Here is a 113,428-nt window from a genome sequence, read left to right as displayed (position 1 = left end):
CGGCGAGGACCGGGTCCTTGGCGGCGAGCTGCCACCATTCGGCCCAGTCGAGGGCGCCTTCCTGCCGGCCGCTCTCCATGCGCGCGTGCCGCTGGGCGCGCTCGGCCGCGTTGATCCGGGGCGTCGTGTCGTCGATCATGTGGTCCGCGTTCATGAAGACACCGCCGTCGCGGACGAGCTCCGCGACCCGACCGTAGAGGGCCGCGAGGGGTTCGCTGTGGAACCAGTGCAGGGCCGTCGCGGTCAGGACGGCGTCGTAGGAGTCGTACGGCAGCTTCGCCGGCCAGTCGGGGTCCTTGAGGTCGGCGGCAACCAGGGAGACCCGCTCGTCGCCCGCGAAGGTGCCCTCCGCGATGGCGAGGAGCGCGGGGTCGAGGTCGACGCCGGTGCTGACGGCGTCCGGGAACCGGGCGAGCAGCCGGGCCGTGATGGTCCCCGTGCCGCACGCGAGGTCGAGCACCCGCGGTGCGGTGCCGACCAGGGCCTCCACCATGTCGAGCATGATCCGGAAGCGTTCCTCGCGGTCGGGCATGTACCACTCCTGCTGCCGGTCCCAGCTCTCCTGCCAGGCGTGCCAGTCGGCGGCGTTGCCGGTGGTGATGTCCGCGTCCGTCATCGAGCCCCTCCTGAGGTACGTCACGTAATACCCTGGAACCACGATCAGCTGTTACCTGACCGCAGGCACGACCATAGAGCCCCTTCGTAAGGACTACAAGTGGAACTGGCCTATTACTCGGATTACGCCGTGCGTCTCGTCAACACCGAGGAACCGGCCCGGGGCAAGGACGCACTCACTTCGATCGAGGCCGTCCGTGAACTCTTCGGCGAGAACCAGTCGGCGGCCCGGCGCGCCGCCGACGCGGACGTGACCCGGTTCCGCTCGGTCCGGGCGCGGCTGCGCGCGGTCTTCGAGGCTGCGGACGGCGGCGACGAGACCCTCGCCGTGGACCTGCTGAACTCCCTGCTCCTGGAGTTCCCGGTGAGCCCGCAGATCTCCGGCCACGACACCCGCGACGACGACGGCCGCCCCCTGTGGCACATGCACCTGGCGGACCACCCGTCGAACGCGACCGCCGGGTACGCGGCCATCGCGGCGATGGGTCTGGCGTTCCACCTCACGGAGTACGGCGTGGACCGCCTGGGCCTGTGCGAGGCCGCCCCCTGCCGCAACGCCTACCTGGACACCTCCACCAACCGCTCCCGGCGCTACTGCTCCGACCGCTGCGCCACCCGCGCCAACGTGGCCGCCTACCGTGCCCGCAAGCGCCTGGAGGCGGACCGGTCGGAGAGCACCGGCCGGACGGCCGACAGCGCCCAGCGGACCGCGGCGAACGGCGAGCGCTGATCCCGCCGCGGCGGCCGGTAGCGGAACCGGACCCGGCCGAGGACGAACTCCTCGGGAACGGCCCCGTAGTCGGTGCTGTCGCCACCCGCGAACGCGTTGTCCCCCAACACCCACCAGCCGGTCTCGCGCCGCTCCGCCGCCCGCTTGACGACGAGCAGGTCCTGCTGGAAGGGATGCCGCAGCACGACCACGTCACCGGGCCTGATCCTGGCCCCCCAGTGCACGAGGAGCAGGTCCCCGTGGTGCAGCGTGGGCACCATGGACGGCCCGGTCACCTCGGCCGGCCCGAAAGGCAACGCCCCTCTCGCCCGCTCGGTCCCCTGCGACAGCTCCGGCATCTCCCGGCACCTCCCCGGTTCTTCCTCCACCAGTCTCAGTCTGACCCCGGACTTTTGTCCTAAGCCCACCGGGGCACTCGCGAAAACGGGTCTCCCAGGGAGTAATGTCCCCCCTGAGAAGACGATCACGAGGAAGGATTGCTTCATGCTTTCCCGCCTGTTTGCCCCCAAGGTCACGGTCAGCGCCCACTGCGACCTGCCCTGCGGCGTGTACGACCCGGCCCAGGCCCGCATCGAGGCGGAGTCGGTCAAGGCCGTCCAGGAGAAGATGGCCGGCAACGACGACCCGCACTTCCAGGCGCGTGCCACGGTCATCAAGGAGCAGCGCGCCGAGCTCGCGAAGCACCACGTCTCCGTGCTGTGGAGCGACTACTTCAAGCCGCCGCACTTCGAGAAGTACCCGGAGCTGCACCAGCTGGTCAACGACACCCTGAAGGCCCTGTCGGCCGCCAAGGCGTCGACCGACCCGGCCACCGGCCAGAAGGCGCTGGACTACATCGCCCAGATCGACAAGATCTTCTGGGAGACCAAGAAGGCCTGACCCTGCGTCATCCCTCTTGAGCTGCACTCTCGTTGAACCGCAGCACCTCCTTTTCCGCACCCGGTCCCCGGGCCGCCGCTCAGCACGGCGTCCCTCTCGGACCGGGTGCGGTCCTGTTCCGCCCGGCCGCTACCGGGATGCCGGGCTCTCGGCGGTCCGCGGGACCAGTCGCCGCAGTGCGTCGGCGGAGCCGGGATCGTTCGGGGTGTAGAGCTCCAGGCGGTGGTCGGGGCTGTCGGGCTGGAGCCAGACCTGGTAGGTGACGCTCAGGGCGCCGACCACCGGGTGCTGGAGGTGCATGGCGGCGGTGGTGCAGTCGCGGACATCGCCCGTGGCCCACAGTTCGGCGAACGTGTCGCTGCCCATCATGATCTCGCCGAGCAGTGCGGCCAGTTTCGCGTCGGTGGGGTAGCGGCCCGCGGTGAGCCGCAGATAGCCGACGTGGATCTCGGCCAGCTCGTACCAGTTGCGGTGGAAGTCGCGCGCGGACGGGTCCAGGAAGAACGCCCGGGGCACGGACGGCCGGCGGTCCGGGTCCTTCGGTGCGTCGAAGGCGAGGCCGTCGCCCAGCAGGGCGTGCCCGGCGCGGTTCCAGTCCAGGATGTCCCCGCGGCGGCCCAGGACCACCGCGGGCGTGGCCTCGTCCAGGGCGGCGAGGAGGGCGAGGACGCGCTCGTGCGGTGTCTCGGCCGGGGGCTCACTCAGGCCGGAACGAGCCGACTGCCGGGCGAGGTTGTGCAGGTGGGCGCTTTCCACCTCGTCCAGCCGGAGCACCCGCGCCAGCGCGTCCAGCACCTGCTCGGAGGCGGACTCCGCCAGCCCCTGCTCCAGGCGCGTGTAGTAGCCGGCGCTGACCCCGGCGAGCTGGGCGAGCTCCTCGCGCCTGAGGCCGGGGACGCGGCGCGGGGAGCCGTATGTGCGCAGCCCGATCTCGGCCGGCGTGATCCGGTCCCGACGGCTCTTCAGGAATGTTCCCAGGCTCTCCATGACGTAGACGGTAGGCCGTGGATCGCGCCGCCGGCGGTGCCCGGGGTGTACCTGCCGGGTGTACCCACAGGGGTGGGATGGCTGGGGGCCGGCGGGCGCCCGAGCGTGGTGGTCATGACGACGAAGACTCAGAAGCTGCCCGGGGGCACTCGTGCGGCATCCGGCGGGAGGCCGGGTCCGCGGTCCTGGCTCGGCCTGATCGTGGTGCTCGGTCCGGTCCTCCTGGTCTCCATGGACGGGTCGATCCTCTTCCTGGCGATGCCACGGGTCTCCCAGGCCCTCACCCCTACCGCCGACCAGGCGCTATGGATCCTGGACGGCTACGGTTTCGCCGTCGGCTCCCTGCTGATCGCCTTCGGCAACATCGGCGACCGGTACGGAAGGCTGCGGCTGCTGACGGCCGGCGCGGCCGTCTTCGGGCTGGCGTCCGCCGCGGCGGCGTTCGCCCCGACGCCCGGACTGCTGATCGCGTTCCGGGTCCTGATGGGGATCGCCGGAGCCACCCTGCTGCCCTCGGCGCTGGCCGTGCTGAGCGAGCTGTTCCCCCAGCCGCGTCGCCGGGCGCGGGCCATCGGGATCTTCGCGGCCGCGTTCGCCGCCGGGTTCGCCGTCGGACCGGTCCTCGGCGGGCTGCTGCTGGAGCGGTTCTGGTGGGGCTCGGTGTTCCTGGTGAACCTGCCGGTCATCGCCCTGTTCCTGGTCTTCGCGCCGGTGCTGCTCGGCGAGGTCCGCAGCGCGCGTCCGGGACGCGTCGACGTGCCCAGCGTGGTCTCCTCGGCAGCCGGGCTGCTGCTCGCGATCTACGGCCTGAAGCACCTGGCCGCCGACGGGGTCGCCGCCCCGCCGGTCGCCGCGATGCTCGCCGGCGGCGCCCTGCTGGCCTGGTTCGCCGCCCGCCAGCGCGGGCTCGACCACCCGCTGATCGACTTCTCCCTCTTCCGGGACCGTGTCTTCACCATCGCGGTCATCACGGGGCTGCTGCCGCTGGCCGCCTGGTCGGCCGCCGCCTACCTGACCGGGATCCATCTGCAGTCCGTACTCGGCCTGGACGTGCTCGACGCGGCCCTGCTGGCCCTGCCGGGGGCGGCGGTCCTCACCGTCACCTCCGTCGTCGTCCCGGGGTTCGTCGACCGGCTCGGCAAGCGGGCGGTCCTGGTCACCGGCCACTTCGCCATCGCCGCCGGCCTGCTGGCGCTGCTCGCCACCACCGCCGGCGGCGGCATCGGCTGGTACGTCGCCTCCACCGCCGTCGCGGGGATCGGCTACGGCATCTCCTTCGCGGTGGTCGCCGACACCGCGGTCGGCGCGGTCCCCGCGGAGCGGGCCGGAGCGGCCGGCGCGATCGCCGAGACCAGCAACGAGATCGGCAACGCCCTGGGCATCGCGCTCCTCGGCTCCCTGGCCGCGCTGGTCTTCCGCCTGCAGGGCCCGGGGCTGGCCCCCACCCTCGACGAGACGCTCCAGCTCCCGGGCCTCGGCGTGGCGGCCGCCGCGGACGCCAAGGCGGCCTTCGTGACCGGTCTGCACATCGTCGCGGTCACCGCGAGCGCCCTGCACGCGGCGCTCGGCGCGGCGGCCCTGCGCCTGCTCCCGAAGCGGGAACGGGCCGGCACGCCCGAGCCCCCGGCCGGTCCCGTACCCGTCCAGGACGAGCCGTCCGCGTCGCCGCCGGCCCCGGGTCAGGAGAGCCAGTCGGTGTAGCGGGTGGGGGCGAGGTGGGCGTCCTTGTCGGTGAGGACGTCACCCTTGACCACCGCGAACATGCCGGCGGTGGGGTCGGTGACGACCGTACGGCGGTCGCCCTTGCGGGACAGGGTGATCCGGCCCAGCTCGTCCAGGCTGAAGATCTCGGGGCCGGCGATGTTGCGAATGCCGTTCAGCGGGGCGCCGACGGCGGTCTCGGCCACCTCGGCGGCCACATCCTTGGCAGCGATCGGCTGGATCGGCGTGGCGGGCAACCGGACGGTGTCGCCGTCGGCGGTCCAGGACATGACGGCGTCCATGAACTCCATGAACTGCGTCGCCCGGACGATCGAGTAGGGGACCGGCCCGGCCGCGAGGATGTTCTCCTGGAGCACCTTGGCACGGTAGTAGTCCAGCTCCGGCACCCCGTCCACGCCGACGATCGAGAGGATGACGACATGGCCGACGCCGCCCTTGCGGGCGGCCACCAGAAGGTTGTCCATCGAGGTCCGGAAGAAGGCCGGTGAGGCTTCGTCGAAGGTCGGGGAGTTCGTCAGGTTGACGACGGCGTCGGCTCCCGCCACGGCCTCGTCCAATCCCCGGCCGCTGATGACGTCGACGCCGGTGGACTGCGAGTGCGGTACCGCCTCGTGACCGGCGGCGTTCAGTCTCCCGACGACCTGTGACCCGATCAGTCCCGTCCCGCCGATCACTGCGATCTTCATGGCATCCCTTCCGCTGGGGGCTATGTGCGGAATATGCCATGTGCACCGTTACGTGGGCGGGGCAGGAAACCGAGGAGGTCAGGTGAGGTCAGGAGTTCTCGGTGGCCTTCTGCCGCGGCCCGGTGGCCCCGAGTCGCGTGCGGGACTCGTCGTCCTGCCCGCCCTCCCCGGTCTGCGCGGCCTGCACGCCCTCCTCGGAGCACGCCTCGCAGTCCGGGTTGCGGCACGGTCCCGGCACCCATACCGGAACCCACGCGCCCAGCGTCTTGTGGCGCCGGACGACCGTCTCGACCGGCTGCCCGCAGACGGGGCAGACGTGGTTCTTGCCGTCCATGCCCCCAGCGTAGACCGGACGGCCGCTCAACGCTTCCTGCTGTACGTCCGCACCAGCACGCCGTTGCCGAAGGTGCGCACCGACTCCGGGGCGAACTGCGAGACCGCGAAGCCGGAGCCGAACATCGGCATGCCCGTGCCCAGCACGACCGGGTAGGTCTTGATGACCAGCTCGTCGATCTCGTCGATGAGCTCTCCCGCGAGGGCCGACCCACCGCACAGGTAGATGTCGAACGGGCTGTCCTCCGCCTTCAGCTCGCGCACCCTGCCGACCGGGTCCGCCGAGATGATCTCGACGTTCGGGTCGGGCGACCGGGTGAGCGTGCGCGACGCGACGTACTCGCGCAGGTGGGCGTAGGGGCTGGTGATGCCCTCCTTCAGGGCCAGGTCGTAGCTGCCCCTGCCCTGGACGATCGTGTCGAACCGCTTGTTCGGCAGGTCGTCGAGGCCGAAGTGGCGGCGGCCGTGGGTCGAGAGCGTCTCCGGATACTCCGCCGTGAGAAAGCCGAGGAACTCCTCGTCGACGAACCGGGTCATGAAGGACGCGTCGCCGTCCGGGCCGCCGATGAAGCCGTCGATGGAGCAGGCGATGAAGTACGTGAGCTTGCGCAAGCCGTTCTCTTTTCGTCGGGCCGTCTCGGATCTGAACTACTGCAGTTATAGTGCTTCACTTGTAGTGGTTGCAAGAGGATTTCCCGGCCGCCACCGCAGGGGAATCAAGTGAGAGGAAGGGTTCCGCATGGTCAGCAATCCGGAGCGACGCGCCGCCCTGGTCGACGCCGGTGTCGAGGTGCTCGCACGCGAGGGGGCGCGCGGGCTGACGTTCCGCGCGGTGGACGCCGAGGCGGGCGTGCCCGTGGGCACCGCCTCCAACTACTTCACCGGCCGCGACGATCTGCTCCGCCAGATCGACGCCCGGCTGCACGTGCGGCTCGCGCCCGATCCCGAGGTGGTCTCCCGGCTGATGACGGGGGCGAAGGACCGCTCACTGGTCACCGCGTTCATGCGGGACCTGATGGACCGGGCGGTGCGGGACCGCACCGGCTACCTGGCCCTGCTGGAGATGCGGCTGGAGGCCACGCGCCGCCCCGGACTGCTCGCCTCCTACACCGCGTCGGTGCGCAGCGACCTGGACGAGGGCATGGAGTTCCACCGCTCGGCCGGGCTGCCGGGCGGTGACGAGACGGTGGTCGTGCTCTATCTCGCGATGCTCGGGCTGATCCTCGAGCACCTGACCCTGCCGGGCGTCCTGGACGGCGCACTGCCCGGGGTGGACGTCCCGGAGGGGCTGGTGGACCGGATCGTGGCGACGGTGGTGCCGGAGGGCTAGGCGACGGTACCGGGGGACTAGCGGTCCGCGGGCCGCGGCTCGCGCCACATGGGCCACATCCGGGGTCCGTCCGGCAGGTCCAGGGGCTCTCCGGTGAACGCGAAACCGAGCCGTTCGTACAGCCCTCGGCTGCGGGCGCTGCTCGCCTCCAGATAGGCGGGCAGCCCCTCGCGGTCGCAGCGGTCGAGCACCGACGCGATGAGGGCGGTGCCCAGTCCCTCGCCCTGCCGCTCCGGGGCCACGCCGATCATCCAGAGGTACTCGTGGGCCCGGCCGGAGGGGTGGATGCCGGCCGTCAGCCGGCCGATCAGCTCCACGCGCTCGTTGTCCGGGTCGACGGCCTCACGCACCTGGGCGGGGCTGTCGTCCACCGCGTCACCGGCCCCGTCGCCCGTGCCCTCGTCCGCGGGCACGGACAGCCACAGCGCACAGGCCGCGCCGTCCTCGGTGACGTCTATGCGCCCGTCGGCGAGCACGGCGTCGGTGAAGGCCGCCATCAGCCGGTGGTGGGTCCGGCGGCGGTACTCCGCACCGGGGAAGACCCAGCCGCTGACGGGATCGTCCTGGAAGGCCTCGTCCAGCAGCCGGACGACCAGCTCCCGGTCGCCCTCCCCCGCCGTCCGGATCGCCACGCCCATGCCCCTGCCCGCCCCTTCGACTCAACAGCCCTTGCTCGTACGGCCGTTGAAGACTATCCGGTGGCATCGACCGGACGGGACCGAGGTTCCCGGACGGGGTGAGGAAGACGGCGGCGAGGAGACGGGCCCCGCACACCGTGGGGAAGTGCGGGACCCGCCGGACCGGAGCCCTTGACGGCGCGGCCGTACGGACGTCAGGTGCCGTACGGCTCTGCGGGCTCCGGAGCCTTCCGCGACCGTCAGGTGCTGCGCCGGGTCACGAACTCCGCCAGCGAGAGCAGACCGCCTGCCGCCGCCGGGTCGGGCACGGCGCGGGCCAGCTCCTGCATCGCCCGTGCCATCCGGTCGGCCGCCTGGGCCTGCGCCCAGTCCCGGCCGCCGGCCCGCTCCACGACCAGCGCCGTGCGCTCCAGCTCCGCCTCGTCGCCCTCGTACGGCACCCCGTACAGCTCGGCGAGTTCGGCGGCCGCCGGCGTACCGGAGGTGAGGGCGGCGACCACCGGCAGCGACTTCTTGCGCGCGGCCAGGTCCGCGCCGGCCGGCTTGCCGGTGCGGCCCGGGTCGCCCCATATGCCGATCACGTCGTCGATGAGCTGGAAGGCCAGGCCGGCCTGGCGGCCGAAGGCGTCCAGCGCCTCGACGTCCTCGTCGGACGCGCCCGCGTACAGCCCGCCCAGGGCGCAGGCGCACCCCAGCAGCGCGCCCGTCTTGGCCTCGGCCATGGCGAGCGTCTCCTCGAGGGTGACCTCGTCCGGGCGGCGCCGCTCCATGGCCGTGTCTGCGTGCTGGCCGGCGCACAGCTCCACGACGCAGTCCGCGAGCCGGGTGGCCGCGGACGCGGACGCCGGGTGCGGGTCCGCGGCGAGCAGCCGCAGGGCCAGCGCCTGGAGCGCGTCCCCCGCCAGGATCGCGTCGGCGTCGCCGAACACGGTCCAGGCGGTGGGCCGGTGGCGGCGGGTGGTGTCCCGGTCCATCACGTCGTCGTGCAGCAAGGTGAAGTTGTGGACCAGCTCCACCGCCGCAGCCGCCCGGACGGCCGCGGGCCGGGCCCCGGATCCGCCGAGCGCTGCGGCCGAGGCGAGGACGAGGGCGGGGCGGATCGCCTTGCCCGCGTTGCCCTCCGCGGGAGTGCCGTCCGCGTGCTGCCAGCCGAAGTGGTAGAGCGCGATCCGGCGCATCGAATCCGGAAGTGACCCCATGGCGGACCGCAGCTCCGGGTCGACCGACGCCCTGGCCTCGCGCAGAAGCGCCTCCGCCTCCTGCCCGTCGGCCACCCGCGGCTCCTTGTCGCTCTGCGCCCCGACGGGCCCGTGCCTCTCCAGGGTGCCGGTGGGACGACGCGTCCCGACGGTGCTGTGCCGAATCTCCGTCATGGACTCATCTCCCCCATCGGTCCGCCTCCGTACCCCGGGGGTGGTGTACCCGCCCGGACGGGCGGGAACACGGCGTTCGGGCGACGGGCGTCACCGCCAGCGGCCGATCTCGACGTTCTCCAGGACGCCGAGCGCGTCCGGTACGAGGACCGCGGCCGAGTAGTAGGTCGTCACCAGGTACTTGATGATGGCCTGCTCGTTGATGCCCATGAAGCGCACCGACAGACTCGGCTCGATCTCGTCGGGGATGCCGGTGGCCCGCAGGCCGATGACACCCTGGTCCTGCTCGCCAGTGCGCATCGCGATGATCGAGGACGTGCGGGACTCGGTGACCGGGATCTTGTTGCACGGGTAGATCGGCACGCCGCGCCAGGTGGGGATGCGGTTGCCGGCGATGTCGATCGTCTCGGGCACGAGTCCGCGCCTGTTGAGCTCGCGGCCGAACGCGGCGATCGCGCGCGGGTGGGCGAGGAACAGCTTGGTGCCGCGCCGGCGGCTGAGCAGCTCGTCCATGTCGTCGGGGCCGGGCACGCCGTCGTGCGGCTGGATCCGCTGGTCGTACTCGCAGTTGTGCAGCAGGCCGAACTCGCGGTTGTTGACGAGCTCGTGCTCCTGACGCTCCTTCAGCGCCTCGACCGTCAGCCGGATCTGCTGCTCGGTCTGGTTCATCGGCTGGTTGTAGAGGTCGGCCACGCGCGAGTGGATGCGCAGGACGGTCTGGGCGACGCTCAGTTCGTACTCGCGGGGCTTGGCCTCGTAGTCGACGAAGGTGTGCGGGATGTCCGGCTCGCCGCTGTGGCCCGCGGCGAGGTCGATCGCCTTCTCGCCGTGCTTGTTGGTGCGCTGCTGGGGGATGGAGCGGCGCTGGAGGAGGTGCTCGCGCAGCGAGTCCGCGCGCTCCGCGATCTGCTCCACCTCCTGGCGGGGCAGCACGAGCACCGTGCAGGCGGTGACCGTGCGGGCGGTGTACTCCCAGATGGCGTCGCCGTCGAGCAGCGCCTGGTCACCGAAGTAGGCGCCGTCGGCGAGGACGCCGAGAACCGCGTCGTCCCCGTAGGGCCCGGTGCCGATCTTCTCGACCTTGCCGTGAGCCAGCAGGTATACCGCGTCGGCCTGGCTGCCGAACGAGGCGATCACCTCGCCCGGGCCGAACTCCCGCTGCTCACAGCGCTGGGCGAGTTCCGAGAGCACCTCCTCGTCCTCGTACGACCGCAGGGCCGGCAGCTCGCCCAGCTCCGCGGGGATGACCTCGACGCGGTCGCCGGTCTTCACGAACGTCACCCGGCCGTCGCCGACGGCGAAGGTCAGGCGCCGGTTCACCCGGTACGTGCCGCCCTGGACGTCCACCCAGGGAAGAGTGCGCAGCAGCCAGCGCGAGCTGATCTCCTGCATCTGAGGTACGGACTTGGTCGTGGTGGCCAGGTTCCGCGCGGCCGCCGTGCCGAGGCTCTGCTGCGGCCTGGTCTGCTCGGTGCGGACCTCTTCGCCTACCGACATAAGGAATTGCCCTCCCGGTACATGCCGAGCGCACCTGCGCCCGGCATCGATGTGCAGCACCAGCCTTCCTCACCGAGCGTGCCGGTGCTATTACACGAAAGAGCGGGAATGGATCAACGGCGGCCGGGGCACATATGGGTGCTCGCCCGGCGGCCGCGGGTCGCGTTCGCCGAGCCGGCGTTGTCCGGATCGCATCGCACACGACCCGAACAGGTATTGGGGAGCGCTCCGTTTCGGTACAAGCACCGGTACGGGCGGTCGCGCCGGGCGGCCGTCGCTCAGGACGAAGGAGCCGGCCATGGCCTCACCCATGTCCCCGGGCAGTTTCCTCAAAGCCCTGAAGGCGGAGGGCCTCACCGTCGTCGAGGTCGGTGACTGGCGGCACCACAACCGCAACCACAAGGGCCCCTGGGGCCCCGTCCACGGGGTGATGATCCACCACACGGTGACCAGGGGCAGCGCGCGGACGGTGGAGATCTGCCGCAAGGGCTACGAGGGTCTGCCCGGCCCGCTGTGCCACGGTGTCATCACGAAGGACGGCAGGGTGCACCTGGTCGGATACGGCCGGGCCAACCACGCCGGGCTCGGCGACGACGAGGTACTGCGCGCGGTGATCGCGGAGAAGGCGCTGCCCCGGGACAACGAGACGAACACCGACGGCAACCGGCACTTCTACGGCTTCGAGTGCGAGAACCTGGGCGACGGCGAGGATCCCTGGCCCGCGGCGCAGCTGGAGGCGATCGAGAGAGCCGCCGCCGCGGTCTGCCGCCACCACGGCTGGAACGAGCGGTCCGTCATCGGCCACCTGGAGTGGCAGCCGGGAAAGGTGGACCCGCGGGGCTTCACGATGGCGTCGATGCGGGGGCGCATCCGCGACCGGCTGAAGTGACCCGGGCGCTGTGCGGTGCCGGGGTGACAATGGTCGGGTGACCAGTACCGACGCCCCCGGCATCGCCGCCCTGAGCCCCCGGCTGCCGTCGCCGTTGCAGGAGGTCGTGGACGACCGGTTCGAGCGGCACGGCGTGCGGTTGCTGCTGAAGCGGGACGATCTGATCCACCCGGAGCTGGTCGGCAACAAGTGGCGCAAACTCGCGCCGAACCTCGCGGCGGCGGACGGCCGTGCCGTCGTCACCTTCGGCGGCGCCTACTCCAACCACCTGCGTGCCACGGCCGCCGCCGGGCGGCTGCTCGGCCTGTCCACGGTCGGCGTGGTGCGCGGGCAGGAACTGGCCGGCCGGCCGCTCAACCCGTCCCTGGCCCGGTGCGCGGCCGACGGGATGCGGCTGCACTTCGTCGACCGGTCGACGTACCGCCGCAAGTCCGACCCCGGCACCCTGGCGGCCGTCCTGCGCGCGGCGGGCGCCGAGGACGCCCATGTCGTCCCGGAGGGCGGCAGCAACGCCGCGGCCGTCCGCGGCTGCCGGGCACTCGGCGAGGAACTGGACGGCCGCGCCGACGTCGTCGCGCTCGCCTGCGGCACCGGCGGGACGCTCGCCGGGCTGGCCGCCGGTCTCGCCCCGGGCCGAAGGGCGCTCGGCATACCCGTGCTCAAGGGCGGTTTCCTCACCGGCGACATACGGCGGCTCCAGGAGGAGGCGTTCGGCGGTCCCCGCGGCGCGTGGAGCCTCGACGACCGCTTCCACTTCGGCGGCTACGCCCGCACCGCCCCCGAGCTGGAGTCGTTCGCCGAGGACTTCGAACAGCGCCACGGCCTGCCGGTGGAGCGCCTGTACGTCGCGAAGATGCTGTACGGCCTGCTCGTCCTGACCCGGGAGGGCGCCTTCGCGCGCGGGACGACGCTGGCGGCGGTCGTCACCGGCCGTCCCTTTCCCTGAGCCGGAGCTCTTCCCTGAGCCGGGGCTCCGCCTCAGGCGGCCTCCCGGTACGCGGCCGCCTCCTCCAGGTCCAGTCGGCGCAGCAGCGTGCGCAGCATCTCGTCGTCGATGTAGCGGCCGTCCCGCAACCGGACGAACACCTCGCGTTCCGCGCCGATCATCTCCCGGGACAACCGCCGGTAGGTGTCGTCGACGGTCTCCCCGGTGACCGGGTTGACCTGGCCCAGCCGCTCCCAGACGGCGTTGCGGCGGCGTTCCATGACCGTGCGCAGGCGCTCGGCGAGCGGTCCCGGCAGGGCGTTGCGCTCGTCGGCGAGGAGGTCGTCCAGGCGCTGCTCGGCGGCCCGGGACGCCTGCGCCTGGGCGTTGGCCTCCGCGAGCGTCTGGGCCTGTACGTCGGGTCCGGGGAACTTCAGCAGGCGGATCAGGGGCGGCAGCGTCACGCCCTGGACGACGAGGGTGCCGATGACCGTGGTGAAGGTCAGGAAGAGGATCAGGTTGCGCTGGGGGAAGGGTGCGCCGTCGTCCACGGTGAGCGGGATGGAGAAGGCGATGGCGAGCGAGACCACGCCCCGCATCCCGGCCCAGCCGATGACGAACGGGCCCTTCCAGGACGGGTTCTCCTCGCGCGCGCGAATGCGTGCCGACAGGATCCGGGGCAGGAAGGTCGCCGGGTACACCCACACGAACCGGGCCACGGCCACGACCAGGAAGACGGCGACCGCGTACCAGGCGGCCTCGGCACCCTCGTAGTCCCCGAGGCCCCTCAGGACCACCGGGAGCTGCAGTCCGATCAGGGCGAACACGGCCGACTCCAGGACGAACGCCACCATCTTCCACACGGCCTCCTCCTGGAGGCGGGTGGCGAAGTCGACCTCCCACGCGCGGTGGCCGAGATGGAGTGCGACGACCACCACCGCCAGCACCCCGGAGGCGTGCACCTGCTCGGCCGCCGCGTAGGCGACGAACGGGATCAGCAGGGAGAGCGTGTTCTGCAGCAGCGCCTCCTTCACGTGGGTGCGCAGCCAGTGGATCGGCACCATCAGCACCAGGCCGACGCCGACGCCGCCGATCGCCGCGATCAGGAACTCGGCGATCCCGCCGGCCCAGGTGGCGCCCGCTCCGACCGCGGCGGCCAGCGCCACCTTGAAGGCGGTGATCGCGGTGGCGTCGTTCACCAGGGACTCGCCCTGCAGGATCGTGGTGATCCGGGAGGGCAGACCCACCCGGCGCGCGACCGCCGTGGCGGCGACGGCGTCCGGCGGTGCCACGACCGCGCCCAGCACCAGCGCGGCGGTCAGCGGCAGGCCCGGCACGATCAGGTACGCGGCCCAGCCGACGACGAAGGTCGCGAAGAGCACGTAGCCCACGGACAGCAGCGCCACGGGCCTGAGCTGCGCCCGCAGGTCGAGGTAGGAGCTGTCGGTGGCGGCCGTGTACAGCAGCGGGGGCAGCAGCAGCGGCAGTACGACGTGCGGGTCGAGGGTGTAGTCGGGTACGCCGGGGACGTAGCTCACCGCCAGACCGGCCGCCACCAGCAGCAGCGGCGCCGGCACCGGTGTGCGCCGGCCCGCCGCGGCGATCGCGGCGCTGCCCGCCACCAGCAGCAGCAGCGGCATCACGTCCATCGTCCTCGCCCGCCCTCTTGTCCCGCGCGGCCATCCGCGCATCCGACGTAACCTGGCAATCATGAAACAGTGCACGCACGCCGACGCGCTGCCGCACCCGGAACCCGAGCCCCTGGGCGACACCTGTCCGGAATGTCTGGCCGAGGGCACGGACCCGGTGCAGCTGCGGCTGTGCCTCACCTGCGGTCACGTCGGCTGCTGCGACTCCTCGCCGAGGCGGCACGCGACGGCGCACCACGAGGAGACCGGCCACCCGGTGATGAGGACCTTCGAGCCCGGGGAGAGCTGGCGCTGGTGCTTCGTCGACCACGTACTCGTGTGACCTCGCGCGGGGACGGTTCGACCGTCTGACGTCTGGGTACGTCAACCCGGCGCGCGCTCTTCCGATTTGAGCCCGCCAAACCCCTAGCCACTGTGCGTGTTCATGTGTTTACTATGAGTGACAGCAAGGGGTTGGGGTCTCGGGACAGGAAATGTCGGAGCGCGATAACGTCACCGCTGAACCACGTGTCGCGTTACCCCGAGGGTGCCCCTCGGCCCTGTAACGCTTGTACCACCTTGGAGGTGAGGGTGTCCCAGATCGCAGGCGAGCCCGCGACCCAGGACTTCGTGGAAGTCCGGCTGCCGGCCGCGGGTGCCTACCTGTCGGTGCTGCGTACGGCGACGGCCGGCCTCGCGGCCCGTTTGGACTTCACCCTCGACGAGATCGAGGACCTGCGCATCGCAGTGGACGAGGCCTGCGCGATCCTGCTTCAGCAGGCCGTGCCCGGCTCGGTGCTCAGTTGCGTCTTCCGGCTCGTCGACGACTCGCTCGAGGTCACCGTCTCGGCGCCGACCACGGACGGTCACGCCCCCTCGCGGGACACCTTCGCCTGGACCGTCCTGTCCGCTCTGGCGGGCAAGGTCTCCTCCGCCGTGGACGAGGACAAAACCGTTTCGATCAGCCTCTACAAACAGCGCGGCGCGGGACCCGGGCCGACGTGAGGAACGGGGACGGGCCGGTGCGGGACGAAGAGCGCGGCACACGGGAGCTGTCGGCCGAGGACACACGTTCCCCGGACGGTGCCGGACGCGTGGCGGACGGCATCGACGCCATCCCGGAACAGGCGCGGCCGCATCCGGAGGACACCGCCACGGGGGCAGTCCACCCGGACGACGGGCAGCGGGCCGGTGACCGGGACGGTGCCGTGCGGAGCACGCCTGCGGAGGGGAGGGCCGGGGCCACCCCGGTCCGGCCGGCCCGCGCTGAGGCGAGGGCTCGGGAAAGGGCGACGGGCGGGACGATGAGCGAGCACGAGCGGTACTCCGAGGACGACGCGTCCGGTGCACGCGGCGCACAGGGCACGCGGCACGACCCGCAGGACCGCAGCGGGGCGCGTGCCAAGTTCACCGAGCTGCGTGCGCTGCCGAAGGACAGCCCGGAGTACGCGGAGCTGCGCAACCAGCTGGTCCGCATGCACCTGCCGCTCGTGGAGCACCTCGCGCGCCGGTTCCGCAATCGCGGCGAGCCCCTGGACGACCTCACGCAGGTCGCCACCATCGGACTGATCAAGTCGGTCGACCGCTTCGACCCGGACCGCGGGGTGGAGTTCTCCACCTACGCCACGCCCACGGTCGTCGGTGAGATCAAGCGGCACTTCCGGGACAAGGGCTGGGCCGTGCGGGTCCCGCGCCGGCTCCAGGAACTGCGGCTCGCGCTGACCACGGCCACGGCGGAGCTCTCACAGCTGCACGGCCGCTCCCCCACGGTCCATGAACTCGCCGAGAAGCTGTCGATCTCGGAGGAGGAGGTCCTGGAGGGCCTGGAGTCCGCCAACGCGTACTCGACGCTGTCCCTGGACGTCCCGGACACCGACGACGAGTCCCCGGCGGTCGCGGACACCCTGGGCGCCGAGGACGAGGCGCTGGAGGGCGTGGAGTACCGGGAGTCGCTCAAGCCGCTGCTGGAGGACCTGCCGCCGCGGGAGAAGCGGATCCTGCTGCTGCGCTTCTTCGGCAACATGACGCAGTCGCAGATCGCCCAGGAGGTCGGGATCTCGCAGATGCACGTGTCGCGGCTGCTGGCGCGCACGCTGGCGCAGCTGCGGGAGAAGCTGCTGGTCGAGGAGTAGCTGCCGCGGGGCGGGACCGCTGCGGCGGGGGTTACTTCCCGGCGCTGCCGGGTCCCCGGATCCCGAGGGCCCGGGTCGTCGTGGGGTTCACGAGCAGGACGAGCGCGGTGACGGCCACGACCGCGAGCACGATCCCCGCCGGGATGGCGATGCTGTCGACCTGCAGCAGGTTGTAGGCCACGGGCAGCGCCATGATCTGCGTGATGACGGCGGGCCCCCGGCTCCAGCTCCGCCGGGCCAGCAGCCCGCGGGCGGCGAGCAGTGGCAGCAGCGCGAGGACGATGAGCGTGACACCGCCGGTCAGGGCCGAGGTCCGGTCGTCGGGATGACCCGTGAGACCGCCCACGATCATCCAGGCTCCGCCGACGACGAGCGCCAGACCCTCCAGCGCGGCGAGCGCCGCGGCCGCGGTCAGCCGGCCGGGACGGGGGCCCGCCTCTTCGGCGGCTTCGGTGGTGGGGTTCTGCTCACTGCTCACCCCTGAAGGGTAGCCCTCGCCATGCGGGCGCCCGTGCCGAGGCCCGTGCGCCGGCTCACATGCCGATCCCCTGGCGGAAACCTGCCTCGGTCTGGGCCAGGTACCGCCCAGTAGGTACCCTGCAACGCATGCGTGCACTTCTCGTGGTCAATCCGGCGGCAACCACCACGAGTGCGCGTACGCGCGACGTGCTGATCCACGCGCTCGCGAGCGAGATGAAGCTGGAGGCGGTCACCACCGAGTACCGCGGCCACGCGCGCGACCTCGGCCGCCAGGCGGCCCGGAGCGACGACATCGAGCTGGTGGTGGCGCTCGGCGGCGACGGCACGGTCAACGAGGTCGTCAACGGACTGCTGCACGCCGGCCCCGACCCCGAGCATCTGCCCCGGCTCGCCGTGGTGCCCGGCGGTTCCACCAACGTCTTCGCCCGCGCCCTCGGCCTGCCTAACCACGCGGTGGAGGCGACCGGCGCCCTGCTGGACGCCCTGCGCGAGGGCAGCGAACGGACCGTCGGACTGGGGCTGGCCTCGGGCACACCGGGCACGGAGGACGAGGCCGTACCCGCCCGATGGTTCACCTTCAACGCCGGACTGGGGTTCGACGCCGGCGTGGTCGGCCGGGTCGAGCAGCACCGGGAGCGCGGAAAGAAGTCGACACACGCCCTCTACGTCCGCCAGGTGGTGCGCCAGCTCATCGGCGAGCCGCACCGGCGCAGCGGGACGATCACACTGGAGCGCGAGGGCGAGGACCCGGTCACGGATCTGGTGCTGTCCATAGTCTCGAACACGTCCCCGTGGACGTTTCTCGGCAACCGCCCGATCTACGCCTCGCCCAAGGCCTCGTTCGACACGGGACTCGACGTCTTCGGCCTGCACCGCCTCTCGACGGCCGCGGTCGCCCGGTATGGCACCCAGTTGCTCACTTCGTCCCCCGAGCGCGGACCCCGGGGCCGGCATGCCGTCTCACTGCACGACATGACCGAGTTCACCTTGCATTCGAAGGTGCCACTGCCCTTGCAGATGGACGGTGACCACCTGGGGCTGCGAACGAGCGTGACGTTCACAGGCGTACGCCGTGCACTGCGTGTGATTGTGTGAGCAGAACCGGCAAAAGTCCTTTCACTCGAACGTTTAGGCCAGGATCCACCCCATGGAAGTACGGCTGTGACCTAGTCGACACCGAAGAATCAAAAAAAACTTTCCGGAAGGGGTTGTATCCGCCGCCGAGGTTTGCGAGTCTCTACATGGCGATCGGGACGGCCCGCAACACCGGCCTCCACAGATCACCGGAACCCCTCTTCAAACCACAGGACCACGCCGGGCAACCTGGCGGTAGGCCCTTCCCTTGTTGAGGGATTCGTGAAAGCGTTCACATTCACAAGCACCTGCACGTAATACCAAGGAGAGGTAGCAGCCATGGACTGGCGTCACCGCGCCGTTTGCCGCGAGGAAGACCCCGAGCTCTTCTTCCCCATCGGCAACACCGGTCCCGCGCTGCTGCAGATCGAGGAAGCCAAGGCCGTCTGCCGTCGCTGCCCGGTTATGGAGCAGTGTCTGCAGTGGGCGCTCGAGTCCGGCCAGGACTCCGGCGTCTGGGGTGGTCTCAGCGAGGACGAGCGCCGCGCGATGAAGCGCCGTGCCGCCCGCAACCGGGCCCGTCAGGCCTCCGCCTGACCATCCACCCCTGCTGACAGCCTGAGCTTGGCGGCGCGTACAGCGAGTACGCAACTCCCGCCCCCGAGCCGCAGCGCGCAGTACCCGATGCTCCCCGACCCCTCGACTTCGCTCGAGCCGGGGGGATCCCCATCGCACGAGCACTGGCCTCGGACCTTCACCGGTCCGGGGCTTTTTGCTGTCCGCGGTGCACTTCTGCTTGCTGCCCGCGGTCCGCTTCTCTTGCTGTCCGCGGCCTACTTCTGCGCCGGCACCGGGATGTCCAGGATCACCCGGGTGCCGCGCTCGGGGGCCGGGACCATGTCGAACGCGCCTCCCAGCTCGCCCTCGACCAGCGTGCGGACGATCTGGAGCCCCAGATTTCCGGAACTGTGCGGGTCGAAGTCCTCGGGCAGGCCGACGCCGTCGTCCTGGACGGTGACCAGGAGGCGGGCCTCCTTCGTGGTGCCGCCACGGACCGCCGAGACCTCGACCGTGCCGGTGTCGCCCTCGCGGAAGCCGTGCTCCAGGGCGTTCTGCAGGATCTCGGTCAGCACCATCGACAGGGGCGTGGCGACCTCGGCGTCCAGGATGCCGAAGCGGCCGGTGCGGCGGCCGGTGACCTTGCCGGGTGAGATCTCGGCCACCATGGCCAGCACGCGGTCGGCGATCTCGTCGAACTCCACGCGCTCGTCCAGGTTCTGGGACAGCGTCTCGTGCACGATCGCGATCGAGCCGACGCGGCGTACGGCCTCTTCGAGGGCTTCCCGTCCCCGCTCCGAGCCGATGCGCCGGGCCTGGAGGCGGAGCAGGGCGGCCACCGTCTGGAGGTTGTTCTTCACCCGGTGGTGGATCTCCCGGATGGTCGCGTCCTTGGTGATCAACTCGCGTTCGCGCCGCCGCAGTTCGGTCACGTCGCGCAGCAGCACCAGTGAACCGATGCGTGTGCCCTTGGGTTTGAGCGGGATCGCACGGAACTGGATGACACCGTCGTTCGCCTCGATCTCGAACTCGCGCGGTGCCCAGCCGCTGGCCACCTTGGCGAGCGCCTCGTCCACCGGACCGCGGGTCGGGGCGAGTTCGGCGGTCGTCCTGCCCAGGTGGTGGCCGACCAGGTCGGCGGCGAGGCCCATGCGGTGGTACGCCGACAGGGCGTTCGGGGAGGCGTAGTGCACGATGCCGTCCGCGTCGAGCCGGATCAGGCCGTCGCCGACGCGGGGCGAGGCGTCCATGTCGACCTGCTGGTTCTCGAACGGGAAGGCTCCGGCCGCGATCATCTGCGCGAGGTCCGAGGCGCTCTGGAGGTAGGTGAGCTCCAGTCGGCTCGGGGTCCGCACGGTGAGGAGGTTGGTGTTGCGCGCGATGACGCCGAGGACGCGTCCCTGACGCCGTACGGGGATCGACTCGACGCGGACCGGGACCTCCTCGCGCCACTCCGGATCGCCCTCGCGCACGATCCGGCCCTCGTCCAGCGCGGCGTCCAGCATGGGACGCCGGCCGCGCGGGACCAGGTGACCGACCATGTCGTCCTGGTACGAGGTCGGGCCGGTGTTGGGCCGCATCTGGGCGACGGAGACGTACCGGGTGCCGTCGCGGGTGGGGACCCACAGGACGAGGTCGGCGAAGGAGAGGTCGGAGAGGAGCTGCCACTCCGAGACCAGCAGATGGAGCCACTCGAGATCGGAGTCGTCGAGGGCTGTGTGCTGGCGTACGAGTTCGTTCATGGAGGGCACGTGGCCGAGCGTACCTGGCCGTTCGGACAGCGATCGAAACCAGCCAGATTCCGCCACTGCGCGATCTCGGAAACGCCCCCGGAAACACCCGCGGGCCGCGGCGCCTGGGAGGGACCCTCAACCCTCCCGGCACCGCAGCCCGGAGCAACATCGGCCGTGGGGTGTGCGGTCCCTGTCGGCCGAAGGGTGAGGAGCCGGGGCAGTCAGGGCAGAGAGCTCCGGTTCCTCGGTCCGCCCTCCTGTGCGGGGAAGGCGGAAGCCTGACGTTCACCTTGCGTGAGTGTCTCAGTGGCCATTGTGGACTAGACCACTGTGCATGTCCATGCGCGGGACGGTGTTTGTCTCCGTCACTTCGCGACGGCTGTTCGGACGTCCGAGCACCCGGCAGCAGCCTAACCCCGTTGGCTCATGTGCGGGGCCAGACGGCGAGGGAGATTTCCGCGAGCGACTCCAGTTCCTCGCGGCTCGCGCCGTCGCGCGCCTGCTGGGACATGCCCTGGATGACCGCACCGGCGTGCCGGGCGAGGGCGGCGGCATCGGTTCCCTCCGGCAGGACGCCCGCGGCGACGTCGGCGCGGATACGGCTCTCGAACGCGGCGATGTTGGCGTTGCGCCGCTCACGCAGGGACTGCTCCACCTCCGGGGTGGAGCAGTTGGCGGCGGCGTGGATGACGAGACAGCCGTGCGGACGCCCGGGGGCCGTGTACTCGACGGCGGCCTCGCGCAGCATCCGCTCTATGCCCGCCCGGGCGGTCGGCTCCTCGGCGAGGGCGCGCTCCGCGAAGGAGCCGTACCGCGTGCCGTACTCCTGGACGACCTCCTCGAAGAGCGAGCGCTTGTCGCCGAAGGCCGCGTACAGACTCGGGGCGCCGATGTCCATGACCCGGGTGAGGTCGGCGACGGACGTGGCCTCGTAACCGTGTTCCCAGAAGGCCATCAGGGCCTTCTCCAGGGCCGTCGCCCGGTCGAAGGAACGGGGACGCCCGCGTGACCTGGACGGACGGCCGCGGGCTCCGGTCGTCGCCGGAGCCGGCGTCCTGCCGCGCCCGGTCTCCTCGCTGCTCACCATGGGCTTCATTTTATAGCGGGCACTAGAGAAATGTCCGCGGGATGCGCTACGGTCATTTCTGTAGCGACCACTAGATAATGCGAAGGGGCGCCGGCATGGGTGTGCTCACGGGTAAGACGGCTCTCGTCACGGGGGCGAGCAGGGGCATCGGACGAGGGGTGGCCGAGCGGCTGGGACGCGACGGCGCGCGGGTCGCGGTGCACTACGGCAGGAGCGAGGCGGCGGCCAAGGAGACGGTCGCCGCGATCGAGGCGGCGGGTGGGTCCGCGTTCGCGATCGGGGTGGAGCTCGGCGTCCCCGGGGACGCCGAAGCACTGTGGGAGGAGTTCGACCGGCACGCGGACGGGCTGGACATCCTGGTGAACAACGCCGGGATCGGCACGACCCGCCCGATCACGGAGATAAGCGAGGAGGAGTACGACAAGGTCTTCGCGGTGAACGTGAAGGCTCCGTTCTTCATCCTCCGGGACGGCATGGGACGGCTGCGCGACGGCGGCCGGGTCATCAACATCTCGTCGGGACTGGCCCGCACCGCGGTGATGCCGGACAACATGGCGTACGCGATGACCAAGGCCGCGCTGGACGTGCTCTCCCGCGACCTCTCCAAGGTGCTGGGTGCCCGCGGCATCACCGTGAACTCGGTGGCGCCCGGCATCATCGACACGGACAACACGGCCGAGCTGCTGCACGGCAGCGCGGACGGCTGGGAACGGGCGGCGGCGTTCTCCGCACTGGGCGGGGTGGGCACGCCGGCCGAGGTGGCCGACGTGGTCGCCTTCCTGGCCTCGGACGGGGGCCGTTGGGTCACCGGGAGCTGGGTGGACGCGACGGGGGGTTCGCTGACCTAGACGGGGCTCGACGGGCCGGGCGGGGTCCGCGGCCCGGACGGCGTCCACGGGCTCAGTGGGTCTCCGTCACCTTCGCCAGGGCGCGAGGGGCGTCCGGGTCCTGGCCGCGGGCGATCGTCACCTCGTAGGCCAGCAGCTGGAGCGGGATGATCTCCAGGACGGGCTGGACCTCCTCGGCCACGCCCTCGGTGGGCAGGACGAAACCGGCGGAGGCCTGCTCGACCCGGCTCCTGGGGCCGACGACGACCAGGTCGGCACCCCGGCCGCGCAGCCGGTCCAGCACGGGCTGGAGCGCCTCTCCGCCCTTGCCGTCGGTGACGACCGCGATCACCGGGGAGACGTTGTCGACCATGGCGAGCGGACCGTGCAGGAGGTCGGCTCCGGAGTAGGAGAGGGCGGGGATGTAGCTGGTCTCCATGAGCTTGAGGGCGGCCTCCTTGGCCGTGGGGTAGCCGTAGCCGCGCGAGGTGATCACCATGCGCTCGGCGAAGCGGTAGCGGGCGGCGAGGGCGCGCACCTCGTCCTGCCGGGCGAGCAGCTGCGCGGCGAGATCCGGCAGCACGCGCGCGGCCGCTCCGTCGCCGTCGCGCAGGCCCTCGACGAAGAGGTACAGGGCGAGCAGGGATGCGGTGTAGGTCTTGGTCGCGGGGAGGGCCCTCTCGGGTCCGGCCATGATGTCGATGTGGTACTCCGACACGCCGGCCAGCGGTGAATCGGGGTTGTTGGTCACCGCCAGGGTGATCGCGCCCGCCTCTCGGGCGGCGCGGGTCGAGGCGACCAGGTCCGGGGAGCCGCCGGACTGGCTGACGGTGACGACGAGGACGTCGGTGAGGTTGGGACGGGCACCGTAGGCGGTGGTGGTCGACATCGAGGCGAGGCCGCAGGGCAGGCCGAGGCGGATCTCCAGCAGGTACTTGGCGTACAGCGCGGCGTTGTCGGAGGTGCCGCGCGCGGTCAGCAGCACGAAACGGGGGCCGCGGGCGGCGATCTCGCGGGCGACCTGCCGGATGGCGGGGGCACCGTCGTCGAGGATCCGGCGCAGTACGGCGGGCTGCTCGGCCATCTCCCGGGCCATGATGCGGCCCGGGAGGTCGCTGCGGGCGTCCGGTGCGGAGGCGGTCATACGGGTTCCCTCCGGGGGTGCGGGGTGGTGAGTGCGGATGCCTCGGGGCGGGCGTCGCGGGTGCCGGTGACGGGGTGGCGGCGGGGCGGTGTGGCCGCGTGGTGATGACGGCAGTGAGGGGACGGTGTGGCAGCGCGGCCATGACGGCGGTGAGGGGCGGGGTGGGCGTCCGGCCATGACGGCGGTGGGGGGACGGTGTGGCAGCGCGGCCATGACCTTGGTGGGGGGCCGGGGTGGGCGTGTGGCGAGGGCGGGAGTGGGGTGGGGCGGCCGGGTGACGGTGACGGTGGGGCGGTCGTGCCGGTGCCAGGGGGTCCGCGGTCGTCGTCCGTCGCACGGCCCCCAGCGGGGCGCCGTGCGGCCGGTCGGCGTCGGTGGCGTGCGGTGTCTTTGGGCCCACTCCTTCATTCCACTCCCTCCCGCGCGAACGCGCCCGCGCTGGGTGGGAACGGGGGCCGCCCGGCGGGCCGGGAAACCGGGGAACGCGCGGCACCACTCTGTTAGATTGGTCTAAACCACATGCCCTTCGGGTGTCCTCGAGCCCCCTCTTCAGAACGGCAGGCCCAGCGTGGAAGTTGTCATCGTTCCCGACGCCAAGGCGGGCGGCGAGCTCATCGCCGAGGCCATGGCGCAGCTGCTCCGGCGCAAGCCCGACGCCCTGCTCGGGGTGGCCACCGGCTCGACGCCGCTGCCGGTGTACGAGGCACTGGCGGCCAAGGTGCGTTCGGGCGCCGTGGACACCGCGCGGGCGCGGATCGCCCAGCTCGACGAGTACGTGGGGCTGCCCGCGGAGCACCCGGAGTCGTACCGCTCGGTGCTGCGGCGCGAGGTGCTGGAGCCGCTCGGCATCGGCATGGACGCGTTCATGGGGCCCGACGGCACGGCCACGGACGTCCAGGGGGCCTGCGAGGCGTACGACAGCGCGCTGGCCGCGGCCGGCGGGGTGGACCTCCAGCTGCTGGGGATCGGCACCGACGGGCACATCGGGTTCAACGAGCCGTGCTCCTCGCTGGCCTCGCGGACCCGGATCAAGACGCTGACCGAGCAGACCCGCGTCGACAACGCGCGCTTCTTCGACGGCGACATCGAGCAGGTGCCGCACCACGTCATCACGCAGGGCATCGGCACGATCCTGGAGGCCCGGCACCTGGTGCTGCTGGCCACCGGCGAGGGGAAGGCCGACGCGGTGGCGGCGAGTGTCGAGGGGCCGGTCGCGGCCGTGTGCCCGGCCTCCGCGCTGCAGCTCCACCCGCATGCCACCGTCGTCGTCGACGAGGCCGCCGCCTCCAAGCTGAAGCTCGCCGACTACTTCCGGCACACCTACGCGCACAAGCCCGGCTGGCAGGGCATCTGATCCCGTACGGACAGCCACGCACAAGAGCACAGGACAAGGCGCCGGCCCCCACCAGGGGGGTCCGGCGCCTTCGCCGTACCGGCGGGCGAGCCCTCACGCCCCCGCGATGGCCTCCGCCGCCGCCCGGCCGCAGACCCGGGCCGCACCGTGGGTGGCGAGGTGCAGGGCGCCGCGGGGCGCGGCCTGCGGGACGCCCATCTCGACGACAACGGTGTCGGGACGGGCCTTGAGCAGCGTGTCGAGGGCCGCCGACATCCAGGGGTGGCGGTGCTCGTCGCGCACGACGGCGACGATGCGGCGGTCGCCGGCCGCCTGAAGCACCTGGTCCCCCGCGTCCGGCCCGGCGAAGCCGCCGGTCTCGGTGCCGGGGAGCAGGCGGGAGAGCTCCGCGGCGACGCCCCAGGGGGTCTCGTCGCCGACCGCGATGTTGGCGACGGGCGTGAAGGAGGCGACGTAGGGCGGCTCGGTCAGCGAGGTGAAGCTCTCGGCGACCGTGACCTTCACGGCGCGGCGGGCGGCGCGCAGGCCCACCTCGTCGTCACCGGCGTCGGCGGCCCGTCCGCGGGCCGGGTCCGCGGCCGTCCAGCGGGCCAGGGCACGGATGCGTTCCGCCGCGTCCGCCAGCCGTTCCTCGGGCAGTTCGCCGGTGTGGACGGCCTCGACCAGGGCGTCCCGCAGCCGCCGGACGATGTCGTCGTCGGCGAGGCCGCCGCCCACGCAGATCGCGTCGGCGCCGGCCGCGATGGCCAGGACGCTGCCGCGTTCGATGCCGTAGGTGCCCGCGATGGCCTGCATCTCCATGCCGTCGGTGACGATCAGGCCCTCGTAGCCGAGTTCGCCGCGCAGCAGGTCGGTCAGTATGCGGCGGGAGAGGGTGGCCGGGCGGTCCGGGTCCAGGGCCGGGACCAGGATGTGGGCGCTCATCACCGCGCGGGTGCCCGCGGCGATCGCCGCGCGGAACGGCGCCAGTTCGCGCTCCGCGAGCACGGTGGCGTCCACGTCGATGCGGGGCATGGCGTGGTGGGAGTCGACGGCCGTGTCGCCGTGGCCGGGGAAGTGCTTGGTGCAGGCGGCGACTCCCGCCGACTGCAGACCGGTGACGTAGGCGGCGGTGTGCCGAGCGGCCAGTGCGGTGTCCGCCCCGAAGGAGCGCACGCCGATCACCGGGTTGTCCGGGTTGGAGTTCACGTCGGCGGACGGCGCCCAGTTGAAGTTCACCCCGCAGGCGGCGAGCCGGCGGCCCAGCTCCGCGGCCACCTCGCGGGTCAGTTCGACGTCGTCGACGGCGCCGAGGGCGTGGTTGCCGGGGAAGGAGGAGCCGGTGCGCACCTCCAGGCGGGTGACGTCGCCGCCCTCCTCGTCGATGGCGACCAGCACGTCCTCGCGTTCGGCGCGCAGCTGTGCGGTCAGGGCGGCGAGCTGCGCGGGCGAGGCGATGTTCCGGCCGAACAGGCCGACGGAGGCCAGTCCCTCGCCGAGGCGGCGCAGCAGCCAGTCGGGGGCGGTGGTGCCGGTGAAGCCCGGCTGGAGGACCGTCAGCGCGTCGCGCGTGAGGGTGTCGGTACCACTGGCGAATGTGGTCATCGGGTGGCGTTATCCCTTCACGGCGCCGGAGGTGAGACCGGCGGCCATCTTCTTCTGGACGATCATGAAGAACGCGACGACGGGTATCGCGATCAGCGTCGAGGCGGCCATCAGGGCGCCGTAGTCGGTGCCGCGGGAGGTGGTGAAGTTCATGAGCCAGACGTTGAGCGTGTACTTGTCGTTGTCCTGCAGCACGATGTAGGCGAGGAGGTACTCGTTCCACGCGTTGATCAGCGAGAAGATCGAGGCGGCGGCGAGGCCGGGGGCGAGCAGCGGGAAGACCACGCGCCAGAAGGCGCCCATGCGGGAGCAGCCGTCCACCATCGCGGCCTCCTCCAGCTCCAGGGGGATGTTCACCACGAATCCGCGGATCATCCAGGTGGCGAACGGCAGCGTGGAGACGAGGTAGATGACGATGACGCCCCAGTACTCGTTGATCGCGCCGAGGTCGTTCAGCTGGATGTAGAGCGGGATGAGCATGGCCGTGGGCGGCAGCAGCTGCACCACGAGCAGCACGATCATGAAGACCTTGCGGCCGGCGAACCGGAAGCGTCCGATGGCGAAGGCCGCGATGGTGGACAGCACCATCGCGCCGACGACGGCGGTCACGCAGATGATCAGGCTGGACTGGATGGCGGTACCGAAGTTCGGCGCGTCGATGGCCCGGCGGAAGTTGTCGAGGGTGAGGGAGGTCGGCCAGAGCTTCTGGTCGTAGGACCGGATCTCGGCGTTGGGCCGCAGGGCGCTGACGACGAGCCAGTACACGGGGAAGGCCATCACCAGGAAGGCGACGACACCCACGGCGTTGTAGAGGTGCCGGCTGCGCTTCTTGCGGTCGGGCCGGTAGGCGGGCGCCGAGGCTCCCACGGTGTTCGTGGCGGTCGTGGCGGTCGTGTCACTCACTCGACCTCTCCGATCTTGAGCAGCTGGCGCAGGTAGTAGACGGCCACGCCGGACAGGAGCAGCACGGTGATCAGCGCGATGGCGGCGCCCTGGCTGAAGGAGTTCGACTCGAAGGCCTTCTCGTACGAGTAGAGGCCGAGGAGGTTGTACTCGGGTTCGGGCTTGTTGCCGCGCATCAGGAAGACCTGGCCGAAGACGTTGAAGTCCCAGATCACCGAGAGCGTGGCCACCATCTGGAAGACGGGTTTGATCACCGGCCAGGTCACGTAGCGGAAGACACCGATCCGGCCGGCGCCGTCGAGTTCCGCCGCCTCCTCCAGCTCGGCGGGTACCTGCGTGAGCGCGGCGTAGAGGGTGACGGCGACGAACGGCACCGCGCCCCACACCACCACGGCGCCGATCATGAAGAAGCCCTGCTTGGGGTCGAGCCACCAGTTGTGGCCCTGGTAGTCGAGGCCGAGGTACTTGGTCAGCACCATGTTGGCGACGCCGTAGTCGGAGTCGGCGAACCAGCGGAAGATCGAGGTGGCCACGAGCAGCGGCAGCGACCAGGCGGCGATGAGCGCGCCGGTCAGCAGCAGGCGGACCGCCTTGGTCATGCGCTGCATGGCGTGGGCGAGGAAGAGGCCGAGCGCCATGGTGGCGACGACGCACACGACCATGAACAGGACGGTGCGCCACAGGACGTCGTAGAACTCGCCGTCCCCGAGGATGTTGGTGAACTGCTCGAAGCCGACCCACTCGGCGGCCTCGCCCGTCCACAGCTCCTTACGGCCGACGTCCTGGAAGGACATGATCACGGTCTTGATCAGCGGCCAGACGAACACCGCGGCGAGTGCCACGACAGCCGGGGCGATCAGCAGGTAGGGCAGCAGGGGCCCGTTCGTCCACCGGCTGCGCCGGGGTGCGGACGGTGCCGGGCCGTCACCGTGATGCGCCCGCGGGGCGGACACCTCCGGGCCGGCTGCTTTGATGTCGGCGGCACTCACTGTGCTGGCCTTCCGTTCGAAGGGTCTGCATCGGATCGGTGGCCGGCACACCCCTGGCGGCCGGCACACCCAACCGGCCTTGTCCGGCCGGGCGGCCGGACAAGGCACCGGAGGTCAACGAGGGTTGGTCACCAGGGCTCAGGGCTCAGGAGGACTCGTTGATCAGCGAGTTGATCTCCGCGTCCGCCGCCTTGGTGGCCTCGGCGACCGACTTGCCCTTGAGGATGTCGAGGAGCATCGTCTCGATGGTCTCCTTCTTCTCGATCGCGGCCCAGCCCGGGGCGATCGGGGTGAACCAGGCGTCGGGGACCGCGTTGGCGATCGGGGCCGTCTCCGGCTTGGCCTTCAGCGGCTCCAGCTGCTTGGTGTTGTTGGGCAGGATGTCCTTGGCGGCGAGCGCGGCCTGGGACTTCTCGTTGGTGAACAGCGAGATCCAGTCCTGCGCCAGGTCCTGGTTGTCGGACTTGGAGATCGTGGCCAGGTCGGAGCCGCCGATGAAGGAGGGCAGGGCCTTGCCGTTCGGGCCGGGCATGCCCGCCGTGGCGATCTTGTCCTTCAGCTTGGGGTTGCCGTTCGTCTTGGAGTCGACGACGCTGCCGGCCTCCCAGCCGTTGCCGTAGAGCAGGGCCGCCTTCTCGTTGGCCATGACGTTGGCGTGGTCCTGCTCGTCCTTGGTCTGGTCACCGTTGTTGTACTTCTTGACCAGGTCGACGAAGTGCTGGATGCCCTTCTGGGCCTCCGGCGAGGACAGGGCGGCCTTCCACTCCTTGCTGCCCTCGTCGTAGGTGGCGATCTGGCCGCCGTACGCGGCGACGTAGGACATGGCGGCGTACCAGTAGCGGCCGGGCAGGTACAGCGGGGAGAAGGCGTTGTCCTTCTTGTACTTGTCCTGGACCTTGTCGAGCGCCTTGATCAGCTCGTCCTCGGTCTTCGGCAGCTGGTCGGAACCGGTGCCGGCCTTGAACATGTCCTTGTTGTAGATGGCGACGCGGGCACCGGCGTAGTACGGGACGCAGTAGAGCTTGCCCTCGTAGGAGCAGGTGTCCTTCAGACCCTTGATCCAGGTGTCGGAGTTGTCGTACTTCTTCTCGTCGATCTCGCCGAGGGCACCGTTGAGGATGTAGGTCATCGTCTCGGTGTTGCCCAGCTCGACCACGTCGGGGAACTTGTCACCGGAGAGAGCGGCGTCGAGCTTCTTGGTCTTGTCGGCCCACTGCTGGTACTGGACGTTGACCTTGACGCCGGGGTACTTCTTGTTGAAGTCGGCGTTCGTCTGCTCGACCAGCTCCGGCCAGCTGCTCTGGGCGTCGACCATGAGCCAGACGGTGAGCTCGCCCTTGCGGTCCTTCGGGTCCTGCTTGGACGCGTCGTCGTCGGAGCCCCCGCACGCCGCGATGGAGACCATCATGCCCGCGATACCGATCGCGGCTGTCAGCTTGCGCTTCACGCCACCCTCCTCAGGGATGCCACAAACCCCCCTGCCTCCCCGCGGTTCGAGCGTGAACGCGTACCGCCCATGGGGCCGGGACTGGACCAATGGTGTAGACCAGTAACCGGGAGCTTGGCCCAGACCAATTGGGCTGTCAAGGGTGTTCGAGCGGGCGCCAGTCGTCCGTTATGGGACCGCGATATGCAGGGACTTTTCATTTCGCAAGCGGCACTTCGGGCGGCGTCGCGGAGCCTGTACCACGGCCACCGCCTTGGCGCGGTGGACTAGACCAACGGGGGCCCCGGAGGTATACAGAAGGGATCACGGAGCGTGCGGGACACTCCCGGCACGAAGCCGTGCCACGATGTGAGCCGTGGCCGACAGGGATGCCGGTCGCTTCGGCACCCGGAGCCGGGAAGGCAGAGCATGAGCACCGACGTCAGCAGTGCGGAGAACGAGGGTGGGACGACCGTCCGTACCGCGCGCGTGCCCAAGTACTACCGTCTGAAGAAGCATCTGCTCGACATGACCCGGACACAGGCGCCGGGCACGCCGGTCCCGCCCGAGCGCACGCTGGCCGCGGAGTTCGACACCTCGCGCACGACCGTGCGCCAGGCCCTGCAGGAGCTCGTCGTCGAGGGCCGGCTGGAGCGCATCCAGGGCAAGGGCACCTTCGTCGCCAAGCCCAAGGTCTCCCAGGCGCTGCAACTCACCTCCTACACCGAGGACATGCGGGCCCAGGGCCTGGAACCGACCTCCCAGCTGCTGGACATCGGCTACATCACCGCCGACGACCGGCTCGCCGGCCTGCTGGACATCGCCTCGGGCGGCCGGGTGCTGCGCATCGAGCGGCTGCGCATGGCCAACGGCGAGCCGATGGCCATCGAGACCACGCACCTGTCGGCCAAGCGCTTCCCGGCGCTGCGCCGCTCCCTGGTCAAGTACACGTCCCTCTACACCGCCCTCGCCGAGGTGTACGACGTCCATCTCGCCGAGGCCGAGGAGACGATCGAGACCTCGCTGGCCACCCCGCGCGAGGCCGGTCTGCTCGGCACCGACGTGGGCCTGCCGATGCTGATGCTCTCCCGGCACTCGCGGGACCGGGACGGACAGCCGGTGGAGTGGGTGCGGTCGGTCTACCGGGGCGACCGCTACAAGTTCGTGGCGCGGCTGAAGCGGCCCCAGGACTGAGCGGCGCGCCGGCCCGCGCCCCCACGTTACGTTGCGGTTGCGGACCGATATGCGGACGGGGTCTTCCGCTCTCTTGACGGGTCACCTACATTTCGTGCGCACTGCACCAGGTGATCAGCGAGGGGACGGAGCCGCCGAATGTCGCAAACCCCCAAGACGAGCAGAGAACCGGTGGTGACGCCGGCGCGCGTCGTCATCGGCATCTGCCTCGTCGCCCCGTTCGTGGCCATGCTGTGGGTCGGTTCGTACGCGAAGACGGACCCGGCCTTCATCGGCATCCCGTTCTTCTACTGGTACCAGATGGCCTGGGTGCTGATCTCCACGGCGCTGACGATGATCGCGTACAAGCTGTGGCAGCGTGACCAGCGCGCCCGCAAGGGGGGTGCGGGCAAGTGAACGACGGCGTGAACGGCGTCGCACTCGCCGTCTTCATCTTCTTCTTCGTGCTCGTCACCGCCATGGGCTTCATGGCGGCGCGCTGGCGCAGGGCCGAGAACGAGCACAGCCTCGACGAGTGGGGCCTGGGCGGCCGCTCGTTCGGCACCTGGATCACCTGGTTCCTGCTGGGCGGCGACCTGTACACGGCGTACACCTTCGTGGCCGTGCCGGCGGCGATCTACGCGGCGGGCGCGTCCGGCTTCTTCGCCGTGCCGTACACCATCCTCGTCTACCCGCTGATCTTCACCTTCCTGCCCCGCCTGTGGTCGGTCTCCCACAAGCACGGCTACGTGACGACCTCGGACTTCGTGCGCGGCCGGTTCGGCTCGAAGGGGCTGTCGCTGGCGGTGGCCGTGACCGGCATCCTGGCGACGATGCCCTACATCGCGCTCCAGCTGGTCGGCATCCAGGCCGTGCTGGACGTGATGGGCGTCGGCGGCGGCGAGGACACCAACTGGTTCATCAAGGACCTGCCGCTGCTGATCGCCTTCGGCGTGCTGGCGGCGTACACCTACTCGTCGGGGCTGCGCGCGCCCGCGCTGATCGCGTTCGTGAAGGACACGCTGATCTACATCGTCATCGCGGTGGCGATCATCTACATCCCGATCAAGCTGGGCGGGTTCGACGACATCTTCGCCAAGGCGGGCGAGAAGTTCGAGTCCACCGGGGCGGGCGGCCTGGTCCCGCCGGACACGGGCCAGTGGACGTACGCGACCCTGGCGCTGGGCTCGGCGCTGGCGCTGTTCATGTACCCGCACTCGATCACCGCGACGCTCTCCTCGCGCAGCCGCGAGGTGATCCGCCGCAACACCACGATCCTGCCGCTGTACTCCCTCATGCTCGGCCTGCTGGCCCTGCTGGGCTTCATGGCGATCGCGGCCGGCATCAAGGTGCAGAACGGCCAGCTCGCCATCCCGCAGCTGTTCGAGGACATGTTCCCGGACTGGTTCGCGGGCGTGGCCTTCGCGGCGATCGGCATCGGCGCCCTGGTGCCGGCGGCGATCATGTCGATCGCGGCCGCGAACCTCTTCACCCGCAACATCTACAAGGACTTCATCAGGCCCGACGCCACGCCGGAACAGGAGACCAAGGTCTCCAAGCTGGTGTCGCTGCTGGTGAAGGTGGGTGCGCTGGTCTTCGTGCTCGGCATGGACAAGACGGTCGCGATCAACTTCCAGTTGCTCGGCGGCATCTGGATCCTGCAGACCTTCCCGGCCCTGGTCGGCGGCCTGTTCACCCGCTGGTTCCACCGCTGGGCGCTGATCGCCGGCTGGGCGGTGGGCATGGTCTACGGCACGCTCGCCGCGTACGGAGTGGCCTCGCCGACGCAGAAGCACTTCGGCGGCTCCTCGAAGGAGATCCCCGGCATCGGCGAGATCGGCTACATCGGCCTCACCGCCTTCGTGATGAACGTCCTGGTCACCGTGGTCCTGACCTTCGTCCTGAAGGCCGTCAAGGCGCCGGAGGGCGTGGACGAGACCAAGCCGGAGGACTACACGGCGGACGCCGGCGACCCGGGCGTCGAGGTGGAGCTGCCCCCGGCCACGGCGGGCACGTCGCACTGACGCCCCTGTGACGCGGCGACGGGCCGCTGTAGCACGACGACGGGCCGCTGTGAGGCGGCGACGGACCGCTGTAGCGCACCGACGGGCCGCTGTGACGCGGCGACGGGCCGCCGGAGAAAATCCGGCGGCCCGTTGTCGTACCCGTCGGGCACACTCGCCTCCATGGACATCGTCATCCGGCAGGCGGCCCCCGAGGAGTACGAGGCACTCGGCGAGATCACCGCGCAGGCATACCTTCAGGACGGCCTCCTCGACTTCGGGGAGAGCGACGCGTACCTCGTCGAACTGAGGGACGTGGCCAAGCGGGCGGCGGCCGCCGAGGTGCTGGTCGCCACGGCGGACGAGCGCGTCCTGGGCGGCGTCACCTTCGTGCCGTCCGGCGGCTCCATGGCCGACATCGCGGCGCCCGGCGAGGCCGAGATACGCATGCTCGCCGTCGCCCGTGAGGCGCGCGGACGCGGTGTCGGCGAGGCCCTGGTGCGCACCTGCGTCGACCGTGCCCGGGCCGTCGCGGGCTGCGAGCGCCTGGTGCTGTCGACCCAGCGCACGATGCACACGGCGCACCGGATCTACGAACGCCTGGGCTTCGTCCGCACGCCGGAGCGGGACTGGAACCCGCTCCCGGACCTGGACGACATCACTCTGCTCACTTACCAGTTGACCCTCTGAAGCCGCCGGGACACAACATCTGGGGGTGCTACCGGAACGCGGCACAAGATGTATGCTCATGCTCGCTGTCGCCGCAGGGGAATCCGGTGCGAATCCGGAACTGTCCCGCAACGGTGTACTTGTGCGTGTTCGCGTGTCCGCATCTCCGTGTGTCCGCGTGCGCCCGCACAGGCTTCAGTCCGAGGACCTGCCGACAGTGCGCCCGGCCGTCCGGTCCGGGTGCCATGACGTCCGGGCCTCGTGGAGTGGGCCGGTGGACGCGACGCCGTGCGCGCTCGTGAGCTGCCCCTGCCCTCCGCCAGGCCCCGTGCCGAGCGAGGGAGACCCCACGTGACCATCGCGCCAGCCGATCCGGCTTCAGCGATCCCGGCGACCGAGGAACCCGACGGACCGGGTGCCGCGCTGCTGCGCACCCTGACCGGCCTGACCGCCGACCTCCCCGACGCCGACCCCGGCCGGGTCGCCGCCGCCGCCCTGCGCGGCCGGTCCGCGCACGCCGACGAGACCGAGCTGCGGGAGCTGGCCACGGAGGCCGCGGCCGGCCTGATCTCGGAGGACCCCGCCTACTCCCGGCTGGCCGCCCGGCTGCTGACCCTCTCCATCCGCGCCGAGGCCGCCTCCCAGGGCGTCACGACCTTCACCGAGTCCGTCGCCGCCGGCCACCGCGAGGGCCTGATCGCCGACCGTACGGCAGCGTTCGTCCGTCTGCACGCGGGCCGCCTGGACGCGCTGGTCGACCCGGACGCCGACGACCGGTTCGGCTACTTCGGACTGCGCACCCTGCACAGCCGCTACCTGCTCAGGCACCCGCTCACCCGCAAGGTCGTCGAGACGCCCCAGCACTTCCTGCTGCGCGTCGCCGCCGGCCTCGCCGAGGACGACACCGAGCGGTCCCTCGACGAAGTGGCCGCCCTCTACGGCCTGATGAGCCGCCTGGACTACCTGCCCTCCTCCCCCACCCTGTTCAACTCCGGCACCCGGCACGCCCAGATGTCGTCCTGCTACCTCCTGGACTCCCCCAGGGACGAGCTGGACTCGATCTACGAGCGCTACCTCCAGGTCGCCCGCCTCTCCAAGCACGCCGGCGGCATCGGCATCGCCTACTCCCGCGTCCGCGCCCGGGGTTCACTGATCCGCGGCACCAACGGGCACTCCAACGGCATCGTCCCCTTCCTGAAGACGCTGGACGCCTCGGTCGCCGCCGTGAACCAGGGCGGCCGGCGCAAGGGCGCGGCGGCGGTCTACCTGGAGACCTGGCACGCGGACATCGAGGAGTTCCTGGAGCTGCGGGACAACACCGGCGAGGACGCCCGCCGCACGCACAACCTGAACCTCGCGCACTGGATCCCGGACGAGTTCATGCGCCGCGTGGACGCCGACGGGCAGTGGTCGCTGTTCTCGCCGTCGGACGTGCCCGAGCTGACCGACCTGTGGGGCGAGGAGTTCGACGCGGCCTACCGGGACGCCGAGGCGAGGGGCCTGGCGAAGAAGACCCTCCCCGCCCGTGAGCTGTACGGCCGCATGATGCGCACGCTCGCGCAGACCGGCAACGGCTGGATGACCTTCAAGGACGCTGCCAACCGCACCGCCAACCAGACCGCGGAGCCCGGTCACGTCATCCACTCCTCCAACCTCTGCACGGAGATCCTGGAGGTCACCGACGACGGCGAGACGGCGGTCTGCAACCTGGGCTCGGTCAACCTGGGCGCCTTCGTGGCCGGCGGGGACATCGACTGGGAGCGGCTGGACGCCACCGTCCGCACCGCCGTCACCTTCCTGGACCGGGTCGTCGACATCAACTTCTACCCGACCGAGCAGGCCGGCCGCTCCAACGCCCGCTGGCGCCCGGTGGGCCTCGGCGCGATGGGCCTCCAGGACGTCTTCTTCCAGCTGCGCCTGCCCTTCGACTCCCCCGAGGCCAAGGACCTGTCCACCCGTATCGCCGAGCGGATCATGCTCGCCGCGTACGAGACCTCCGCCGACCTCGCCGAGCGCAACGGCCCGCTGCCGGCCTGGGAGAAGACCCGTACGGCCCGGGGCGTGCTGCACCCCGACCACTACGGCGTCGAGCCGGCCTGGCCCGAGCGCTGGGCGGCCCTGCGGACCCGTATCGCCGCGACCGGACTGCGCAACTCCCTGCTCCTCGCGATCGCGCCCACCGCCACGATCGCCTCCATCGCGGGCGTGTACGAGTGCATCGAGCCGCAGGTGTCCAACCTGTTCAAGCGCGAGACGCTGTCCGGCGAGTTCCTCCAGGTCAACTCCTACCTGGTGAACGACCTCAAGCGGCTCGGCGTGTGGGACGCCCGCACCCGTGAGGCGCTGCGCGAGGCGAACGGCTCGGTGCAGGGCTTCGCCTGGATCCCGGAGGACGTGCGCCGGCTGTACCGCACCGCCTGGGAGATCCCGCAGCGCGGACTGATCGACATGGCCGCGGCCCGCACGCCGTACCTCGACCAGGCCCAGTCCCTGAACCTGTTCATGGAGACGCCGACCATCGGCAAGCTCTCCTCGATGTACGCCTACGCATGGAAGCAGGGCCTGAAGACCACGTACTACCTGCGCTCCCGCCCGGCGACCCGCATCGCCCGCGCGGCGCGCGCCACCGTCCCCGTGCAGGCCACCCCGGACCCCGAAGCGGTCGCCTGCTCCCTGGAAAACCCCGAGTCCTGCGAGGCCTGCCAGTAATGCCCACCGAAACCGTGTCCGGCGCGACCAAGAACCTGCTCGACCCCGGCTTCGAGCTGACCCTGCGCCCCATGCGCTACCCCGACTTCTACGAGCGCTACCGGGACGCCATCAAGAACACCTGGACCGTGGAGGAGGTAGACCTCCACTCGGACGTGGCCGACCTCGCCAGGCTCAGCCCGGCCGAGCAGCACCTGATCGGGCGGCTCGTGGCCTTCTTCGCCACCGGCGACTCGATCGTGGCGAACAACCTGGTGCTGACCCTCTACAAGCACATCAACTCCCCCGAGGCGCGGCTGTACCTGTCCCGTCAGCTCTTCGAGGAGGCCGTCCACGTCCAGTTCTACCTGACCCTGCTGGACACCTACCTGCCCGACCCGGACGACCGCGCCGCGGCGTTCGCGGCCGTGGAGAACATCCCCTCCATCCGGGAGAAGGCCGAGTTCTGCTTCACGTGGATGGACTCGGTGGAGGAGATCGACCGCCTGGAGACGCAGGCCGACCGCCGCCGCTTCCTGCTCAACCTCATCTGCTTCGCCGCGTGCATCGAGGGCCTGTTCTTCTACGGCGCCTTCGCCTACGTGTACTGGTTCCGCAGCCGGGGCCTGCTGCACGGCCTGGCGACCGGCACCAACTGGGTGTTCCGCGACGAGACGATGCACATGTCCTTCGCCTTCGACGTGGTCGACACCGTGCGCAAGGAGGAGCCGGAGCTCTTCGACGACGACCTCCGGCGGCAGGTCACCGACATGCTGCGGGAGGCCGTCGAGGCCGAGCTGCAGTTCGCGCGCGACCTGTGCGGTGACGGCCTCCCGGGCATGAACACCGACTCGATGCGGCAGTACCTGGAGTGCGTGGCCGACCAGCGCCTGACGCGCCTCGGCTTCGCCCCGGTGTACGGCTCCGAGAACCCCTTCTCCTTCATGGAGCTCCAGGGGGTTCAGGAGCTGACCAACTTCTTCGAACGGCGCCCGTCGGCGTACCAGGTGGCGGTGGAGGGCACCGTCGACCTGGACGAGGACTTCTGAGGCTGGGGCTCCTTCCCGGCTTCCCGGTCCTCCTGGGCCTCCCTGATCTGACGGTCGATGCGCCGGTCGCGCACGATGCCGATCACCGAGGGGAGGACCATGAGGACCAGGAGTCCGAAGGTCACGAGCATTCCGATCAGGGCTTCTATCTGGTTTCCGGTCATGACACCACTGTCCCGCCGGATACTCCTTACCGGGAGTGGCAGGACTGCCGTAAGACCTCGATTTCCTGCCACTCCCGAGGCACACTGGCGGCATGCTGCAGAACGTGGCCGCCGTCCTGCTGGACGGCGTGCATCCCTTCGAGCTCGGCGTGGTCTGCGAGGTCTTCGGCATCGACCGCAGCGACGACGGGCTGCCGGTGTACGACTTCGCGGTGGTCTCCGCCGAGGGCCCCGCGCTCAGCACCCACGTCGGCGGGCTGAGCGTCTCCACGCCGTACGGTCTCGACCGGCTCGACGAGGCGGACCTGATCGCCGTGCCGGCCGGGAGCGACTACGTCGGGCGGGAGTATCCGCCCGAACTGCTGGACGCCCTGCGGCGGGCGGTGGACCGGGGCGCGCGGGTGCTGAGCGTGTGCTCGGGGGTCTTCGTGCTGGGCGCCGCGGGACTGCTGGACGGGCGGCGGTGCGCGGTGCACTGGCACCACGCCGCCGAGCTGGCCCGGCAGTACCCGCGGGCGGCCGTGGCGCCGGACGTGCTCTACGTCGACGAGGACCCGGTGATCACCTCCGCCGGCACGGCGGCCGGGATCGACGCCTGTCTGCACATCGTCCGCAAGGAGCAGGGGCCGGAGGTCGCCAACAAGATCGCCCGGCGCATGGTCGTACCACCGCACCGGGCCGGCGGGCAGGCGCAGTACATCGAGCGGCCGCTGCCGCGCTCCTCCTGCGACACCGTCGGCGAGGTGCTGGCCTGGATGGAGCAGCACCTCGACCAGGAGGTCACCGTCGAGCAGCTCGCCGCTCGGGCGCACATGTCACCGCGGACCTTCGCCCGCCGCTTCCAGCAGGAGACGGGTACGACTCCCTACCGCTGGATCCTGCGCCAGCGCGTGCTGCTGGCCCAGCGGCTGCTGGAGGCGACGGACGAGACGATGGACGCGATCGCCTGGCGCACCGGGTTCGGTACGGCGGCGGCCCTCAGACACCAGTTCGTCAGGTCCCTGGGCACCACCCCGCACGCCTACCGGCGCACGTTCCGGGGGCCGGAGGCCGCCGCCTGAGTCCTGCCCGTCACCGCGCCACGGGCCTGACCCTCAGGTCGTGCGGCCGCAGGGTGATGCCGACCCGTACGGCGTCGTTGGAGCCCGGCACCTGCTCGAAGCGGTACTTGGTGGCCAGCGCCGCCGTGATCAGGGTCAGCTGCGCCATCGAGAAGTGATCGCTGGGGCACTTGCGATTGCCCAGACTGAACGGCCTCATGGCGTATTTCGGCAGGTCCTTCACCCGCTCCGGAAGCCATCGGTCCGGGTCGAACTCCAGGTGATCGGCGTACGACTTCGGGTCGCGCTGGATGGCGTAGGGACTGTAGATGATGTCGGCCCCGGCCGGAATGCGATAGGCACCGAGTTCGGTGTCGACCACCGCGCGCCGCGTCAATACCCATACGGCCGGGCGCAAACGCATGGCCTCGACGATGACATTGCCGGTGTGGGTGAGCTTGCGGACGTCCTCGAATGCCACGGGCCGTCCGCCGGTGACCGCTTCCACTTCGTCGCGTATGCGGTCGGTGTGTTCCGGGTGTTCGGCAAGTGCCTGCAGCAACCACATGATCGTGGAGGCGATGGTTTCACTGCCCGGGGTGAGTATCGCGACGACCTGGTCGTGGATCTCCTGTTCCCCGATCGGATCGCCATTGTCGTCCTTTGCTTCCAGCAATGCCGTCAGCAAATCGTCCGGCTTTTGACCAGATGCACGGCGCTCGGCGATGATCTCGTCGACCAGGAGATGCAAATCGGCCAGTGCGCTGTTGAATTCCCGATTGGCGGGCAGCGGCAGCCGGTAGAGCGGACCGAGCGGGACCACCATCCGCCGGTACATGCCCCGGAAGACGGTGGCGAGGGCGACGCACAGGCGCTCGGCCCGCTCGTCCATGTACTGGCCCCGCAGCAGGCAGCGGGCCGCGACGCGCACGGCGACGCGGAAGGACTCCGAGGTGGCGTCGATGGCGCGCCCCGGCTGCCAGCGCTCGGTGAGGGCGTGGGCCTCCTCCTCCATGATCGGCCCGTAGGCCGGGATGGCGTCGAGCTTGAAGGCGGGCTGGATGGTGCGGCGCTGGCGCCGGTGCAGGGGGCCGTTGGCGGTCGCCACGCCCTCCTTGCCGAGCAGGCCCTCCAACGACTCCCACAGCGGTCCGGCGATGTGGTAGTCGGGGCTCAGCGCCAGGGCGCCGGTGAGGGCCGGGGTGGTGACCGCGTACACGGTCTTCGGGCCGAGCTTGATGCGGACGACGTCGCCGTGGTCGCGCAGCTGGGACATGAAGGCCAGCGGATCGCGGGCCAGCCTCCAGCCGTGGCCGAGGAGCGGGACGCCGCCGCCGGCCAGCGGTGGCTCGCGCAGCTCCCCCGTCGGCTGTGCCCGGGTCTCGGGGTTGACGGACTCGACGGTCATTTCTCACCTGCCGCTTCGTTGTTGACGTACGGGGGCGTGGACCGGTCGTCCCAGCTGTCGACCATGTACCGGCCGGACTCGTGGTGGAACCAGTAGACGGAACTGAACCAGTTCCGCATATTGCCGACGCAGGTGCGGACGGCGCCGCTCAGTTCCTTTCCGCGTACGGTCCCGTCGTCGAGTTCGTCGGCGAACCGTAACGCTTCCTGCTCCACTTCGAGGAATTCCTTGATGCATTCCTCGACACGTCGCCGGACTTCTCCGATCGCTTCTTCGAGGGTCAGCCCCTCATGTGTGATGAGACTGATTCCGAGATTGTGCACCTCGTCGCCCGCTATTTCTTTCGGCAGCGAGCAGAGGTCGTTGTACCAGGCGGCGAATTCCTGGCTCAGCAGTGCCGCCCGGCGATATGCGGGGTGTTTCCGCACGGCGTCCGGGAGTTCACAGCCCGCGCTCGGCTCCAGCAGGTCGGTCCAGATCCAGTGGGCGAAGGTCAGCCGGCGCAGTTCGAGGTACTCCTCCACGCCGGGCACGATTCCGTGGGTGCGGTTGTGGAACTCCCGGTCGTACGCGTCGATCACCGCGTGGAAGTGCCGCGCGAACCGGGCGTTCCACGTACCCGGCAGGAACGCGTACAGGCGCAGCACGCTGTCGGCGAACCCCGCGACCAGCGGGTCCTGATGGCACAGATGGTCCCCTGGGGCGTCCAGGGCCGTGTGCAGCCGGTCCCGCAGCCTGCGCCAGGCCGCGGGGCGGCGGTGGACGATGTCGCGGTCGTGCCGGTCGTCCCAGACGAAGAACCACGCGCTGTAGTCCGCTATCGCCTGCAGCACCTCGTCGGGGGCACCCAGGTAGTACCCCGCCATGAGGTCCGTGTAGCACAGGCCGTCGGCATATTCCGCCACCTTGTCCGCCGGCATGAGGCGCTTTTCCAGCAGCCAGGTACGGGTCTTCTCCTGGAGCCTCGGCCAATACGCGTGCAGTTGCCGGGGAAAGGCCGCCTCGATCACCGGGAGTGAAAGCTGCGGTGGTACCGCGATCGCCGTCGGTGTCGCTGTGGTGCCGTGTGAGAAAGCATGCACGAACAAACCCCTCTCAGCCGCCGGTGGCGCACCCCTCCGGTTGTGCGGGGCGTGCGCCGTTGCGTATCCCCGCACTTCCCATTCAGCACCACAACTGACCGTTCTGGGAACGGATTTGCTCCATTCACTACCTTGCGGTGCCTGAATTCTCCTGTTGTGTGACAGGTTCTGGATCAGCGGGCGAGCGGACGGGATCGAACGTGTGACGGACAGACGAACGGCGCCTGGTGCGGGGGGTGTTCCCGAACAGGCGCCGTGCGCAGGAGGGTGGTGAGGCCGGTGAAGCGGTCTCAGTCGTTGGCGACCACCGGGTAGCGCGGCTCGTTCTCGGCCATCTGCCGCAGCGCGTCCTTGCGTTCGCGCTTGGAGAGCCGGTCGATGTAGAGGTAGCCGTACAGGTGGTCCGTCTCGTGCTGGAGGCACCGCGCGAAGTAGCCGGTACCGCGCACCTTGATCGGGTTGCCCTTCTCGTCCTGCCCGGTCACCTCGGCGTAGTCGGGGCGGGCGAGCGGTGCGTAGGCGGTCGGCACGGACAGGCAGCCCTCGTTGCTGTCGTCCAGCCGGCGCCGGTCGGCGGGCAGCTCGACGAGCCTGGGGTTGCAGACCACGCCGACGTGCCGGACGCCCTCGTCGTCGGGGCAGTCGTAGACGAAGACCTTCAGGTCGACGCCGATCTGGTTGGCGGCCAGGCCCACGCCCTCGGCGGTGCGCTGGCTGGCGAACATGTCCGCGACCAGCTGCTGGAGTTCGTCGCCGAACTCCGTGACGTCCCGGCACTCCTTGTGCAGGACCGGGTTCCCGACCACGGTGATCGGACGCGAGGTGCCGCGCTCGCGCCAGGCGGTCTCGCGCCCCTCGCAGTCCTCGGTGTCGACGACGAAGCCCTCGTCGTCGACGGGGAGCACGCCCGCGTGCTGCTGATCGGTGTCCTGCTGCGCCATGACCGACGTACGCCTTCCTGAGTGAAACCCGGGTTAGATGCCTGATACAGGGTACGGGGGGAGCGCCCCTTCAGGGCGCGGGACTGTGTCGCTGTGCGGCTCCGCCGCGCGGGCGCGACCAGCCGCGACGGACCCGCTGTCGGCAACGGCTCTCAGCAGACCTCTTCAAGATCCCGCCAGTCGCGGGAATCCGGGCTGTCCGCAACCCACCCGTCCAGCAGCCCCCTCACCAGCGCAGCCGGCGCGGCCACCCCGCACTCACGCTCCGGCACCCACAGCTGTCCGTCGGTGCGGTGGCCGAGCGGCCCCGGGTGGCCCGGTTCACTGTGGTCGTGCGGGTCGAGGTGCTCCCCGTCGCCCTCGTCGGACGGCATCCGGGACTCCGAGCACATCCGGCACAGCAGGCGTACGGAGGACGACCAGTCCTCGGCGGCGAAGCCCGCGTCGGCGGCCAGTTGCTCCAGCGCGTCCCGGTCGGACTCGGTGGCGGCCTCCAGCAGCACCACCCAGGTGGGCACGGGCGAGGGCGCCCACAACTCGATCTCGTCGAAGACCGGGTAGGCGTGCCCGGCGGAGGTGGTCCGCTCGCCGTGCGGCACGCCGTCGTGCAGCACGACCTCGCCCCAGCGCCGCCCGGAGGACGGCAGCGGAATGGACAGCACCTCGATCCGGGCGGGGTCCAGCCGCCTGCCCCACACCACCTCGGCCTCCCCTTCCGGGGACAGCCGTACGGCCGCGCTGCCCAGGTCCATGCCGAGGGGCTCGCCGGAGTCCGTCGCGTCGCCCGGGGTGCGCAGCCCGTACGCCTGCCAGGCCCGCCGGGCCAGCGGCCAGTCCTGCAGGGCGGTGGCGGCGATGCCGACGTTCCACCAGTCGGGCGCCCCGATGTCCCGGTCGAGCAGCGCGACGGCCCGCAGGCCGGCCGCTCTGGCCTGCTCCCAGTCGTGCCGGAACTTGTGCAGCAGGGCGAGGTTGAACCACGACTCCGACAGCCAGGGCTCCAGATCGGCGGCCCGTGTCAGCAGTGCGCCCGCGTCCTCGTAGCGGCCGTCCCCGATCAGCGTGAACGCGCGGTCGGTGGCCTTCCGCCAGGAGGCGGAGGGCCGGTGCCGTCCCTTGCCGAAGATCCTCACGATTCCCGCCTGCCAGTTCCGTTCAGTGGGCTGGCCGTGCCTTGCTGCGCCCCCGGACACCCTCTCCTTCGCATCCAACCACGTACGGCTGGAAGCTCGCTCATTACCCATGGGTTACCCAGCTCGGACACGGTCAGACAGCCCGGGCCGGCCACGCGACAGTACCCGCGCGAGTGACTCCACGACCTCGGGGTCGTAGTCACCCGCGGTGGTCAGGCGCAGTTCCTCCAGCGCCGTGAGGGCGCCCGTGGGACCGGCGTCCCGCGCCTTCTCCTCGTAGGCGTTCACGGCCCGCACGATCCGCGCGGCGACCGGCTGCTCCGCGCACGGGTCCGCCTGCCGCTCCACCACCACCGCGACCGCCGCGTCGACCCCGGTCTGGCGGACGACGGCGCCGCCGAGCAGCGCGATCCGCCGCTGCTCCGCGACGGGCAGTCCCGCGGTCGCCCCCGACGGAACCGGGTCGACCAGGCTCAGCTGCCCGATGTCGTGCATGAGGGCCGCGTACTCCAGCACGGTCAGCTCGGGGCCGGACAGCCCCAGCTCACGACCGACGGCCACGCCGAGCTCGGCGACGCGCCGGGCGTGCCCGGGCGGGGTGCAGCCGGCGATCTCGGTGGCCCGGGCGAGGGAGGCGATGGTCTGCCGGTAGGTGGCGCGTACGGCGGCGTAGCGGCGGTAGGACAGCTGGGTGAGCAGCAGCGGCACGGAGAAGACGGGCAGCGCCCACAGCCCCGCGACGGCGACCGCGAGGGCCATCACCGCGCCCGTCGCGCACACGGCGGAGGTGATCCCGGCCATGCCGCGCAGCTCTTCGCGCAGCAGCGGGCCGAAGGGCCACCCGGTGCGCGCGTGCGCGGGTGCCGCGGCCAGCACGGCGTCGCACAGTGCGGTCAGGGCGAGCAGCGCGAGCAGCAGCAGGGCGTGGGCGGGGCCGCACCAGTCGCGGAAGGTGCCCTGGCCGGACAGCGGCTGGAAGCACACGGCGGCGAAGGCGACGGTGAGCACGCGCCGCGCCATCTGGTCCGGCAGGGGCCCGCCGCCGTGGGCGATGTGCGGCACGCCGCCTGCCAGCGACGCCGCGAGCACGACGGTCACGGTCTGGGCGACGCCGTGGTGCGTGGGCTGTCCGGCGTCCGCCCCGAGCAGCACGTACGCCAGGGCGCCGGCGGCTCCGAGGGGCGCGGCCTCCCGGTCCTCGGCGCCGGCGCGGCGGGTCAGCTCCCCCAAGGTGACGAGGGCGCCGAACGCGAGGGCGACGGGACGGTCCTCCAGTCCGTTCCACAGGACGGAGGCGAGACACGCGAGCGCGACGACGCCCGCGCAGGCATGAATCGCCGCCGGCACCAGCAGCGGCCGAACCCCCCTCAAGGCCCACTCCAGCCACCACCACCGGACCACCCCCGCGCCCGCCCCGAGGAACCCCCCGCCCCGGAGCCCGACCACGACGATCCGGCACCCCCACGCGAGGACTCCGCCCCCGCCCCCTCGGACGATGGCCCCACCCCGGCCCGCCCGGAAGCGGATCGCCGCGATCCGGCACCACCGCGCAAGGAATCCGCCTCCGCACCTTCGGCCGACCGCCCGACCCCGGCCTGCCCAGAGCCCGGCCACCACGATCCCGCGCCACCCGGCGCGGAACCCGCCCCCTCCCCCGCGGCCAACCGCCCCACCCCGGCCCGCCCGGAGGCGGATGGCCGCGATCCGGCCTCGTCGGAGGCGAACCCCGGTCCGGTGCGGTCGGCGGAGGACCGTCCTTCCGGCCCCGCCTCCCCGGAGGGTGTCCCCACTCCGGTGCGGTCCGTGATGGGCGGGGGCCCAGCAGGCCGGTCCGGGGCGGGCGGCCCGGTGGACGGGTACCTGCCGGACGGCAGCAGGGTGTCGGACGTCACCGCGGGCAGTCGCCCCGACCCGCCCCCGGCCTCGCCCGCGCGGCCCAGTGCCCGCACCAGCGCGCCGACCATCCGCGGGTCGAACTGCGCCCCCGCGCACCGCTGGAGTTCCTCCACCGCGGCCGCGACGGGCCGCGCCCTGCGATAGGACCTCGTGGACGTCATCGCGTCGAACGCGTCGGCGACGGCCACCACCCGCGCCGACTCCGGGATCTGCGCACCGACCAGGCCATAGGGATAGCCGCTGCCGTCCAGCCGTTCGTGGTGGTGCAGTACGGCGGCCCGCGCCTCCCCGAGGAAGCGGATGCCGCGCACCATCTCGTGCCCGTACTCGGGATGGAGCTCGATCACCCGTCGCTCCTCGGGCGTCAGCGGCCCGTCCTTGCGCAGCAGCCGGGTGGGCACCCCGAGCTTGCCGATGTCGTGCAGGATTCCGGCGAAGCGGAGCATCTCGACCCGGTCGTCGTCCATGCCCAGCTCGCGGGCGATCATCATGGACGCCTGTCCGACGCGCTCGCTGTGCCCGCGGGTGTAGCCGTCCTTGATGTCGACGGCCTGCACGAGCGCGCGGATGGTCGCCCGGTGCGCCGCCCGCTCCCGGTGGTACTGGGCGAACGCCCACCAGGCGACGCACATGGGCAGCAGCACCAGCAGCGCGGCGACGGGCCCGTACGGGCTGCGCCACAGCACGGCCATCATCAGCCCGGCGAGCCCGTGCACGGCGATCGGCGCGAGCGACCTCGCGAACAGCCCACGCCAGGTCCGGCCCCACGGGACCCGGTCCGCCAGTGCCAGGATCCCGCTGTCCAGCAGGGTCAGCACCAGGCAGAACGCCAGCACGGCCGCCCCGGCCGGCGCGAGCACGAAGGGGAAGTCGGGGGCCACGACCGCGTCCCCTCCGCCCAGGTACCGGTGGACCCGGGCCGCGGCCCACACCGCCAGCATCATCTGCGCGGTCCGCCAGATCCGCCGCAGGGCGACGGGCCGCCGCTCCACCGGGGCCAGCAGCGCCCCGGGCAGTGCCACGAAGGCGGCGGCGGGCGGCGGCAGCAGGAAGACCCCGGCGAGCAGCACGGGGTAACAGGTTCCGACGGAACGGGACCGGGCGGCGTGCTCACAGCCCGCGTACAGCGCGGCGAGGAGCAGCACGGCCCACCAGGGCGTACGCACCGCGGGCAGCGCGCACACGCTGAGCACGGCGGCGAGGACGCCACCGGCGACGTACGCACGCGCCCGCGCCGGTATCGCGTCCATGAGCCCCTCCCCCGGCCGTCCCTGTCAGGCTCCGGAGCCTAGGACGGCGGCGGGGGGATGCGCGGGCCGATGGCCCGCGGATTAGCACGTACGGGTGACGCGGGGGCTCAGGACTCCTGCGGTGTCGCGGGAGCGGCCGTGACGTCGTGGTCGGGCACGGTCTCCCCGGAGCGGATCAGCTCGATCCGGCCCATGACCTTGGAGCGCAGGTCACCCGGCACGTCGTCATGCCCGCAGCATCGCTTGACCAGCTTCTTCACGGCCTGCTCCAGCCCGTACTTCTCCAGGCACGGCGAGCACTCCTCGAAGTGATGCTCGAACTTGGTGCACTCGGCATCAGGCATCTCACGGTCGAGGAACTCGTAGAGATGATCGAGGATCTCGCTGCAATCCGTCTCGTGCGGCTCTCCGCAGCTCATGACCCCGAGCCTTTCGCTTCGTTCGACTCTCCGGCGCCTGCCGGGACCAGGCCGCGGTCGCGGGCGTAGTCCTCCAGCATGCCGCGCAGCTGACGGCGGCCCCGGTGCAGCCGGGACATCACCGTACCGATGGGTGTCCCCATGATGTCGGCGATCTCCTTGTAGGCAAAGCCCTCGACGTCCGCCAGATACACGGCGATACGGAACTCCTCGGGGATCGCCTGGAGCGCTTCCTTGACGTCCGAGTCGGGCAGGTGGTCGAGCGCCTGCGACTCCGCGGAGCGCAGACCGGTCGACATGTGCGACTCGGCGCGTGCGAGCTGCCAGTCCTCGATCTCCTCGGCCGCGCTGCGCTGGGGTTCACGCTGCTTCTTGCGGTACGAGTTGATGAAGGTGTTCGTGAGGATCCGGTACAGCCACGCCTTGAGGTTGGTGCCCTCGCGGAACTGGTGGAAGGACGCGTACGCCTTGGCGTACGTCTCCTGCACCAGGTCCTCGGCGTCGGCCGGGTTGCGCGTCATGCGCAGCGCGGCCGAGTACATCTGGTCGAGGAATTCGAGCGCGTCCCGCTCGAAGCGCGCGCTGCGCTCCGCGGTCGACTCCGCACCCGTGCCCCGGCCCTCGGGCTGCTCCGCCTGGCCGTGCTCGGTCCCTGCGTCGGTCCCAGTGACCGGACCCACCTCCTCCAGTGATGGCGTGGCACCGAAACCGGTCCCACTCGAATCGGAGGATAGACGACGATCCGGCCCGCCCGCCGCCCGAATAGGGGCGGTCTTCGCCGCGTGCAGCACCGTCCAGTCCAGGTCGGCACGGTTGCCACGACTCGGGCAGAAGGTCGAACCCATGCGGCGGACTTCCTCTCCTACGGCGTCGGCGCTGATTGCTCAGCAACGTATGTCCGGCTCAACAGTGACCGGCCGCCCGTCATTCCCGGGGCCCTCGGACGAGTGAGCCGACCCACTCCACGACGCCGTCCGTGATCAGTTCCAGGGCCTGTTCCTGCGTGATCCCGGCCCGCTTGGGCACGGCGAAGCCGTGGTCGCCGTACGGCACCTCGATCAGCCGGTGTGCGCCGTCCGGGAACTCCTCCGGCTTCCCGAACGGATCGTTGCCGCCCTGGACGACGAGGGTGGGCACACCGGCGCCGAGCAGCTCGTCCGCGCGGGACTTCTCGGGCTTGCCCGGCGGGTGCAGCGGGAAGCTGAGGGCGAGGACCGCGTGGGCGCCCAGCTCGGCGGCGGTACGGCAGGCGACCCGGGCCCCGGCGCTGCGCCCTGCGGAGATCACCGGGAGGCCGGCCGCGGCCAGCGCCGGCCAGACGCCCCGCCAGCCGGCGTCCAGGGTCTTCGGTGCGGGCGCCACCTTCTTCCCGGCCACCCGCCAGGGCTGCTCGACCAGGGCGACGGTCACCCCGTGCGCCGGCAGTGCGGCCGCCAGTGCCTGCAGGTCGCGTGCGCCGATACCGCCGCCGGCGCCGTGGCTCGCGGCCAGCACGAGGCGGGGCCGCTTCGCCCGGTGCCAGGTGATGCGGGCGGTGCCCGCTTCCGTGTCGACGGTCTCTGTACTGGCGGCGGTCCGTGTGGTGGCGGTGGTCTCTGTGGTCTTGCTGGTCACGTCAGGCTCTCGATGTCTCGCCGGTCACATCAGAAGAGTGTGCCCTCTTCCGGTCCGTCCAGCTCCTTCAGCAGCTCCGGACCGTTGTTGCGGACGTTGCTGACCGCCGTGGGGACGGGGAAGGCCCGCATCAGCCCGGCGGGCGGGGGCGTCAGCAGCGCGGTCAGGTCGTCGGGGTCCGTGCGCGCCGGGTCCAGCCAGGCGTCCCACCGGTCCGGCGTCAGCATCAGCGGCATCCGCGGGTGGATGTCGGCCAGGGAGCGCGGCCCGTCGGCCGGGGCGACGGCGAGCGGGGTGGCCTCCGCCTCCGTCGTGATCACCGAGCACGTCACCCACCAGGCCCGCGGATGGTCGTCCGGCAGCGTCCTGTCCCGCCAGAACTCGTACAGCCCCGCCATCGCGAACACCGACCCGTCGGCCGGTGTCACGAAGTACGGCTGCTTGCGGGGCCTCTTCTTCCTGCCCTCGACCTCCAGGTCCCGCTCCTGCTTGCCGGTGACCCACTCGTAGTAGCCGTCGGCGGGCAGGATGCAGCGCCGGGCGGCGAAGGCGCGGCGGAAGGACGGCTTCTCGTGGACGGTCTCCGCGCGCGCGTTGATCATGCGGGCGCCGCCCTCGGGCGTCTTGGCCCAGGAGGGGACGAGGCCCCACTTCAGCTTCCGCAGCTGGCGAACCGGCTTCGGGTCGTCCGCGTCTTTCAGGGGACGGTCCAGGACCGCGTAGACCTCTTTGGTCGGGGCCACGTTGTAGTCGGGCTCCAGGGTCTCCTGCGGCTCCCACTTCTCGATCTCAAAGATTCCTGCGAGATCCTCGGGCCTTCTGCTCGCTGCATACCGTCCGCACATACGTGCCACACTGCCAGACCCCGCGCGCTATCGAGGAGCCCTCACCGAACATGGTCCACCTCGCATCGGCCTCGCTCGCCTCGCTCTGGGACGAGGTCACCGGCACCCAGCCCGACCCCGACCTGTGGGTGGTGGTCGCCACCCTGGCCGCCGCCCTCGCCGTCGTCGTACCGCCCGCCCTGTGGCGGACGGCCCGCAACGCGATCACCATCGCCCACGAGGGCGGCCACGGACTGGTCGCGCTGCTCACCGGACGCACGCTGACCGGCATCACCCTGCACTCGGACACCAGCGGTCTCACCGTCAGCCGGGGCAAGCCGCACGGGCTCGGCATGATCCTCACCGCGGTCGCCGGCTACACCGCTCCTCCGCTGCTCGGCCTCGGCGGCGCCGCGCTGCTGGCCGCGGGACGCATCACGCTGCTGTTGTGGGTGGCGACGGCGCTGCTCGTCGCGCTGCTGGTGATGGTCCGCAACGCCTACGGGGTGCTCACGGTCGTGCTGACCGGCGGGGCGTTCGTGCTGGTGTCCTGGCTGGCCGGGCCACAGGTGCAGGCGGCGTTCGCGTACGCGGTGGTGTGGTTCCTGCTGCTCGGCGGAGTGCGCCCGGCGTTCGAGCTGCAGGCGAGGCGGGCGCGCGGAGGGGCCGGCGACTCGGACGCCGACCAGCTGGCCCGGCTGACCCACGCGCCCGCGGGGGTGTGGTTCTTCCTGTTCCACGCGGTGTCCCTGTCCTCCCTGATCGGCGGGGGACGCTGGCTCCTGGAACTGTGAGCCGCCCCGGAGGGCCGACGGCACGGGGACGCGACGCCGGACGGGCGTGCGGCCCCGCCGCCCGGCACGGCCGGCCCCGGCGGCGCCGTACCCGGAGGGCGGGCGCCCACTAAAGTGGGGCCCATGGCCCCGAACGATGCACACACCGCCCTCTGGCCCGCCCCGCACGCGAGCGGAGCCGTCGACGCGACGGTCCACGTGCCCGGGTCCAAATCGGTCACCAACCGCGCCCTGGTGCTGGCCGCCCTCGCCTCCGAGCCCGGCTGGCTGCGCCGCCCGCTGCGCTCGCGCGACACCCTGCTGATGGCCGGCGCCCTGCGTGCGATGGGCGTGGGCATCGAGGAGGGCGTCGGCCCGGAGGGCACCGGCGAGTTCTGGCGGGTGATCCCGGTCGGCCTGCACGGCCCGGCCACGGTCGACGTCGGCAACGCCGGCACGGTGATGCGGTTCCTGCCGCCGGTCGCCACGCTCGCCGACGGCCCGGTCCGCTTCGACGGCGACCCCCGGTCCTACGAGCGGCCCCTGAACGGCGTGATCGACGCGCTGCGCGCCCTCGGTGCCCGCATCGACGACGACGGGCGCGGCGCGCTGCCGATGACCGTGCACGGCGGGGGCGCCCTGGAGGGCGGACCGGTCGAGATCGACGCGTCGTCGTCGTCGCAGTTCGTCAGCGCCCTGCTGCTGTCCGGCCCGCGTTTCAACCAGGGCGTCGAGGTCCGGCACACCGGCTCGGCCCTGCCGTCCATGCCGCACATCCGCATGACCGTGGACATGCTGCGCTCGGTCGGCGCCCAGGTCGACACCCCGGAGTCCGGCGGCGAGCCGAACGTCTGGCGGGTCACGCCGGGCGCCCTGCTCGGCCGGGACCTGACGATCGAACCCGACCTGTCCAACGCCCAGCCGTTCCTCGCGGCCGCGCTGGTGACCGGCGGCAAGATCGTCATCCCCGACTGGCCGGCGCGCACGACGCAGCCCGGTGACCGGCTGCGCGAGATCTTCACGGAGATGGGCGGTTCCTGCGAACTGACCGACTACGGCCTGGTGTTCGCCGGATCGGGTGCCGTGCACGGCATCGACGTCGATCTCGGCGAGGTCGGCGAGCTGACCCCGGGCATCGCGGCCGTCGCCGCCCTCGCGGACTCCCCCTCGACCCTGCGCGGGGTGGCGCACCTGCGGCTGCACGAGACGGACCGCCTGGCCGCGCTCACCAAGGAGATCAACGAACTCGGCGGTGACGTCACCGAGACCGCCGACGGCCTGCACATCCGCCCGCGCCCGCTGCACGGCGGGGTCTTCCACACCTACGAGGACCACCGCATGGCCACCGCCGGCGCGATCATCGGCCTCGCGGTCGAGGGCGTGCGGATCGAGAACGTGGCGACGACGGCGAAGACCCTGCCCGACTTCCCCGATCTGTGGACCGGGATGCTCGGGGCATAGGAACGCAGGGACACGTCATGCGCCGCTACGGCAAGCACACCGACGAGGACGACATCCGCACGCGCCCCAACCGCAAGGGCAACCGGCCGCGCACGCGCATCCGGCCCAAGCACGAGGACGCCGCCGAGGGCATGGTCCTCACGGTCGACCGGGGCCGGCTGACCTGCCTCGTCGAGGACCGCACGGTCATGGCGATGAAGGCCCGCGAACTGGGCCGCAAGGCGGCGGTCGTCGGCGACCGGGTCGCCCTGGTCGGCGACCTGTCCGGAGCGAAGGACACGCTCGCGCGGATCGTCCGCATCGAGGAGCGCACCTCGGTCCTGCGCCGCACGGCCGACGACGACGACCCGTTCGAGCGGGTGGTCGTCGCCAACGCCGACCAGCTCGCCATCGTCACCGCCCTCGCCGATCCCGAGCCGCGCCCACGCCTGATCGACCGCTGCCTGGTCGCGGCGTTCGACGGCGGACTGACACCGCTGCTGGTGATGACCAAGTCGGACCTGGCCCCGCCGGACCAACTCCTGGAGCTGTACGGCGCGTTGGACATCCCGTACGTCGTCACCAGCCGCGAGGAACTGGAGAACGGCGACGCCGCCGACCGCGTACGGGAGCACCTGGACGGCAGGGTCACGGCCTTCGTCGGCCACTCCGGCGTCGGCAAGACGACCCTCGTCAACGCGCTGGTGCCCGAGGAGCGCCGGCGCACCACGGGCCATGTGAACGCGGTGACGGGCCGCGGCCGGCACACGACGACCTCCGCGCTCGCCCTGCCGCTGTCCTCCGCCGCGGACGGGTGGGTCGTCGACACCCCGGGCGTACGGTCGTTCGGGCTGGCCCACATCGATCCGTCGCGCGTGATCCACGCGTTCCCCGATCTGGAGCCGGGCACGGCGGGCTGCCCGCGGGCATGCAGCCACGACGAGAAGGACTGCGCGCTGGACGCGTGGGTGGCCGAGGGGCACGCCGACCCGGCGCGGCTGTACTCGCTGCGCCGGCTGCTGGCGACGCGGGAACGCAGGGAGGGCGACTGACGTTTCGCCCTGGGAGGGCCGCTGACCTCCGCGTTGTTTGCCCCCGCCTCGGCCCGGTAAGTGCATAATCGCACCAAGCCGGTTCCAAGCCTGAGCAAAGCCAGACGAAGCGGTCACGGTACGTGGACTACGGGAGGACGACACATGGCGTGGCTGCTGGTCATAGTGGCCGGGTTGCTCGAGACCGGGTTCGCCGTGTGTCTGAAGCTGTCGCACGGCTTCACCCGGCTGTGGCCGACCATCGCCTTCTGCGCCTTCGCGCTGGGCAGTTTCGGTCTGCTGACCCTCTCCCTGAAGAAGCTCGACGTCGGCCCGGCGTACGCGGTGTGGACCGGTATCGGCGCGGCGGGCACCGCGATCTACGGCATGGTTTTCCTCGGCGACCTGGTGTCGACACTGAAGATCGTCTCGATCAGCCTGGTCATCATCGGTGTGATCGGGCTGCAGTTGTCCGGGTCGGCGCACTGAGACGGCGCGCGTGTCGCGCGTCAGGACGTCAACTGGCTTGACAGGGAGGTCCGTACGAGCTCGGCCACGCCGCCGTCGGGCGGCGGTGCGGCGACGCAGGACAGGGCCAGACGGACGACGAGTTCGCAGGAGCGGGTCAGGTCGGCCGCGTCCGGCCCGGGAGTGCCGGGCCCGGACAGGACGGCCACGGCACGGTCGCGGACGAGGGCCACGAGATCGCCGGGCGAGGGCAGGGCCCCGTCGGCCCGGCGCTGCGCGGGGACGGTGGAGGAGGACGGCACCGCCTTCAGCGTCGGGGAGGGCAGCCGCTCGCTCCAGCAGCCGGTGAGCATGGCCCGTACCAGCGCGTTCTCGCGAGCGGCCGACGCGGTCCACTCGGCGGTCGCGGTGAGGCGTTCCCGGGGGTCGCCGGTCCCGGCGAGGACGCGCTCGACACCGGCGAGAAAACCGTCGGCCTCCCTGCGGACGAGTGCCCGGGCGAGCCCTTCCTTGCTGCCGAACTCGTTGTACAGCGTCTGCCGGGACACCCCGGCCGCCGCGGCCACGTCCACCATCCGCACAGCGGACCACGGCCGACGGGCCAGCGCCGAACAGGCGGCGTCGAGCAGGGACTCCCGGGCTGCAGGCATCATCGCCTCCCTCGGGCCGAGCGGCTCTGCGCCCAGATTTGACGCCCCCAGCACCCCTGTCAAGGTCCCCCGCACCGCCCTGGCCGCAGGCGACCACGCCGCCCTAGCTGCGGGCAGTCGTGCCTCCCCCAGTGCCTGAACGGCCTGGGAGGTACCCCCAGGGCGGCACGGGTGGGCGCAGCGGCACCCCGCAAGCGCCGGGCCGCGCACCCACCCCGCCCAGCACCGACGCCACGCACCGCCCAGCACGAACGGGACACCCCACGCCGTACACCACCCGGCGCCGCGCCGGACGCACGCCGCCGCCCAAACCCCCGGTGGCCCCGCCCCACCCCCGACAGATACCGTGGCCGCATGCCGGACTACCTCGACGACCTCCGCCTCGCCCACGTCCTCGCGGACGCCGCCGACGCCGCGACGACGGACCGCTTCAAGGCCCTCGACCTGAAGGTCGAGACCAAGCCGGACATGACCCCGGTGAGCGAGGCGGACAAGGCCGCCGAGGAGCTGATCCGCGGCCACCTCGGACGCGCCCGCCCCCGTGACGCGGTCCTCGGCGAGGAGTACGGCGTCGAGGGCACCGGCCCCCGCCGCTGGGTGATCGACCCGATCGACGGCACCAAGAACTATGTGCGCGGCGTGCCCGTCTGGGCCACCCTCATCGCCCTCATGGAGGCGGGCGAGGGCGGCTACCAGCCCGTCGTCGGCCTCGTCTCCGCCCCTGCGCTCGGCCGCCGCTGGTGGGCCGCGAAGGGCCACGGCGCCTTCACGGGCCGCAGCCTGACCTCGGCCACCCGGCTGCAGGTGTCGAAGGTCTCGGCGCTGTCGGACGCCTCCTTCGCGTACTCCTCGCTCAGCGGCTGGGAGGAGCAGGGCCGGCTGGACGGCTTCCTGGACCTGACCCGCTCGGTGTGGCGCACGCGCGCGTACGGCGACTTCTGGCCGTACATGATGGTCGCCGAGGGCTCGGTCGACTTCTGCGCCGAACCGGAGCTCTCCCTGTGGGACATGGCCGCGAACGCGATCATCGTCACGGAGGCCGGCGGCACCTTCACCGGCCTCGACGGCCGCCCCGGCCCGCACAGCGGCAACGCGGCGGCGTCGAACGGACTGCTCCACGACGAGCTGCTGGGATATCTCAACCAGCGCTACTGAGCGCCCTCTTGTTGACCTCCGCTTTACCTGCCACTCTGAGAGTCCCCCCACTTGTGCGTTTGTGAATCCATGAACTAACTCATGGATTCGGCAGGAGGTGGCTCCACCCATGCTCGTCCACGAAGCCATGAGCACGGTCGTCCTCACCATCGGCCCCGCCCACACCCTCCGTCAGGCCGCCGCCCTGATGTCCGCCCGCCGCGTCGGCGCGGCCGTGGTGTACGACCCGGACGCCGGCGGCATCGGCATCCTCACCGAACGCGACGTCCTCGACTCCGTCGGCCTGGGTCAGGACCCGGACACCGAACGCGCCCACGCCCACACCACCACCGACGTCGTGTTCGCCGCTCCCTCCTGGACGCTGGAGGAGGCGGCGCGGGCGATGGCGCACGGCGGCTTCCGCCACCTCATCGTCCTCGACCGGGGCGAGCCCGCCGGCATCGTCTCGGTGCGCGACATCATCCGCTGCTGGACGCCGGCGCGGCACCGGCCCGAAGCGGCGGTGACCGCCTGAGAACACGACGAACGGGCCGGACCCCCGTCCCCGGGGATCCGGCCCGCCGCAACGACAAGCGGTCCAGTGCTGGACGTCAGCCGCGCAGGGCCTGGACCGCGGCCTCCAGCCGCTTGCCGAAGTCACCGTCCGCCTGGCGGAAGTTGTTGATCGCGCGCTCGATGATGTCCTCGCGCGAGACCTGGGAGATGGAGCCCGCCAGGTTGTTGATCAGGCGCTCCTTCTCCTCGTCCGACATCAGGCGGTAGAGGTTGCCCGCCTGGACGAAGTCGTTGTCCTCGGCGTGGGAGGGAGCCGCGTGGTCGCCGGTCAGCCCGGTGACCGCGACCGGCTGCCACAGCGCCCGGTCCGTCTGGAACGGGCCGCCGAAGCTGTTCGGCTCGTAGTTCTTCGCGCCCTTGTGGCGGCCGTCGTACAGGTAGCCGTCACGGGAGTGGGTGCGCGCCTCGGTGGCGTGCGGGCGGTTCACCGGCAGGTGGTCGGCGTTGATGCCGACGCGGTAGCGGTGGGCGTCGCCGTACGCGAAGAGGCGGCCCTGGAGCATCTTGTCCGGGGACGGGCCGATGCCGGGCACGAAGTGCGCCGGGGAGAAGATCGACTGCTCGACCTCGGCGAAGATGTTCTCCGGGTTGCGGTTGAGCTCCAGCTTGCCGAACCAGAGGATCGGGTAGTCCGCGTGCGGCCACACCTTCGTCAGGTCGAACGGGTTGAAGCGGTACGTCGCCGCCTCGGCCACCGGCATGATCTGCACGCCGACCGTCCAGGACGGGAACTCGCCGCGCTCGATGGCCTCGCGCAGGTCGCGCTGGTGGGAGTCGGGGTCCTCACCGGCGAGCTTGGCGGCCTCCTCGGCGGTCAGGTTCTTGATGCCCTGGTCCGTCTTGAAGTGGTACTTGACCCAGAAGGCCTCGCCGGCCTCGTTGTTCCACTGGAAGGTGTGCGAGCCGAAGCCGTCCATGTGGCGGTAGGACGCCGGGATGCCGCGGTCGCCGAACAGCCAGGTCACCTGGTGGGTGGACTCGGGCGACAGGCTCCAGAAGTCCCAGACGTTGTCCGCCTCCTGCGAGCCGGTGTACGGGTCGCGCTTCTGGGTGTGGATGAAGTCCGGGAACTTGATGGCGTCCTTGATGAAGAACACCGGGGTGTTGTTGCCGACGAGGTCGTAGTTGCCCTCTTCGGTGTAGAACTTCAGCGCGAAACCACGCGGGTCACGGACGGCGTCCGCCGCACCCAGGTTTCCGGCCACGGTCGAGAAACGGAGGAAGGTCTCCGTCTGCTTGCCGACCTCGGAGAGGAACTTGGCCCGGGTGTACTTGGTGACATCGGCGGTGACCGTGAAGGTGCCGTAGGCACCCGCGCCACGGGCGTGCACGACACGCTCCGGAATGCGCTCACGGTTGAAGTGGGCCAGCTTCTCCAGGAGGAGCTGGTCCTGGACGAGCACCGGGCCGCCGACGCCCGCGGTCTCGCTGTTCTGGTTGTCGGCTACCGGAGCACCGGCCTCCGTCGTAAGCGGTCCCTGAGTCACGTGTGCCTCCTGCGCCAAAACTGCCATACCTGTCCCTTGGCTAATGCCGATCCCGATCCTACAATGGACAATGTCTAAGTCAAGTAAGACTCCAAAGTCACACCCGTTCGGGACCTGGTCCCCTTGCTGTTAGGCTGGTCTGTATGAGTGACCTTCTGGAACGGCTGCGTGGACGCGGATGGCGCATGACCGCGCAGCGGCGCGTCGTGGCCGAGGTCCTCGACGGCGAACACGTCCATCTGACGGCCGACGAGGTGCACGCCAGGGCTGTCGCCAAGCTCCCCGAGATCTCCCGGGCGACCGTCTACAACACGCTGGGCGAGCTGGTCACGCTCGGTGAGGTGCTCGAGGTCACGACGGACAAGCGCGCCAAGCGCTACGACCCGAACGCGCACCAGCCGCACCACCACCTGGTCTGCGCCCAGTGCGGCGCCATCCGGGACGTGCACCCGACCGGCAACCCGCTGGCCGACCTCCCCGACTCGGAGCGCTTCGGCTTCACCGTTTCGGACGTCGAGGTCACCTACCGCGGCACCTGCCCGAACTGCGCGGCGGCGTAGGCCCCGCCACCGATCGCACGAAAGCCCCGGCACCCTCGGTGCCGGGGCTCTTCTGTGTCGGCCCGGTCGCCCCGTCGGTCACGGCGGACCGGCAAACGCACCGAGGGCCGGAACCCTTTCGGATTCCGGCCCTCGGCCTTCAGTAGCGGGGACAGGATTTGAACCTGCGACCTCTGGGTTATGAGCCCAGCGAGCTACCGAGCTGCTCCACCCCGCGTCGATGAATGCAACATTACGTCAAGGGGTCGTCCGGAAGCAAATCACGCCGTCACACGCCGGTCCCGGCCCCACGCACCGCTAGGCCGACAGCTCCTCCCGCAGCGCGTCCCGCAGCCGTGCCGCCCGCTCCGCCACCTCGCCGGGCCCCAGCGTCACCGCCCGGTCGGCCCACCGCTGCCCCTCGGCCAGGTCCCCGCGCCGCGCGCAGACGAGCGCCAGGCGCAGCGCCGCCCGCCCGTGCCCGGCGTCGGCCGCCCGCCTCCACCAGACGACGGCCTCCGGCTCGCTCCCCTCCCGGGCCAGCAGCAGCCCGAGGTTGAACGCGCCGTTGCGGGACCCCGCCTCGGCCGCCTCCCGGTACCAGCGCGCCGCCTCCACGACGTCGCCGCGGGCCGCGGCCAGCATCCCGACCCGCACCTGGGCCCGGCGGTGCCCCTGGGAGGCCGCCCGCTCGTACCACTCCTCGCACTCGGTCTTCTCGTGGGCGCTCTCGCCCAGCTCGTGCGCGGGCTCCGGCGGCCGGCGAGCGTCGAGCAGGGTCGCCAGCCGGTACGCGGCCTCGGCGCTGCCCCCTCCCGCGGCGCACCTCAGGAACCGCTCCGCCTCCGGCTCGTCCCCGCCCCGCAGCAGCGCCATTCCGACCTGCAGCGCCGCCTCGGTGTGCCCGGCGGCGGCCGCCTGCTCGTACCACCGCAGCGCCGCCCGGTCCTCCCCCCGGCCGGCGTGCAGGATGCCGAGGTTGAAGGCCGCGTCGACGCTGCCCGCCTCCGCGGCCTTGGAGAACCAGGGCTCGGCGCCGGTCTCGTCCCCGCTCGTGAGCAGCAGGATCGCCAGCGCGTTCGCGGCCTCCCGGTGCCCGGCGTACGCCGCGCGCCGGTACCACTGCTCGGCCTGCGCCGTCCGCCCCTGCTCTGCGTAGAGCAGCCCGAGGTTGTACGCGCCGTTGTCGTCGCCGGCGTCCATCGCGGCCCGGTACCACCGCTCGGCGGTCTGGGTCTCGCCGCGCTCGGCGTGCAGCGCGCCCAGGGCGTTGGCCGCGTTGCCGTCACCGTCCTGCGCGGCCCGCAGCCACCACACGGCGGCGCTCTCGCTGTCCCCGGCGTCGCGCAGCAGGAAGCCCAGCGCGCAGGCGGCGCGCGGCTCGCCGTCCTTGGCCGACGTCAGGTACCAGCGCCCCGCCTCCTTGAGCTCGCCCCGCTTCTCCAGGATCGCCCCGAGGTGCAGCGCGGCCCGCCGGTGACCGCGGGCGGCGGCCTGCCGGTACCACTGCTCGGCCTCCTCGGCCGCGCCGGCCCCGGCGCCCTCGCCCCCGCAGGACTCGCGTGCGGACCGCCGGTCCAGCGTCCGCGCCAGCCGGTACGCGGCCTCACGGTGCCCCCGCTCGGCGGCGGCCCGCATCCACTTCTCGGCCCCGGCGTCGCCGCGGTGCTCCAGCAGGTCGGCGAGCGCGTAGGCGCCCAGCACGTGTCCCTGCTCGGCGGACTGGCGCAGCCAGTACTCGGCGGCGGGCTCGTCCCCGCGCTCGCGGTAGTGCCGCCCGAGCGCGTGGGCGGCCGGGGCGGATCCGGCGACGGCGGCGATCCGCCACCATCCGGCCGCCTCGTCGGCGTATCCGCGCTGGTGCAGCAGGACACCGAGGTTGTTGGCGGCGGCCCGGTCACCGGCGGCGGTGGCGGCGCGCAGATGGGACTCGGCTCCGTCGAGATCGCCGCGGCGCAGCAGCATGGCCCCGAGGACACTCATCGCCTCGACGTCGCCGGCCTCGGCGGCAAGCCGCTGCCGTACTTCCTCGGCGGCCTCGTCGGCGGCTTCCTGGGCCTCGTCCCCGGTCTCCTCCCGACCGGAGGACTGCGCAAAACGCCCTGTCCCGAACAGATTTGCCTTGTCCCCCATAACGTCCATCGTCGCACCACCTGCAACCTGGGTACACCTGGTGTACCGCAGCCATTGAGGTCACTTCAGCGTTTTGTCGACATGCCCACAGGGAGACAAGTCAAACACAGATCTCCCAACTCCCGTGGTCGGCGCGGCCGTCGCCCCCGCCAGCACATGCGTTCGCACATCACAAAGGCCCGGATCCCTTTCGGAATCCGGGCCTTTGTCGTCACTCGCGTACCGCGAACGACATCAGTAGCGGGGACAGGATTTGAACCTGCGACCTCTGGGTTATGAGCCCAGCGAGCTACCGAGCTGCTCCACCCCGCGCCGTTGTGTTCACAACCGTATCACGGCGCGGGACGGGCACTCGGCCGGCTCGGGAAGCGGCGGTCAGCCGCCGTCCGAGCCGCCGCCGGAGCTGCCGGTCGGGGTCGAGCTCGGACTCGTCTTGCCGTCCCCGTTCTTGTCGCTCCCGTTCTTGTCGCTTCCGTTCTTGTCGCTTCCGCCCGCGCCGGCCTGGGACTGCGCGTCCTCGGCCCGCTGCAGGGCGTCCTCCAGATCCTTCTGCGCCTCGCCGTACGCCGTCCAGTCGTTCTTCTTCAGGGCCTCCTGGCCGGCCTCGAAGGCCTCCTGGGCGTCGTTCAGCGCCTCCTGGACCGTCGGGTTGGCGGACGTCGGCGGCGGGGTGGTGTCCCCCTCCTCCTTCGGCGGCTCGGTGGCCGAACCCTCCGCACCGAAGACCTTGTTGAGGGCCTCGTCGAGCGTGTTCTCGAAGGCGGTGTTGCCTCCGTAGGTCACCAGGACCTTCCGCAGCAGCGGGTACTTCAGTCCGCCACCGCGTACGTAGACCGGCTCCACGTACAGCAGTCCTCCGTCGAGCGGGACCGTCAGCAGGTTGCCGTACTCGACCTCCGAGTCGCCGCCTCTCAGCAGCCTGATGGACTCGGCGATGTCCTGTTCGGAGTTGAACTGGCTCTGGACCTGCTTGGGTCCGTCGACGGTCGTGCTGGTCGGCAGTTTCAGGATTCTGATCTTGCCGTACCCGCTGGTGCCCGCCTCGGCGTCGACCGACATGAACGCGCTGAGGTTGTCACGCCCGTTGGGTGTGAACGTCGTCGTCAGCGAGAACGCCTGCTGGTCCTGGTCGGGCATCTTCATGCTCAGGTAGTACGGCGGCACCGCGTTGCCCGACTTGTTGGTCGGGTCGTCCGGCACCTGCCACACCTCGCTGCCGCTGAGGAACGTCTCCGCGTCCTTCACGTGGTAGCGGGTGAGCAGCTCGCGCTGGACCTTGAACAGGTCCTGCGGGTAGCGCAGGTGCGCCATCAGCGCGTCGGAGATCTCGCTCTTGGCCTTCACCGTGTCGGGGAACGCCTTCATCCAGGTCTTCAGGACCGGGTCCTGGGTGTCCCACTGGTAGAGCTTGACGTCGCCGGTGTACGCGTCGACGGTCGCCTTCACCGAGTTGCGGATGTAGTTGACCTGGTTCTGCTGGGCGACCACCGCGCGGGAGTCGTTGCTCGCGGTCAGCGAGTCGGCCGTGGTGCTGCCGAGGGTCGTGCGGGAGGCGTACGGATAGCCGTTCGTCGTGGTGTACGCGTCGACGATCCACTGGATGCGGCCGTCCACCACCGCCGGATAGGCGTCGCCGTCGATGGTCAGCCACGGGGCGACCGCCTCGACGCGCTCCTTCGGCGTCCTGTTGTACAGGATCTTCGATCCGTCGCCGATCGCGCCGGAGTACAGGATCTGCGGCTCGCTGAACGCCACCGCGTACGCGGCCCGGTTGACCGGGTTGGACAGGTCCACCCCGCCGTCGCCCTTGTAACTGGTGGTCTTCTCACCGCTGTCGTCGGAGTAGTCGATCTCCTTCTGGGGACCGCCGACGATCGAGTACGTGGTGGTCTTCTCGCCGTAGTACACCCGCTGCTCGTACGTCCCGAGGTCGCCCTTGGACGGCAGGTTGGACTCGGTGAAGACCGGGCGCCCCTCGGAGTCGACCTCGGTGCCCCTGGCCGCGACCACGCCGTAGCCGTGCGTGTAGCGGAAGTGGTTGTTGATCCAGTTCTTCTTCGGGATGCCCGCGAGGTTCAGCTCACGCAGGCCGATGACCGTGTCCTGCTCCTTGCCGTCTTTGGAGTACCGGTCGACGTCCAGGTTGTTCGGGAACGCGTAGTAGTTCCGCATCTGCTGGAGCTGCTGGAACGTCGGCGAGACGATGTTCGGGTCCATGATCCGGATGGACGCGGCGTCGTCGACGTCGTCGCGGAGCTTGGCCTTGTCGTCGCTGTTGCCCTTGCCGGAGTACTCGGTGACCTGCGTGCCCTGGATGCCGTACGCCTCACGCGTGGCCTTGAGGTTCTTCTCGACGTAGGGCGCTTCCTTGGCCTGCTCGTTCGGCTGGACCTGGAACTTCTGCACCAGCGCCGGGTACAGGCCGCCGATGAGGATCGCCGACAGCACCATCAGGCCGAAGCCGATCACGGGCAGCTGCCAGGTCCGCCGCCACAGGGTGGCGAAGAACAGCAGGGCGCAGATGACGGCGATGCAGAACAGGATCGTCTTGGCCGGCAGGTAGGCGTTGGCGTCGACGTACCTCAGGCCCGTCCAGTTGTCGGTCGCCTTGAAGTCGCTGGACTTCACCGCCAGCCCGTACCGGTCCAGCCAGTACGCGACCGCCTTGAGGGCGACGAAGACGCCGATGAGCACCGACAGGTGGCCGGTGGCCGCGGCCGTGGCACGCGCGCCCGGGCTGGTGATGCGCAGCCCGCCGTACAGGTAGTGGGTCAGCGCGGCGGCGATCACGGAGAGGATCACGGCCGCGAAGCCGAAGCCGAGCAGGAACCGGTACCAGGGCAGGTCGAAGGCGTAGAAGGAGACGTCCAGCTCGAACTGGGGGTCCTTCTGGCCGAAGGGCACGCCGTTGACCCACATCAGCCAGGTCCGCCACTGGCTGGACGCCGAGGCGCCGGCGATCAGGCCGACCAGGGCGGTGATGCCGAGCAGCAGCCACTTCTTGTACGGGGCGATGCCCATCCGGTACCGGTCGAGGTTCTGCTGCTCCATCGACATGGCGCTCAGCGGCGGGCGCAGCCGGTGGGCCAGCCAGATGTTGAACCCGACGGCGAGCGCCATCAGCAGACCGAAGACGAAGAAGAGCCCGATCTTGGTCCACAGGGTCGTCGTGAAGACCGACGAGTAGTGGACCGAGCGGTACCACAGCCAGTCCGTCCAGAAGCCCGCGAACATGGTGAAGGCCATGCCGAGGACGGCGAGGACACCTAGCGTCATCAGCAGGGTCCGGACACGCCGGGACGGGCGGCCCACTCTCATCCGCGGCCCTGTCGGGCCTCCGCCGCGGTCCGGCATCTGGAAAGCCAAGGTGCGCACCTCGAAGTTCGCTGTTGATCCGTCAGGCCCTCGGGTTCGCGGGCCCCCCGTGCGCCCCCGAGTTCGTGGGCCCACACATATGCAACTTACTCATCGTTTACTCGGTTCCCGATTCGGGCCAGGAACGAGGCAGGATTGTGACCATGTCCAACACCCCCATGGCAGCGAGTCCCCTCACCCGGGCCGTGCTCGAGATCGACGAGTACGTGTCCGGCCTCGGCTGGGATCAGCCCGCACGCCTTTTCGCACTCGTAGACACCGCACGGCTGCGGGCCGAGCAGCCCACCCTCGCGGACCGGCTCGGTCTTCCGGACGAGCCGGAGGCCTCCGGCCTGACCCCGATCGAGCAGGACGAGATTCCAACGGATCAGCCGCTGGACGAGTTCCTGGCCACGATCGCCTGGCCGGACGCGGTGGCCGGCTGCGCGCTCGCCGTGGAGCGGCTGATGCTGCCGCCGTCCGCGGAGGCGCAGGTGCCCGGCGGCCTGGACGAGGCCAAGCTGGCGCAGTGGGTGGCCGAGCACCCGGACCGCCAGGAGGTCCGCATGACGGTCGCGGTGCTGCGCGACGGCGCCCGCGAGTCGGCGCTGCGCCTGCGGGAGAAGGACTCCCCCACGGAGGTCCTCACCGGCTCCGATCTCGTGCCGGGCCTGGCCGAGGCGCTGACGGCGACGTTCGAGGAGTAGCCGCCGGGCCGCCCGGTCCGGTCACTTCGCCGTGCACTTCGGCAGGTCGGCGGTCTTCCCCGAGCGGATGTCCTCCAGGGCGCCGAGGGCGTCGTCGATGGTGTCCACCTTGACGAGGGTGAGTCCCCCGGGGACGTCCGCGGCGGCGGCCGCGCAGTTGTCGGCGGGCGTCAGGAAGTACTGGGCGCCCTTGCCGCGTGCGCCCAGGGTCTTCATCCCGATGCCGCCGATCGGGCCGACCTTGCCTGTGTCGTCGATCGTGCCGGTGCCGGCGACGAACTTGCCGCCGGTGAGGCTGCCCGGGGTGAGCTTGTCGTAGATGCCGAGCGCGAACATCAGACCGGCGCTGGGACCGCCGACGTCGGCGAGCTTGATGTCGATGGAGAACGGGAACGTGTGGTCGGTCCCGGCGGAGATGCCGACGATGGCGCGCTTCTCACCGGCGTCGTCCGAGGTCGCCGTGGTGATCGTCACGTCCTTGGTGGTCGTGGGCGTCCGGTTCTCCTTCTCCGCGGCGGCCTGCTCCTTGGCCGGGACGATCGTGAAGACCACGTCCTCGCCGGGCTTGTGCTCGGTCACCAGCTCGGCGACGTCGCCGGGCTCCTTGACCGTCCTGCCGTCCACGGCCTTGATCACGTCTCCGGCGTGCAGCCTGCCCTGTGCCGGGGAGCCCTTCACGACCGTGGACACGACGACCCAGGACTTCACCGGGATGTCGAGCTCCTTCAGGGCGGCGACCTTGGCGCTCTCCTGGGACTGGCTGAACTCCTCGGCGTTCTCCTGGGTGGCCTCCTCCTCGGTCTTGCCGTCGGGGTAGAGGGTGTCGTGCGGCACCACCCGGTTGTCGTGCGCCAGCCAGCCGTAGACGGCCTCCACGAGATTCATCCGGTAGTCGGCGCTGGTGACCCGGACGGTGGTCATGTTCAGATGCCCGCTCGTCTCGTAGGTCTTGTGCCCGGAGATCTGCAGCACCGGCTCGCCGTCGTGGTCCCCGAGGGTGTTCACCGTCGGACCCGGGGACATCTCCGAGTACGGCACGGGGATGAACACCCCCGCGCACAGGAGCGCGATCAGCATCAGGGTGGAGGCGAGCATCGTCGCGGTGCGGCGTGGCATGGCACGACAGTACGGGACGGGGCTGTCGGAACACCGTCAGGGAGGCCCCGGTCAGGCGCCGGTGCGGGACCTCTCCATGGCCTCGCGGAACCGGGCGTACCCGGCGAGCTCGGGACCGTCACTGCGTACCTTGCGCGTCCGGTTGGCCCAACTGCCCCACAGTCCCGCGACGACAGCAGCCACAAGCGGAATCAGCAACCAGGCGAGCGCCGCCATGCCGACCTCCCAACCCCATGAGCGTCCGCTACTGACTGATCAGCAGATTAACCATCCGTAGTGACAACGCTCACGCCGGGGGGCCGGTTACGCAACCGGAGGGACAAGGGCTGACCCGTATGGCCGTCAGCGGCGACGACGGCGCTACGCGCCGACCCATTCGTCGGTGCCGTCGGAGAAGGTCTGGTGCTTCCAGATGGGCACCTCGTGCTTCAGGTCGTCGATCAGCTTCCGGCACGCGTCGAACGCCTCGCCCCGGTGCGGACAGGACACGGCGACGACGACGGCGAGATCACCGACCTCCAGGTCCCCGATCCGGTGCACGGCGGCCAGCGCCCGCACCGGGTACTCGGCGACCACCTTCTCGGCGACGCGCCGCATCTCGGCCTCGGCACTGGGGTGGCAGGAGTAGCCGAGGCGGTCGACGTCGGAACCCCCGTCGTGGTTCCGCACGGTGCCCACGAACAGCGCGGTCCCCCCGGACGCGTCGTCGCCGACGGCTCTGAAGACCTCGTCCACGGAGAGGGGCGTCTCCCGGATACCGATCAGCTTGACGGGGTCCGGCGCCGCCTGCTCGCCGGGGTGGTCGCTCATGGTTGCCATGCGTCCATCGTGCCCCACGGCACGGACAGGGCGGAATAGCGCTTTCCCCCGGCACGCGCGCGTGCCGGTTTGGAGCCTCCTACAGGCGACCTGCGCATACGGCTCCGGTGAGCGGGCCGGCCTCGGGGCCGCGGCCCGCCTCAGATCCGCCGCCGGGCCTTGCGGGCCCGCCGCACCACCGCGGCGGCACCCAGCAGTGCCACCGTCGCGCCCGCCGCACCCGCCGCCGTCGCGTCCTTCCGGCCGAGGCGGCGCCCGGCGACCGTGTGCCGCCCGGAGACCTCCTCCAGCAGCTCCGCGAGCACCTCCTCGTTGGTGTACTTCGGCCGCCATCCCGCGTCGTGCAGCCGGCTGCCGCTCACCACCCAGGGGTACATCGTGTACGCCAGGTCCCCGGCCGGCGAGGGCGTCAGCCCGATCCGGTGCAGCCGTGCCGCCGCGCCCAGCGCGACCGCCGAGGGCAGTTCCATCCGCCGGATCCCGCTGAGCTCCTCGACCTCCTCCTGCTCCAGCCATCCGTCGCAGCCGACGGCCAGCTCGCCCTCGGCCTTCTCCAGAACGGCGTACTCCAGAGCACTGCACAGGTCCTCGACGTGGCAGAACTGCCAGGCCGGCCGCGACCCGGCCACCACCAGCAGGCGAGGCGACTCGAAATACCTGGTCAGCGCCGTGTCCGTGCCTCCGACCAGCACCGCCGGACGCACCACGGTGACGTTCAGCCCCGGATGGGCCCGCGGGGCACGCCGCGCCAGCCGCTCGATCTCCAGCAGGTCACCGACACCGGTGGCCTCGGCCGTCGCGCGCAGCTCGGCGTCCTCCGACAGCGGCAGCTCGTTGTCCGGCAGCGCCCCGTAGACCATCGAGGACGTGCACAGCACGACCCGGTGGACGCCGGCGGCCGCGGCCGCGGTCAGGACGGTCTGCGTCCCCCGGACGTTGTAAGCCGTCCGGGCGGCGGCATCGGTCTCCAGATCGAGGTCGAGCGCCAGGTGCACCACCACGTCCGCCCCGCGCAGCTTGTCGGCGATGGCCGGGTCCCGGACGTCCAGGACGTGCCACCGGGCCGCCGCGCACTCGCCGCGCCGCTCGTCGATGGCGAGGACCTGCCTGACCTCGTCCGACGCCGCCAGCCGCTCGGTGAGCAGCGCGCCGACGCCGGTCGCGGCGCCGGTGACCGCGACGACGGGTCCGCGCGCGCCGGAACCGGCGGAACTGGTTGACTGGTTTCGCGCTGCGCGAACCTGCGGATCTGGGGAACTCACCGGGCGTCTCCAGCGGTTGTCTTCTGTACGGGCGCGAGCGACGCGTACGTACCAGGTGGCATCCATCCTGCCGCAGGCCGTCAGTCGGCGAAGCACCGAGGCCCGAACCGCGCCGGGTGTCTACGCTGGGTGGTGTTGTCGGGCAGCCGTGCCGCCGGAAAGAACCGGTGGCCTTACCAGCCGAGGAACCCCGTGAGTGACACCCCATTCGGATTCGGCCTTCCGCCGGAGGAGCCGGACGACGGCGACGAGGGCAAGAAGAAGGACCAGCAGAGCGGCGGTGGTCAGGGACCGGCCAACCCGTTCGGTTTCGGGCTGCCCGGAGCCGGTGGCCTTGGTGGCCCCGGTGCGGACAATCCGTTCGCTGCCATGTTCGGTTCCATGAACCCCACCGACCTGGGCGCCGCGTTCCAGCAGCTCGGCCAGATGCTCTCCTACGAGGGCGGGCCGGTGAACTGGGACATGGCCAAGCAGATCGCCCGCCAGACGGTCGCCCAGGGCGCTCCGGACGGCACCAAGGACGCCAGCGTCGGCCCCGCCGAGCGCAGCGCCGTCCAGGAGGCCGTCCGCCTGGCGGACCTCTGGCTGGACGACGCGACCGCCCTGCCCTCCGGCGCGGGCTCCGCCGTGGCCTGGAGCCGCGCGGAGTGGGTCGAGGCGACCCTGCCCGCCTGGCAGGAGCTCGTGGACCCGGTCGCCGAGCGCGTCGGCAACGCCATGGGCGATGTGCTGCCGGAGGAGATGCAGGCCATGGCCGGCCCGCTGATCGGCATGATGCGCTCCATGGGCGGCGCCATGTTCGGCACGCAGATCGGACAGGCCGTCGGCGTGCTGGCCGGCGAGGTCGTCGGCTCGTCCGACATCGGCCTGCCGCTCGGCCCGGCCGGCCGGGCCGCGCTGCTGCCGGCGAACATCGAGAGGTTCGGCAAGGACCTGGGCGTGCCGCAGGAGGAGGTGCGGCTGTACCTCGCCCTGCGCGAGGCCGCCCACCAGCGCCTCTTCGCACACGTGCCGTGGCTGCGCTCGCACCTGTTCGGCGCCGTCGAGGGCTACGCGCGCGGGATCAAGGTCGACACGGCGAAGCTGGAGGACGTGGTCGGCCAGTTCGACCCGCAGAACCCCGAGCAGCTGCAGGAGGCTCTCCAGCAGGGCATGTTCCAGCCGGAGGACACCCCGGAGCAGAAGGCAGCCCTGGCCCGTCTGGAGACGGCCCTGGCCCTCGTCGAGGGCTGGGTGGACGCGGTGGTGCACGCCGCCGCCAAGCCGCGCCTGTCGTCCGCCGACGCGCTGCGTGAGACGCTGCGCCGCCGCCGCGCCTCCGGCGGCCCCGCCGAGCAGACCTTCGCCACGCTGATCGGTCTGGAGCTGCGGCCGCGCCGCCTGCGTGACGCCTCCCGCCTGTGGGCGTCGCTGACGGACGCGCGCGGTGTCGACGGCCGGGACGGCCTGTGGGCCCACCCGGACATGCTGCCGACGGCCACCGACCTGGACGACCCGGACGGTTTCGTGCACCGCGAGCAGCTGGACTTCTCCGAGCTGGACAAGATGCTCGGCGAGGCCGCGGGCAAGCCCGACCTGAAGAAGAAGGACCAGGGCGAGGCCAAGGGCGACGACGCCGAGTGAGCCTGTACGACGACGCCGTCCTGGTCCTGAAGGGCTACCAGGGCCAGGACGAGCTGCGACAGTCCTACCTCGACCATCTGGCGGCCCATCCGGACGGCATGTGGAAGTCCTGCGGGGACGGGCACATCACGGCGAGCGCGCTGGTGATCGACCCGGCGCGCGAGCGCGTCCTGCTGACGCTGCACGGCAAACTGCGCATGTGGCTGCAGATGGGCGGCCACTGCGAGCCGGTCGACGCGACGCTGGCGGACGCGGCCCTGCGTGAGGGCACGGAGGAGTCGGGGATCGCCGGGCTGACCCTGCTGCCCGGCGGCCCGGTGCGGCTGGACCGCCACCACACGCCGTGCGCCTGGCACCTGGACGTCCAGTACGCGGCGCTGGCTCCCGACGGGGCCGTGGAGGCGATCAGCGACGAGTCCCTCGACCTGCGCTGGTTCCCGTACGCGGAGGTCGCCGAGGTCGCCGACACGTCGGTCGTACGCCTGGTGGAGGCGACATGCGCCCGGCTCTGAGCGGGTGACGGGCCTGGCACGGATGCCCGGCTCTGGACAGGTAAGGGGCGGCCGCAATGGCGGCCGCCCCTTACGTCTGCCTTCCGGACGGTCAGCTCCAGACGTTGCCCTGGTTCTGTCCCCGGGCGCCCTGCTGGCCCATGCCGTACTGCGCGGCGAGGCCCGACCCGATCTGGGCGTTCTGCGGCGGCAGCAGCTCACTGGGCTGGACGAGGGCGAAGCCGGTGCCCATGAAGCTGAGCTCCCAGCCCTCACCGGTGTTGCCGCGACGCCGCCACACCCCGGAGGAGTGCGTCTGGGCCTGCATCTGGATGCGCAGCCCCGTGGACCAGGCGACGATCGCGTCCGCGTCGCAGTTGACGTACTTGTCCGGTGTCACCTGCATCAGCAGTGGGGCGCCGGAGGTCATCAGGGCGACCCGGCCGCGGCCGGTGATGTTGAGCTGGTACTTCCCGGACCCGGAGATGCCGTACAGGCTGTCGACGGCGATGACCTCGTGGTGCAGGGTCGAGTCCATCGCCAGCACGTAGCTGCTGTCGACGGTCAGACCCTCCTGGTCGACCTCCATGACGTGGACGTGCTGGGCGAGGTTGGCGAAGTACACGGTGCCCTGCCCGTGGCAGCGCATCAGGTCCAGGCCCTCACCGGTGTGCGCACGCGCGCGTGACTGGTTGTTGCTCTGGTACTCGGCGTCGAACTCGACGAGCCCCTGGTAGGCGACCATCGTGCCCTTGCGGGCGAGGATGTCGTCGTGACCCTCCAGGGCGACGCGGAGCATGTGCTTGTTCTGCAGGCTCCAGCGTTCCTGGGTCTGCTGGTCGTTGTAGGCGAAAAGCGGGCTCTGCATGGTGTTCTGGCTCCCCCTCAGCCCCGGATCCGGAGGCGGTCGGTGCTGTCCTCGCTGGGCTGGACGACGACGATGCCCTGACCGGAGAAGGCCATCTGGTAGGCCTCGCCGCTGCCGCGGCCGATCAGCGACTGCGCCTTGAAGCTGCGCTTGCCCTTCACCTTGAGGTTCGGGGACCAGGCGACGAGCGCGTCCGGGTCGACGTACGTCTCGTCCTCGCCGCCGCCGCAGTCGACGACGATCGGCTTGCCCCGGGAGGTGAGCGCGACCCAGCCCTGGCCGGAGATCCTGGTGTTCCACAGGCCCTGCCCGGCGAACTTCGCCAGGCCCTTGACCCGCTCCACGCCCCAGGTGAGGTGGGCGTCGAAGGCGAGCAGGTTGGTGGCGTTGACGGAGATCCCGTCGCCGTTGAGGTTGATGACGACGACGTTGGCACCGTAGTCGGCGAGGTAGAGCAGTCCGTCGCCGGAGCACTTCATCAGGGGAGCGCCCTCGCCGGTCATCCAGTCCTTGGCGATCTGGCGCACGGCCGGCGGGTTGGGCTCGTACTGGACGAACCCCTCGTAGGCGACCATCGAGCCCACGCGCGCGAGGAGGTCGTTTCCGGTCTGCATGGCGACCTTCAGCATGTGGTTGCCGTGGTTCTCCATGCGGGCGGTGACGGGTGCGGGGGCGTAGCCCGCGAGCGGCTGGTTCATGTCGGGCTCTCCCTCAGATCTCGTACGGCTGGACGACGACGAAGTTGCCGGGCGCCGCCCTGAACTGCAGGTTGACGCTCTCGCCCGTGTCGCCGGGGTAGGAGTTGCGTCGCATCCGCACCTGGCTGGAGACGACGACCTGGGCGGCCGCCGACCAGGCGACGACCGCGTTGCAGTCGGCGAAGGTGGTGGGCGTCACCGGCAGCACCACGGGGATGCCCTGGGTCTTGACGACGATCGTGCCGGTGCCCTGGAACTGCATCGTGAACAGCGCGCCGCCCGGGATGCCGTGTCCCTCGATGCGGCGGACCTCGTACTGGAGGCTCTCGTCGAAGGCGAGGACGTTCTCGGCGGAGACGCACACGGCGTCGCCCTGGAGCTCGATCGGGTGCAGCATCGCGGAGTTCTCGGCGAGGAACACCTGTCCCTTGCCCGTACAGCGCATCAGCTGCATCTCCTGGCCGGTCGCGTTGCCCACGACCCGGCCGGCGAACCCGGCGCCCTTGTAGCTGAAGTCGACCTTGCCCTGGTAGAGCACCATGCTGCCCTGGCGGGCCAGTACGGGCTGACCGCCGACGCCGAGGTCGACGCGGACGAGCTTCTTGTTCTGCTGCGTCCAGCGCTGCCCGGTGCCCGTCTCGCGGAACTGCTGGAGGGCGGCGGCCACGCCCGGACCCTGCGGCGCACCCTGCGGCATGCCTTGCGGCGCCTGCTGGGGCACGCCCTGCGGCGCGCCGTACGGGGCCTGCTGGCCGGGGACCTGCCCGGGCTGGAGAGGCGGCTGCCCGTAAGGGGGCTGCTGGCCGTAGCCCGGGGGCGGAGTGGGCTGGCCGTAGCCGGGCGGCGGGGCCGGGGTCTGGGGTGGCTGGGGTGGCTGGGGTGCCTGGGGCTGGGCGTACCCCGGGGGCGGCGGGGCGGTCTGGCCGGGGGCCTGACCGTACGGCTGCTGGCCCGGCTGGCCGTACGGCCCGGGTGCCGGGGCCGTGGGCGGCACCGGGGAGCCGCCGGGTGGCGTGTTCATGGGCGCGACGATGGTCGGCGCGGCGTGCACGCCGGGGGCGGGCGCGGGGGCCGGGGGCGGGGTGGCTCCGGGCGGGGGCGCGAAGGCCTGCGGGGCGGGGGCCGGCGTCGCGGGCTGCGGGGCGGGGGCCGGCGCGGGCGCGGGTTCCGGGGTGGCGGGGGCGGCGAACGCGGGCGGCGCGGCGGCCTGGGCGGGCGGAGCGAAGCCCGGGGCGGCGGCCTGCGGCTGCTGCGGCGGCGCGGGCGGCTCCTCCTCGGCGACCTCACCGCCGAAGTTCCTCAGCAGCGCGTCCAGCCCACCGTCGAAGCCCTGCCCGACGGCGGCGAACCGCCACACGTCCTTCAGGTAGAAGTCGCCCAGCATCACGGCCCGCTCGGTGGAGAACTCCGACCCGTCGAAGGGGTACCGGGCCACCTCCTCGCCGCCCGCGACGATCCGGATGTACCCGGGGCCCACCTGCGACATCTGCCCGGCGCCGTCGATCGTCGCCGTGAAGGACAGCTTCTTGATCTGCGGCGGGATCCTGTCCAACGTGACCCGGAAGGACTCCGTGTCGCCGGCCTGGGCGCCCAGGAGCTGAATGGACTCCTCGGGGGACTTCGGCTGGTTGTAGAAGACGAAGTACCGGTCGTCCGAGAGCCGTTCGTCGGCGTCGAGACCGAAGCAGCTGATGTCGAAACCCAGCCCGGGGCCGGAGATCTGCACACCTACGTACAGATCCGTGCCCGCGGTGAGGTCACTGATCCTGGCCTTGTGGCCGCGTTGGAATTCCCTGGCCATGCGTAACGACCGTCCCCCATCCGAATGCGAGTGCGTCGCGCCAGGCTAACGGCAAACCCGGACACCGGACGATGTCGGTACAGACCCGGTACAGAACCCGCGCCAGGCTGTACCGGACGCCTCGCCGGGCGCGGGCGCGGCTACTCGCTCCGGGCGCCGGGCACGTGCGGCAGCCGGTCGGCGGCGACGACGCCCTCGAGATAGCCCCGGGCCCGCTCGGTGCGCGGGTACGCCTCCAGCAGCCGCCAGAAGCGGGGTCCGTGCCCGGGGACGAGCAGATGCGCCAGCTCGTGGAGGAGGACGTAGTCGACGACGTACTCGGGCATGCCCTGCAGGCGGTGCGACAGGCGGATGCTTCCCTCGGACGGGGTGCACGACCCCCAGCGCGTGTTCTGGTTGGTGACCCAGCGGACCGAGGCGGGCCGGGCCCGGCCGTCGAAGTACTGGGCCGACAGACGCTGCGCGCGCTCGGCCAGCTCGGCGTCACCGAGGACCCGCTTGCTCTCCTGCGCGGCGAGCTTGTCGAGCATGACGCTCACCCAGCGCCGCTCCTCCGCCTCGGACATCCGGGCGGGGATGAGCACGACCGTGCGGTCGCCCTCGCGGTACGCGGAGACCGTTCTGCGCCGGCGGGTGCTCCTGCGGACCTCGATCGCGCTCGCCCCCGAGCCGCTCGGCGGCGGACTCGTCGGCTTGTGCTGCGGCGCTCCGGCACGGTGCAGTGGGTCGGCGGACACGCCCCGACGTTACCCGCTGCGCACGGGGAAGTCCCGGCTCCCGGAGGGTTCCGTGCCGATCCGCCACCGCGCGTTCGACAGGCACGACGGATTTGTACGACGAATACCCACCGCCTGTGGACAACTTTCGGCGCCCGGCGGCGCGGCCGGGCATGCTGGCACTCGACGGCGGATCCGCGATCGACCACCACCGATACGACCGACCACGGCTGATCACGGCCGACCACGGCTGATCACGGCCGATCACGGCCGATCGCGCGATGGACCACCGCCGGCACACGAGGACGTTCCGGGAACGGATTTACGGGGGCCTGTCATGCATCCGATGGTGAAGCCCGCGCTCAGGCGCGGCTGGCGCGATCTCAACACCGTGCAGTTCGGGATGACCCCGGCGCACGCACTGACGCTCGGCCCGGTGGACACGGCCACGGGCAGTTTCCTGGAGCTGCTCAACGGCACCCGCGGGACGGCGCTCCTGAGGGAGGAAGGGCGCCGCATGGACCTGCCGGACGGCCACGTCGACCGGCTGGTGGAGCGCCTGTCACGGGCCGGGCTGCTCGACGACTCCCGGGGCGGCGGAGAGGACGCCGACGCCCTGCGCCGGAACAAGGACGTCCTCGACCGGCTCCGCCCCGACCTGGCCTCGCTGTCCCTGACGACCTCCGAACCGGGCGACGCGCTGCGGTCCCTGGCCGCCCGGCGCGCCCTTCGGGTGCAGGTCAGGGGCGCGGGCCGGGTGGGCGCGGTGCTGGCCCCGCTGCTGTCGGGGGCGGGTGTCGGGGAGGTCGACGTGCTCGACGGCGGCCGGGTCGAGCCGTGGGACGTCGCCCCGGGCGGACACCCCGCCGAGGCCGTCGGGGACCGCCGGGACGAGGCCGCCCGCCGGGCCGTACGCCGGGCGGCACCGGACCGCCCGCCGCGCCGCGGCCCCACGGCCCCGCCCGAGGACGGCGGCCCGGGCCACTCCTTGGTGATCCTCGCCCCGCGCGACGATGTCGCCGTGCACGCCCCCGACCCCTCCGCCGCCGAACCTTTCCTGGCGTCCGGTACACCCCACCTGTACGCCGGTGTCGTGGAGGGAACCGGTGTCGTCGGCCCTCTGGTGCTGCCCGGCGAGACGGGTTGCGCGGGCTGTCTGCACGCCGATCGCACCGACCGGGACCCGGCCTGGCCCCGCCTGGTCGCGCAGTGGCGGTCCGGCAGACAGCGCCAGGTGCGTCCCTGCGACCTGACGCTGGCCACGACCGTCGCCGGACTGGCGGCCGCGCACGCGCTCGCCTTCCTCGACGGCCGGACACCGTCCAGCGCCGGTGCCCGCTGGGAGGCGGCGCTGCCCGGCCTTCACTGGCGCGCACGGCCCGTCACGGCCCACCCCGACTGCCCCTGCGGGGCAGCCGCGAAAGGTAACCGGGAACACACCGCAGAAGAGGGGGCCCGGCGCGAGACAATGGCGGAGCAATGGCCGTCGGCAGAAGTACGCCACAGGGCAGGGGCCGAGCGGTCGGCTGGGACTTGGAGGGCGCATGTCTGATCTTCCCCGGAAGGCGGTCACCCGGACCGCCAAACTCGCCGCGCTTCCGCTCGGCTTCGCCGGACGGGCGACCTGGGGACTCGGCAAGCGGATCGTCGGCGAGTCCGCGGAGATCGTCGGCCAGCAGCTGCAGCAGAGGACCGCCGAGCAGCTGTTCAAGGTGCTCGGCGAGCTCAAGGGCGGCGCGATGAAGTTCGGGCAGGCACTGTCCGTCTTCGAGTCGGCGCTGCCCGAGGAGATCGCCGGTCCCTACCGCGCGGCGCTGACCAAGCTGCAGGAGGCGGCGCCGCCCATGCCGACGCGCACGGTGCACGCCGTACTGGAGGAGCGGCTCGGCGAGGACTGGCATGACCTGTTCGAGGAGTTCGAGGACAAGCCCGCCGCCGCGGCCTCGATCGGCCAGGTGCACCGGGCGGTGTGGCACGACGGCCGTGAGGTGGCGGTCAAGGTGCAGTACCCGGGTGCCGGCGAGGCCTTGCTCTCCGATCTGAACCAACTCAGCCGGTTCGCCCGCCTCTTGGGCCCGCTGGTCCCCGGCATGGACATCAAGCCGCTGATCGCGGAGCTGAAGGACCGAGTCTCGGAGGAACTGGACTACGGCCTGGAGGCGCAGGCGCAGCGGGCCCACGCCGAGGAGTTCACGGCGGACCCGGACATCGTGGTGCCCGACGTCGTCCACCAGTGTGAGCAGGTCCTCATCACCGAGTGGATCGACGGCATCCCGCTGTCGGAGATCATCGCGGACGGCACTCCGGAGCAGCGCGACCGGGCCGGTCAGCTGCTGGCCCATTTCCTCTTCTCCGGCCCGGCCCGCACCGGCCTGCTGCACGCGGACCCGCACCCGGGCAACTTCCGTCTGCTGCCCGGCGGGCCGGGCGGCGAGGACGACTGGCGCCTGGGCGTCCTGGACTTCGGCACGGTCGACCGCCTGCCGGGAGGACTGCCGACGCCCATAGGCGAGGCCCTGCGCATGACTCTCGGCGGCGAGGCGGAGGCCGTCTACGAGATGCTCTGTGCGGAGGGCTTCGTCAAGGAGTCGATAGAGCTGGATCCCGACGCCGTCCTCGACTACCTGCTGCCGATCATCGAGCCGGCCCGCGTCGACGAGTTCACCTTCACGCGTGGCTGGATGCGCAGCCAGGCGGCCCGCATCGCCGATCCCCGCTCCCCCGCGTACCAGCTGGCCAAGCAGCTCAACCTGCCCCCGGCCTACCTGCTGATCCATCGGGTGACGCTGAGCACGATCGGGGTGCTGTGCCAGCTGGGAGCGGTGGTGCGGCTGCGCGACGAACTGGAGGAGTGGCTGCCGGGCTTCCTGCCGGAGGAAGAGGCCCAGGAGGCGGCCGCGGAGGCCTGAACGCACCGCGGGGGCCGGTCCGCTCGGACGGACCGGCCCCCGCGGAGGAGAGCTGTGCCTCCCGGGCCGGGAGGCCACCGCTTCGGGTGTGATCGGTTACTGCATGACGGCCATGGCCAGCGCGCGCCGGGCACGCATCGAGGCGCGCTCGGCCCGGCGCTGCATCCGGCGGGCGGTCGCCAGGCGCACGGCCCGTCGTTCCCGCTCGGCCTCTTGCAGGCGGTCGTGCATATGCGCACGAGCCAGGGCTTCTGGGATGAGTTGCATCTCTCGGGTCCTGTTCTGACGCGAGTCCTTCGCGCCGTTGGTGGTGAAGTCTTCAGGCGCGGAGCCTGCGATCTCGTGGGTGGACGGCTTCATCGGGGCCTGCTTCTTGGGGTCGTGCGTGAGGGGGCGGTCGATCGTTCCTGCGGTGTTCATGCCGTGACCGGGTTCTTGCGCGGGCGACCACGGGGCCGCTTCCGGGCGACGACGACTCCCTGGACGAACAGCTCGCCACCCCAGACGCCCCAGGGCTCACGCCGCTCCTTGGCGCCGGCGAGGCAGGCCTCGATCAGCGGGCAGGTGCGGCAGAGGGACTTGGCGTACTCGACGTCCGCCGGCGACTCCGCGAAGAAGACCTCCGGGTCGTAGGAACGGCAGGGGACGGGCACGCCGAGGTTCTCGATGGCGTCGTCGAGCGCGGTGAGCGCAGTGAGCGGGGTCAAGGTGGAGTCCTCCGTGAGGCCGGGCTTGGGGATCGTGTCGGAAGGCGGTACGGACGGGGCGTGCGCTTCGAGTTGCACGGGTGGTCTTCCTCGTCTGGTCGTGCCGGCCGGTCGGCCGGTTGGCGGCTTGGTACCGGGTTCTTTTCTTGTCCCGAGGCTCCTTCGTGCTGCCTCCCCCGTTCGGGGAAAACAGAAGGGCCGCGGATCCCGGATGGGGTTCCGCGGCCCTGAAGGCGCCGGCCTGATCGGCGATCAGGCTGGATCACTCCAGGGTTCTGGCCCACGGAAGGCCCACATCAGGTGGTGGTGCGTCGTCTGCTTCCGGAATCCGGCACCGGTCGCCGCAAAGGCATAGGCCTGGGCCTGTGCCTCTACTGCTGCTTCCAGTGCCTTGGTCGGTCGCTCGCTGCGCTCGCGGACGGGAAGGCCCGCGGGGGCAACGGAGGACGCCGGACGCACGGCAGCGATGCCGGACAGACCGGTGCCCGGGTTGGAGGCGCCGAGCATGCACAGGGAGACGGCCGAGCGATCGGTCATTTTGACGATGGAGCTGGTGTTGATGCTGATCACTGGACTCGCCTCCTCTCGGCGTCTCGGGGGACTGGGGTGAGCCAGTCCGCGGATATGCAAGTACAACACGGATTCAGGGCCTCCGGGAAGGCCACTGTTCCCGTGTCCAAGAACCTATGGGGATTCCTGGGGCATGCGCAAACTATTTTTTCGACGAGTTGGCTTCAGTCGTCCCCGTCAAGCCCCGCGACGTCCTGGCCTGCGCAGATGGCCAACACCGCTGCTCCGTAACGGTTGAGCTTGCGCGCTCCGACTCCCGGGATCCTCGCCAGCTCGCGCTCGTCCTCCGGAACGGACTCCGCGATCGCCATCAGCGTCTTGTCGGTGAAGACGCAGAAGGCGGGCTGTCCGCTGCGTCCCGCCTGGACCGCGCGCCACTCGCGCAACCGCTCGTAGACGCCCTCGTCCATGTCCGACGGACAGTCCTCGCAGCGCATCAGCTTCATCTCACCGGCGTCGGTGAGCGTGCGGCCGCAGACCCGGCAGCGGGCGGGGGTGCGTGGGATCCGCCGGGGTGCCGCGTCCACGGCGGCGCCGCTCCTGAAGCCGCGCTCCACGCCGCCGGCGCCTCCGGCGGCCTGCCGGTCGCGGGAGGCGCCGGAGCCGGGACGCAGTCCCTGGAGGAAGCGGCTGGGTCGGCGGTTCGGGCGGCCGCCGGGCGAGCGGGCGAGGGCCCAGGAGACGTGCAGGCGTTCGCGGGCCCGGGTGACGCCCACGTAGAGGAGGCGTCGCTCCTCCTCTATCTGCTCGTCGGTCTTTGCGTAGGTGATCGGCATCATGCCCTCGGCGACGCCCACCAGGAAGACGACGTCCCACTCCAGGCCCTTGGCCGAGTGCAGGGAGGCCAGGGTGACGCCCTGCACGGTCGGGGCGTGCTGGGCCCCGGCCCGTTCGTCGAGCTCCGCGACGAGGTCTCCCAGGGTGGCGCCGGGTCTGGCGGCGGCGCAGTCCTGGGCGAGGTTGACCAGCGCGGCCAGCGACTCCCAGCGTTCCCGGACGGCGCCCGACCCGGCCGGGGGCTGCGGTGTCCAGCCCTCTCCCGACAGCACCGCCCGCACCTGGGAGGGCAGGTCCACGGCGTCGTCGAGCAGGGAGTCGTTGCCGCCGAAGCGGGCCGCGGCACGCAGGGCGCTGATGGCCTTGCGCACCTCGGGCCGGTCGAAGAAGCGCTCGGCGCCGCGCAGCTGGTAGGGGACCCCTGCGTCGGCCAGGGCCTGTTCGTAGGTCTCGGACTGCGAGTTCGTACGGAACAGGATCGCGATCTCGGCGGGCGGGACGCCCGCGTCCAGGAGCTCGCGGATGCGGCGGGCGGCGCCCTCGGCCTCGGCGGGCTCGTCGGTGTACTCGGTGTAGACGGGCTCGGGGCCCGGGGGGCGCTGGGAGATCAGTTCGAGGCGGTGGTCCGCGGCCCGGCCGCGGGCCTGGGCGAGCAGGCCGTTGGCGAGGTGGACGACCTGCGGGGTGGAACGGTAGTCGCGGACCAGCTTGACGACGGTGGCGCCGGGATGGCGGGTGCGGAAGTCGAGCAGGTGGTCGGGGGTTGCTCCCGTGAACGAGTAGATCGTCTGACTGGCGTCGCCGACCACGCACAGGTCGTCGCGGTCGCCGAGCCACAGTTCCAGCAGGCGCTGCTGGAGCGGGCTGACGTCCTGGTACTCGTCGACCACGAAGTGCTGGTACTGGGCGCGTACCTGCTCGGCGACGTCGTGCCGGTCCTGGAGGACGGCCACCGTCAGCAGCAGCACGTCCTCGAAGTCGATGACGCCGCGTCCGCGCTTGAGGTCCTCGTAGGCGGAGTAGAGCTGGGCGATCTCCGCGGGGTCGCGGGGTGCCTCACGGCCGGCCTTGGCCGCCGCGAGGGCGTAGTCGGCGGGGACGGTCTGGGTGACCTTGGACCACTCGATCTCGGCGGTGACGTCGCGCAGCTCGCCCCGGTCGAGGCGGATACGGCAGGCGGCGGCCGCTTCGGCGACGAGCTGGACCTTGCGGTCGACGAGCCGGGGCAGGGGGCCACCGATCGCTTTCGGCCAGAAGTACTGGAGCTGCCGCAGTGCCGCCGAGTGGAACGTGCGGGCCTGGACACCGACGGCGCCGAGCTGACGCAGCCGGCCGCGCATCTCTCCGGCCGCGCGGTTGGTGAACGTGACGGCGAGCACGCTGGACGGCTGGAGGATCCCGGCGCGCACCCCGTAGGCGATGCGGTGGGTGATCGCCCGGGTCTTGCCGGTGCCGGCACCCGCCAGCACGCACACCGGCCCGCGCAGGGCGGTGGCCACCTCGCGCTGCTCGGGGTCGAGCCCTTCGAGCACCGCGTCGGCCGAGTCCGGTACCTGCGGGAAGAGGGTGGAGTGCGTTGCTGCTGTCACACAGCCATGCTGCCAGGTCTGCGGAGACGGGTGAGCCGGTTGTCCACAGGCAGGCCCCGTTAGTCGTACCAATGCGACAGGCGTCACGTGCCCGGCCGCGCCGTCGGCCGGACCATCGGCCCGCCGGCGGGAATGGTGGCGCTTTCAAGTACGTTCATCTCCCTGCGAGCACCATCCCCGAGCCGCCGAAGGAGCACGAGAGACATGCCGGGCACTGTGACGATGTACAGCACCACGTGGTGCGGGTACTGCCGTCGGCTGAAGAGCCAGATGGACCGCGAGGGCATCGCGTACACCGAGATCAACATCGAGCAGGACCCGGAATCCGCCGCGTTCGTCGAGAAGGCGAATGGCGGAAACCAGACGGTCCCGACCGTGCTCTTCGCGGACGGCTCGACGCTCACGAACCCGTCGCTCGCCCAGGTGAAGCAGAAGATCGGCGCCTGAGGCGGACCGGACCCGCATCGCTCACCGAGCATGCGAAGACGGAGAAAACAGAAGACAGGGAAAACAGAGGGGTGGCCGTCCCTGGTCGGGACGGCCACCCCTCTGTCGTGCCGTCGTGCGTCAGACGACGCTGCGCGTCGGCAGTGGCTTGCCGTACCACAGTTCGATCAGACGGGCCGCGATCGAGATGCCGTAGGGCGGGAGCACCTCGCCGGACTCGAAGGCGGCGCCCAGTTCGTCGCGGGAGAACCAGCGGGCCTCGTGGATCTCGTCACCGTCGACGGTGATGTCGGTGGTGGTGGCGCGCGCCGTGAAGCCCAGCATGAGGCTGGACGGGAAGGGCCAGGGCTGGCTGGCGATGTACTCGACGGGGCCGACGGCGATGCCGACCTCCTCGTAGACCTCGCGGCGCACCGACTGCTCGATGGACTCGCCGGGCTCCACGAACCCGGCGAGCGTCGAGAAGCGGCCCTCGGGCCAGTGGACCTGGCGGCCGAGCAGGATGCGGTCGTCCTCGTCGATGACGGACATGATCACCGCGGGGTCGGTGCGCGGGTAGTGCTCGGCGCCGCAGGCGGCGCAGCGCCGGATGTGGCCGGCCGCGGCGATGACGGTGCGCTCGCCGCAGCGCGAGCAGAACCGGTGCAGGCGCTGCCAGTTCTCCAGGGCGACGGCGTGCGCCATCAGACCGGCGTCTCGGGGCGACAGGAGCAGGCCGGCCTCGCGCAGCCCCGCCGCGCGGGCCGACTGGTCCATGCGGCCGGGCAGGGCGTCCTTCTGGAGGGCGAAGTAGCTCACGCCGTCGCCGTCGGTGCCGAGGAAGTACCGGTGTGCCTCGGTCAGCGGGGCCTCGAAGGAGGGCGTCATGACGAGTTCCGTGCGCCCGTCCGGTGTCTCGTCGATGAGGACCTGGCCGCCGGAGACCACGAAGCAGCGCGTCGAGGGGTGGCTCCACGCCGCGGCGAGCCAGGCCTCGTCGAGCCGGTGGTGCGCGGCGCGGTCGATGCCGCTCGGGGCGGTGAGCGAGATGGGGCGGTCGGCGGTGTGGTCGGTCCAGGTGGTCACGGGTGCTTCCAACTCCCCCGGTGCAGCGGTTCGTGGTTCGGCGGGCGGTTCAGCGGGTCGTACGGCGGGTGGCATCCGGGTCCAGGAGGGCTCGGCGGGTGGCATCCGGGTCCGGGAGGGCTCGGCGGTGCGGTGCGGCCCTGCCAGTGTGCCGGGCGCGGGACACCGGTCCGTACGGTGCGGAGGGCTCAGGGCGCATGGCTCCAGTGCTCCGCCAGGTCGCCCCACAGGTAGGCGGAGGTCTCGACGCCCTTGAGGAGAAGGTCGAGCTCGACCTTCTCGTCGGGGGCGTGCCAGCCGTCGGACGGCACGGAGATGCCCAGGAAGAGCACCGGTGCGCCGAGGACCTCCTGGAGGTCGGCGGCGGGTCCCGAGCCGCCCTCGCGCGTGAAGCGGACCGGTTTTTCGAAGGCGCGCCCCATGGCGCGGACCACGGACTGCAGCGCCGGGTGGTCCAGGGGCGTCAGGCACGGGCGCGTGGCCCCGCCGAAGGCGATCTCGCAGCGGATGCCGGCGGGCACCTGCTCGGCGGCCCAGGCGCGGACGACCTTCTCGACGTGGTCGGGGTCCTGTCCCGCGACCAGCCGGAAGGAGAGCTTCACCATGGCGGAGGACGGGATGATCGTCTTGCTGCCCGGGCCCTGGTAGCCGCCGCCGATGCCGTTGACCTCGGCGGTGGGGCGGGCCCAGATGCGCTCCAGGGTGGTGTGGCCGGCTTCGCCGTGGGTGGCGTACGACCTGGCCGTGCGCAGCCACTGCTGCTCGTCGAAGGGCAGCTCGGCGAAGAGGGCGCGTTCGCGGTCGGTGAGTTCGATCACGCCGTCGTAGAAGCCGGGGATCGCCACGCGCGCGTGCTCGTCGTGCAGGGCGGCGACGAGGCGGGCGGCGGCGGTGGCCGGGTTGGGGACCGCGCCGCCGAAGGAGCCGGAGTGCACGTCCTGGTCGGGGCCGTACAGCCGGATCTCGCACTCGGCGAGGCCGCGCATGCCGGTGCACACCGTGGGGGTGTCCTCGGACCACATGCCGGTGTCGGAGACGATCACCGCGTCGGCGGTGAGGCGCTCGGCGTGCTCCTCGACGAGGGCCCGGAAGTGCGGGGAGCCGGATTCCTCCTCACCCTCGACGAGCAGCTTGAGGTTGACGGCCGGGGCGGTGCGGCCGGTGGCGGCGAGGTGGGCGCGGACGCCGAGTGTGTGGAAGAACACCTGGCCCTTGTCGTCGGCGGCCCCGCGCGCGTAGAGGCGGTTGTCCCGGACGACCGGCTCGAAGGGCTCGCTGTTCCAGCCGTCCTCGCGGGCGGCGGGCTGCACGTCGTGGTGGCCGTAGACGAGGACGGTCGGCGCCTCGGGGTCGCCCGAGGGCCACTCCGCGAAGACGGCCGGGGCGCCCGGCGTCGGCCAGACCTCGGCGGTCGGGAACCCGGTCTCCTTCAGCTTGGCGGCGAGCCAGTCGGCGCTGCGGCGTACGTCGGTCGCGTGGTCGGGCTGGGCCGACACGGACGGGATGCGCAGCCACTCGGCGAGGTCGTCGAGGAAGGCCGTGCGGTGGTGCTGGATGTACGTACGGACGGCGCTGTCCGGGGTCTGGCTCATGCTCACGAGCCTATCGGCCCGCGCGGACAGCCTGGTCGTGCGGTTCGTCACCGTACGGCTCGGCCAGCAGCAGGCGCTCCAGCGCGGAGCGGTCCGGGAGGCCGGCGGGCCGTACGACCTCGCCGGTGCGGACGTACAGGAAGGCGGCCGTCACCGACTCCAGCGGTACGCGCTGCTGCTCGGCCCAGGCGAGGCGGTACACCGCGAGCTGGAGCGGGTCGGCGGTGCCGGAGCGGTTCGTCTTCCAGTCGACGATCTCGTACGTCGCCGTGGTCCCGTCGCCCTCCTTGTAGACGGCGTCGATGCGGCCGCGTACGACGCGGCCGGCGAGCTCGAGCTGGAAGGGCGCCTCGACGCGGTAGGGGGTGCGGTGGGCGTACTCGGTGCGTTCGAAGGCGTCCTTGAGGAACTGCAGGTCGCGTTCGTCGGCGATCTCGGCCTCGCTGCCGGGCAGCTCCTCCGGTTCCAGCATGGGCAGCGTCAGTTCTTCGAACCGGGCCTCGACCCAGGCGTGGAAGCGGGTCCCGCGGCGGGCGGCGGGCTGGGGCGGGCGGGGCATGGGCCGGGCCAGCTCCTGGGCGAAGCCGTCCGGGTCGGCGGCCAGGCGCAGCAGCTGGGAGGCGGTCAGGGACGCCGGCAGGTGCACCTCGGTGACGCTCTCGCGGGCGCGCAGCAGCTCGCCGGCGAGGGCGTCGAGGTCGCGGTCCCAGGAGGCGATGGTGCGGGCTTCCTCCGGGGTGAGGCGGCCGGTGGTCGTCCCGGCGCGCACATGGTCCGGTTCTGGCTCCGGGAGGTGGGGGCGTGGCAGGCCGGGGCCGTCGGCATGCCGTGGTGCCGTCGCCTGGCGCGGGACGGTGGGGCGGTCCGGGCGGGCGGGGGCCGGTGCGGTGGCCGTACGGTCCGGGGCCGGTGCGGTGGCCGGGCCGTCGGTGGTCCAGGAGTCCCAGTCGGCCGGGTCCTCGGGCCAGTCGGCCGGGTCGTCGGACCAGCCGGCCGGGTCCTCGGGCCAGTCGGCGTCCTGGGCGCCGGGAGACTCCGGATCGCCGGGGAACGCCTCGTCGTCCTCCGGCGGCGGGGGCCAGTCCGGGTCGTCGTAGGTGTCCGGGTCGTGGACGGCGGCCGGGTGGCCCTCTTCTTGGGCGGCCAGGTTCTCCAGGTGGGCGAGGACCGTCTCGGCGGCGGCTCTGCGCCGGGCGAGGGCGGCGTCGTCCAGGGGCAGCGGCCACGCCTGGTCGGCGGTCGACCGGAGCAGGGCCGGATTCTCCTCGTCCTCGGCCGGTTCGTCCGCCCATGCCTCGATCTCGCCGTACCCGGCGGCGCAGTGCTCGTACAGGGCGGCGAGGAAGTCGGACGGACCGCGGGGCTTCTTCTGGCTGGGCCCCCACCAGTGGCCGGAGCCCAGCAGCAGGGAGCGGGGGCGGGTGAAGGTGACGTAGCCGAGGCGGAGCTCCTCGGTGTGCTGGTGGTCCTTCATGGCCTCGTGGAAGGCCTTCATGCCCCGGGAGTCCCAGGAGGCGACGTCGGGCAGGGTGTCGGAGTCGCCGCGCAGTGCGTGCGGCAGCACCTTGCCCTGGGCGGTCCACTTCTCTCGGCCCTGGCCGCTGGGAAAGGTGCCCTTGACCAGCCCGGGGACGGCCACGACGTCCCACTCCAGGCCCTTGGACTTGTGCGCGGTGAGCACCTTGACGGTGTTCTCGCCGCCCGGCAGGGCGTTGTCGAGGCCCTTCTCGTACTGAGCGGCGGTGCGCAGGAAGCCGAGGAAGGCGAGCAGCGTGGCCTCGCCGTCGCTCGCGGCGAAGGAGGCGGCGATGTCGAGGAAGTTCGACAGGGTCTCGCGGCGGCGGGCGGCCAGGGCGTGCGGGGACGCCGACAGCTCGACCTCCAGCCCGGTGACGGCGAGGACGCGGTGCAGGACGTCCATCAGCGGGTCGGACAGTGAGCGGCGCAGGTCGCGCAGTTCGGCCGCCAGGCGCGCGAACCGCACGCGCGCGTCCGGCGAGAACGGCAGCCCGTCGTCGTCCCCCGTGCCGTCCAGCGGCGTTTCCAGGAAGGTGTCGAGGGCGTCCGCGAGCGATATCACCTCGGAGGGGTCGGTCCCCTCGACGGCCTCGGCGAGCCGCCGGTCGGGGTCGTCGTCGCCGTCCACGCGCGCGTGGCTCACGAGGAGCCGGGCACGCCGCCCCAGGAGGGCGAGGTCGCGCGGGCCGATGCGCCAGCGCGGGCCGGTGAGGAGGCGGACCAGGGAGGCGTTGGCACCGGGGTCCTGGAGGACTTCGCAGACCGCGACCAGGTCGGCCACCTCGGGCAGGTGCAGCAGCCCCGAGAGGCCCACGACCTCCACGGGGACGTCACGGGCCACCAGCGCGCCCTGGATCTCGGCGAAGTCGGTCGCCGTGCGGCACAGGACGGCGATCTCGCCGGGTGCCGTGCCCGTGCGGACGAGGTGGGCGACCGAGTCCGCGACCCACTCGATCTCCTCGGCGTGGGTGCGCAGCAGGGCGCAGCGGACCGTGCCGTCGCGTTCGGCGCCGGGGGCGGGGCGGAGGGCTTCCACGCCCGCGTGCATGGCGCGCAGGGGCTCGGCGAGGCCGTTGGCGAGGTCGAGGAGGCGCCCGCCGCTGCGGCGGTTCTCGCTGAGCGCCTGCCGGGTGGCGGGGCGCCCGTCGGCGTGCGGGAAGTGCTCGGGGAAGTCGTCGAGGTTGGCGACGGAGGCGCCGCGCCAGCCGTAGATCGCCTGGCAGGGGTCTCCGACGGCGGTCACGGGGTGGCCGGTGCCGCCGCCGAACAGGCCCGCCAGGAGGATGCGCTGGGCCACCGAGGTGTCCTGGTACTCGTCGAGCAGGACCACGCGGAACTCGTCGCGCAGGACGCGGCCGACCTCGGGAAGTCCGGCGAGCTGTGCGGACAGGGCGATCTGGTCGCCGAAGTCGAGCAGGTCCCGTTCGCGCTTGGCGGCCCGGTAGCGGATCACCAGGTCGGCGAGTTCACGGCGTGCGGCGGCGGCCTCGGGGACCTTGCGCAGGTCGGCGTTGGTGAGCTTGACGCTCTCCAGGGACCGCAGGAGACCGGCGTCCCAGGTGAGCAGTTCCTCGGGCCGTACGAGGTGTTCGGCGAGCTCGGCGTCGAGGGCGAGGAGGTCGCTGACCAGGTCGGCGAAGGAGCGGGTGAGCGCCGGGTAGGGACCGGGGGCCTCCCTCAGGACCCGTGCGGCCAGCTGGTAGCGGGTGGCGTCGGCGAGCAGCCGGGAGGTCGGTTCGAGACCGAGGCGCAGGCCGTGATCGGTCAGGAGGCGGCCCGCGAAGGCGTGGTACGTGGAGATCACCGGCTCGCCCGGCGGGTTGTCCGGGTCGATCGCGTCCGGGTCGGTGACGCCGGCTCTGATCAGGGCCTTGCGGACGCGTTCGGCGAGTTCGCCGGCGGCCTTGTTGGTGAAGGTCAGGCCGAGCACCTGTTCGGGGGCGACCTGGCCGGTGCCGACCAGCCACACGACGCGTGCCGCCATCACCGTGGTCTTGCCCGACCCCGCTCCGGCCACGATCACCTGCGGGGCGGGCGGCGCGACGATGCAGGCCGTCTGCTCCGGGGTGAACGGGATCCCGAGGAGCTCCTTGAGCTGATCGGGATCGGTGATGCGAGCGGGCACGTCTCAGAGGCTAGCCGCGCTCACTGACAACGGATGCCGCATCGACCCCCGGGACCGGGAGAAGCGCAGGTCAGCACATGTGGTGCGGCTGGTCACACCGGCCCCTCAGTCCACGACGTGCCGTCCCTCCGGCCGTGCGCTGCACGACGCCCGGAACGCGCAGTGCGTGCAGTGCTGGCCCGCGGTCGGGGTGAACCGCTCGTCGAGGACCTTGCCGGCGGCCGTGGCCAGCAGCTCGCCGACCCACTCCCCCGCCGCCACCTCCAGGGGCTCCTGCGCCTGCACCTTGGGCAGCGTCTCGCCGCCGTCCCGCTTGGCGGCTCCCTGGCGCAGCTGGACGAGTTCCGCGCCGCCCGGCTCCGGGCGCCGTCCCTCGAACGCGTCGTCGACGGCGCCCTGGCGGACGGCGAGCTGGTAGACCGCGAGCTGGGGATGGCGGGCGACCTCGGCCGCGCTGGGCGCCTGCTTGCCGGTCTTGAAGTCGACGACGTAGGCGCGGCCGTCGCCGTCGGCCTCGACGCGGTCCATCTGACCGCGGATGCGTACCTCGTAGTCGCCCGCCTCCAGCGTCACGTCGAAGTCGTGCTCGCTCGCCACCGGCGTGCGCCCGGCGCGGTCCATGACGTGCCACTTCAGGAACCGTTCCAGGGCCACGCGCGCGTTGGCCTTCTCCTGCGCCGACTTCCACGGGGCGTCGAAGGCGAGCGCGTTCCATACGGAGTCCAGGCGTTCCATGAGGACGTCGAGATCGGCCGGGGTGTGCCCGGAGGCGACCTCGTCGGCGAGGACGTGCACCACGTTTCCGAAGCCCTGGGCGGCGGTCGCCGGCGCGTCGGCCTTCACCTCCCGGCCCAGGAACCACTGCAGGGCACAGGTGTTTGCCAGCTGGTCCAGGGCGCTGCCGGAGAGCGTGACGGGGCGGTCGCGGTCGCGCAGCGGCGCCTTGCTCTCCGTGGGGTCCCACATGCCCCACCAGCGGTAGGGGTGGGCGGAGGGGACCAGCGGGCGGCCGTCCTCGTCGGCGAGGGCGGCGAGGCGGGCCAGGCGCTGGGCGGCGGCCTCCCTCAAGGCCTCGGAGGCACGCGGGTCGACCGTGGTCGCGCGCAGCTCGGCGACGAGTGCCGCGACGGACAGGGGGCGGCGCGGACGGCCCGTGACGTCGGCGGGTTCGACGCCCAGCTCCGTCAGGAAGCGGGAGGGCTGGTCGCCGTCGTCGGCCGGTGCCTTCACCGCGGTCACGACGAGCCGTTCACGCGCGCGCGTGGCGGCCACGTAGAAGAGGCGGCGCTCCTCGGCGAGCAGCGCCCCGGGCGTGAGGGGTTCGGCGAGTCCGTCGCGGCCGATCCTGTCGGCCTCCAGCAGGGAGCCGCGGCGGCGCAGGTCCGGCCACAGGCCCTCCTGGACGCCCGCGACGACGACCAGGCGCCACTCCAGGCCCTTGGCGCGGTGCGCGGTCATCAGACGTACCGCCTCCGGGCGTACGGCACGCCGTGTGAGGGTGTCGGCGGCGATGTCCTCCGCCTCGATCTCCTCCAGGAAGTTCAGGGTGCCGCGGCCGCCGGTGCGCTCCTCGGCACGCGCGGCGGTCGCGAAGAGCGCGCAGACGGCGTCGAGGTCGCGGTCGGCGTTGCGTCCGGCCGCACCGCCGCGCCGGGCGGACCGCTCCAGGCGCGCGGGCCACGGCGTGCCCTCCCACAGGTCCCACAGCGCCTCCTCGGCGCTGCCGCCGGCCGAGAGGCGCTCCCTGGCCTTGCGGAGCAGCGCGCCGAGCCGCTGGGCGCCGCGCGCGTACGCGGGGTCGTGCACCGCCAGCCGCTCCGGCTCGGCCAGCGCCCGGGCGAGGAGTACGTCCGAGGGCGGTGGCAGCGGGTTGCCGGCGGCGCGCTCCTCCTCTCGCAGGGCACGGCCGAGGCGGCGCAGGTCTGCGGCGTCCATGCCGCCGAGGGGAGAGGTGAGCAGGGTCAGCGCGGTCTCGGTGTCCAGCCAGCAGGTGTCCGGCGCCGCGTCCGGGTGACCGACGGGATCGGTGCCTTCCCGCGCCGGGCCGGGGCCTTCACCGCGGCCCTGGCCCTCACCGGCCGGCCTAGGGACCTCACCGGAACCCGAACCGTCTCCGGCCGGACCAGGAACCTCACCCGAAGCCGAACCGTCCCCGGACGAACCAGATCCGTCATCGGAGACCAAACCGTCCCCAGACGAACCAGATCCCTTATCAGAGCCCAAACCGCCCCCAGACGGGCCAGGCCCCTCACCAGAACCCAAACCGCCCCCGGACGAATCCTCACGGGACGGACGCTCACCGGAAGACCGCCCTTCGCCGGAATCCGGCTCGTCCGCCGGCCGGTGCCCCTCGGCGCGGCCCGACGCCTCCGCCGTCGCCACCGCACGCAGCGCCGTCAGCAGGGGTGCGACCGCCGGCTCGTGGCGCAGGGGCAGGTCGTCGCCGTCGATGTCGAGCGGGACGCCGGCCGCGGTGAGCGCGCGGCGGACCGTCGGGATGGTGCGGGAGCCGGCACGCACCAGGACGGCCATCTCGCTCCACGGAACGCCGTCCTCCAGGTGCGCCCGGCGCAGGATGTCGGCGATGTTGTCCAGCTCGGTGCCGGGCGTGGGGTAGGTGTACACCTCGACGCGGCCGCCCTCCCGTGCCGGAGCGAGGTCACGGTGGGCGCGCACCTTGTCGGCGGGGAGCCTGGTCAGCGGCATGCGCTGGGTCAGCAGCCGGGTGGCCGCCAGCAGGGCCGCCCCGGACCGGCGGGAGGTGCGCAGGACCTCGACGGGGGCCGGACGGCCGTCCGCGCGCGGGAAGGCGTACGGGAACTCCAGGATCCCGTTGACGTCCGCGCCCCGGAAGGCGTAGATCGACTGGTCGGGGTCGCCGAAGGCGACGAGGGTGCGCCCGCCGCCGGCCAGCGCGTGCAGCAGCCGTACCTGGGCCGGGTCGGTGTCCTGGTACTCGTCGACGTACACGGCGTCGTAGCGCGCGGCCAGGCGTGCGGCGACCTCCGGGCGGCGCGCGAGGAGCACCGCGCGGTGGACCAGTTCCGCGTAGTCGATCACGCCCTGCAGGTCGAGCACGTCGAGGTACTCGGCCAGGAAGACGGCGGCGGCCCGCCAGTCGGGGCGGCCGATGCGCCGGGCGAACGCCTCCAGGGCCTCCGGCCCGAGGCCCAGTTCGCGGCTGCGGGCGAGGACGGCACGGACCTCGTCGGCGAAACCGCGGGTGGTCAGACAGGCGCGCAGTTCGTCCGGCCAGCGCACGTGCGCCAGGCCGAGCCGCTCCAGGTCCGCCTGGCCGGCGAGCAGTCCGCGCACCGTCACGTCCTGCTCCGGTCCGGAGAGCAGGCGCAGCGGTTCCACGAACAGGTCGCTGTCCTGGTGGGCGCGGACCAGGGCGTAACCGAAGGAGTGGAAGGTGGTCGCCCGGGGAGCGCGCGCGGCCCCGATGCGGCGTGCCATCCGGTCGCGCAGTTCGACGGCCGCCTTGCGGCTGAAGGTGAGTACCAGGATCCGCTCCGGGTCGCCGCCCCGGGCGATGCGGTCCGCGACGGACTCCACGAGCGTGGTGGTCTTGCCGGTGCCGGGACCCGCGAGGACGAGCAGCGGGCCGGTGCCGTGGTCAACCACGGCGCGCTGTGCGGCGTCCAGACGAGGGGGATCCACACGCGCCGGCGGGGTACGGACCAGTCGGTAAGCGCCACGGCTCCCCCGTCGCGCCTGAGGCTGCGACGGACGCCTGGTGGAGGAAGAGGAGCTCACGTGGTTCGCCGGTCCTGGTGGGTGTGCTGGTGGGCGGCCCGCCCTTCGGGAAGGGCGGTGGCCACGGGATGAGGGGGACGCGCGCAGCCGACGCTACGCCGACGGACGGGACGGAAGCAGGGCTTCCCCTTCTTCCCTTTCCTCCCTCGGGGCGCTCGTGGCACGTGTGTCTCCCGCCCCACGAACGTACGTCATGCCACGGACGTGCCCGATGTGCCCCTTTTCACTCATACGGATCAGCGGTCACACCTCGGCCCGTCCGATGGCGGAAGCTGTCAGGTGTGACCCTGCGCGCGTTCGCCGCCGTCCCACCGCGCCCGCTTCAGGTCGAGGCGCGGCAGATGGCCCTCCGCGGCCCTGCTCGCCTCCTTCAGAGGCGTGCCCTCCGCCCGGTAGTGGCCGAGCGCCTCCAGTTCGTGGCCCGCGAGGAGGACGCCGTCCGCGCGGACGACGCGCCACCACGGAACGCCTCCCCCGTAGAGGGACATCACCCGGCCCACCTGCCGGGGACCGCCCTCCTCCAGCCACTCTGCGACGTCCCCGTACGTCATGACGCGCCCCGGCGGAATCAGCTCGGTGACCTCCAGGACCCGCTCGGCGTATTCCGGGAGTGCGTCCGCCTGCTCCGGGCGGGCGTCGTCGGGAAGGCTGTGCTCGCTCATCCGACCCATCCTGCCCCACTCCACCGACAGTGCGGGGCGCTCGCGGCGGTGCGCGGCCCTCGCCGGAGAGCGGCACTTCGGGCAGACTGTGCGGCCCGCGCGGGCACCCTGATGGGCCCGGCTGTCGGTGGGGCATGCCACCATCGTGCGGGCGGTGACCAGTGATACGAGAGCAAGAAGAGGCGATGAAACAGCAGGGTGTGCACCCCCAGGACGGCGAGGGCACCTCTGACGGCTCGTCGCGCCCTGGCACCGGTGACCAGAAGGGCAAGGACTCCGGAGACACCGGCGAGCGGGCGTCCGGAGGCAGGCCGGCGCCGGCCGCGGACCACACCGACGTCGCCCACATCGACGAGGTGGAGGGCGACGAACCGCTGCTCCCCGCGCGCGTGCACCGGCCCTCCGACCTCATGCGGCTCGCCGTGGGTCTGCTCGCCGTCGGCGTGCTGCTCGCCATCGCCGCGTTCGCGCACGGCACCACCTCGGGGCTCGAACAGGACATCACCAAGGGCACCGGGCAGGCACCCGACCTGCTGATCAAGATCGCGGGCCTGGCCTCCAGCATCGCGATCCTCCTGGTGCCGGTCGCCTTCGCGATCGAGCGCCTGATCAAACGGGACGGGCTGCGGATCGCCGACGGCGTGCTCGCCGCGGTCCTCGCGCACGGGGTGACCCTCGCCACCGACCTGTGGGTCGCCAAGGCGGCCCCCGGCTCCATCCAGGATGCGCTCACCCAGCCCTCTCCCGGCGACATCCACGCCCTCACCGACCCGGTGCACGGCTACCTCGCGCCCGTCATCGCCTACATGACGGCCGTCGGCATGTCCCGCAGGCCACGGTGGCGCGCGGTGCTGTGGATCGTGCTGCTCCTCGACGCCTTCTCGATGCTCGTCACCGGCTACACGACGCCGTTCTCGATCATCCTGACGGTCCTGATCGGCTGGTCCGTGGCCTACGGGACGCTGTACGCGGTCGGGTCCCCCAACGTGCGCCCCACCGGGCGGACCCTGATGGCGGGCCTGCGGACCGTCGGCTTCCACCCGGTGACCGCCTCGCGCGAGGAGGTGACCCCGGACACCACCGAGACCGGCGACCGCGGCCGGCGCTACTTCGTCACGCTGGAGGACGGCCGGCCGCTGGACGTCACGGTGGTGGACCGGGAGCAGCAGGCGCAGGGCTTCTTCTACCGCGCGTGGCGCAACCTGACGCTGCGCGGATTCGCCACCCGCAGCAGCCTGCAGTCGCTGCGGCAGGCGCTGGAGCAGGAGGCGCTGCTCGCGTACGCGGCGATCGCCGCCGGCGCCAACGCGCCCAAGCTGATCGCGACGTCCGAGCTGGGTCCCGACGCCGTGATGCTCGTCTACGAACACACCGGCGGACGCACCCTCGACTCGCTGCCGGACGAGGAGATCACCGACGAGCTGCTGCGCGGCACCTGGGAGCAGGTGCGGGCCCTGCAGTCCCGGCGCATCGCGCACCGCAGGCTGGTCGGCGACGCGATCCTGGTGGATCGTTCCGGCACGGTGATCCTCACGGAGCTGCGCATCGGCGAGATCGCCGCCGGCGACCTGCTGCTGCGCATGGACATCTCGCAGCTCCTGGTGACGCTCGGCCTGCGGGTGGGGGCCGAGCGCGCGGTGGCCTCGGCGGTGGGCGTGCTCGGCCCCGACGCCGTGGCCGACTGCCTGCCGATGCTCCAGCCCATCGCGCTCAGCCGCTCCACGCGCGCGACCCTGCGCAAGCTGGCCCGGGAACGGGCCCAGCGCGAGCGGGACGCGGTCCTGGAGGCGTCCCGGCAGGCCAGGCAGAGCCGGCTGGAGGCGGCCGGCGAGGACGCCGGGGTCGTACTCGACAAGCCCGACAAGAAGGCCGTACGCGCGGAGCAGCGGGCCGAGAAGCGGGCTCTGGACGAGGCGCTGGACGAGGCGCGCGAGGAGGACCTGCTCACGCAGATCCGGCACGAGGTGCTGCGGATCAGGCCACAGGCCCCCGTCGAGCCGGCCCGCCTGGAGCGGGTCCGGCCACGCACGCTGATCAGCTTCATCGCCGGTGCGATCGGCGCGTACTTCCTGCTGACACAGCTCACCCACATCGAGTTCGGGCCGCTGATCTCGAACGCCGAGTGGGGCTGGGTCGCCGCGGCGGTGCTGTTCTCGGCGGCGAGCTACGTCGCCGCGGCGATGGCCCTGCTGGGGTTCGTGCCCGAGCGGGTGCCGTTCCTGCGGACCGTGGCCGCGCAGGTCGCCGGGTCGTTCGTGAAGATCGTCGCCCCGGCTGCGGTCGGCGGCGTCGCCCTGAACACGCGCTTCCTGCAGCGCGCGGGGGTGCGGCCCGGGCTCGCGGTGGCGAGCGTCGGCGCCTCGCAGCTGTTCGGTCTCGGCTGCCACATCCTGATGCTGCTGGCCTTCGGCTATCTGACCGGCACCGAGAAGACGCCGTCGCTGTCGCCGTCCCGGACGGTCATCGCGGGTCTGCTGACGGTGGCGGTGCTCGTGCTGGTCGTCACCTCGGTGCCCTTCCTGCGGAAATTCGTCGTCACGCGCGTGCGGTCGCTCTTCGCCGGCGTCGTGCCGCGCATGCTGGACGTGCTGCAGCGGCCGCAGAAGCTGGTCACCGGCATCGGCGGCATGCTGCTGCTCACCGCCTGCTTCGTGATGTGCCTGGACGCCTCGATCCGGGCGTTCGGCGACGAGTCGACGTCGATCAGCATCGCCAGCGTCGCCGTCGTCTTCCTCGCGGGCAACGCGCTGGGGTCGGCGGCACCGACACCGGGTGGCGTGGGCGCGGTGGAGGCCACCCTGACGGTCGGCCTGATCGCCGTGGGCCTGCCCAAGGAGGTCGCCGCACCTGCGGTGCTGCTGTTCCGCCTGCTCACCCTGTGGCTGCCGGTGCTCCCGGGATGGCTGGCCTTCAACCACCTGTCGAGGAAAGAGGCGCTGTAGCGGCCCGGACCACGCCCCGCGGACACCCCAGCGGTTCCGGCCGCGCCTCCCGCCTCCCTCGTACGGCTCCCGCCCCGAGCGCACGGCACCGCACCGCCGCACGATGGGTGCATGCCGAATACCGCCCGGCTGCGTGCCGTCGCACTCACCGCCTCCGCCATCGCCACCGGCCTGCTCCTGTCCGCCGTGGTGGCGGACGGCCGCAGCGACTCCGCGAGCGACGCGGACCTGGCGGACCAGAAACTCAGCTGGACGGCCTGCCCGGCACCGTCCCAGGCCGAGGGCGGCGGCTCCGCTCCCTCCCCGCTGCCGGACGGCGACGCGTGGCAGTGCGCCACGATGAAGGCCCCGCGCGACTGGGACGACCCCAAGGGGGACACGATCGGCCTGGCGTTGATCCGGGCGCGGACCAGCGGTGACGCGAGCCGGCGGATCGGCTCGCTCGTCTTCAACTTCGGCGGCCCCGGAGGCTCGGGCGTCACCACGCTGCCCGCCTTCGGCCCGGACTACGAGAAGCTGCGCACCCGCTACGACCTGGTCAGCTTCGACCCGCGCGGAGTCGGCCGCAGCGCCCCCGTCCTCTGCCTGAACGACAAGCAGCTGGACACGTACTTCCAGCAGGACGCCACCCCCGACGACGCCGCCGAGCGCACCGAGCTGGTGGACAACACCAAGAAGTTCAACGGGGCCTGCGAGAAGAACTCCCGGCAGATGCTGCCGCACGTGGCCACCACCGACGCCGCCCGCGACATGGATCTCATGCGCCAGGTCCTCGGCGACGACAAGCTGTACTACTTCGGCATCTCCTACGGCACCGAACTCGGCGGCGTCTACGCCCACCTCTTCCCCGAGAAGGTCGGCCGCGCCGTGTTCGACGCGGTCGTCGACCCGACGCAGACCGCCGAAGAGGGCTCGCTCGCACAGGCGAAGGGCTTCCAGCTCGCCCTCGACAACTTCGCCGAGGACTGCGTGTCGCAGGTCGAGGACTGTCCCGTCGGCGACAGCGCGCAGGACGTCAAGAACCGCATCGCCCGGCTGCTGCGGGACCTGGACCGCAGACCGATCCCCGGCATCAGCCCCCGCGAACTCACCCAGACCGCGGCGACCAGCGGCATCGCGCAGGCGCTGTACTCGAAGGACTTCTGGGAGTACCTCACCGAGGGACTGGTGCAGGCGTACGACGGCGACGGCAGGGTCCTCATGGCGCTGTCGGACGCCCTGAACGGACGCAGCGAGAACGGCGAGTACAGCAACCTCGTCGCGGCCAACGTCGCCATCAACTGCGCCGACGACAAGCCCCGGTACGACACGGCGTACGTGGAGCGGAAGCTGCCCGAGTTCAGGAAGGCGTCCCCGCTGTTCGGCGACTACCTCGCCTGGGGCATGCTGAGCTGCACCGACTGGCCGGTGGCCGGAGCCGCGGCCCATCCCGACGTCAGCGCCCCCGGAGCCCCGCCGATCCTCGTGATCGGCAACACCGGGGACCCGGCCACACCCTACGAGGGCGCGGGACGGATGGCGGACGCACTGGGCAAGGGCGTCGGAGTCGAGCTGACGTACCGGGGGCAGGGGCACGGCGCCTACGACAGCAAGAACAAGTGCGTGCAGGACGCCGTGCACGGCTATCTGCTGGACGGCAGGACGCCGGCGGACGGGACCGTCTGCTCCTGACCCGATTACCGGGGAGCCGCTGGTCAGAGCGTTATCCACAGGCCGCAACGGGTGCTGTGCGATCCGCCTACCATGGCATGACCGCCATCCGCCGCACGGCGCGGACGGCCCGCGAGGGGGGAATGCACATGGCACGGCTCGTACGGTGGACGGCTCTCATGGCCGCCGCCGCGTTGCTCACGGGCTGCAGCAGCGGCTCGTCCGGAGACGACCAGGACGACCGGGGGTCGGACAGCAGGGGGCCGTCGGCGGTCGCCCCGTCCGGGGTGCCCGCGTCACTGGCCTCCCAGCGGCTCGACTGGGGCCGCTGCAAGGGCACCGCGGACTCCCCCGCTCCGGGCGGCGACTGGCAGTGCGCCACGCTCAAGGTGCCGCTGGACTGGGCGGAGCCGGAGGGCGAGACGATCGGCCTCGCGATGATCCGCGACAAGGCCGACGGGGACCGGCGCATCGGCTCCCTGCTGTTCAACTTCGGCGGACCCGGCGGCTCGGGCGTGTCGACGATGCCGTCGTACGCCGACAGCGTCTCGCGGCTGCACGAGCGGTACGACCTGGTGAGCTGGGACCCGCGCGGCGTGGCCGCCAGCGAGGGCGTCCGCTGCCGTGAGGACGAGGACATCCAGGCCGCCGAGTCGGTCGATGCCACCCCCGACACCCCGGCCGAGGAGCAGGCGTACCTCAAGGACGCCGCCGACTTCGGCAAGGGCTGCGAGAAGGCCGCCGGAAAGCTGATGGCCCACGTGTCGACCACCGACACCGCCCGGGACATGGACCTGATGCGTCATGTCCTGGGTGACGCGAAGATGCACTACTTCGGCATCTCCTACGGCACCGAACTCGGCGGTGTCTACGCCCACCTGTTCCCGAAGAACGTGGGACGGCTGATCCTCGACGCGGTCGTCGACCCCGGCGCCGACACGATGGGCCACGCCGAGAACCAGACCAGGGGCTTCCAGCGCGCCCTGGACGACTACCTGGAGTCCACCGGGCAGGACCCCGAGCAGGGTTCGCGCAAGATCGCCGACCTGCTGGAGCGGATCGACTCCGAACCCCTGCCGACGTCTTCGCCGGGGCGGAAGCTGACGCAGACCCTGGCGCTCACCGGGATCGTGCTGCCGCTGTACAGCAAGGACGGATGGCCGGCCCTGACGAGCGCGCTGGAGGCGGCGGAGGAGGGCGACGGTTCGGAGCTGCTGGCGCTCGCCGACGGCTACAACGAGCGCGACTCCTCCGGTCGCTACGGCACGACGACCCACTCGCAGCGGGTCATATCGTGCCTGGACGACAAGCAGCGGCCGACGGTCGAGGAGACCAAGGAGCTGCTGCCCAGGTTCGAGAAGATCTCGCCGGTGTTCGGTGCGTTCCTGGGCTGGGACACGGCCGGCTGGTGCCACGACTGGCCGGTCGCCGGACAGCACGAGACGCCGGAGGTGAGCGCACCCGGTGCGGCTCCGATCCTGGTGGTCGGCAACACCGGCGACCCGGCCACGCCCTACGAGGGCGCGCGCAGGATGGCGGACGAGCTCGGCAAGGACGTCGGGGTGATGCTCACCTGGAAGGGCGAGGGCCACGGGGCGTACGGGAGCGGGAGCGACTGCGTCGACTCCACGGTCAACGCCTACCTGCTGGACGGGACGGTACCGGAGGACGGCAAGGTCTGCTCCTGACGACGACATACAGGTCGCCGTCGACCTGGGCCCGCGGATTGACACGGCAGGACTGCCGACTGAGCGCCGGACGCGGCACAACCTCGAAGTGGCGCGACGCTCAGCGCGTACAACCGGATGGATGACGCGCTCGCGAAGGTCCTCGAAGCAGAGAGCTGAGCCCCTGAACAGGTGCGGAGCCACTACCTGGCGCGCGAGCTGGTGCTCACCTGGGTGCGACGGCAGCCCGGCCGGCCCAGCCGGAACATGACGGATCTGGCCGACAGGCTGCATGTCGTCTCAGCTGGATACGCTCGGCTGCATGGCAGCGAACGCACACGAAGCGAAGATGGCGCATCCGCGCATGGCGGCGGGTGCGCTTTTCTTTGACGACGCGGACCGCGTCCTCATGGTGGAGCCCACTTACAAGGACTGCTGGGACATCCCCGGCGGCTACGTCGAGGCCGGCGAATCACCCCTTCACGCTGCCGTGCGCGAGGTTCGCGAAGAGCTGGGGATCACCCCGCCCATCGGACGCCTCCTCGCGGTCGACTGGGCCCCGAACGAGGCCGAGGGCGACAAGGTGCTGTACCTCTTCGACGGCGGCCGGCTCAGCCGAGAGCAATTGGCCGGCATCGAGCTGCAGGCCGACGAGCTGAGAAGCTTCGAGTTCCTCACCTTGGAGCAGATCGCCGAGCGCACCATCCCACGACTGGCCCGACGCATCCTCGCAGCGGCAGAGGCCCGGGAGAATGCGGTCCTTGTGTACCTGGAGCACGGCCAGAAGCCCGACAGCCAAGCTGCATGAGCCGCGAGGAAGCCATCCGTCTCGTGCAGCGGCTCACAGACGCCACCTACGCGGCCCCAGGGCAGCGCCCCCACAACCCCGCTGGTTTCCTCGCAGAGTTGGCGTCGCGGCAAGATGGGGCATTTCTTGCCGCGAGACAAAGAGGCGCCCCATGCGCTCCGCTGTCAGACCCTGGTGAGACCGGTCCCGTGAGAGTGGTGGTGCACCGACCGGCCCAGGCCCAACCCGTTGGCCCCGGTCTCGTGCATGGCACGATGCCTGATCACGGACGAGCACAAGGAGATCCCATGGACGATCAAGGCACCCCTGTATCGCCAGATGGCTTCAGGGTCGTCGCCGTTGATGCCGACTGGCCGGAATCACGGCAGTTCATGGGGGGCGGCGACAACCAAGTCACCGGCGACATTCATGTGTGTCTGTGGTTCGGCTCTGCGTCCTATGATCCACAGGTCGAGCACGTCATGGTTTTCAGCGCCTCCTCCGGCAATGCAAAGGCCAGCGAGGCCCTGGAGGACGCTCTGGAGGACTACTGCCACCCCGGTGAGGGACTTCCGGCCAGTCTGCCGGTCTCCGAACCCATCACCATCACCGCAGAGGGGAAGCCCGTGACGTTCGAACTCTGGCGGAACAGCAGCACCCCTTACTGGGTCGCCCGGGGCCGCGTCGAGAACACCGAAGTGGTCCTGTCCGGCTTCGAGACAGAACCCAGCGAGCTGCGCCTGGTCCGCGTGAACGACCTGGCCACGTACTCGGCCCCGATCGCTTTCCTCCCGGCCCGGGAAGCGATCTCCGTTGCCATGGGAAGCGATCTCCAGGCGGCGGGGCCCAGCCGGCAACTGCAGGTCGAGGAGGCGGACACCACGCTGCGGGCCCTGCGCGACATCGCCGCCCGGGGTGCCGCCCTCGGGGGACCCAGCCGGGAATTGCACGGCGAGGAGGCGGACACGGTGATGCGCGCCCTGCGCTACCTCGCCCAGGATGCCGGCCCCGCGGGAGAATCGGGAGCAGAGAGCTGATCAGCTCCCGCCGCCCAACTCTGGAAAAGCGCCCAGGCTTCAAGAGCTCCTGCGCCTCAGTCCGGGCGGCGAAGACACGGGACCCCTCGGCCGTCTGCTCGGTTGGTCAGGCGTTGGGGCGCTTGCCGTGGTTGGCCTTCTTCTTCTTACGGCCGCGTCGCTTGTTCCCTCGCTTGGACATGGTGCACATCTCCCTAATTCGGGGCCTTTCATGCGTTCGCCAGTCTAGATTCGGCCCGAGACGTCCGCATCAGCGGTGCCGCGGACCTTCGTGTGCGGGTTTGTTCTCTCCGCTGTGGGCGTCCTGATCAGCCAGGCACAAGGTCACCGGAACGCCAACCGACCGGCAACGACAGAAGCCCACGGCATCTGAGCTGGTCAGGGCCGTGGGCTTCGTCAGTCTCGCTGGTCAGCCGGACTGGTGATCAGTAGACCGGCTTCTCCGGCTCGATCTGGTTGACCCAGCCGATCACGCCGCCGCCGACGTGGACGGCGTCCGCGAAGCCGGCGGACTTCAGGACCGCCAGCACTTCCGCACTGCGGACACCCGTCTTGCAGTTCAAGACGATCTTCTTGTCCTGCGGGAGGTTCTCCAGGGCGCTGCCCATGAGGAACTCGTTCTTCGGGATCAGCCGGGCGCCCGGGATGGAGACGATCTCGAACTCGTTCGGCTCGCGGACGTCGATGAGCTCGATGTTCTCACCGTCGTCGATCCACTCCTTGAGCTGCTTGGGAGTGATCGTGGAGTCGGCCGCCGCCGCCTGGGCCTCCTCGGAGACGACGCCGCAGAAGGCCTCGTAGTCGATGAGCTCGGTGACGGTCGGGTTCTCGCCGCAGACCGCGCAGTTGGGGTCCTTGCGGACCTTGACCTGGCGGTACTGCATCTCCAGGGCGTCGTAGATCATCAGGCGGCCGACCAGCGGCTCGCCGATGCCCGCGAGGAGCTTGATGGCCTCGTTGGTCTGGATGGAGCCGATGGACGCGCACAGCACGCCCAGGACGCCGCCCTCGGCGCAGGAGGGGACCATGCCGGGGGGCGGGGGCTCCGGGTAGAGGCAGCGGTAGCAGGGGCCGTGCTCGGACCAGAAGACGGACGCCTGGCCGTCGAAGCGGTAGATCGAGCCCCAGACGTAGGGCTTGTTCAGCAGCACGCAGGCGTCGTTGACCAGGTAGCGGGTCGCGAAGTTGTCCGTGCCGTCGACGATCAGGTCGTACTGGCTGAAGATGTCCATCACGTTGTCGGCTTCGAGCCGCTCCTCGTGAAGGACCACGTTCACGTACGGGTTGATGCCCTTGATGGTGTCACGGGCGGACTCGGCCTTGGAGCGGCCGACGTCGGACTGGCTGTGGATGACCTGGCGCTGCAGGTTCGACTCGTCGACCTCGTCGAACTCCACGATGCCGAGGGTGCCGACACCGGCTGCCGCCAGGTACATCAGGGTCGGCGAGCCGAGGCCGCCCGCGCCCACGGCGAGCACCTTGGCGTTCTTCAGCCGCTTCTGCCCGTCCATCCCCACGTCGGGGATGATCAGGTGGCGGGAGTACCTGCGGACCTCGTCTACGGTGAGCTCGGGGGCCGGCTCGACCAGGGGTGGCAGCGACACGGGGACTCCGTTGGTCGGTCAATCATTACGGTTGTTCTCCCTGCAACACTGCCACGGCCTTTTTCATTCCGAGACACCCGTTCCGACACGCGAGACAATGTCGTCCCAGTAGCCGGGCATGGTCTCCCAGGGGTCGGCGCGGCCGCCGCCGTCCGTGCGGTCGGTGAAGTAGATCGTCGCTGCTCCCTGCCAGCGGGCGATGCGCAGCGCCTCCTCCAGGTGTCCGCGCGGGACGCCGTGCACGAAGTGGCAGAAGCGCTCGGGCGGGTGGTCGGCGCTCCACTCCGCGGCCTGCGACCAGCGGTAGTCGCTCCACGCACCCGAGAAGGTGACCAACTGGTCGGCGCTGTCGGCATAACCGGGATACGGGTGGGTGCCGTGGCCGAGGACGATGTGGGCCTCCTCACGGACGACCCGCAGGGTCCTGACCGTGCGGCGGATCTCGGGAAGCGCGTCCCGTCCGGACGGGCAGCGGTCCAGGAGGAAGCCGTCGGCCCGGTACCAGTCGATGTAGCGGTGCGCGTCGGAGATCAGCTCGCCGAAGGACCGCGTCCCGTACGCGGTGTCGAGGTGCCCGAGGACGCGCACGCCCGCGTTGCGCAGCCGGCCGGCCGCCTCCAGGCAGTGCGGGTCGGGCTGGGTGCCGGGGCCGTCGGCGACGTTCAGGACGACCCAGTGCAGGGGGGTGGCCGGGTCGACGAGGGTGGCCCACTCGGCCGGGGCGAGAAGGGGGTGGGCCAGGCCGGGGACGCCGAACCCGGTGCGGACGTCGGTGCTCGCAGCGCCCGCTCTGGTCCCGGTCAGATACGGCATGCCGCCTCCATCCAGATGTCGGCGAGGGACTCTTCGAGATTGATCCGGGGCCGCCAGCCGAGCCGGTCGCGTGCGGTGCGCACATCGGCCTGCTGCCAGCTGCCGCAGCCGTCCGGGTACGGGAAGGCGACCGGCGTCGCGTGCTCGGCGTCGCCGCGGTGTCCGAGGGGGTCGGGCCGGTGATGGCCGGAGGACTCGGCGCGGTGGAGACCGAGGGCCTCGGCACGGTGTCCGACGGCTTCGGCCCGCGGGTGGCCGATGGCCGGCCGCAGCGCGCCGGGCGGCGTGTCCAGCTCGTGCAGGGCGCCGCCGTAGCCGGCCACGCGGGCGAGGGTGGCGGCGGCGTCGCGGAGCCGGACGGCGCGGCCCGAGCCGATGTTGATGACGCCCTGCGCGGCGGAGAGGGAGGCGGCGTGGACGGCTCGGGCGACATCGCGGACGTCGACGAAGTCGCGCTGGGCGCCGAGGCCGCCGAGCCTCAGTTCTCCGTCGCCGGACTGCATCGCGCGGCGCATGGCCTCGGCGAGGCGGCCCAGCGGGGAACCTGCGGGGGTGCCGGGGCCGGCGGGCGAGAAGACACGGAGGACGACGGCGTCCAGGCCGGAGCCGAGGACGAGTTCCGTCGCGGCGAGCTTGCTGACGCCGTACGGGCCGCCCGGGCGCGGCACGGCGTCCTCCGCGGTGGAGGAGCCGGGCTGGCTCGGCCCGTACTCCGAGCTGCAGCCGATCTGCACCAGACGCGCGTGGCAGGCGCTGCGGCGCAGGGCCTCGCAGACGGTGGCGACGGCGACGGTGTTGTGGCGGGTGAGTTCACGGGCGCCGCCTCGTGTGGCGCCGGCGCAGTTGACGACGACGCCGGGGTGGACGGCGTCGAGGAAGCGGGTGAGGGCTCCCGGGCTGCCGGTCGCGAGGTCGAAGCGGACGTCGGCGTCGTCGCCGCGGCCGAGAGCGGTGAGCTGGACGGCCGGGTCGGCGAGCAGACGGTCGGCGACGAAGCGGCCGAGGTAGCCGTTGGCTCCGATCAGCAGGACTCTCATCGGGCGGCTCCCGGGACCGAGGAGTCGGGTCGGGAGGTGCTCATCAGGGGTTCTCCTTCAGGGGATGGTGCTTGGGTGCGTGGCGCCCGGCGTCCGGCCGGGTGCGGGGAGCGCGCGGTCATGTCGGGGTCTCGGTCGGTGCGTGGGCCGAGGCGGTGGTCAGGCGTCGTGCCGCGTGGAACAGGAGGACCAGGGCCCCGATGCCGCAGGCCGTGGTGGGGACGGCGGCCGGGCCCCAGGCGGTGACGAGGGTTTCCACGGGGACGGCCAGGAGATCGCAGCCGGGGAGCCGGCCGGCGAAGACGGTGGCCACGGCGGTCGCCTCGGCCGCCGCCGTGGCGGTGAGGAGGAGGGTCGGGGCGTGGCCGAATCCGTGGACGGCGAGGAGACGGGCGAGCAGCAGGAGGGCGCCCAGGGTGAGGGCCTGGGGGTAGGCGGCGGGCTCGTCGAGGGCCGCGCCGGTCACGGCGAGGAGGATCGCCAGGGCGCCCAGGAACAGGGCGAAGGTGCCGAACAACAAGGGGCGTACGGAGGCCGAGAAGTCGGTCAGGCCGCGGCTGGCGGCCAGTTTGCGGCGGGCGCCCGCGGCGAACAGGTGGGCGCTCCAGGCCGCGGGCGCGCAGGCCAGGGCGAGGGCCAGGACGGGGGCTGCGGTGAGGGGCCAGGGGTCGCCGGCCGTGCCGTCGGGCAGGCCGTCCGGGCCTCCGGTGAGGGCGGCGCGGAGCAGTCCGTCACCGAGGAGGGCGTAGCCCACGAGCCAGCAGGTCCGGATGCCACCGGTGTGGGTGGCGGCGCTCAGCGGGCCCCGGCGCAGTGCCGCGCGCAGGGCGAGGGCCACCGCGAGGGTGCCGAGGGCGGCGGCGACCAGGCGCGGCCGGCCGTCGGTCAGGCGCAGTCCGGCCACGGCGGCGGCGCACAGCGTGCCGGGCAGCAGGGTGAGGACGATCCAGGCGGCACGGCCCGGAGGTGTCGCCGGGGCCGGGGGTCGCGGGGCGGTGTCGCCGTCGCGCGGGATGCGGGCGTACATCTCCTCCGCGAGGGAGAAGACGTCCCGGTGGCGGAAGCGGGCGGCGGTCCGGTCGGTGATGCCGTGCGCCTCCAGGCCCGCCGCGATCTCCAGGGGGTCCACGGCCCGCTCGCACAGTTCGCGGTGGCGGTGCATCAGGGCCTTCACCGGGTCCCCGGCGGCCCGGCGGGCGGCGAGGGCCTGTCGGCCGCCCGCGGGTGCGCCACCGGGCGACCTCAGGCCGGCCCTCACGTCGGCCCGCGCGCCGCCGAGGGCCGCGCCTGCGTCGCCGTCGACCGCGAGTCCGCCGTCCGCGAGCCCGTCGACCGCAAGCCCGCCGACCGCAAGCCCGCCGACCGCACGGCCGTCAGCCGCTAGCCCGTCGACCGCGAGTCCGCCGTCCGCCGTGGTCGGGCCGGGGTGCCCGTCGCCGTCCGGCGCGTCGAAGGGCGTCGCGGCACCGGGATCTCCGGTGTCCAGGCACTCCCGCGAGCGCTCGTCCCAGGCGCCGGGGCTGTTCGGGGTCGCGGGGCGGTCCAGTTCGCCCAGGCCGCTCATCGAGCCGCTCCCTCGGTGGCGTGGCCGGCCCGGACGGGGTTGTCCGTCGCCCAGCCGGGTCCGCCCCGGGCCACGACACGACTCGCGGGGCCGGTCCAGCGGCCGGGGACGTGGGCCTCGGCGGGGGCGGCGAACGGAAGGGGCTCTCCCGCGTCGTCGAGGACGACTCGGCGTACCGGTGTCCGCGACAGGATCTCCAGGTAAATGCCGTGGAAGGCCGCGACGTTCTGCTCGACGGTGAACAGCTCGAAGGCGCGGGCACGCGCGGCGGCGCCCAGCCGCTCACGGCGTTCGGGGTCGCGCAGCAGGGTCACGCACGCCTCCGCGAGCGCCCGCGGGTTGCGCGGGGGCACGACGAGCCCCGTACCGCCGATGACCTCGGTCACGGCTCCGACGTCCGTGGACACCGTCGCGCGACCGCAGAACATGGCCTCGACCAATCCGACCGGGAATCCCTCGACGACGCTGGCGAGGACGACCACGGCGCCCGAGGCGTACGCGTCGGCGCGGGAGGGGAGCTCCGGGCCTCCGACGTCCTCGAAGGACACCGGATTGTCCCCGACGGCATGCGGACCGTCGGCCTCGTCGGGGAAGAGCTGCGCGGCCAGGCCCTTGCAGTGGGCCAGGTAGGCCGCGCCCTCGGGGCCGGACGGGGCGCCTACGATCCTCAGACGCGTCCCGGGCTCCTCCTTGCGGACCTCGGCGAACGCGTGCAGCAGGGAGACGAGGTCCTTGGCGGGCTCGACACGGCCGACCCAGAGGAGGGTGCCGGGGTCGGCACACCCCGGGTTCTCCCCCGCCTCCGCGAAGGGGGCCGGGTCCATGCCCGGGTAGACCGTGCGGAGCTTGGCGCGATCGGCTCCGCACCGCTCCTGCCAGCGGCGGGCGTGTGCGTTGCCGGGTGTGATCACGGCGGCCCGCCGGTAGATCTCGGCGGCGAGCCGGCCGTGGAACGCGGCGAGCAGGGCCCGTACGGCGGGCGTGGCGTCGGGCGCCGTCAGGTAGTGGGCCCGCAACCGCACGCCGTACTCGGTCACCAGCAGGGGTACGTCGAAGAAGTGCCGGGCGAGCAGACCCGGCAGGGCGGCCGTACCGCCGGAGGCCGCGTGGCAGAGGTCGACCGCACCGAGTCCGTCGTCCTCGTACCAGTCGAGGGACAGGGGGCGCAGGGCGCGTTCGAGGCGCGCGGCCACGGCGAGCAGGTCGGGGACGCGGGCCTCGCGGGCGGACCGCTGGGCTCCGGGCGCACGACAGGCGCGTTCCAGTGCGCCCACGGCGGTCTCGGAGCGGAGTGCGCCCGCCAGGCCGCCCTCGTCGCGGGCCAGTTCGGCGAGACCGTACAGGGCACTGGCGAAACGGTCCGCCTCGGCGGCGGACGCTTCCTCCGGCGCACCGGACGGATCACCGGCGGAGATCCGGCTCAGGGCGGTGGCGAGTTCGCCGTAGCACTCGGCGAAGCGCCGGCGTGCGCGCCGCCCGTACACGACCCCGTCGTCCTCGGTGCCCCACAGGGGCGCGGTGCGCACCCGACTGACCTGCGGCGGCAGCGGCACCCATCCCTCGCCCTCCTGCAGCTCGCTGCGACTGAGCGCGTAGACGTCGAACTCGTGCTGCTCGAGCCCGCGCACGAGCCGGTCGCACCAGAGCCTGGCGTCACCGCTCACGTACGGATAGCCACCCTCCGTAAGCAGTCCGATGCGCATGCGCGCACCCCCGATCTCCCGTATGGAGAGCCGCCGTTGGCCCCGGCGACTCGCAGCGGGACGAACGTATGCGGACAAGGCGGTGGTGCGATGGACGGTTGTCCATCGCACCACCAAAAGGGGTGAACGGTCGTAACTTTCCCGTGCGGGGCGCGTTCCGTCGCGCTAAGGGATCAGACGATCACCAAGCGTCACCCGCACGCCGGCCCCGGGCCGCGGGCTCACTCCCCGGGGTACGCCCAGGGGTTGGGGCGGCAGTCGATCCCGTCGTGGTCGACGAACTTGGTCTGCTGCTGCATGACCGGGGCGAGTTCGCCGTCCTTGTCGCAGGTGACGTGGTTGAAGCCGAGGCGGTGGCCGACCTCGTGGTTGATCAGCATCTGCCGGTAGGCGTGGATCTGGTCGCCGTACGGCTCCGCGCCCTGGGCCCACCGGTAGGCGTTGATCATCACGCGCTCGGTGGCGGCGGAGTCGCAGGACACGTTGTCCACGGTGGTGTCCAGCCCGGACTTGGCGCACCATTCGGCGGTGGTGCCGGGGCTGGCGAGCGTGATCACGAAGTCGGGCTGCCCGGAGTGGATGCGTTCGAACGTGCGGGCACCGTTGTGCGCCCAGCTCCGGTCGTCGTTGAGGGTCTTCTGCACGGCCTGCGCGAAGAGTTCGCCGTCGAGTCCGAGCCCCTGCTCGATGTCCACACGGTAGGTGTACTTCTGGCCGGTGCCCGGTGCCTTGTCGATGCCGGGGACCGCGTCGAACCGCCCCGAGCCCTTGAGTTCGGCGCCGAGCGGGTACGTCTTGCCCATCTTCTGCTCGTAGGTGAGCGGTGCCGAGGCACCGGGCGGGGAAGGCGTCGGCCGGTCGTCCGCCCGGGAGGCGGAGTCATGGACATCGCGCGCCGGATCGCCGGCGGACTGCGATCGCGTGTCCCCGCCGGCCCGCCCGTCGGCGACCTGACCGGCCACGACGACCGCCAGCACGGTGGTGACGGCGGCGGCCGCGATTCCGGTGAAGGTACGCCCCTTGCCGCCCTTGGCCGGCGCGGGCGCACCGGTGGGCGGCGCGTCGACGGCGTCCGTGCCGACGGCGTAGGCGGTACCGCCGGTGACGTCGCCGGCGTTCCAGTCGGTGACCGAGGCGTACGGGTCGGCTGCCGGCTCCGAGACGGTCGGGCGACGGGAGCTGCGGGGCGTGAAGACGTCGTCCTCGCCGAAGGCGTCCAGGTACTCCTGGCGCGGGCCGTAGGAGGGAGCCTGCCGCTGCCGCGGGAAGGGCGCCCCGGACCCCGCGGGCCGGCCGGGCTGCGCGGGAGCGCCGGGCGCCCCCGGCGGGGGACCGAATCCGACACCGGTCGCCCGTCCCCGCAACTCGCCCCAGCCGCCCCCGGGTTCACGCTGCTCGGGGTGTCCCCCGCGAACCTGCGGCACACCGCGTGCGGGAGTGCCGTCAGCCGCCCTCGGGACGCCGTGGGCAGGGGTCCCGTCAGCCAGAAGACCATCGCCGCGAGCCGACGAACCCTCAGACCGCCCCGGACCGCCGCGGGAAGGCACCCCGTCAGTTCCCGGAATTCCGCCCGCAAGTGTCCCGTCGGGCAGACGAGGAACACCACGCACAGGCGTCCCGTCCGGCAGGCGGCCGCCCGGGTACCCCGGGAGTCCCGGGTACCCCGAGGGCCCGCCCGGCCCGCCACCGCCCGGTGGCATCTGCTCCGCCGTCGGCGGCACCGGCATGCGTCGGCCGCCCGGCCGCCCGGGGCGTACTGCGGCGGTCTCCGCGGTGTCGCCCTTCGGGGCCGGCCCGCGGCGGCTGTGGCGTCCCACGTCGCGCCTCAGCCTCCTGTGCTCTCGTCGGCGGGCTCGTCGTCCACGGCCCGATGGTCCCTGCTGTCGTGAATCCCGTGACCCTCGCCGCTCCCGCCGTCCCTGGCGACTCCCGACCGCCCGGTTTCCGCGAGGAGTTCACGGAACGCGGTGGCCACGCTCTCGGGATATTCCATCATCGCCACGTGCCCCGCGTCCGGCAGGGTCAGCAGCCTGGAGTCACGGAAGGCGCGGGCGGCGCGCTGCGCCATGCGGTAGCCGACGAGTTGGTCCCGACCACCGTAGACCAGCAGCGTCGGCGCGAGAACCCGTTCGGCCTGACGCCACAGCCCGTGCTGGCCGCCGACGGTGTAGGCGTTGACGATCCCGCGCGCCGAGCGCGCCATCGCGTCCCAGAAATACGGGAGTTGAAGCCGCCGCTCCATCTCCTCCACCGCGTTGCGGAATCCTTCCGGCGTCACCCTTCCGGGGTCGCCGTAGCACAGCGCCATGACCCCGCGGACCCGCTGCTCCGCCGTCCACTCCCGGGTCATGCGCGTGAACAGCGACGCCACTCCGGGCAGCGCCAGCAGCCCCGTCGGCACGGCGCTGCGCTGCACGCGGATCTCCGGCAGCGCGGGCGACACGAGGGTCAGGGTGCGCACCAGGTCCGGCCGCACCGCGGCGACGCGGGTGGCGATGGCGCCGCCGAGCGAGTTGCCGAACAGGTGCACCGGGCCTCGCCCGGCCGCGTCCAGGTGGCGGATCACCGCCCGGGCGTGTCCCGTGACCGAGTAGTTGCCGTCGTCCGGCGGCGGGGAGTCGCCGAAGCCCGGCAGGTCGAGGGCCTCGCTGTCGACGACGTCGTCCAGCAGCGGCATCAGCGCCGACCAGTTCTGGGAGGAACCGCCGAGGCCGTGGACGTACAGCGCGGGCGGCAGCCCCGGTCGCGCCGGCCGCCTCGAACGCACCGTCAGCGTCATGCCCGGCAGGCGGACCGACCTGAGCCGTTCGCCCTCGGCGAGCTTGACGGCCGCCACCTTCGGCAGCACGTTGGCGGGCGGCACGAACGGCAGCTCGGTCGAAGACATGCCGCAATGTTACGAGACGATCACGCGGCGGCCCGTGTGTTCGCCGTCACAACGGCAGAGCCGGGAGCCGCCGAGCCGGCCGGACCGGCGCTGCGGCCGGGACCAGGAGTACGCCGGACCGGAAACCGGCACCGGAACCGGGTGTGGGTGTGCGGCCGAGCCGGGTACCCGGTGCCGCCGCAGCTCTGCGTCACGGAACGGACGCGGATCGCATGGCGTCCGGATCGGGTGTCTCCTAGGCTCGTACAGAGGGCACCCGCTTGTGGCCCCTGCATGTCCGGGGACGTTCGTAGGAAGGGAGCCCAGCATGGCCGTCGACCCCACCGACCCCGAGACCTTCGAGGACGACGAAGTCCAGGAAGCCGAGGAATTCGACGTCGAGGCCCCCACGGCCGACGCCGCCGAGCAGCACGCGGACATCGCGCCGGACCGCGACGACTCGCTGACCGGCGTCGAACCGGACCGTGCCAGCGAGGCCGACCTGGCGGAACAGGCGAGGGTCGTCGCCCTCGACGAGGACGACTACCGCTGAGCCAGGGGGCCGCGGCGGCTGCCGAAAGGTGCCGCCCATCTGGAGAGAGGCCAATTTTTGCCCGGCCTGAGACCATTTGAAACCTATTGCGCGGCTTTCGTCACCGTCCGGTCCGTGAAATTCTGCGCTCGCACCGCGCACACCACGGTTACCGAAAAGTACGATGGCGGCGCGGCGCACACCGCACGTGGACGACTTTGGGAGGCGGCGTGACAGCCATCGAGCAGACAGAGGCGGTACGCCCGCGGGGCACACGCCTTCCCCGCCGTGCCCGACGGAACCAGCTGCTGGGCGCCGCACAGGAAGTGTTCGTGGCGCAGGGCTACCACGCGGCCGCGATGGACGACATCGCCGAGCGGGCCGGCGTCAGCAAGCCGGTGCTCTACCAGCACTTTCCGGGCAAGCTCGACCTCTACCTCGCGCTGCTGGACCAGCACTGCGAGGCCCTGATCCAGTCCGTACGGAACGCGCTCGCGTCGACGACCGACAACAAGCAGCGCGTCCGGGCGACCATGGACGCCTACTTCGCGTACGTCGAGGACGACGGCGGTGCCTTCCGGCTGGTCTTCGAGTCGGACCTGACCAACGAGCCCGCCGTGCGCGAGCGCGTGGACAAGGTCACCAACGAGTGTGCCGAGGCCATCTGCGACGTGATCGCCGAGGACACCGGGCTCTCACGCGCCGAGTCGATGCTGCTGGCCTCCGGTCTGGGCGGCCTCGCCCAGGTGGTGGCCCGTTCCTGGCTGCACAGCGACCGCAGCGTGCCGCGCGACCAGGCCGTCCAGCTGCTGGCGTCGCTGGCCTGGCGCGGCATCGCCGGCTTCCCGCTGCACGGCAACGACCAGCAGCACTGACCTCCGGAGCCGCACCTGCCGGTGTTGTTCCCGCCGGCTGTTCGCTCCTGGCGTTCTCCTGCGCAGCGTGTACGTCCCCTCACCGGGCTAATGTGTGCTGGGTACGGCGCGGAAGATCGCGCACTTCACTGACCGTCGGAGGGACATAGCCGTGGAGGTCAAGATCGGCGTGCAGCACGCGCCCCGCGAGATCGTTCTGGAGAGCGGTCAGAGTGCCGAGGAGGTCGAGCGCGTGGTGTCCGAGGCCCTGGCCGGCAAGTCGCAGCTGCTCAGCCTCGTGGACGAACACGGCCGCAAGATCCTGGTCCCGGCCGACCGCCTCGCGTATGTCGAGATCGGCGAGCCGGCCCCGCGCAAGGTGGGCTTCGGCGCGCTGTAGCCGGACGTGCACGGGAGGGGCCCGGCGGTCACGGACCGCCGGGCCCTTCGTGTACGGCAAGCGACCCGCGGGGAGGATTGCATTCCGCAGGTCAGGGGTAAGACGGGTACGACCGTTCCGGGCAGGCCGGCCATGTGGGAGGGACCCCCGACATGCTCTTGGAAGCGCTCAGCGCCGCGATCCTCGGCCTCGCCCTGGCATGGGCCGCCGCCCACCGGCTGCCGCACCGGCTGCCGGCCCGTGTCCTGGTGCTGCCGACGGGTGTCGCCGGGGCCCTCTTCGGGGCGTTCCTCACACACAGCGCGCTCGGCGCCGACAGCCTCCTGCCGAACCTGGTGGGCGCTGCCGCCGTCTCCGCCGCCTCGCTGTCGCTGCTGCTGCGCCCGGCGGGAAGACTCCGGCGCCGATCGGCGACCGCCTGACCGGCCGGCGGTGGCGGCGCCGCCGGTGAGCCCCGGCTCCGCCCGTTTCCGCCCGTTGCCGTCCGGTGTCCGGCCGGTACGGCTCTAGGCCGCCAGGCCCAGCGCCGCCATCCGCTTGGTGTGCGCCTCGGTGATCCGGGAGAACATCTTGCCGACCTCCGCGAGGTCGAAGCCGTCCGCGACGCCGCCCACGAGCATCGTCGACAGCGCGTCCCGGTCGGCGACGACCCGCTGGGACTGTGACAGGGCCTCGCCCATCAGCCGCCGCGCCCACAGCGCCAGGCGCCCGCCCACGCGCGGGTCCGCGTCGATCGCCGCCCGCACCTTCTCCACGGCGAAGCCGGCGTGGCCGGTGTCGTCGAGCACGGCCAGCACCAGCTCGCGGGTGTCGGTGTCGAGGCGGGCCGCCACCTCGCGGTAGAAGTCGCTGGCGATGGAGTCGCCGACATACGCCTTGACGAGCCCCTCCAGCCAGTCCGAGGGAGCCGTCTGCTTGTGGAAGCCGGCGAAGGCCGCCACGAACGGCTCCATCGCCGCCGTCGGCTCCTCACCGATCCCGGCGAGCCGGTCGCGCAGTCGCTCGAAATGGTGGAACTCCGCCGAGGCCATCTTCGCCAGCTCCGCCTTGTCCGCCAGCGTCGGCGCCAGTTTGGCGTCCTCCGCGAGCCGCTCGAACGCCGCCAGCTCGCCGTACGCGAGCGCGCCGAGCAGGTCCACGACCGCGGCACGATACTGCGGGTCGGCGGAGGCCGTCGCCCAGTCCCGGGCGGCGACTCCGGTGTGTACGGCGGGGGCGTCTGCGGAGTTGCCAGGCTTGTCAGAGCTCGTCATGCAGCGCACAATAGCCCGCCCGCCGCCGGCCGTAAGGTCCTGGTCAGTCAGTGTGACGACGACTACCTGACCAAATCGGCCATCGCGTGTGCGCGAATCCGGGGTATGGTGGTAATGCGCCTGCCGAGTATGTGACGTACGGGTACGTGACATCCTCGTCGGGCCGCACGCATGAGGATGCCCGGTCGGTGGCCCGATCGGCTCCGACCCGACAGCCCTCTCGTCCGTACGGCACAGTGCGTACGGAATCCCGGAGGGACACCCTCAGCGGTACGAGCGCTAGAGCGTCGGCAGAGGTCCCGTGTCCTACGGCTCGACCGTAAGGCAGCCGACGTCCCCGGCACGGTCTGGCACGACCCCCGCGCTCGCCTCGCACCGCGCACACAGAAGAGGCAGCACCCTGACTACGACGTTCCGATCCCTCGGGATCCTCCCCGAGACCGCCGAGGCCCTGGAGGCCGTCGGCATTGTCAATCCCTTCCCCATCCAGGAGATGACGCTTCCCGTGGCCCTCTCGGGCACGGACGTCATCGGCCAGGCCAAGACCGGCACCGGCAAGACGCTGGGCTTCGGCCTTCCGCTCCTCGAGCGCGTCACCGTCCCCGCCGACGTCGAGGCCGGCCGCGCCGCTCCCGAGTCCCTGACCGACGCCCCGCAGGCCCTCGTCGTCGTGCCGACGCGCGAGCTGTGCACCCAGGTCACCAACGACCTGCTCACCGCGGGCAAGGTGCGCAACGTGCGCGTCACCGCGATCTACGGCGGCCGGGCCTACGAGCCCCAGGTCGAGGCCCTCAAGCACGGCGTCGACGTGGTCGTCGGCACCCCGGGCCGGCTGCTGGACCTGGCGGGCCAGAAGAAGCTCGACCTCAAGCATGTCAAGTGCCTGGTCCTCGACGAGGCCGACGAGATGCTCGACCTGGGCTTCCTGCCCGACGTCGAGAAGATCATCAACATGCTCCCGGCCCGGCGCCAGACCATGCTGTTCTCGGCCACCATGCCGGGTGCGGTCATCGGACTGGCCCGCCGCTACATGTCGCAGCCGACCCACATCCGCGCCACCGCGCCGGACGACGAGGGCGCGACGGTCGCGAACATCAAGCAGTTCGTCTACCGCGCGCACTCCATGGACAAGCCGGAGATGGTCGCCCGCATCCTCCAGGCCGAGGGCCGCGGACTGGCGATGATCTTCTGCCGCACCAAGCGCACGGCCGCCGACATCGCCGAGCAGCTGCAGCGCCGCGGGTTCGCCTCCGGCGCGGTCCACGGCGATCTGGGCCAGGGCGCCCGCGAGCAGGCGCTGCGCGCCTTCCGCAACGGCAAGGTGGACGTGCTCGTCTGCACCGACGTCGCCGCCCGCGGCATCGACGTCGAGGGTGTGACGCACGTCATCAACTACCAGTCGCCGGAAGAGGAGAAGACGTACCTGCACCGCATCGGCCGCACCGGCCGCGCGGGCGCCAAGGGTACGGCGATCACGCTGGTCGACTGGGACGACATTCCGCGCTGGCAGCTGATCAACAAGGCGCTGGAGCTGGACTTCAACGACCCGCCGGAGACGTACTCCACCTCCCCGCACCTCTTCTCCGACCTCGGCATCCCCGAGGGCACCAAGGGCGTGCTGCCCCGGTCGGCGCGCACCCGCGCCGGACTGGCGGCGGAGGAGCTGGAGGACCTGGGCGAGCCGGGCACGCGCGACCGGCGCGGGCGCGGCGGCCGGGGCGGACGGGACGAGTCCCGTTCCGACGACCGCGAGCGCTCGCCCCGTACGCCGCGCCGCCGTCGCCGTATGCGCGGCGGGACTCCGGTGGACGCCGGCGCCACGGCCCCCGAGGCCGTGACCGGTGGCGCCGCGGAGAACGGCACGGACGCGGAGGCCGCCAAGGGCCCCCGCACCCTGCGCCGCCGGCGCCGCACGCGTTCCGGCGAGCCGGCCCGGCAGCCGCTGACCGCGGCGACCGCGGACTCCCCGGCGCAGGACGCCACGGAGGCTGCCGCAGCCGCAGTGGCGACGGCGGAGGGTACGGCTCTGGAGGCCGCCCCGGTCGCCGAGGTGGCCGAGGCCACCGGGACCGCCGAGACGCCGGCGAAGCCGCGCCGCCGCACCCGCACCCGCAAGTCGGCCGAGCCGGCTAGCTCCCCGCAGCAGGCCGTCCCGTCGGCCGAGCCGGAGGTCACGGAGCCGGCGGTGGCCGTCGAGGCCGAGGCCCCGGCGGCGGAGGCTCCCGCGGAGAAGCCGCGTCGCCGGACACGCAAGGCCGCGGCCGCCGCCGAGACGGCGGTCGACACGGCTGAGGGCGTGACCGAGTCGGCACCGGAACCGGCGGAGACGAAGCCGCGCCGTACGCGGAAGCCGGCGGCCACGGCGGAGACCGCTGAGGTCGCCGAGGTCACCGAGGCCAAGCCCCGCCGCACCCGCAAGGCCACCGCGGCTGCGGAG

At 71.8% G+C, this 113,428-nt stretch carries 101 protein-coding genes, 2 tRNA genes, 1 pseudogene and 1 riboswitch (1 of these 105 cut by a window edge); of the genes and pseudogenes, 43 read left to right on the top strand and 61 right to left on the bottom strand.

Annotated features, from left to right (window positions below; genetic code table 11):
* On the bottom strand, positions 1 to 616 hold the 5' portion of the coding sequence (locus H0H10_RS25030; protein WP_188183350.1) for a class I SAM-dependent methyltransferase. 158 nt of this gene lie to the left of the window's left edge; 616 of the gene's 774 nt are visible here — the first part of the coding sequence; its start codon is at positions 614 to 616; its stop codon lies off the left edge, out of view.
* Positions 617 to 715: 99 nt separating this feature from the next.
* On the opposite strand from H0H10_RS25030, the gene H0H10_RS25025 reads away from it, so the two are divergent.
* Positions 716 to 1,345, top strand: coding sequence for a CGNR zinc finger domain-containing protein (locus H0H10_RS25025; RefSeq protein WP_188183349.1), 630 nt, complete (start codon positions 716 to 718; stop codon positions 1,343 to 1,345).
* Here H0H10_RS25025 and sodX read toward each other — a convergent pair.
* On the bottom strand, positions 1,249 to 1,683 hold the full coding sequence (gene sodX / locus H0H10_RS25020) for a nickel-type superoxide dismutase maturation protease (protein WP_188183348.1): 435 nt from the start codon (positions 1,681 to 1,683) through the stop codon (positions 1,249 to 1,251). The genes H0H10_RS25025 and sodX overlap by 97 nt on opposite strands.
* A gap of 145 nt (positions 1,684 to 1,828) precedes the next feature.
* Between sodX and sodN the strand changes: the two genes are divergently transcribed.
* Complete coding sequence (sodN, locus tag H0H10_RS25015; RefSeq protein ID WP_077796552.1) at positions 1,829 to 2,224, top strand: superoxide dismutase, Ni; 396 nt, start codon at positions 1,829 to 1,831, stop codon at positions 2,222 to 2,224.
* A 129-nt stretch (positions 2,225 to 2,353) separates the two neighbouring features.
* Here the strand turns inward: sodN and H0H10_RS25010 are convergent, their stop codons facing one another.
* Entirely contained in the window at positions 2,354 to 3,211 is an 858-nt protein-coding gene (locus H0H10_RS25010; protein WP_188183347.1) for a helix-turn-helix transcriptional regulator, read from the bottom strand.
* 114 nt (positions 3,212 to 3,325) lie between these two features.
* Between H0H10_RS25010 and H0H10_RS25005 the strand changes: the two genes are divergently transcribed.
* Positions 3,326 to 4,912 carry an MFS transporter gene (locus H0H10_RS25005; RefSeq protein WP_188183346.1) on the top strand — a complete coding sequence of 529 codons (1,587 nt, stop codon included), beginning with the start codon at positions 3,326 to 3,328 and terminating at the stop codon, positions 4,910 to 4,912.
* Here the strand turns inward: H0H10_RS25005 and H0H10_RS25000 are convergent.
* The 3 genes from H0H10_RS25000 to H0H10_RS24990 form a co-directional block, all read right to left on the bottom strand.
* Positions 4,891 to 5,619, bottom strand: coding sequence for an SDR family oxidoreductase (locus H0H10_RS25000; protein ID WP_188183345.1), 729 nt, complete (start codon positions 5,617 to 5,619; stop codon positions 4,891 to 4,893). The genes H0H10_RS25005 and H0H10_RS25000 overlap by 22 nt on opposite strands.
* An 88-nt stretch (positions 5,620 to 5,707) precedes the next feature.
* Positions 5,708 to 5,953 carry a hypothetical protein gene (locus H0H10_RS24995; protein WP_188183428.1) on the bottom strand — a complete coding sequence of 82 codons (246 nt, stop codon included), beginning with the start codon at positions 5,951 to 5,953 and terminating at the stop codon, positions 5,708 to 5,710.
* Positions 5,954 to 5,979: 26 nt separating this feature from the next.
* Positions 5,980 to 6,564, bottom strand: a complete 585-nt coding sequence (locus H0H10_RS24990) for a dihydrofolate reductase family protein (RefSeq protein WP_188183344.1) — start codon at positions 6,562 to 6,564, stop codon at positions 5,980 to 5,982.
* Positions 6,565 to 6,691: 127 nt separating this feature from the next.
* On the opposite strand from H0H10_RS24990, the gene H0H10_RS24985 reads away from it, so the two are divergent.
* Positions 6,692 to 7,282, top strand: a complete 591-nt coding sequence (locus H0H10_RS24985) for a TetR/AcrR family transcriptional regulator (protein ID WP_188183343.1) — start codon at positions 6,692 to 6,694, stop codon at positions 7,280 to 7,282.
* Positions 7,283 to 7,299: 17 nt separating this feature from the next.
* Here H0H10_RS24985 and H0H10_RS24980 read toward each other — a convergent pair whose 3' ends face one another.
* From H0H10_RS24980 to H0H10_RS24970, 3 genes are all read right to left on the bottom strand, one after another.
* Positions 7,300 to 7,920: a GNAT family N-acetyltransferase gene (locus H0H10_RS24980; protein ID WP_188183342.1), complete on the bottom strand. Its 621-nt coding sequence runs from the start codon at positions 7,918 to 7,920 to the stop codon at positions 7,300 to 7,302.
* 239 nt (positions 7,921 to 8,159) lie between these two features.
* A complete protein-coding gene (locus H0H10_RS24975; RefSeq protein WP_188183341.1) occupies positions 8,160 to 9,293 on the bottom strand; it encodes a family 2 encapsulin nanocompartment cargo protein polyprenyl transferase in 1,134 nt (377 codons plus the stop codon).
* Positions 9,294 to 9,383: 90 nt separating this feature from the next.
* Positions 9,384 to 10,790: a family 2B encapsulin nanocompartment shell protein gene (locus H0H10_RS24970; RefSeq protein WP_188183340.1), complete on the bottom strand. Its 1,407-nt coding sequence runs from the start codon at positions 10,788 to 10,790 to the stop codon at positions 9,384 to 9,386.
* Between the two features lie 298 nt (positions 10,791 to 11,088).
* On the opposite strand from H0H10_RS24970, the gene H0H10_RS24965 reads away from it, so the two are divergent.
* The gene (locus H0H10_RS24965) at positions 11,089 to 11,679 is read left to right on the top strand and encodes an N-acetylmuramoyl-L-alanine amidase (RefSeq protein ID WP_188183339.1); all 591 of its coding nucleotides are present in this window, start codon (positions 11,089 to 11,091) and stop codon (positions 11,677 to 11,679) included.
* A gap of 37 nt (positions 11,680 to 11,716) precedes the next feature.
* Positions 11,717 to 12,625, top strand: coding sequence for a 1-aminocyclopropane-1-carboxylate deaminase/D-cysteine desulfhydrase (locus H0H10_RS24960; protein WP_188183338.1), 909 nt, complete (start codon positions 11,717 to 11,719; stop codon positions 12,623 to 12,625).
* A gap of 32 nt (positions 12,626 to 12,657) precedes the next feature.
* Here H0H10_RS24960 and H0H10_RS24955 read toward each other — a convergent pair whose 3' ends face one another.
* The gene (locus tag H0H10_RS24955; RefSeq protein WP_188183337.1) at positions 12,658 to 14,253 is read right to left on the bottom strand and encodes a Na+/H+ antiporter; all 1,596 of its coding nucleotides are present in this window, start codon (positions 14,251 to 14,253) and stop codon (positions 12,658 to 12,660) included.
* A gap of 61 nt (positions 14,254 to 14,314) precedes the next feature.
* On the opposite strand from H0H10_RS24955, the gene H0H10_RS24950 reads away from it, so the two are divergent.
* The 3 genes from H0H10_RS24950 (at position 14,315) to H0H10_RS24940 (ending at position 16,364) form a co-directional block, all read left to right on the top strand.
* Positions 14,315 to 14,575 (top strand): UBP-type zinc finger domain-containing protein, encoded by a 261-nt coding sequence (locus H0H10_RS24950; protein WP_188183336.1) that lies wholly within the window; start codon positions 14,315 to 14,317, stop codon positions 14,573 to 14,575.
* 248 nt (positions 14,576 to 14,823) lie between these two features.
* On the top strand, positions 14,824 to 15,237 hold the full coding sequence (locus H0H10_RS24945) for an ATP-binding protein (protein ID WP_003973726.1): 414 nt from the start codon (positions 14,824 to 14,826) through the stop codon (positions 15,235 to 15,237).
* Positions 15,238 to 15,254: 17 nt separating this feature from the next.
* A complete protein-coding gene (locus tag H0H10_RS24940; RefSeq protein WP_188183335.1) occupies positions 15,255 to 16,364 on the top strand; it encodes an RNA polymerase sigma factor SigF in 1,110 nt (369 codons plus the stop codon).
* Positions 16,365 to 16,395: 31 nt separating this feature from the next.
* On the opposite strand, the gene H0H10_RS24935 is transcribed toward H0H10_RS24940, so the two are convergent.
* Positions 16,396 to 16,842: a hypothetical protein gene (locus H0H10_RS24935; protein WP_188183334.1), complete on the bottom strand. Its 447-nt coding sequence runs from the start codon at positions 16,840 to 16,842 to the stop codon at positions 16,396 to 16,398.
* A 128-nt stretch (positions 16,843 to 16,970) separates the two neighbouring features.
* On the opposite strand from H0H10_RS24935, the gene H0H10_RS24930 reads away from it, so the two are divergent.
* Both H0H10_RS24930 and H0H10_RS24925 read left to right on the top strand, forming a co-directional pair.
* Positions 16,971 to 17,939, top strand: a complete 969-nt coding sequence (locus tag H0H10_RS24930) for a diacylglycerol/lipid kinase family protein (protein WP_188183333.1) — start codon at positions 16,971 to 16,973, stop codon at positions 17,937 to 17,939.
* A 318-nt stretch (positions 17,940 to 18,257) separates the two neighbouring features.
* Positions 18,258 to 18,515, top strand: coding sequence for a WhiB family transcriptional regulator (locus tag H0H10_RS24925; RefSeq protein WP_003973730.1), 258 nt, complete (start codon positions 18,258 to 18,260; stop codon positions 18,513 to 18,515).
* Positions 18,516 to 18,751: 236 nt separating this feature from the next.
* Here H0H10_RS24925 and H0H10_RS24920 read toward each other — a convergent pair whose 3' ends face one another.
* Entirely contained in the window at positions 18,752 to 20,218 is a 1,467-nt protein-coding gene (locus H0H10_RS24920) for a sensor histidine kinase (protein ID WP_188183421.1), read from the bottom strand.
* Between the two features lie 415 nt (positions 20,219 to 20,633).
* Positions 20,634 to 21,296, bottom strand: a complete 663-nt coding sequence (locus H0H10_RS24915) for a TetR/AcrR family transcriptional regulator (protein WP_188183332.1) — start codon at positions 21,294 to 21,296, stop codon at positions 20,634 to 20,636.
* A gap of 95 nt (positions 21,297 to 21,391) precedes the next feature.
* Here H0H10_RS24915 and H0H10_RS24910 point away from each other — a divergent pair, with 95 nt between their 5' ends.
* Positions 21,392 to 22,144, top strand: a complete 753-nt coding sequence (locus H0H10_RS24910; protein WP_188183331.1) for an SDR family oxidoreductase — start codon at positions 21,392 to 21,394, stop codon at positions 22,142 to 22,144.
* A 52-nt stretch (positions 22,145 to 22,196) separates the two neighbouring features.
* Here H0H10_RS24910 and H0H10_RS24905 read toward each other — a convergent pair whose 3' ends face one another.
* Positions 22,197 to 23,267: an SIS domain-containing protein gene (locus tag H0H10_RS24905; RefSeq protein WP_188183330.1), complete on the bottom strand. Its 1,071-nt coding sequence runs from the start codon at positions 23,265 to 23,267 to the stop codon at positions 22,197 to 22,199.
* 568 nt (positions 23,268 to 23,835) lie between these two features.
* Between H0H10_RS24905 and nagB the strand changes: the two genes are divergently transcribed.
* Positions 23,836 to 24,621: a glucosamine-6-phosphate deaminase gene (gene nagB, locus H0H10_RS24900; RefSeq protein ID WP_188183329.1), complete on the top strand. Its 786-nt coding sequence runs from the start codon at positions 23,836 to 23,838 to the stop codon at positions 24,619 to 24,621.
* A 93-nt stretch (positions 24,622 to 24,714) separates the two neighbouring features.
* Here the strand turns inward: nagB and H0H10_RS24895 are convergent, their stop codons facing one another.
* The 4 genes from H0H10_RS24895 to H0H10_RS24880 form a co-directional block, all read right to left on the bottom strand.
* The gene (locus tag H0H10_RS24895; protein WP_188183328.1) at positions 24,715 to 26,205 is read right to left on the bottom strand and encodes a glycoside hydrolase family 3 protein; all 1,491 of its coding nucleotides are present in this window, start codon (positions 26,203 to 26,205) and stop codon (positions 24,715 to 24,717) included.
* A 9-nt stretch (positions 26,206 to 26,214) separates the two neighbouring features.
* Positions 26,215 to 27,108, bottom strand: a complete 894-nt coding sequence (locus tag H0H10_RS24890) for a carbohydrate ABC transporter permease (RefSeq protein ID WP_309141885.1) — start codon at positions 27,106 to 27,108, stop codon at positions 26,215 to 26,217.
* The gene (locus tag H0H10_RS24885; RefSeq protein ID WP_188183327.1) at positions 27,105 to 28,097 is read right to left on the bottom strand and encodes a carbohydrate ABC transporter permease; all 993 of its coding nucleotides are present in this window, start codon (positions 28,095 to 28,097) and stop codon (positions 27,105 to 27,107) included. The genes H0H10_RS24890 and H0H10_RS24885 overlap by 4 nt, the downstream gene beginning before the upstream one ends.
* Before the next feature lie 145 nt (positions 28,098 to 28,242).
* A complete protein-coding gene (locus H0H10_RS24880) occupies positions 28,243 to 29,544 on the bottom strand; it encodes a sugar ABC transporter substrate-binding protein (protein ID WP_188183326.1) in 1,302 nt (433 codons plus the stop codon).
* 408 nt (positions 29,545 to 29,952) lie between these two features.
* Here H0H10_RS24880 and H0H10_RS24875 point away from each other — a divergent pair, with 408 nt between their 5' ends.
* From H0H10_RS24875 to H0H10_RS24850, 6 genes are all read left to right on the top strand, one after another.
* Positions 29,953 to 30,717, top strand: a complete 765-nt coding sequence (locus H0H10_RS24875) for a GntR family transcriptional regulator (protein ID WP_188183325.1) — start codon at positions 29,953 to 29,955, stop codon at positions 30,715 to 30,717.
* Between the two features lie 138 nt (positions 30,718 to 30,855).
* A complete protein-coding gene (locus H0H10_RS24870; protein ID WP_188183324.1) occupies positions 30,856 to 31,113 on the top strand; it encodes a DUF3311 domain-containing protein in 258 nt (85 codons plus the stop codon).
* Positions 31,110 to 32,720, top strand: a complete 1,611-nt coding sequence (gene mctP, locus H0H10_RS24865; protein ID WP_188183323.1) for a monocarboxylate uptake permease MctP — start codon at positions 31,110 to 31,112, stop codon at positions 32,718 to 32,720. The genes H0H10_RS24870 and mctP overlap by 4 nt, the downstream gene beginning before the upstream one ends.
* Positions 32,721 to 32,882: 162 nt before the next feature.
* Positions 32,883 to 33,389, top strand: coding sequence for a GNAT family N-acetyltransferase (locus H0H10_RS24860; protein WP_188183322.1), 507 nt, complete (start codon positions 32,883 to 32,885; stop codon positions 33,387 to 33,389).
* 52 nt (positions 33,390 to 33,441) lie between these two features.
* Positions 33,442 to 33,598, top strand: a riboswitch (cobalamin riboswitch).
* A gap of 121 nt (positions 33,599 to 33,719) precedes the next feature.
* Positions 33,720 to 36,077 (top strand): ribonucleoside-diphosphate reductase subunit alpha, encoded by a 2,358-nt coding sequence (locus H0H10_RS24855; protein WP_188183321.1) that lies wholly within the window; start codon positions 33,720 to 33,722, stop codon positions 36,075 to 36,077.
* Positions 36,077 to 37,105: a ribonucleotide-diphosphate reductase subunit beta gene (locus tag H0H10_RS24850; RefSeq protein WP_188183320.1), complete on the top strand. Its 1,029-nt coding sequence runs from the start codon at positions 36,077 to 36,079 to the stop codon at positions 37,103 to 37,105. The genes H0H10_RS24855 and H0H10_RS24850 overlap by 1 nt, the downstream gene beginning before the upstream one ends.
* On the opposite strand, the gene H0H10_RS24845 is transcribed toward H0H10_RS24850, so the two are convergent.
* Positions 37,018 to 37,269, bottom strand: coding sequence for a hypothetical protein (locus tag H0H10_RS24845; RefSeq protein WP_188183319.1), 252 nt, complete (start codon positions 37,267 to 37,269; stop codon positions 37,018 to 37,020). The genes H0H10_RS24850 and H0H10_RS24845 overlap by 88 nt on opposite strands.
* Before the next feature lie 92 nt (positions 37,270 to 37,361).
* Between H0H10_RS24845 and H0H10_RS24840 the strand changes: the two genes are divergently transcribed.
* Positions 37,362 to 38,330 (top strand): GlxA family transcriptional regulator, encoded by a 969-nt coding sequence (locus H0H10_RS24840; RefSeq protein WP_188183318.1) that lies wholly within the window; start codon positions 37,362 to 37,364, stop codon positions 38,328 to 38,330.
* Positions 38,331 to 38,340: 10 nt separating this feature from the next.
* Here H0H10_RS24840 and H0H10_RS24835 read toward each other — a convergent pair whose 3' ends face one another.
* The 10 genes and pseudogenes from H0H10_RS24835 to H0H10_RS24790 all read right to left on the bottom strand — a co-directional run bounded on the left by H0H10_RS24835 (position 38,341) and on the right by H0H10_RS24790 (position 48,897).
* Complete coding sequence (locus H0H10_RS24835; protein WP_188183317.1) at positions 38,341 to 39,717, bottom strand: bifunctional albaflavenone monooxygenase/terpene synthase; 1,377 nt, start codon at positions 39,715 to 39,717, stop codon at positions 38,341 to 38,343.
* Positions 39,714 to 40,799: an epi-isozizaene synthase gene (gene cyc1 / locus H0H10_RS24830; protein WP_188183316.1), complete on the bottom strand. Its 1,086-nt coding sequence runs from the start codon at positions 40,797 to 40,799 to the stop codon at positions 39,714 to 39,716. Before cyc1 ends, H0H10_RS24835 begins: the two co-directional genes overlap by 4 nt.
* A gap of 290 nt (positions 40,800 to 41,089) precedes the next feature.
* The gene (gene def / locus H0H10_RS24825; protein ID WP_188183315.1) at positions 41,090 to 41,740 is read right to left on the bottom strand and encodes a peptide deformylase; all 651 of its coding nucleotides are present in this window, start codon (positions 41,738 to 41,740) and stop codon (positions 41,090 to 41,092) included.
* A gap of 152 nt (positions 41,741 to 41,892) precedes the next feature.
* Complete coding sequence (locus tag H0H10_RS24820; RefSeq protein ID WP_188183314.1) at positions 41,893 to 42,873, bottom strand: tetratricopeptide repeat protein; 981 nt, start codon at positions 42,871 to 42,873, stop codon at positions 41,893 to 41,895.
* Positions 42,874 to 42,987: 114 nt separating this feature from the next.
* On the bottom strand, positions 42,988 to 44,244 hold the full coding sequence (locus H0H10_RS24815; protein ID WP_188183313.1) for an HD-GYP domain-containing protein: 1,257 nt from the start codon (positions 44,242 to 44,244) through the stop codon (positions 42,988 to 42,990).
* A 425-nt stretch (positions 44,245 to 44,669) separates the two neighbouring features.
* A pseudogene (locus H0H10_RS24810) lies at positions 44,670 to 46,019 on the bottom strand (HD-GYP domain-containing protein); the annotation flags it as partial.
* Between the two features lie 107 nt (positions 46,020 to 46,126).
* Positions 46,127 to 46,438, bottom strand: a complete 312-nt coding sequence (gene rsrA / locus H0H10_RS24805) for a mycothiol system anti-sigma-R factor (protein WP_188183312.1) — start codon at positions 46,436 to 46,438, stop codon at positions 46,127 to 46,129.
* Positions 46,435 to 47,118: an RNA polymerase sigma factor SigR gene (gene sigR / locus H0H10_RS24800; protein ID WP_188183311.1), complete on the bottom strand. Its 684-nt coding sequence runs from the start codon at positions 47,116 to 47,118 to the stop codon at positions 46,435 to 46,437. Before sigR ends, rsrA begins: the two co-directional genes overlap by 4 nt.
* Positions 47,119 to 47,362: 244 nt before the next feature.
* Positions 47,363 to 48,052, bottom strand: a complete 690-nt coding sequence (locus H0H10_RS24795) for an alpha/beta hydrolase family protein (protein ID WP_188183310.1) — start codon at positions 48,050 to 48,052, stop codon at positions 47,363 to 47,365.
* 29 nt (positions 48,053 to 48,081) lie between these two features.
* Complete coding sequence (locus tag H0H10_RS24790) at positions 48,082 to 48,897, bottom strand: SOS response-associated peptidase (protein ID WP_188183309.1); 816 nt, start codon at positions 48,895 to 48,897, stop codon at positions 48,082 to 48,084.
* A gap of 50 nt (positions 48,898 to 48,947) precedes the next feature.
* Between H0H10_RS24790 and H0H10_RS24785 the strand changes: the two genes are divergently transcribed.
* From H0H10_RS24785 to H0H10_RS24770, 4 genes are all read left to right on the top strand, one after another.
* Complete coding sequence (locus tag H0H10_RS24785; RefSeq protein WP_188183308.1) at positions 48,948 to 49,670, top strand: M50 family metallopeptidase; 723 nt, start codon at positions 48,948 to 48,950, stop codon at positions 49,668 to 49,670.
* A 123-nt stretch (positions 49,671 to 49,793) separates the two neighbouring features.
* Entirely contained in the window at positions 49,794 to 51,110 is a 1,317-nt protein-coding gene (gene aroA / locus H0H10_RS24780; RefSeq protein ID WP_188183307.1) for a 3-phosphoshikimate 1-carboxyvinyltransferase, read from the top strand.
* A gap of 17 nt (positions 51,111 to 51,127) precedes the next feature.
* Complete coding sequence (rsgA, locus tag H0H10_RS24775; protein ID WP_188183306.1) at positions 51,128 to 52,141, top strand: ribosome small subunit-dependent GTPase A; 1,014 nt, start codon at positions 51,128 to 51,130, stop codon at positions 52,139 to 52,141.
* A gap of 144 nt (positions 52,142 to 52,285) precedes the next feature.
* Entirely contained in the window at positions 52,286 to 52,609 is a 324-nt protein-coding gene (locus tag H0H10_RS24770) for a DMT family transporter (protein WP_188183305.1), read from the top strand.
* Positions 52,610 to 52,629: 20 nt separating this feature from the next.
* On the opposite strand, the gene H0H10_RS24765 is transcribed toward H0H10_RS24770, so the two are convergent.
* Positions 52,630 to 53,238, bottom strand: a complete 609-nt coding sequence (locus H0H10_RS24765; RefSeq protein ID WP_188183419.1) for a TetR/AcrR family transcriptional regulator — start codon at positions 53,236 to 53,238, stop codon at positions 52,630 to 52,632.
* A gap of 354 nt (positions 53,239 to 53,592) precedes the next feature.
* On the opposite strand from H0H10_RS24765, the gene hisN reads away from it, so the two are divergent.
* Together hisN and H0H10_RS24755 are read left to right on the top strand one after the other, a co-directional pair.
* Positions 53,593 to 54,393: a histidinol-phosphatase gene (hisN, locus tag H0H10_RS24760; protein ID WP_188183304.1), complete on the top strand. Its 801-nt coding sequence runs from the start codon at positions 53,593 to 53,595 to the stop codon at positions 54,391 to 54,393.
* 109 nt (positions 54,394 to 54,502) lie between these two features.
* Positions 54,503 to 54,907 carry a CBS domain-containing protein gene (locus H0H10_RS24755; protein ID WP_188183303.1) on the top strand — a complete coding sequence of 135 codons (405 nt, stop codon included), beginning with the start codon at positions 54,503 to 54,505 and terminating at the stop codon, positions 54,905 to 54,907.
* A gap of 76 nt (positions 54,908 to 54,983) precedes the next feature.
* Here H0H10_RS24755 and H0H10_RS24750 read toward each other — a convergent pair whose 3' ends face one another.
* Positions 54,984 to 56,435: a catalase gene (locus H0H10_RS24750; RefSeq protein WP_188183302.1), complete on the bottom strand. Its 1,452-nt coding sequence runs from the start codon at positions 56,433 to 56,435 to the stop codon at positions 54,984 to 54,986.
* Between the two features lie 143 nt (positions 56,436 to 56,578).
* On the opposite strand from H0H10_RS24750, the gene H0H10_RS24745 reads away from it, so the two are divergent.
* Complete coding sequence (locus tag H0H10_RS24745) at positions 56,579 to 56,995, top strand: Fur family transcriptional regulator (protein WP_188183301.1); 417 nt, start codon at positions 56,579 to 56,581, stop codon at positions 56,993 to 56,995.
* A 143-nt stretch (positions 56,996 to 57,138) separates the two neighbouring features.
* Here H0H10_RS24745 and H0H10_RS24740 read toward each other — a convergent pair.
* The 4 genes from H0H10_RS24740 to H0H10_RS24725 all read right to left on the bottom strand — a co-directional run bounded on the left by H0H10_RS24740 (position 57,139) and on the right by H0H10_RS24725 (position 62,461).
* Positions 57,139 to 57,212: transfer RNA gene (locus tag H0H10_RS24740), tRNA-Met, on the bottom strand.
* An 80-nt stretch (positions 57,213 to 57,292) separates the two neighbouring features.
* The gene (locus H0H10_RS24735) at positions 57,293 to 59,107 is read right to left on the bottom strand and encodes a tetratricopeptide repeat protein (RefSeq protein WP_223180377.1); all 1,815 of its coding nucleotides are present in this window, start codon (positions 59,105 to 59,107) and stop codon (positions 57,293 to 57,295) included.
* Between the two features lie 238 nt (positions 59,108 to 59,345).
* A tRNA-Met gene (locus tag H0H10_RS24730) sits at positions 59,346 to 59,419 on the bottom strand.
* A 63-nt stretch (positions 59,420 to 59,482) separates the two neighbouring features.
* Positions 59,483 to 62,461, bottom strand: a complete 2,979-nt coding sequence (locus tag H0H10_RS24725) for a UPF0182 family membrane protein (protein ID WP_188183418.1) — start codon at positions 62,459 to 62,461, stop codon at positions 59,483 to 59,485.
* Between the two features lie 164 nt (positions 62,462 to 62,625).
* On the opposite strand from H0H10_RS24725, the gene H0H10_RS24720 reads away from it, so the two are divergent.
* Entirely contained in the window at positions 62,626 to 63,168 is a 543-nt protein-coding gene (locus tag H0H10_RS24720) for a PPA1309 family protein (protein WP_188183299.1), read from the top strand.
* Between the two features lie 21 nt (positions 63,169 to 63,189).
* On the opposite strand, the gene H0H10_RS24715 is transcribed toward H0H10_RS24720, so the two are convergent.
* From H0H10_RS24715 to H0H10_RS24705, 4 genes are all read right to left on the bottom strand, one after another.
* The gene (locus H0H10_RS24715) at positions 63,190 to 64,284 is read right to left on the bottom strand and encodes a YlbL family protein (RefSeq protein WP_188183298.1); all 1,095 of its coding nucleotides are present in this window, start codon (positions 64,282 to 64,284) and stop codon (positions 63,190 to 63,192) included.
* Between the two features lie 51 nt (positions 64,285 to 64,335).
* Entirely contained in the window at positions 64,336 to 64,467 is a 132-nt protein-coding gene (locus tag H0H10_RS40600) for a hypothetical protein (RefSeq protein WP_262506308.1), read from the bottom strand.
* Positions 64,468 to 64,644: 177 nt separating this feature from the next.
* On the bottom strand, positions 64,645 to 65,103 hold the full coding sequence (locus H0H10_RS24710) for a molybdenum cofactor biosynthesis protein MoaE (protein ID WP_188183297.1): 459 nt from the start codon (positions 65,101 to 65,103) through the stop codon (positions 64,645 to 64,647).
* A gap of 140 nt (positions 65,104 to 65,243) precedes the next feature.
* Positions 65,244 to 66,365, bottom strand: coding sequence for an SDR family oxidoreductase (locus tag H0H10_RS24705; protein ID WP_188183296.1), 1,122 nt, complete (start codon positions 66,363 to 66,365; stop codon positions 65,244 to 65,246).
* A 192-nt stretch (positions 66,366 to 66,557) separates the two neighbouring features.
* Here H0H10_RS24705 and H0H10_RS24700 point away from each other — a divergent pair, with 192 nt between their 5' ends.
* A complete protein-coding gene (locus H0H10_RS24700; protein WP_188183295.1) occupies positions 66,558 to 67,988 on the top strand; it encodes a zinc-dependent metalloprotease in 1,431 nt (476 codons plus the stop codon).
* Positions 67,985 to 68,500, top strand: coding sequence for an NUDIX hydrolase (locus tag H0H10_RS24695; RefSeq protein ID WP_188183294.1), 516 nt, complete (start codon positions 67,985 to 67,987; stop codon positions 68,498 to 68,500). The genes H0H10_RS24700 and H0H10_RS24695 overlap by 4 nt, the downstream gene beginning before the upstream one ends.
* Positions 68,501 to 68,591: 91 nt before the next feature.
* Here the strand turns inward: H0H10_RS24695 and H0H10_RS24690 are convergent, their stop codons facing one another.
* From H0H10_RS24690 to H0H10_RS24675, 4 genes are all read right to left on the bottom strand, one after another.
* Positions 68,592 to 69,347, bottom strand: coding sequence for an AIM24 family protein (locus H0H10_RS24690; RefSeq protein WP_188183293.1), 756 nt, complete (start codon positions 69,345 to 69,347; stop codon positions 68,592 to 68,594).
* 17 nt (positions 69,348 to 69,364) lie between these two features.
* Positions 69,365 to 70,045 carry an AIM24 family protein gene (locus H0H10_RS24685; RefSeq protein WP_188183292.1) on the bottom strand — a complete coding sequence of 227 codons (681 nt, stop codon included), beginning with the start codon at positions 70,043 to 70,045 and terminating at the stop codon, positions 69,365 to 69,367.
* Between the two features lie 13 nt (positions 70,046 to 70,058).
* A complete protein-coding gene (locus H0H10_RS24680) occupies positions 70,059 to 71,846 on the bottom strand; it encodes a TerD family protein (protein ID WP_188183291.1) in 1,788 nt (595 codons plus the stop codon).
* Between the two features lie 140 nt (positions 71,847 to 71,986).
* Positions 71,987 to 72,583, bottom strand: a complete 597-nt coding sequence (locus H0H10_RS24675; RefSeq protein WP_188183290.1) for a M48 metallopeptidase family protein — start codon at positions 72,581 to 72,583, stop codon at positions 71,987 to 71,989.
* A 316-nt stretch (positions 72,584 to 72,899) separates the two neighbouring features.
* Here H0H10_RS24675 and H0H10_RS24670 point away from each other — a divergent pair, with 316 nt between their 5' ends.
* Positions 72,900 to 74,114: a TOMM precursor leader peptide-binding protein gene (locus H0H10_RS24670; protein ID WP_188183289.1), complete on the top strand. Its 1,215-nt coding sequence runs from the start codon at positions 72,900 to 72,902 to the stop codon at positions 74,112 to 74,114.
* Positions 74,107 to 75,471, top strand: coding sequence for an ABC1 kinase family protein (locus H0H10_RS24665; protein WP_188183288.1), 1,365 nt, complete (start codon positions 74,107 to 74,109; stop codon positions 75,469 to 75,471). The genes H0H10_RS24670 and H0H10_RS24665 overlap by 8 nt, the downstream gene beginning before the upstream one ends.
* Positions 75,472 to 75,567: 96 nt before the next feature.
* Here the strand turns inward: H0H10_RS24665 and H0H10_RS24660 are convergent, their stop codons facing one another.
* The 4 genes from H0H10_RS24660 to H0H10_RS24645 all read right to left on the bottom strand — a co-directional run bounded on the left by H0H10_RS24660 (position 75,568) and on the right by H0H10_RS24645 (position 79,114).
* The gene (locus H0H10_RS24660) at positions 75,568 to 75,891 is read right to left on the bottom strand and encodes a putative WhiB-interacting protein (protein WP_188183287.1); all 324 of its coding nucleotides are present in this window, start codon (positions 75,889 to 75,891) and stop codon (positions 75,568 to 75,570) included.
* Entirely contained in the window at positions 75,888 to 76,256 is a 369-nt protein-coding gene (locus tag H0H10_RS24655) for a WhiB family transcriptional regulator (protein WP_188183286.1), read from the bottom strand. Before H0H10_RS24655 ends, H0H10_RS24660 begins: the two co-directional genes overlap by 4 nt.
* A 174-nt stretch (positions 76,257 to 76,430) precedes the next feature.
* Positions 76,431 to 76,748, bottom strand: a complete 318-nt coding sequence (locus H0H10_RS24650) for a hypothetical protein (RefSeq protein WP_188183285.1) — start codon at positions 76,746 to 76,748, stop codon at positions 76,431 to 76,433.
* Positions 76,749 to 76,912: 164 nt separating this feature from the next.
* A complete protein-coding gene (locus tag H0H10_RS24645) occupies positions 76,913 to 79,114 on the bottom strand; it encodes an ATP-dependent DNA helicase UvrD2 (protein WP_188183284.1) in 2,202 nt (733 codons plus the stop codon).
* A gap of 204 nt (positions 79,115 to 79,318) precedes the next feature.
* On the opposite strand from H0H10_RS24645, the gene H0H10_RS24640 reads away from it, so the two are divergent.
* Positions 79,319 to 79,561 carry a mycoredoxin gene (locus H0H10_RS24640; protein WP_188183283.1) on the top strand — a complete coding sequence of 81 codons (243 nt, stop codon included), beginning with the start codon at positions 79,319 to 79,321 and terminating at the stop codon, positions 79,559 to 79,561.
* A gap of 120 nt (positions 79,562 to 79,681) precedes the next feature.
* On the opposite strand, the gene nudC is transcribed toward H0H10_RS24640, so the two are convergent.
* The 5 genes from nudC to H0H10_RS24615 all read right to left on the bottom strand — a co-directional run bounded on the left by nudC (position 79,682) and on the right by H0H10_RS24615 (position 90,282).
* Positions 79,682 to 80,626: an NAD(+) diphosphatase gene (gene nudC, locus H0H10_RS24635; protein ID WP_188183282.1), complete on the bottom strand. Its 945-nt coding sequence runs from the start codon at positions 80,624 to 80,626 to the stop codon at positions 79,682 to 79,684.
* Between the two features lie 188 nt (positions 80,627 to 80,814).
* On the bottom strand, positions 80,815 to 82,218 hold the full coding sequence (locus tag H0H10_RS24630) for a dipeptidase (RefSeq protein ID WP_188183281.1): 1,404 nt from the start codon (positions 82,216 to 82,218) through the stop codon (positions 80,815 to 80,817).
* A 10-nt stretch (positions 82,219 to 82,228) separates the two neighbouring features.
* Positions 82,229 to 85,861, bottom strand: a complete 3,633-nt coding sequence (locus H0H10_RS24625) for an ATP-dependent helicase (RefSeq protein WP_188183280.1) — start codon at positions 85,859 to 85,861, stop codon at positions 82,229 to 82,231.
* A gap of 105 nt (positions 85,862 to 85,966) precedes the next feature.
* Positions 85,967 to 89,620 carry an ATP-dependent helicase gene (locus tag H0H10_RS24620; protein ID WP_188183279.1) on the bottom strand — a complete coding sequence of 1,218 codons (3,654 nt, stop codon included), beginning with the start codon at positions 89,618 to 89,620 and terminating at the stop codon, positions 85,967 to 85,969.
* Positions 89,621 to 89,895: 275 nt separating this feature from the next.
* A complete protein-coding gene (locus H0H10_RS24615) occupies positions 89,896 to 90,282 on the bottom strand; it encodes an MGMT family protein (RefSeq protein WP_306420972.1) in 387 nt (128 codons plus the stop codon).
* 185 nt (positions 90,283 to 90,467) lie between these two features.
* On the opposite strand from H0H10_RS24615, the gene H0H10_RS24610 reads away from it, so the two are divergent.
* From H0H10_RS24610 to H0H10_RS24590, 5 genes are all read left to right on the top strand, one after another.
* Entirely contained in the window at positions 90,468 to 93,224 is a 2,757-nt protein-coding gene (locus H0H10_RS24610) for a lysylphosphatidylglycerol synthase domain-containing protein (protein ID WP_188183277.1), read from the top strand.
* 111 nt (positions 93,225 to 93,335) lie between these two features.
* Positions 93,336 to 94,895, top strand: a complete 1,560-nt coding sequence (locus tag H0H10_RS24605) for an alpha/beta hydrolase (RefSeq protein ID WP_188183276.1) — start codon at positions 93,336 to 93,338, stop codon at positions 94,893 to 94,895.
* A gap of 128 nt (positions 94,896 to 95,023) precedes the next feature.
* Positions 95,024 to 96,562: an alpha/beta hydrolase gene (locus H0H10_RS24600; protein ID WP_188183417.1), complete on the top strand. Its 1,539-nt coding sequence runs from the start codon at positions 95,024 to 95,026 to the stop codon at positions 96,560 to 96,562.
* Between the two features lie 301 nt (positions 96,563 to 96,863).
* On the top strand, positions 96,864 to 97,349 hold the full coding sequence (locus tag H0H10_RS24595; protein WP_188183275.1) for an NUDIX domain-containing protein: 486 nt from the start codon (positions 96,864 to 96,866) through the stop codon (positions 97,347 to 97,349).
* Between the two features lie 287 nt (positions 97,350 to 97,636).
* Entirely contained in the window at positions 97,637 to 98,365 is a 729-nt protein-coding gene (locus H0H10_RS24590; RefSeq protein WP_188183274.1) for a hypothetical protein, read from the top strand.
* Positions 98,366 to 98,471: 106 nt separating this feature from the next.
* On the opposite strand, the gene H0H10_RS41305 is transcribed toward H0H10_RS24590, so the two are convergent.
* From H0H10_RS41305 to H0H10_RS24555, 8 genes are all read right to left on the bottom strand, one after another.
* Positions 98,472 to 98,546 (bottom strand): 50S ribosomal protein bL37, encoded by a 75-nt coding sequence (locus tag H0H10_RS41305; RefSeq protein ID WP_109542219.1) that lies wholly within the window; start codon positions 98,544 to 98,546, stop codon positions 98,472 to 98,474.
* A gap of 244 nt (positions 98,547 to 98,790) precedes the next feature.
* Positions 98,791 to 99,969, bottom strand: coding sequence for an adenylyltransferase/sulfurtransferase MoeZ (moeZ, locus tag H0H10_RS24585; protein ID WP_188183273.1), 1,179 nt, complete (start codon positions 99,967 to 99,969; stop codon positions 98,791 to 98,793).
* Positions 99,970 to 100,032: 63 nt separating this feature from the next.
* Positions 100,033 to 100,782 carry a spherulation-specific family 4 protein gene (locus H0H10_RS24580; protein ID WP_188183272.1) on the bottom strand — a complete coding sequence of 250 codons (750 nt, stop codon included), beginning with the start codon at positions 100,780 to 100,782 and terminating at the stop codon, positions 100,033 to 100,035.
* The gene (locus H0H10_RS24575; RefSeq protein WP_188183271.1) at positions 100,770 to 101,819 is read right to left on the bottom strand and encodes an SDR family oxidoreductase; all 1,050 of its coding nucleotides are present in this window, start codon (positions 101,817 to 101,819) and stop codon (positions 100,770 to 100,772) included. Before H0H10_RS24575 ends, H0H10_RS24580 begins: the two co-directional genes overlap by 13 nt.
* Positions 101,820 to 101,937: 118 nt before the next feature.
* Positions 101,938 to 103,383, bottom strand: coding sequence for a hypothetical protein (locus H0H10_RS24570; RefSeq protein WP_223180373.1), 1,446 nt, complete (start codon positions 103,381 to 103,383; stop codon positions 101,938 to 101,940).
* Positions 103,380 to 105,086, bottom strand: coding sequence for a DUF3492 domain-containing protein (locus tag H0H10_RS24565; protein ID WP_188183270.1), 1,707 nt, complete (start codon positions 105,084 to 105,086; stop codon positions 103,380 to 103,382). Before H0H10_RS24565 ends, H0H10_RS24570 begins: the two co-directional genes overlap by 4 nt.
* 221 nt (positions 105,087 to 105,307) lie before the next feature.
* The gene (locus tag H0H10_RS24560; RefSeq protein WP_309141884.1) at positions 105,308 to 106,903 is read right to left on the bottom strand and encodes a DUF3152 domain-containing protein; all 1,596 of its coding nucleotides are present in this window, start codon (positions 106,901 to 106,903) and stop codon (positions 105,308 to 105,310) included.
* A gap of 8 nt (positions 106,904 to 106,911) precedes the next feature.
* Entirely contained in the window at positions 106,912 to 107,973 is a 1,062-nt protein-coding gene (locus H0H10_RS24555; RefSeq protein ID WP_188183269.1) for an alpha/beta fold hydrolase, read from the bottom strand.
* Between the two features lie 307 nt (positions 107,974 to 108,280).
* On the opposite strand from H0H10_RS24555, the gene H0H10_RS24550 reads away from it, so the two are divergent.
* The 4 genes from H0H10_RS24550 to H0H10_RS24535 all read left to right on the top strand — a co-directional run bounded on the left by H0H10_RS24550 (position 108,281) and on the right by H0H10_RS24535 (position 110,160).
* Positions 108,281 to 108,505: an Rv3202a family protein gene (locus tag H0H10_RS24550; protein WP_188183268.1), complete on the top strand. Its 225-nt coding sequence runs from the start codon at positions 108,281 to 108,283 to the stop codon at positions 108,503 to 108,505.
* Between the two features lie 209 nt (positions 108,506 to 108,714).
* The gene (locus H0H10_RS24545) at positions 108,715 to 109,359 is read left to right on the top strand and encodes a TetR/AcrR family transcriptional regulator (RefSeq protein WP_188183267.1); all 645 of its coding nucleotides are present in this window, start codon (positions 108,715 to 108,717) and stop codon (positions 109,357 to 109,359) included.
* Positions 109,360 to 109,510: 151 nt separating this feature from the next.
* Positions 109,511 to 109,738: a DUF3107 domain-containing protein gene (locus tag H0H10_RS24540; protein WP_106412574.1), complete on the top strand. Its 228-nt coding sequence runs from the start codon at positions 109,511 to 109,513 to the stop codon at positions 109,736 to 109,738.
* Positions 109,739 to 109,890: 152 nt separating this feature from the next.
* Positions 109,891 to 110,160, top strand: coding sequence for a hypothetical protein (locus tag H0H10_RS24535; RefSeq protein WP_188183266.1), 270 nt, complete (start codon positions 109,891 to 109,893; stop codon positions 110,158 to 110,160).
* 84 nt (positions 110,161 to 110,244) lie between these two features.
* Here the strand turns inward: H0H10_RS24535 and H0H10_RS24530 are convergent, their stop codons facing one another.
* On the bottom strand, positions 110,245 to 110,991 hold the full coding sequence (locus H0H10_RS24530) for a ferritin-like fold-containing protein (RefSeq protein WP_188183265.1): 747 nt from the start codon (positions 110,989 to 110,991) through the stop codon (positions 110,245 to 110,247).
* Positions 110,992 to 111,484: 493 nt separating this feature from the next.
* On the opposite strand from H0H10_RS24530, the gene H0H10_RS24525 reads away from it, so the two are divergent.
* On the top strand, positions 111,485 to 113,428 hold a 1,944-nt coding region (locus H0H10_RS24525; protein ID WP_223180371.1), incomplete at its 3' end, for a DEAD/DEAH box helicase.

This window comes from Streptomyces griseicoloratus (assembly GCF_014534645.1).
In the GTDB taxonomy this organism is placed as follows: domain Bacteria; phylum Actinomycetota; class Actinomycetes; order Streptomycetales; family Streptomycetaceae; genus Streptomyces; species Streptomyces griseicoloratus.
The sequence above is the reverse complement of the archived record's forward strand: the minus strand, read 5'-3'. Positions and strand labels throughout refer to the sequence as shown.

Excerpts from the sequence above, each read along its gene's own strand:
- H0H10_RS24770 (WP_188183305.1), top strand. The coding sequence starts at position 52,286 with ATGGCGTGGCTGCTGGTCATAGTGGCCGGGTTGCTCGAGACCGGGTTC.
- H0H10_RS24915 (WP_188183332.1), bottom strand. The coding sequence starts at position 21,296 with ATGGTGAGCAGCGAGGAGACCGGGCGCGGCAGGACGCCGGCTCCGGCG.
- H0H10_RS24680 (WP_188183291.1), bottom strand. The coding sequence starts at position 71,846 with ATGGCCAGGGAATTCCAACGCGGCCACAAGGCCAGGATCAGTGACCTC.
- H0H10_RS24980 (WP_188183342.1), bottom strand. The coding sequence starts at position 7,920 with ATGGGCGTGGCGATCCGGACGGCGGGGGAGGGCGACCGGGAGCTGGTC.
- hisN (WP_188183304.1), top strand. The coding sequence starts at position 53,593 with ATGCCGGACTACCTCGACGACCTCCGCCTCGCCCACGTCCTCGCGGAC.
- H0H10_RS24735 (WP_223180377.1), bottom strand. The coding sequence starts at position 59,107 with ATGGGGGACAAGGCAAATCTGTTCGGGACAGGGCGTTTTGCGCAGTCC.
- H0H10_RS24970 (WP_188183340.1), bottom strand. The coding sequence starts at position 10,790 with ATGTCGGTAGGCGAAGAGGTCCGCACCGAGCAGACCAGGCCGCAGCAG.
- H0H10_RS24530 (WP_188183265.1), bottom strand. The coding sequence starts at position 110,991 with ATGACGAGCTCTGACAAGCCTGGCAACTCCGCAGACGCCCCCGCCGTA.
- H0H10_RS24850 (WP_188183320.1), top strand. The coding sequence starts at position 36,077 with ATGCCCACCGAAACCGTGTCCGGCGCGACCAAGAACCTGCTCGACCCC.
- H0H10_RS24870 (WP_188183324.1), top strand. The coding sequence starts at position 30,856 with ATGTCGCAAACCCCCAAGACGAGCAGAGAACCGGTGGTGACGCCGGCG.
- H0H10_RS24965 (WP_188183339.1), top strand. The coding sequence starts at position 11,089 with ATGGCCTCACCCATGTCCCCGGGCAGTTTCCTCAAAGCCCTGAAGGCG.
- H0H10_RS24860 (WP_188183322.1), top strand. The coding sequence starts at position 32,883 with ATGGACATCGTCATCCGGCAGGCGGCCCCCGAGGAGTACGAGGCACTC.
- H0H10_RS24720 (WP_188183299.1), top strand. The coding sequence starts at position 62,626 with ATGTCCAACACCCCCATGGCAGCGAGTCCCCTCACCCGGGCCGTGCTC.
- H0H10_RS24920 (WP_188183421.1), bottom strand. The coding sequence starts at position 20,218 with ATGAACGAACTCGTACGCCAGCACACAGCCCTCGACGACTCCGATCTC.
- H0H10_RS24670 (WP_188183289.1), top strand. The coding sequence starts at position 72,900 with ATGCATCCGATGGTGAAGCCCGCGCTCAGGCGCGGCTGGCGCGATCTC.
- H0H10_RS24840 (WP_188183318.1), top strand. The coding sequence starts at position 37,362 with ATGCTGCAGAACGTGGCCGCCGTCCTGCTGGACGGCGTGCATCCCTTC.
- def (WP_188183315.1), bottom strand. The coding sequence starts at position 41,740 with ATGGCGCAGCAGGACACCGATCAGCAGCACGCGGGCGTGCTCCCCGTC.
- H0H10_RS24605 (WP_188183276.1), top strand. The coding sequence starts at position 93,336 with ATGCCGAATACCGCCCGGCTGCGTGCCGTCGCACTCACCGCCTCCGCC.
- H0H10_RS24975 (WP_188183341.1), bottom strand. The coding sequence starts at position 9,293 with ATGACGGAGATTCGGCACAGCACCGTCGGGACGCGTCGTCCCACCGGC.
- rsgA (WP_188183306.1), top strand. The coding sequence starts at position 51,128 with ATGCGCCGCTACGGCAAGCACACCGACGAGGACGACATCCGCACGCGC.
- H0H10_RS24895 (WP_188183328.1), bottom strand. The coding sequence starts at position 26,205 with ATGACCACATTCGCCAGTGGTACCGACACCCTCACGCGCGACGCGCTG.
- H0H10_RS24715 (WP_188183298.1), bottom strand. The coding sequence starts at position 64,284 with ATGCCACGCCGCACCGCGACGATGCTCGCCTCCACCCTGATGCTGATC.
- H0H10_RS24555 (WP_188183269.1), bottom strand. The coding sequence starts at position 107,973 with ATGTCTTCGACCGAGCTGCCGTTCGTGCCGCCCGCCAACGTGCTGCCG.
- H0H10_RS24640 (WP_188183283.1), top strand. The coding sequence starts at position 79,319 with ATGCCGGGCACTGTGACGATGTACAGCACCACGTGGTGCGGGTACTGC.
- H0H10_RS24790 (WP_188183309.1), bottom strand. The coding sequence starts at position 48,897 with ATGTGCGGACGGTATGCAGCGAGCAGAAGGCCCGAGGATCTCGCAGGA.
- H0H10_RS24910 (WP_188183331.1), top strand. The coding sequence starts at position 21,392 with ATGGGTGTGCTCACGGGTAAGACGGCTCTCGTCACGGGGGCGAGCAGG.
- H0H10_RS24755 (WP_188183303.1), top strand. The coding sequence starts at position 54,503 with ATGCTCGTCCACGAAGCCATGAGCACGGTCGTCCTCACCATCGGCCCC.
- H0H10_RS24660 (WP_188183287.1), bottom strand. The coding sequence starts at position 75,891 with ATGAACACCGCAGGAACGATCGACCGCCCCCTCACGCACGACCCCAAG.
- H0H10_RS24785 (WP_188183308.1), top strand. The coding sequence starts at position 48,948 with ATGGTCCACCTCGCATCGGCCTCGCTCGCCTCGCTCTGGGACGAGGTC.
- H0H10_RS24615 (WP_306420972.1), bottom strand. The coding sequence starts at position 90,282 with ATGAGCGAGCACAGCCTTCCCGACGACGCCCGCCCGGAGCAGGCGGAC.
- H0H10_RS24575 (WP_188183271.1), bottom strand. The coding sequence starts at position 101,819 with ATGAGAGTCCTGCTGATCGGAGCCAACGGCTACCTCGGCCGCTTCGTC.
- sodN (WP_077796552.1), top strand. The coding sequence starts at position 1,829 with ATGCTTTCCCGCCTGTTTGCCCCCAAGGTCACGGTCAGCGCCCACTGC.
- H0H10_RS24690 (WP_188183293.1), bottom strand. The coding sequence starts at position 69,347 with ATGCAGAGCCCGCTTTTCGCCTACAACGACCAGCAGACCCAGGAACGC.
- H0H10_RS24550 (WP_188183268.1), top strand. The coding sequence starts at position 108,281 with ATGGCCGTCGACCCCACCGACCCCGAGACCTTCGAGGACGACGAAGTC.
- H0H10_RS24930 (WP_188183333.1), top strand. The coding sequence starts at position 16,971 with ATGCGTGCACTTCTCGTGGTCAATCCGGCGGCAACCACCACGAGTGCG.
- H0H10_RS24535 (WP_188183266.1), top strand. The coding sequence starts at position 109,891 with ATGCTCTTGGAAGCGCTCAGCGCCGCGATCCTCGGCCTCGCCCTGGCA.
- H0H10_RS24580 (WP_188183272.1), bottom strand. The coding sequence starts at position 100,782 with ATGCCGTATCTGACCGGGACCAGAGCGGGCGCTGCGAGCACCGACGTC.
- H0H10_RS24725 (WP_188183418.1), bottom strand. The coding sequence starts at position 62,461 with ATGCCGGACCGCGGCGGAGGCCCGACAGGGCCGCGGATGAGAGTGGGC.
- H0H10_RS25000 (WP_188183345.1), bottom strand. The coding sequence starts at position 5,619 with ATGAAGATCGCAGTGATCGGCGGGACGGGACTGATCGGGTCACAGGTC.
- rsrA (WP_188183312.1), bottom strand. The coding sequence starts at position 46,438 with ATGAGCTGCGGAGAGCCGCACGAGACGGATTGCAGCGAGATCCTCGAT.
- H0H10_RS24685 (WP_188183292.1), bottom strand. The coding sequence starts at position 70,045 with ATGAACCAGCCGCTCGCGGGCTACGCCCCCGCACCCGTCACCGCCCGC.
- sodX (WP_188183348.1), bottom strand. The coding sequence starts at position 1,683 with ATGCCGGAGCTGTCGCAGGGGACCGAGCGGGCGAGAGGGGCGTTGCCT.
- H0H10_RS24565 (WP_188183270.1), bottom strand. The coding sequence starts at position 105,086 with ATGCGCATCGGACTGCTTACGGAGGGTGGCTATCCGTACGTGAGCGGT.
- H0H10_RS24905 (WP_188183330.1), bottom strand. The coding sequence starts at position 23,267 with ATGACCGCCTCCGCACCGGACGCCCGCAGCGACCTCCCGGGCCGCATC.
- H0H10_RS25005 (WP_188183346.1), top strand. The coding sequence starts at position 3,326 with ATGACGACGAAGACTCAGAAGCTGCCCGGGGGCACTCGTGCGGCATCC.
- H0H10_RS24845 (WP_188183319.1), bottom strand. The coding sequence starts at position 37,269 with ATGACCGGAAACCAGATAGAAGCCCTGATCGGAATGCTCGTGACCTTC.
- H0H10_RS24835 (WP_188183317.1), bottom strand. The coding sequence starts at position 39,717 with ATGACCGTCGAGTCCGTCAACCCCGAGACCCGGGCACAGCCGACGGGG.
- H0H10_RS24595 (WP_188183275.1), top strand. The coding sequence starts at position 96,864 with ATGGCAGCGAACGCACACGAAGCGAAGATGGCGCATCCGCGCATGGCG.
- H0H10_RS24745 (WP_188183301.1), top strand. The coding sequence starts at position 56,579 with ATGAGTGACCTTCTGGAACGGCTGCGTGGACGCGGATGGCGCATGACC.
- H0H10_RS24590 (WP_188183274.1), top strand. The coding sequence starts at position 97,637 with ATGGACGATCAAGGCACCCCTGTATCGCCAGATGGCTTCAGGGTCGTC.
- H0H10_RS24765 (WP_188183419.1), bottom strand. The coding sequence starts at position 53,238 with ATGCCTGCAGCCCGGGAGTCCCTGCTCGACGCCGCCTGTTCGGCGCTG.
- aroA (WP_188183307.1), top strand. The coding sequence starts at position 49,794 with ATGGCCCCGAACGATGCACACACCGCCCTCTGGCCCGCCCCGCACGCG.
- H0H10_RS24570 (WP_223180373.1), bottom strand. The coding sequence starts at position 103,383 with ATGAGCGGCCTGGGCGAACTGGACCGCCCCGCGACCCCGAACAGCCCC.
- H0H10_RS24985 (WP_188183343.1), top strand. The coding sequence starts at position 6,692 with ATGGTCAGCAATCCGGAGCGACGCGCCGCCCTGGTCGACGCCGGTGTC.
- H0H10_RS24925 (WP_003973730.1), top strand. The coding sequence starts at position 18,258 with ATGGACTGGCGTCACCGCGCCGTTTGCCGCGAGGAAGACCCCGAGCTC.
- H0H10_RS24600 (WP_188183417.1), top strand. The coding sequence starts at position 95,024 with ATGGCACGGCTCGTACGGTGGACGGCTCTCATGGCCGCCGCCGCGTTG.
- H0H10_RS24950 (WP_188183336.1), top strand. The coding sequence starts at position 14,315 with ATGAAACAGTGCACGCACGCCGACGCGCTGCCGCACCCGGAACCCGAG.
- H0H10_RS24875 (WP_188183325.1), top strand. The coding sequence starts at position 29,953 with ATGAGCACCGACGTCAGCAGTGCGGAGAACGAGGGTGGGACGACCGTC.
- H0H10_RS24955 (WP_188183337.1), bottom strand. The coding sequence starts at position 14,253 with ATGGACGTGATGCCGCTGCTGCTGCTGGTGGCGGGCAGCGCCGCGATC.
- H0H10_RS24630 (WP_188183281.1), bottom strand. The coding sequence starts at position 82,218 with ATGAGCCAGACCCCGGACAGCGCCGTCCGTACGTACATCCAGCACCAC.
- H0H10_RS24610 (WP_188183277.1), top strand. The coding sequence starts at position 90,468 with ATGAAACAGCAGGGTGTGCACCCCCAGGACGGCGAGGGCACCTCTGAC.
- H0H10_RS25010 (WP_188183347.1), bottom strand. The coding sequence starts at position 3,211 with ATGGAGAGCCTGGGAACATTCCTGAAGAGCCGTCGGGACCGGATCACG.
- H0H10_RS24710 (WP_188183297.1), bottom strand. The coding sequence starts at position 65,103 with ATGGCAACCATGAGCGACCACCCCGGCGAGCAGGCGGCGCCGGACCCC.
- H0H10_RS24995 (WP_188183428.1), bottom strand. The coding sequence starts at position 5,953 with ATGGACGGCAAGAACCACGTCTGCCCCGTCTGCGGGCAGCCGGTCGAG.
- H0H10_RS24665 (WP_188183288.1), top strand. The coding sequence starts at position 74,107 with ATGTCTGATCTTCCCCGGAAGGCGGTCACCCGGACCGCCAAACTCGCC.